107 protein-coding genes, 4 tRNA genes and 1 pseudogene are annotated in these 113908 nt (G+C 59.2%); 52 read left to right on the top strand and 60 right to left on the bottom strand.

What is annotated here, in order from left to right:
- Positions 1-62 precede the first annotated feature (62 nt).
- Together BK665_RS09675 and BK665_RS09670 are read right to left on the bottom strand one after the other, a co-directional pair.
- Entirely contained in the window at positions 63-413 is a 351-nt protein-coding gene (locus BK665_RS09675; RefSeq protein WP_123404937.1) for a BON domain-containing protein, read from the bottom strand.
- Between the two features lie 321 nt (positions 414-734).
- Positions 735-1142, bottom strand: a complete 408-nt coding sequence (locus BK665_RS09670; protein ID WP_123404935.1) for a pilin — start codon at positions 1140-1142, stop codon at positions 735-737.
- A 225-nt stretch (positions 1143-1367) separates the two neighbouring features.
- Here BK665_RS09670 and pilB point away from each other — a divergent pair, with 225 nt between their 5' ends.
- From pilB to yacG, 5 genes are read left to right on the top strand one after another with little or no spacing between them, the layout of a single operon-like run.
- Positions 1368-3068 carry a type IV-A pilus assembly ATPase PilB gene (gene pilB, locus BK665_RS09665; RefSeq protein WP_123404932.1) on the top strand — a complete coding sequence of 567 codons (1701 nt, stop codon included), beginning with the start codon at positions 1368-1370 and terminating at the stop codon, positions 3066-3068.
- 2 nt (positions 3069-3070) lie between these two features.
- A complete protein-coding gene (locus BK665_RS09660) occupies positions 3071-4288 on the top strand; it encodes a type II secretion system F family protein (RefSeq protein ID WP_123404930.1) in 1218 nt (405 codons plus the stop codon).
- Between the two features lies 1 nt (position 4289).
- A complete protein-coding gene (locus BK665_RS09655) occupies positions 4290-5162 on the top strand; it encodes a prepilin peptidase (RefSeq protein ID WP_123404928.1) in 873 nt (290 codons plus the stop codon).
- Positions 5159-5782 (top strand): dephospho-CoA kinase, encoded by a 624-nt coding sequence (gene coaE, locus BK665_RS09650; RefSeq protein ID WP_123404926.1) that lies wholly within the window; start codon positions 5159-5161, stop codon positions 5780-5782. The genes BK665_RS09655 and coaE overlap by 4 nt, the downstream gene beginning before the upstream one ends.
- Entirely contained in the window at positions 5779-5979 is a 201-nt protein-coding gene (yacG, locus tag BK665_RS09645; protein ID WP_123404924.1) for a DNA gyrase inhibitor YacG, read from the top strand. The genes coaE and yacG overlap by 4 nt, the downstream gene beginning before the upstream one ends.
- 23 nt (positions 5980-6002) lie before the next feature.
- Here yacG and BK665_RS09640 read toward each other — a convergent pair whose 3' ends face one another.
- The 3 genes from BK665_RS09640 to BK665_RS09630 form a co-directional block, all read right to left on the bottom strand.
- Positions 6003-6218: a hypothetical protein gene (locus BK665_RS09640; protein ID WP_123404922.1), complete on the bottom strand. Its 216-nt coding sequence runs from the start codon at positions 6216-6218 to the stop codon at positions 6003-6005.
- A gap of 63 nt (positions 6219-6281) precedes the next feature.
- The gene (locus BK665_RS09635) at positions 6282-6971 is read right to left on the bottom strand and encodes an energy-coupling factor ABC transporter permease (protein WP_123404920.1); all 690 of its coding nucleotides are present in this window, start codon (positions 6969-6971) and stop codon (positions 6282-6284) included.
- Positions 6968-7435, bottom strand: coding sequence for an FAD/FMN-containing dehydrogenase (locus BK665_RS09630; protein WP_123404918.1), 468 nt, complete (start codon positions 7433-7435; stop codon positions 6968-6970). The genes BK665_RS09635 and BK665_RS09630 overlap by 4 nt, the downstream gene beginning before the upstream one ends.
- 127 nt (positions 7436-7562) lie before the next feature.
- On the opposite strand from BK665_RS09630, the gene BK665_RS09625 reads away from it, so the two are divergent.
- The 5 genes from BK665_RS09625 (at position 7563) to BK665_RS09600 (ending at position 11068) form a co-directional block, all read left to right on the top strand.
- On the top strand, positions 7563-8189 hold the full coding sequence (locus BK665_RS09625) for a DUF1780 domain-containing protein (protein ID WP_008154887.1): 627 nt from the start codon (positions 7563-7565) through the stop codon (positions 8187-8189).
- A complete protein-coding gene (locus BK665_RS09620; protein WP_123404916.1) occupies positions 8186-8713 on the top strand; it encodes an MOSC domain-containing protein in 528 nt (175 codons plus the stop codon). Before BK665_RS09625 ends, BK665_RS09620 begins: the two co-directional genes overlap by 4 nt.
- A gap of 54 nt (positions 8714-8767) precedes the next feature.
- Complete coding sequence (locus BK665_RS09615) at positions 8768-8941, top strand: DUF3094 domain-containing protein (RefSeq protein WP_123404914.1); 174 nt, start codon at positions 8768-8770, stop codon at positions 8939-8941.
- Positions 8942-9001: 60 nt separating this feature from the next.
- Entirely contained in the window at positions 9002-10300 is a 1299-nt protein-coding gene (locus BK665_RS09610; protein WP_123404913.1) for an NAD(P)/FAD-dependent oxidoreductase, read from the top strand.
- Between the two features lie 369 nt (positions 10301-10669).
- Positions 10670-11068 carry an HvfA family oxazolone/thioamide-modified RiPP metallophore gene (locus BK665_RS09600; protein WP_123404911.1) on the top strand — a complete coding sequence of 133 codons (399 nt, stop codon included), beginning with the start codon at positions 10670-10672 and terminating at the stop codon, positions 11066-11068.
- A 62-nt stretch (positions 11069-11130) separates the two neighbouring features.
- On the opposite strand, the gene BK665_RS09595 is transcribed toward BK665_RS09600, so the two are convergent.
- From BK665_RS09595 to rluD, 8 genes are all read right to left on the bottom strand, one after another.
- Entirely contained in the window at positions 11131-12756 is a 1626-nt protein-coding gene (locus tag BK665_RS09595; RefSeq protein ID WP_123404909.1) for a methyl-accepting chemotaxis protein, read from the bottom strand.
- Between the two features lie 154 nt (positions 12757-12910).
- Positions 12911-12987, bottom strand: a tRNA-Pro gene (locus BK665_RS09590).
- Positions 12988-13082: 95 nt separating this feature from the next.
- Positions 13083-13158 (bottom strand) — tRNA-Lys (locus BK665_RS09585).
- A 5-nt stretch (positions 13159-13163) separates the two neighbouring features.
- Positions 13164-13240, bottom strand: a tRNA-Pro gene (locus tag BK665_RS09580).
- Between the two features lie 9 nt (positions 13241-13249).
- Positions 13250-13325: transfer RNA gene (locus tag BK665_RS09575), tRNA-Asn, on the bottom strand.
- A gap of 298 nt (positions 13326-13623) precedes the next feature.
- Entirely contained in the window at positions 13624-16188 is a 2565-nt protein-coding gene (gene clpB, locus BK665_RS09570; protein ID WP_123404908.1) for an ATP-dependent chaperone ClpB, read from the bottom strand.
- A gap of 131 nt (positions 16189-16319) precedes the next feature.
- Positions 16320-17045 carry a peptidoglycan editing factor PgeF gene (pgeF, locus tag BK665_RS09565; protein ID WP_123404906.1) on the bottom strand — a complete coding sequence of 242 codons (726 nt, stop codon included), beginning with the start codon at positions 17043-17045 and terminating at the stop codon, positions 16320-16322.
- The gene (gene rluD / locus BK665_RS09560; RefSeq protein WP_007942311.1) at positions 17042-18004 is read right to left on the bottom strand and encodes a 23S rRNA pseudouridine(1911/1915/1917) synthase RluD; all 963 of its coding nucleotides are present in this window, start codon (positions 18002-18004) and stop codon (positions 17042-17044) included. Before rluD ends, pgeF begins: the two co-directional genes overlap by 4 nt.
- A 151-nt stretch (positions 18005-18155) precedes the next feature.
- Between rluD and BK665_RS09555 the strand changes: the two genes are divergently transcribed.
- From BK665_RS09555 to BK665_RS09540, 4 genes are all read left to right on the top strand, one after another.
- On the top strand, positions 18156-19178 hold the full coding sequence (locus BK665_RS09555; RefSeq protein ID WP_123404904.1) for an outer membrane protein assembly factor BamD: 1023 nt from the start codon (positions 18156-18158) through the stop codon (positions 19176-19178).
- 125 nt (positions 19179-19303) lie between these two features.
- Positions 19304-19537, top strand: a complete 234-nt coding sequence (locus tag BK665_RS09550; protein ID WP_123404902.1) for a PP0621 family protein — start codon at positions 19304-19306, stop codon at positions 19535-19537.
- Positions 19527-21116 carry a sensor histidine kinase gene (locus tag BK665_RS09545; RefSeq protein ID WP_123404900.1) on the top strand — a complete coding sequence of 530 codons (1590 nt, stop codon included), beginning with the start codon at positions 19527-19529 and terminating at the stop codon, positions 21114-21116. Before BK665_RS09550 ends, BK665_RS09545 begins: the two co-directional genes overlap by 11 nt.
- Positions 21117-21118: 2 nt before the next feature.
- Positions 21119-22459, top strand: a complete 1341-nt coding sequence (locus BK665_RS09540; protein WP_123404898.1) for a sigma-54-dependent transcriptional regulator — start codon at positions 21119-21121, stop codon at positions 22457-22459.
- A 113-nt stretch (positions 22460-22572) separates the two neighbouring features.
- Here the strand turns inward: BK665_RS09540 and thiO are convergent, their stop codons facing one another.
- The 7 genes from thiO to BK665_RS09505 are packed head-to-tail and all read right to left on the bottom strand — an operon-like array spanning position 22573 to position 29365.
- Positions 22573-23673 carry a glycine oxidase ThiO gene (gene thiO, locus BK665_RS09535; protein WP_123404896.1) on the bottom strand — a complete coding sequence of 367 codons (1101 nt, stop codon included), beginning with the start codon at positions 23671-23673 and terminating at the stop codon, positions 22573-22575.
- A 56-nt stretch (positions 23674-23729) separates the two neighbouring features.
- Complete coding sequence (locus BK665_RS09530; protein WP_123404894.1) at positions 23730-24131, bottom strand: type IV pilin protein; 402 nt, start codon at positions 24129-24131, stop codon at positions 23730-23732.
- Between the two features lie 15 nt (positions 24132-24146).
- Positions 24147-27254 (bottom strand): pilus assembly protein, encoded by a 3108-nt coding sequence (locus BK665_RS09525; RefSeq protein ID WP_123404892.1) that lies wholly within the window; start codon positions 27252-27254, stop codon positions 24147-24149.
- Positions 27241-27723 carry a pilus assembly PilX family protein gene (locus BK665_RS09520; RefSeq protein ID WP_123404890.1) on the bottom strand — a complete coding sequence of 161 codons (483 nt, stop codon included), beginning with the start codon at positions 27721-27723 and terminating at the stop codon, positions 27241-27243. Before BK665_RS09520 ends, BK665_RS09525 begins: the two co-directional genes overlap by 14 nt.
- A 12-nt stretch (positions 27724-27735) precedes the next feature.
- Positions 27736-28449 carry a prepilin-type N-terminal cleavage/methylation domain-containing protein gene (locus BK665_RS09515; protein WP_123404888.1) on the bottom strand — a complete coding sequence of 238 codons (714 nt, stop codon included), beginning with the start codon at positions 28447-28449 and terminating at the stop codon, positions 27736-27738.
- Positions 28446-28895 carry a type IV pilus modification protein PilV gene (gene pilV / locus BK665_RS09510; protein WP_123404886.1) on the bottom strand — a complete coding sequence of 150 codons (450 nt, stop codon included), beginning with the start codon at positions 28893-28895 and terminating at the stop codon, positions 28446-28448. Before pilV ends, BK665_RS09515 begins: the two co-directional genes overlap by 4 nt.
- Positions 28892-29365 (bottom strand): GspH/FimT family pseudopilin, encoded by a 474-nt coding sequence (locus BK665_RS09505; RefSeq protein ID WP_123404884.1) that lies wholly within the window; start codon positions 29363-29365, stop codon positions 28892-28894. Before BK665_RS09505 ends, pilV begins: the two co-directional genes overlap by 4 nt.
- A 130-nt stretch (positions 29366-29495) precedes the next feature.
- Here BK665_RS09505 and BK665_RS09500 point away from each other — a divergent pair, with 130 nt between their 5' ends.
- Positions 29496-30053: a GspH/FimT family pseudopilin gene (locus BK665_RS09500; RefSeq protein WP_123404882.1), complete on the top strand. Its 558-nt coding sequence runs from the start codon at positions 29496-29498 to the stop codon at positions 30051-30053.
- Here the strand turns inward: BK665_RS09500 and ispH are convergent.
- From ispH to murJ, 6 genes are all read right to left on the bottom strand, one after another.
- A complete protein-coding gene (ispH, locus tag BK665_RS09495; protein ID WP_123404880.1) occupies positions 30022-30969 on the bottom strand; it encodes a 4-hydroxy-3-methylbut-2-enyl diphosphate reductase in 948 nt (315 codons plus the stop codon). The genes BK665_RS09500 and ispH overlap by 32 nt on opposite strands.
- A 236-nt stretch (positions 30970-31205) precedes the next feature.
- A complete protein-coding gene (fkpB, locus tag BK665_RS09490; RefSeq protein WP_185076490.1) occupies positions 31206-31643 on the bottom strand; it encodes an FKBP-type peptidyl-prolyl cis-trans isomerase in 438 nt (145 codons plus the stop codon).
- Positions 31644-31650: 7 nt separating this feature from the next.
- Complete coding sequence (gene lspA, locus BK665_RS09485; RefSeq protein ID WP_123404876.1) at positions 31651-32163, bottom strand: signal peptidase II; 513 nt, start codon at positions 32161-32163, stop codon at positions 31651-31653.
- The gene (gene ileS, locus BK665_RS09480; protein ID WP_123404874.1) at positions 32156-34987 is read right to left on the bottom strand and encodes an isoleucine--tRNA ligase; all 2832 of its coding nucleotides are present in this window, start codon (positions 34985-34987) and stop codon (positions 32156-32158) included. The genes lspA and ileS overlap by 8 nt, the downstream gene beginning before the upstream one ends.
- On the bottom strand, positions 34988-35938 hold the full coding sequence (gene ribF / locus BK665_RS09475) for a bifunctional riboflavin kinase/FAD synthetase (protein WP_185076480.1): 951 nt from the start codon (positions 35936-35938) through the stop codon (positions 34988-34990).
- 129 nt (positions 35939-36067) lie between these two features.
- Positions 36068-37606 (bottom strand): murein biosynthesis integral membrane protein MurJ, encoded by a 1539-nt coding sequence (gene murJ, locus BK665_RS09470; RefSeq protein ID WP_123404870.1) that lies wholly within the window; start codon positions 37604-37606, stop codon positions 36068-36070.
- Positions 37607-37858: 252 nt separating this feature from the next.
- Between murJ and rpsT the strand changes: the two genes are divergently transcribed.
- On the top strand, positions 37859-38137 hold the full coding sequence (gene rpsT / locus BK665_RS09465) for a 30S ribosomal protein S20 (protein WP_008154937.1): 279 nt from the start codon (positions 37859-37861) through the stop codon (positions 38135-38137).
- A gap of 167 nt (positions 38138-38304) precedes the next feature.
- Here the strand turns inward: rpsT and BK665_RS09460 are convergent, their stop codons facing one another.
- The 5 genes from BK665_RS09460 to rplU form a co-directional block, all read right to left on the bottom strand.
- Positions 38305-38769 carry a CreA family protein gene (locus tag BK665_RS09460; RefSeq protein WP_008022496.1) on the bottom strand — a complete coding sequence of 155 codons (465 nt, stop codon included), beginning with the start codon at positions 38767-38769 and terminating at the stop codon, positions 38305-38307.
- 11 nt (positions 38770-38780) lie between these two features.
- Positions 38781-39899 carry a glutamate 5-kinase gene (gene proB, locus BK665_RS09455; protein ID WP_123404868.1) on the bottom strand — a complete coding sequence of 373 codons (1119 nt, stop codon included), beginning with the start codon at positions 39897-39899 and terminating at the stop codon, positions 38781-38783.
- A 137-nt stretch (positions 39900-40036) separates the two neighbouring features.
- Positions 40037-41260 (bottom strand): Obg family GTPase CgtA, encoded by a 1224-nt coding sequence (cgtA, locus tag BK665_RS09450; RefSeq protein ID WP_123404866.1) that lies wholly within the window; start codon positions 41258-41260, stop codon positions 40037-40039.
- Between the two features lie 194 nt (positions 41261-41454).
- Positions 41455-41730 carry a 50S ribosomal protein L27 gene (rpmA, locus tag BK665_RS09445; protein WP_071553243.1) on the bottom strand — a complete coding sequence of 92 codons (276 nt, stop codon included), beginning with the start codon at positions 41728-41730 and terminating at the stop codon, positions 41455-41457.
- 33 nt (positions 41731-41763) lie between these two features.
- A complete protein-coding gene (gene rplU / locus BK665_RS09440) occupies positions 41764-42078 on the bottom strand; it encodes a 50S ribosomal protein L21 (RefSeq protein WP_003176051.1) in 315 nt (104 codons plus the stop codon).
- Between the two features lie 240 nt (positions 42079-42318).
- Here rplU and BK665_RS09435 point away from each other — a divergent pair, with 240 nt between their 5' ends.
- From BK665_RS09435 to BK665_RS09425, 3 genes are all read left to right on the top strand, one after another.
- Positions 42319-43287: a polyprenyl synthetase family protein gene (locus BK665_RS09435; protein WP_123404864.1), complete on the top strand. Its 969-nt coding sequence runs from the start codon at positions 42319-42321 to the stop codon at positions 43285-43287.
- A 180-nt stretch (positions 43288-43467) separates the two neighbouring features.
- Positions 43468-43809, top strand: a complete 342-nt coding sequence (locus BK665_RS09430; protein WP_010467527.1) for a zinc ribbon domain-containing protein YjdM — start codon at positions 43468-43470, stop codon at positions 43807-43809.
- A gap of 196 nt (positions 43810-44005) precedes the next feature.
- Positions 44006-44263 (top strand): PA4570 family protein, encoded by a 258-nt coding sequence (locus BK665_RS09425; RefSeq protein ID WP_123404862.1) that lies wholly within the window; start codon positions 44006-44008, stop codon positions 44261-44263.
- A 144-nt stretch (positions 44264-44407) separates the two neighbouring features.
- On the opposite strand, the gene bamJ is transcribed toward BK665_RS09425, so the two are convergent.
- The 3 genes from bamJ to BK665_RS09405 form a co-directional block, all read right to left on the bottom strand.
- Positions 44408-45025: a BamJ family beta-barrel-assembly machinery protein gene (gene bamJ / locus BK665_RS09420; protein WP_123404860.1), complete on the bottom strand. Its 618-nt coding sequence runs from the start codon at positions 45023-45025 to the stop codon at positions 44408-44410.
- 120 nt (positions 45026-45145) lie between these two features.
- Positions 45146-45457, bottom strand: a complete 312-nt coding sequence (locus BK665_RS09415; protein WP_123404858.1) for a DUF6482 family protein — start codon at positions 45455-45457, stop codon at positions 45146-45148.
- 209 nt (positions 45458-45666) lie between these two features.
- Positions 45667-46155, bottom strand: a complete 489-nt coding sequence (locus BK665_RS09405) for a TIGR00645 family protein (RefSeq protein ID WP_020296439.1) — start codon at positions 46153-46155, stop codon at positions 45667-45669.
- 160 nt (positions 46156-46315) lie between these two features.
- Here BK665_RS09405 and BK665_RS09400 point away from each other — a divergent pair, with 160 nt between their 5' ends.
- Positions 46316-48145 (top strand): hypothetical protein, encoded by a 1830-nt coding sequence (locus tag BK665_RS09400; protein WP_123404854.1) that lies wholly within the window; start codon positions 46316-46318, stop codon positions 48143-48145.
- Here BK665_RS09400 and BK665_RS09395 read toward each other — a convergent pair.
- Positions 48139-48480, bottom strand: a complete 342-nt coding sequence (locus BK665_RS09395; protein WP_123404852.1) for a PA4575 family protein — start codon at positions 48478-48480, stop codon at positions 48139-48141. The two genes, BK665_RS09400 and BK665_RS09395, sit on opposite strands and share 7 nt — an antisense overlap.
- A gap of 345 nt (positions 48481-48825) precedes the next feature.
- Positions 48826-51264 carry a Lon protease family protein gene (locus BK665_RS09385; RefSeq protein WP_123404848.1) on the bottom strand — a complete coding sequence of 813 codons (2439 nt, stop codon included), beginning with the start codon at positions 51262-51264 and terminating at the stop codon, positions 48826-48828.
- A 279-nt stretch (positions 51265-51543) separates the two neighbouring features.
- On the opposite strand from BK665_RS09385, the gene BK665_RS09380 reads away from it, so the two are divergent.
- The 4 genes from BK665_RS09380 (at position 51544) to BK665_RS09365 (ending at position 55116) form a co-directional block, all read left to right on the top strand.
- Entirely contained in the window at positions 51544-52032 is a 489-nt protein-coding gene (locus tag BK665_RS09380; RefSeq protein WP_054051400.1) for a DUF3015 domain-containing protein, read from the top strand.
- A gap of 93 nt (positions 52033-52125) precedes the next feature.
- A complete protein-coding gene (locus BK665_RS09375) occupies positions 52126-53979 on the top strand; it encodes an Lnb N-terminal periplasmic domain-containing protein (protein ID WP_123404846.1) in 1854 nt (617 codons plus the stop codon).
- A 215-nt stretch (positions 53980-54194) separates the two neighbouring features.
- Positions 54195-54551, top strand: a complete 357-nt coding sequence (locus BK665_RS09370) for a hypothetical protein (protein WP_123404845.1) — start codon at positions 54195-54197, stop codon at positions 54549-54551.
- A gap of 70 nt (positions 54552-54621) precedes the next feature.
- The gene (locus tag BK665_RS09365; RefSeq protein WP_123404843.1) at positions 54622-55116 is read left to right on the top strand and encodes a GreA/GreB family elongation factor; all 495 of its coding nucleotides are present in this window, start codon (positions 54622-54624) and stop codon (positions 55114-55116) included.
- Between the two features lie 185 nt (positions 55117-55301).
- Here the strand turns inward: BK665_RS09365 and ettA are convergent, their stop codons facing one another.
- Positions 55302-56966 carry an energy-dependent translational throttle protein EttA gene (ettA, locus tag BK665_RS09360; RefSeq protein ID WP_054616675.1) on the bottom strand — a complete coding sequence of 555 codons (1665 nt, stop codon included), beginning with the start codon at positions 56964-56966 and terminating at the stop codon, positions 55302-55304.
- A 286-nt stretch (positions 56967-57252) separates the two neighbouring features.
- On the opposite strand from ettA, the gene BK665_RS09355 reads away from it, so the two are divergent.
- The 6 genes from BK665_RS09355 to BK665_RS09330 all read left to right on the top strand — a co-directional run bounded on the left by BK665_RS09355 (position 57253) and on the right by BK665_RS09330 (position 66465).
- On the top strand, positions 57253-61101 hold the full coding sequence (locus BK665_RS09355) for a sensor domain-containing protein (RefSeq protein WP_123404841.1): 3849 nt from the start codon (positions 57253-57255) through the stop codon (positions 61099-61101).
- 303 nt (positions 61102-61404) lie between these two features.
- Positions 61405-62658 carry a serine hydroxymethyltransferase gene (glyA, locus tag BK665_RS09345; protein WP_123404839.1) on the top strand — a complete coding sequence of 418 codons (1254 nt, stop codon included), beginning with the start codon at positions 61405-61407 and terminating at the stop codon, positions 62656-62658.
- Between the two features lie 245 nt (positions 62659-62903).
- Positions 62904-63449, top strand: a complete 546-nt coding sequence (locus BK665_RS34425) for a hypothetical protein (RefSeq protein ID WP_185076478.1) — start codon at positions 62904-62906, stop codon at positions 63447-63449.
- Positions 63450-63680: 231 nt separating this feature from the next.
- Positions 63681-64994, top strand: coding sequence for a C4-dicarboxylate transporter DctA (locus tag BK665_RS09340; protein WP_123404837.1), 1314 nt, complete (start codon positions 63681-63683; stop codon positions 64992-64994).
- Positions 64995-65049: 55 nt separating this feature from the next.
- On the top strand, positions 65050-65754 hold the full coding sequence (locus BK665_RS09335) for a FadR/GntR family transcriptional regulator (protein ID WP_123404835.1): 705 nt from the start codon (positions 65050-65052) through the stop codon (positions 65752-65754).
- Positions 65755-65778: 24 nt separating this feature from the next.
- Positions 65779-66465 (top strand): GntR family transcriptional regulator, encoded by a 687-nt coding sequence (locus BK665_RS09330; RefSeq protein ID WP_123404833.1) that lies wholly within the window; start codon positions 65779-65781, stop codon positions 66463-66465.
- A 99-nt stretch (positions 66466-66564) separates the two neighbouring features.
- Here the strand turns inward: BK665_RS09330 and yjiA are convergent, their stop codons facing one another.
- From yjiA to BK665_RS09315, 3 genes are all read right to left on the bottom strand, one after another.
- On the bottom strand, positions 66565-67536 hold the full coding sequence (gene yjiA / locus BK665_RS09325; protein WP_123404831.1) for a GTPase: 972 nt from the start codon (positions 67534-67536) through the stop codon (positions 66565-66567).
- A 164-nt stretch (positions 67537-67700) separates the two neighbouring features.
- Positions 67701-67898 carry a YbdD/YjiX family protein gene (locus tag BK665_RS09320; protein WP_007895266.1) on the bottom strand — a complete coding sequence of 66 codons (198 nt, stop codon included), beginning with the start codon at positions 67896-67898 and terminating at the stop codon, positions 67701-67703.
- 15 nt (positions 67899-67913) lie between these two features.
- Complete coding sequence (locus BK665_RS09315) at positions 67914-69980, bottom strand: carbon starvation CstA family protein (protein ID WP_123404829.1); 2067 nt, start codon at positions 69978-69980, stop codon at positions 67914-67916.
- Between the two features lie 160 nt (positions 69981-70140).
- Between BK665_RS09315 and BK665_RS09310 the strand changes: the two genes are divergently transcribed.
- The gene (locus BK665_RS09310) at positions 70141-70509 is read left to right on the top strand and encodes a PilZ domain-containing protein (protein ID WP_123404827.1); all 369 of its coding nucleotides are present in this window, start codon (positions 70141-70143) and stop codon (positions 70507-70509) included.
- A 121-nt stretch (positions 70510-70630) separates the two neighbouring features.
- On the opposite strand, the gene radA is transcribed toward BK665_RS09310, so the two are convergent.
- From radA to BK665_RS09295, 3 genes are read right to left on the bottom strand one after another with little or no spacing between them, the layout of a single operon-like run.
- Positions 70631-71998, bottom strand: coding sequence for a DNA repair protein RadA (gene radA / locus BK665_RS09305; RefSeq protein WP_123404825.1), 1368 nt, complete (start codon positions 71996-71998; stop codon positions 70631-70633).
- A 45-nt stretch (positions 71999-72043) separates the two neighbouring features.
- Positions 72044-72598 carry an ankyrin repeat domain-containing protein gene (locus BK665_RS09300; protein ID WP_123404823.1) on the bottom strand — a complete coding sequence of 185 codons (555 nt, stop codon included), beginning with the start codon at positions 72596-72598 and terminating at the stop codon, positions 72044-72046.
- A gap of 60 nt (positions 72599-72658) precedes the next feature.
- Positions 72659-74200, bottom strand: a complete 1542-nt coding sequence (locus tag BK665_RS09295) for a catalase (RefSeq protein ID WP_123404821.1) — start codon at positions 74198-74200, stop codon at positions 72659-72661.
- Positions 74201-74486: 286 nt separating this feature from the next.
- Here BK665_RS09295 and mscL point away from each other — a divergent pair, with 286 nt between their 5' ends.
- The gene (gene mscL / locus BK665_RS09290; RefSeq protein WP_123404819.1) at positions 74487-74900 is read left to right on the top strand and encodes a large-conductance mechanosensitive channel protein MscL; all 414 of its coding nucleotides are present in this window, start codon (positions 74487-74489) and stop codon (positions 74898-74900) included.
- A gap of 44 nt (positions 74901-74944) precedes the next feature.
- On the opposite strand, the gene BK665_RS09285 is transcribed toward mscL, so the two are convergent.
- Positions 74945-75721: a ferredoxin--NADP reductase gene (locus tag BK665_RS09285; RefSeq protein WP_123404817.1), complete on the bottom strand. Its 777-nt coding sequence runs from the start codon at positions 75719-75721 to the stop codon at positions 74945-74947.
- Between the two features lie 345 nt (positions 75722-76066).
- Here BK665_RS09285 and BK665_RS09280 point away from each other — a divergent pair, with 345 nt between their 5' ends.
- Both BK665_RS09280 and BK665_RS09275 read left to right on the top strand, forming a co-directional pair.
- The gene (locus BK665_RS09280) at positions 76067-76780 is read left to right on the top strand and encodes an autoinducer binding domain-containing protein (protein ID WP_123404816.1); all 714 of its coding nucleotides are present in this window, start codon (positions 76067-76069) and stop codon (positions 76778-76780) included.
- 178 nt (positions 76781-76958) lie between these two features.
- Positions 76959-78083 (top strand): methyltransferase, encoded by a 1125-nt coding sequence (locus tag BK665_RS09275; RefSeq protein ID WP_123404814.1) that lies wholly within the window; start codon positions 76959-76961, stop codon positions 78081-78083.
- Between the two features lie 76 nt (positions 78084-78159).
- Here BK665_RS09275 and BK665_RS09270 read toward each other — a convergent pair whose 3' ends face one another.
- The 3 genes from BK665_RS09270 to BK665_RS09260 form a co-directional block, all read right to left on the bottom strand.
- The gene (locus tag BK665_RS09270; protein WP_123404812.1) at positions 78160-78327 is read right to left on the bottom strand and encodes a DUF2474 domain-containing protein; all 168 of its coding nucleotides are present in this window, start codon (positions 78325-78327) and stop codon (positions 78160-78162) included.
- Positions 78328-78395: 68 nt separating this feature from the next.
- The gene (gene cydB / locus BK665_RS09265; RefSeq protein WP_123404810.1) at positions 78396-79403 is read right to left on the bottom strand and encodes a cytochrome d ubiquinol oxidase subunit II; all 1008 of its coding nucleotides are present in this window, start codon (positions 79401-79403) and stop codon (positions 78396-78398) included.
- Positions 79404-79406: 3 nt separating this feature from the next.
- Entirely contained in the window at positions 79407-80843 is a 1437-nt protein-coding gene (locus BK665_RS09260; protein ID WP_123404808.1) for a cytochrome ubiquinol oxidase subunit I, read from the bottom strand.
- 489 nt (positions 80844-81332) lie between these two features.
- On the opposite strand from BK665_RS09260, the gene BK665_RS09255 reads away from it, so the two are divergent.
- Positions 81333-82571 carry an MFS transporter gene (locus BK665_RS09255; protein WP_123404806.1) on the top strand — a complete coding sequence of 413 codons (1239 nt, stop codon included), beginning with the start codon at positions 81333-81335 and terminating at the stop codon, positions 82569-82571.
- Here the strand turns inward: BK665_RS09255 and BK665_RS09250 are convergent.
- The 3 genes from BK665_RS09250 to BK665_RS09240 are packed head-to-tail and all read right to left on the bottom strand — an operon-like array spanning position 82568 to position 86273.
- Positions 82568-84769, bottom strand: a complete 2202-nt coding sequence (locus tag BK665_RS09250; protein WP_123404804.1) for a xanthine dehydrogenase family protein molybdopterin-binding subunit — start codon at positions 84767-84769, stop codon at positions 82568-82570. The two genes, BK665_RS09255 and BK665_RS09250, sit on opposite strands and share 4 nt — an antisense overlap.
- Complete coding sequence (locus tag BK665_RS09245) at positions 84769-85755, bottom strand: FAD binding domain-containing protein (RefSeq protein WP_123404802.1); 987 nt, start codon at positions 85753-85755, stop codon at positions 84769-84771. The genes BK665_RS09250 and BK665_RS09245 overlap by 1 nt, the downstream gene beginning before the upstream one ends.
- On the bottom strand, positions 85752-86273 hold the full coding sequence (locus BK665_RS09240; RefSeq protein WP_123404801.1) for a (2Fe-2S)-binding protein: 522 nt from the start codon (positions 86271-86273) through the stop codon (positions 85752-85754). Before BK665_RS09240 ends, BK665_RS09245 begins: the two co-directional genes overlap by 4 nt.
- A gap of 193 nt (positions 86274-86466) precedes the next feature.
- Between BK665_RS09240 and BK665_RS09235 the strand changes: the two genes are divergently transcribed.
- Positions 86467-86745: a type II toxin-antitoxin system RelE/ParE family toxin gene (locus tag BK665_RS09235; protein WP_123404800.1), complete on the top strand. Its 279-nt coding sequence runs from the start codon at positions 86467-86469 to the stop codon at positions 86743-86745.
- Between the two features lie 14 nt (positions 86746-86759).
- Positions 86760-87047 carry a HigA family addiction module antitoxin gene (locus BK665_RS09230; RefSeq protein ID WP_123404798.1) on the top strand — a complete coding sequence of 96 codons (288 nt, stop codon included), beginning with the start codon at positions 86760-86762 and terminating at the stop codon, positions 87045-87047.
- Positions 87048-87053: 6 nt separating this feature from the next.
- On the opposite strand, the gene BK665_RS09225 is transcribed toward BK665_RS09230, so the two are convergent.
- Both BK665_RS09225 and BK665_RS09220 read right to left on the bottom strand, forming a co-directional pair.
- Complete coding sequence (locus BK665_RS09225) at positions 87054-87605, bottom strand: DJ-1 family glyoxalase III (protein ID WP_123404796.1); 552 nt, start codon at positions 87603-87605, stop codon at positions 87054-87056.
- A gap of 66 nt (positions 87606-87671) precedes the next feature.
- Positions 87672-88055 (bottom strand): DUF4879 domain-containing protein, encoded by a 384-nt coding sequence (locus tag BK665_RS09220; RefSeq protein ID WP_259699592.1) that lies wholly within the window; start codon positions 88053-88055, stop codon positions 87672-87674.
- 279 nt (positions 88056-88334) lie between these two features.
- Between BK665_RS09220 and BK665_RS09215 the strand changes: the two genes are divergently transcribed.
- Both BK665_RS09215 and trmA read left to right on the top strand, forming a co-directional pair.
- Positions 88335-89630 (top strand): NCS2 family permease, encoded by a 1296-nt coding sequence (locus BK665_RS09215; RefSeq protein WP_123404792.1) that lies wholly within the window; start codon positions 88335-88337, stop codon positions 89628-89630.
- The gene (gene trmA / locus BK665_RS09210; protein WP_123404790.1) at positions 89627-90706 is read left to right on the top strand and encodes a tRNA (uridine(54)-C5)-methyltransferase TrmA; all 1080 of its coding nucleotides are present in this window, start codon (positions 89627-89629) and stop codon (positions 90704-90706) included. Before BK665_RS09215 ends, trmA begins: the two co-directional genes overlap by 4 nt.
- A gap of 57 nt (positions 90707-90763) precedes the next feature.
- On the opposite strand, the gene BK665_RS09205 is transcribed toward trmA, so the two are convergent.
- Positions 90764-91210 carry a DUF2442 domain-containing protein gene (locus tag BK665_RS09205; RefSeq protein WP_123404788.1) on the bottom strand — a complete coding sequence of 149 codons (447 nt, stop codon included), beginning with the start codon at positions 91208-91210 and terminating at the stop codon, positions 90764-90766.
- Positions 91207-91635, bottom strand: a pseudogene (locus BK665_RS09200) (DUF4160 domain-containing protein). Before BK665_RS09200 ends, BK665_RS09205 begins: the two are co-directional and overlap by 4 nt.
- Before the next feature lie 241 nt (positions 91636-91876).
- Here BK665_RS09200 and BK665_RS09195 point away from each other — a divergent pair.
- The 3 genes from BK665_RS09195 to BK665_RS09185 all read left to right on the top strand — a co-directional run bounded on the left by BK665_RS09195 (position 91877) and on the right by BK665_RS09185 (position 94297).
- Entirely contained in the window at positions 91877-92788 is a 912-nt protein-coding gene (locus BK665_RS09195; protein ID WP_123404786.1) for a LysR family transcriptional regulator, read from the top strand.
- Between the two features lie 208 nt (positions 92789-92996).
- Positions 92997-93437, top strand: a complete 441-nt coding sequence (gene aroQ, locus BK665_RS09190; RefSeq protein WP_123404784.1) for a type II 3-dehydroquinate dehydratase — start codon at positions 92997-92999, stop codon at positions 93435-93437.
- A 5-nt stretch (positions 93438-93442) separates the two neighbouring features.
- Positions 93443-94297, top strand: a complete 855-nt coding sequence (locus BK665_RS09185; RefSeq protein WP_123404782.1) for a shikimate dehydrogenase — start codon at positions 93443-93445, stop codon at positions 94295-94297.
- 57 nt (positions 94298-94354) lie between these two features.
- On the opposite strand, the gene BK665_RS09180 is transcribed toward BK665_RS09185, so the two are convergent.
- Positions 94355-95032, bottom strand: a complete 678-nt coding sequence (locus tag BK665_RS09180) for a TetR/AcrR family transcriptional regulator (RefSeq protein ID WP_123404780.1) — start codon at positions 95030-95032, stop codon at positions 94355-94357.
- Between the two features lie 102 nt (positions 95033-95134).
- Complete coding sequence (gene quiC, locus BK665_RS09175; RefSeq protein WP_123404778.1) at positions 95135-97036, bottom strand: 3-dehydroshikimate dehydratase QuiC; 1902 nt, start codon at positions 97034-97036, stop codon at positions 95135-95137.
- 366 nt (positions 97037-97402) lie between these two features.
- Between quiC and BK665_RS09170 the strand changes: the two genes are divergently transcribed.
- Positions 97403-98719, top strand: coding sequence for an MFS transporter (locus BK665_RS09170; RefSeq protein ID WP_259699590.1), 1317 nt, complete (start codon positions 97403-97405; stop codon positions 98717-98719).
- Positions 98720-98857: 138 nt separating this feature from the next.
- On the opposite strand, the gene BK665_RS09165 is transcribed toward BK665_RS09170, so the two are convergent.
- Positions 98858-99736, bottom strand: a complete 879-nt coding sequence (locus BK665_RS09165) for a DMT family transporter (RefSeq protein WP_123404774.1) — start codon at positions 99734-99736, stop codon at positions 98858-98860.
- Positions 99737-99972: 236 nt separating this feature from the next.
- Between BK665_RS09165 and ypfJ (BK665_RS09160) the strand changes: the two genes are divergently transcribed.
- From ypfJ (BK665_RS09160) to BK665_RS09150, 3 genes are all read left to right on the top strand, one after another.
- Positions 99973-100830, top strand: a complete 858-nt coding sequence (gene ypfJ, locus BK665_RS09160; protein ID WP_123404772.1) for a KPN_02809 family neutral zinc metallopeptidase — start codon at positions 99973-99975, stop codon at positions 100828-100830.
- Positions 100831-100980: 150 nt separating this feature from the next.
- Positions 100981-101874, top strand: a complete 894-nt coding sequence (ypfJ, locus tag BK665_RS09155; RefSeq protein ID WP_123404771.1) for a KPN_02809 family neutral zinc metallopeptidase — start codon at positions 100981-100983, stop codon at positions 101872-101874.
- Positions 101875-102834 (top strand): alpha/beta hydrolase family protein, encoded by a 960-nt coding sequence (locus BK665_RS09150; protein ID WP_123404769.1) that lies wholly within the window; start codon positions 101875-101877, stop codon positions 102832-102834.
- A 118-nt stretch (positions 102835-102952) separates the two neighbouring features.
- On the opposite strand, the gene BK665_RS09145 is transcribed toward BK665_RS09150, so the two are convergent.
- The 3 genes from BK665_RS09145 to BK665_RS09135 form a co-directional block, all read right to left on the bottom strand.
- Positions 102953-103546 (bottom strand): HAD family hydrolase, encoded by a 594-nt coding sequence (locus tag BK665_RS09145; protein ID WP_123404767.1) that lies wholly within the window; start codon positions 103544-103546, stop codon positions 102953-102955.
- Positions 103543-104412 (bottom strand): acyl-CoA thioesterase II, encoded by an 870-nt coding sequence (tesB, locus tag BK665_RS09140; RefSeq protein WP_123404765.1) that lies wholly within the window; start codon positions 104410-104412, stop codon positions 103543-103545. Before tesB ends, BK665_RS09145 begins: the two co-directional genes overlap by 4 nt.
- 106 nt (positions 104413-104518) lie before the next feature.
- Entirely contained in the window at positions 104519-105088 is a 570-nt protein-coding gene (locus BK665_RS09135) for a GNAT family N-acetyltransferase (protein WP_123404763.1), read from the bottom strand.
- A gap of 86 nt (positions 105089-105174) precedes the next feature.
- Between BK665_RS09135 and BK665_RS09130 the strand changes: the two genes are divergently transcribed.
- From BK665_RS09130 to BK665_RS09105, 6 genes are all read left to right on the top strand, one after another.
- Positions 105175-106095: a histone deacetylase family protein gene (locus BK665_RS09130; protein ID WP_123404761.1), complete on the top strand. Its 921-nt coding sequence runs from the start codon at positions 105175-105177 to the stop codon at positions 106093-106095.
- A gap of 282 nt (positions 106096-106377) precedes the next feature.
- Positions 106378-107541 (top strand): TIGR03862 family flavoprotein, encoded by a 1164-nt coding sequence (locus BK665_RS09120; protein ID WP_259699589.1) that lies wholly within the window; start codon positions 106378-106380, stop codon positions 107539-107541.
- Positions 107542-107607: 66 nt separating this feature from the next.
- The gene (locus BK665_RS34250; protein ID WP_148053208.1) at positions 107608-108972 is read left to right on the top strand and encodes a site-specific integrase; all 1365 of its coding nucleotides are present in this window, start codon (positions 107608-107610) and stop codon (positions 108970-108972) included.
- Positions 108959-110980: a hypothetical protein gene (locus BK665_RS34245; protein WP_148053207.1), complete on the top strand. Its 2022-nt coding sequence runs from the start codon at positions 108959-108961 to the stop codon at positions 110978-110980. Before BK665_RS34250 ends, BK665_RS34245 begins: the two co-directional genes overlap by 14 nt.
- A 353-nt stretch (positions 110981-111333) precedes the next feature.
- The gene (locus tag BK665_RS09110) at positions 111334-113058 is read left to right on the top strand and encodes a tyrosine-type recombinase/integrase (RefSeq protein ID WP_185076476.1); all 1725 of its coding nucleotides are present in this window, start codon (positions 111334-111336) and stop codon (positions 113056-113058) included.
- Positions 113055-113543, top strand: a complete 489-nt coding sequence (locus BK665_RS09105) for a hypothetical protein (RefSeq protein WP_148053205.1) — start codon at positions 113055-113057, stop codon at positions 113541-113543. Before BK665_RS09110 ends, BK665_RS09105 begins: the two co-directional genes overlap by 4 nt.
- The last annotated feature ends 365 nt before the right edge of the window (positions 113544-113908 follow it).

Genomic DNA, 113908 nt, shown 5'->3' with positions numbered 1-113908 from the left:
GCAGACGTATGGCTCGGCTCGTCTGCCACGCCTTCTCCCGGTTCAGGCGGAGAAGTCTTGCCTTACTCGGCTTTCAGGCCATCAGCGGAGACCGCTTTGACGCCTTTGATTTTCTTGGTGATCGCAACAGCGGTGGCTTTCTGAGCGTCGGTAATGGCTACAGTCGACGACAGGGATACAACACCTTTGTTGGTTTCTACTTTGATGTCAGTGCCTGGAATGCCTTTCTCGGTTACCAGGTCGCTTTTGACTTTGGTAGTGATCCAGGTATCGGAAGTGGTTTCCTTGGCCTTGGTCATTTCACCGGCCGCCAGAGTCATCGGGGCTTGGGTGGTAGCGGTGGTCTGTGCAAAAGCTGCACCGGCCATAGTCAGGGTCAGCGCGGTAGCAGTAGCAATAGCGAACTTCTTCATACGAGTAACTCCTGTTTTTCTATAAAGTCTGCTGCATGTCTTGTCAGCAGGGTTACTGGGTATATTGCGAACGCTGTGCCAACTTTGAGACAGACAATAAATCGTTATAAATCAACGAGTTATAAATTATGCAAAATCCCGGAATCATGCAAAATGCATGAGGCGGACGTAATCGACATGCAAGTTGCGGGTTTTGAAGCAGGCCTAAGGCCATGAATTGTCGGGACTTTATATAGCAAGTCGGCATTCCCATTGTTCCAGGCAAAAAAATGCCCCCATCTTCCGACGGAGGCACTTCAAACAGTACGTTTTAACGACGCATCAAGGATGCGTGCAGCCTGCTGGCGCGTAATCGGCAGTAACGCTGGTGGCGCATGACCAGCCATTGGTAGCGTCACGCGTCATTGTCACAGTCGCGCCAGCAATAACCGCTGGAGGGCTTTTCAATGTGCAGACGATGCCTGAAGTAGTACCCGTCAGGGCTGTAATCGTGCAGTTTTGCGAGTTCGCGGCATTCGGAGCAAAACCGGCGACCGTCGGGGCCGCAGTACCCGAGTTGACCAAATCCTCATAATTGACCTTGAGCGCTGAAATCTCGGCAGCCCCCGCCGTCATCTTCGCCCGCGCCTGATATTTCGAATACGCCGGAATCGCAAACGTCGCCAGAATCCCGATGATCGCCACCACGATCAACAGCTCGATCAACGTAAAACCTTTCTGAGTGTTCATAGACAAGCTCCATGCATGAGTCGGAATCTCATGATCTGAATAAGCCCCAGCAGAGTCCGTGCCAAGCCTTGCGTGCCCAGCACACAGGGCGCAAGGTGGCCGCAGCGACCTTTCCTACCCCTTGAAACCGCACTATCTGACACTTTTTGTCACCTCAACACCCCTGGTTTGGTTCCTTGCCTTGACTAGGCTATAAGTCATGAACTGTCTGCGTCCGGTATTCCCATGAATGACATCGCCCTAAGCGGCCTGGCCAAGCAATTGGTGCTGGCCGAACTGCTCACTGACAAAAGCGCGCAACAGGCGTATCAGCAAGCCCAACGCAATCGCATCTCCCTGGTCAGCTACCTGGTGCAAAACAAACTGGTGAAGAGCCGGCTGGTGGCGGAGATAGCCTCGGAACATTTCGGCATGGCCCTGCTGGACCTCAACTGCCTGGACAAGGAAACCCAGCCCAAGGGCCTGGTCAGCGAGAAGCTGATCCGCCAGCACCACGCCCTGCCCCTCTGGCGGCGCGGCAATAAACTGTTCGTGGGGATTTCCGACCCGACCAATCATCAAGCAATCAACGACATTCAGTTCAGCACCGGCCTGAGCACCGAAGCCATCCTGGTAGAAGACGACAAGCTCAGCGACGCCATCGAGAAATTCTTCGACAGCCATACCACCGGCCTGGAAGACATGGCCGATGTCGACCTCAATGGCCTCGACATCGAAGCCATCGACGACAAGCACGAGGACTCCATCGCCGGGCAGGACGCCGATGACGCGCCGGTGGTGCGCTTCGTCCACAAGATGCTGCTCGACGCGATCAAAAGCGGCTCTTCCGACCTGCACTTTGAGCCCTACGAAAAAACCTACCGGGTGCGGATGCGCACCGACGGTATTTTGCGCGAAGTGGCCAAGCCGCCGATTCAACTGGCCAACCGGATCGCCGCCCGCCTCAAAGTCATGGCCAGCCTCGACATCTCCGAACGGCGCCGGCCACAGGACGGGCGGATCAAAATGCGCCTGTCCAAGACCAAGTCCATCGACTTCCGGGTCAACACCCTGCCGACCCTGTGGGGCGAGAAAGTGGTGATCCGGATCCTCGATCCGTCCAGCGCGCAAATGGGCATCGACGCCCTTGGCTACGAGCCCGACCAGAAAGCCCTGTTCATGGCCGCGCTCAAGCAGCCACAAGGGATGATTCTGGTCACCGGCCCCACCGGTTCGGGTAAAACCGTGTCGCTGTACACCGGGCTGAACATTCTCAACACCGTGGACATCAATATTTCCACCGCCGAAGACCCGGTGGAAATCAACATGGAAGGCGTCAATCAGGTCAACGTCAATCCCAAGCAGGGCCTGGATTTCGCCCAGGCCTTGCGCTCGTTCCTGCGTCAGGACCCGGACGTGATCATGGTCGGCGAGATCCGCGACCTCGAGACGGCAGAAATTGCGATCAAGGCCGCGCAGACCGGTCACCTGGTGCTCTCGACCCTGCACACCAACAGCGCCGCCGAAACCCTGACCCGCCTGCACAACATGGGCATCCCCGGGTTCAACATCGCCACCTCGGTCAGCCTGATCATCGCCCAGCGCCTGGCGCGCAAGCTGTGCAGTCATTGCAAGAAACCCATCGAAATCCCGCGAGAAGCACTGATCAAGGAAGGCTTCCCCGAGGAACGCATCGGCTCATTCACGATCTATGAGCCGGTCGGTTGCGAACACTGCAACAACGGTTACAAAGGACGCGTAGGGATCTATGAAGTGGTGAAAAACACCCCGGACCTGCAACGGCTGATCATGGCCGAAGGCAACTCCCTGGAAATCGAGATCCAGATGCGCAAGGACGGCTTCAACGACCTGCGTACGTCAGGCCTGATCAAGGCCATGCAAGGCATCACCAGCCTGGAAGAAATCAACCGGGTCACCAAGGACTGAACATGGCGGTCAAGGCAGCAAAAATCAGCGTGTACGCCTGGGAAGGCACGGACAAGAAAGGCACGAAAATGACCGGCGAGTTGAGCGGTCCGAACCCGGCGCTGATCAAGGCACAGCTGCGCAAACAAGGGATCAACCCGGGCAAGGTGCGCAAGAAATCCGCCTCGATTTTCAACTTCGGCAAACGCATCAAGGCCCAGGACATCTCCCTGTTCACCCGGCAAATGGCGACCATGATGAAGGCCGGCGTGCCGCTGCTGCAGTCGTTCGACATCATCGGCGAAGGCTTCGACAACCCGGCCATGCGCAAACTGGTGGACGAGGTGAAACAGGAGGTCGCGGCGGGCAACAGCTTCGCCGCGTCCCTGCGCAAGAAGCCGCAATATTTCGATGAGCTGTACTGCAACCTGGTGGACGCCGGTGAACAGGCCGGCGCCCTGGATACGCTGCTGGATCGGGTGGCCACTTATAAGGAAAAGAGCGAACAGCTCAAGGCCAAAATCAAGAAAGCCATGACGTACCCGCTGGCCGTTGTGTTCGTCGCGATCATCGTCACCGGCATTCTGCTGGTCAAGGTTGTGCCGCAGTTCAAGACCGTGTTCTCCGGGTTTGGCGCCGAACTGCCGTCCTTCACCCTGATGGTCATCGCCCTGTCGGAGTTTATGCAGGAGTGGTGGTGGGTGATGCTCGGCGCACTGATCGCAGCGATCTTCGGTTTTCGTCGCGCCATGAAAAAGTCCCAGGGTTTTCGAGACCGGATGGATACCTGGCTGTTGAAACTGCCGCTGGTGGGCACGCTGATGTACAAGTCCGCCGTGGCCCGTTACGCCCGAACGCTATCGACCACCTTCGCCGCCGGCGTGCCGCTGGTGGACGCACTGGAATCGGTGGCCGGCGCCACCGGCAATATCGTGTTCAAGCGTGCGGTGCTGCGCATCCGGCAGGACGTGTCGACCGGCATGCAGCTGAATTTCGCCATGCGCACCTCCGGCGTGTTCCCGAATATGGCGATCCAGATGGCCGCGATCGGCGAGGAATCCGGCGCCCTCGACGACATGCTCGACAAGGTCGCCAGCTTCTACGAAGACGAAGTCGACAACATGGTCGACAACCTCACCAGCCTGATGGAACCGTTCATCATGGTGGTGCTGGGCGTCGTTGTCGGCGGTCTGGTGGTTGCCATGTACCTGCCCATTTTTCAACTCGGCTCAGCGATCTGACATGCCCTTGATCGACTACTTGACCCTCTATCCGCTGGCCTTCGTGATCTTCGCCCTGGTGCTCGGCCTGGTGATCGGCAGCTTCCTCAACGTGGTGATCTGGCGCCTGCCGAAAATGCTTGAACGGGAATGGCGCCTGCAAGCCCACGATGTCCTCGGTTTGCCCGGCGAGACACCGGCCCCGACTTACAACCTGATGTTGCCCCATTCCCAATGCCCGCACTGCGCCCACAAGATTCGCGCCTGGGAAAACATTCCGCTGCTCAGTTATCTGCTGCTGCGCGGCCGCTGCTCCAGTTGCGCAGCACCGATCAGCACGCGCTACCCATTGACCGAACTGGCCTGCGGCCTGCTCTCGGCGTTTATCGCCTGGCATTTCGGTTTCGGCTGGCCGGCATGTCTGTTGCTGGTGCTGACCTGGGGCTTGCTGGCGATGAGCCTGATCGATGCCGAGCATCAACTGCTGCCCGATGTGTTGGTGCTGCCGCTGTTGTGGCTGGGGCTGATCGTCAACAGCTTCGAGCTGTTCGTGCCGCTGCACGATGCCTTGTGGGGCGCGGTGGCCGGTTACCTGGCGCTGTGGTCGGTGTTCTGGCTGTTCAAGCTGCTCACCGGCAAGGACGGCATCGGCCATGGCGACTTCAAGTTGCTGGCAATGCTCGGGGCCTGGGGTGGCTGGCAGATTCTGCCGCTGACGATCCTCTTGTCATCGCTGGTAGGGGCGATTCTCGGGGTGATTTTGCTGCGCCTGCGGGACGCGAAAACCTCGACGCCGATCCCCTTCGGTCCTTACCTGGCGATTGCCGGCTGGATTGCATTGCTCTGGGGTGGTCAAATAACCGACTTCTATTGGCAGTTTGTCGGTTTGAAATGAATACCCCTGTGGAAAAACCCTGGATTCTCGGCCTCACCGGCGGCATTGGCAGCGGCAAAAGTGCGGCGGCCCAGCACTTCATCGACCTCGGTGTGCATGTGGTCGATGCTGATCATGCGGCGCGCTGGGTGGTGGAACCGGGTCGACCGGCGCTGGCCAGGATTGCCGAACACTTCGGCCCCGGTGTGCTGCAAGCCGATGGCCAACTGGATCGCGCCGTGTTGCGCAAACTGATCTTCGAAGTCCCGGAGGAACGCCGCTGGCTCGAAGCCTTGCTGCATCCGCTGATCGCCGAGGAAATCGTTACGCACCTGGCCAAGGCACAATCACCCTATGCGATTCTGGTGTCGCCGCTGTTGATCGAGTCCGGGCAGTACGCCATGACCCAACGGGTGCTGGTGATCGATGCCCCGGAACAACTGCAGATCGAACGCACGTTGCAGCGTGACCAGACCAGCGAGCAACAGGTCCAGGCGATCCTCAAGGCCCAGTCCAGCCGCCAGGACCGCGTGAGCCATGCCGACGATGTGGTGGTCAATGACCGCGACCTCGCCTGGCTGCACAGCGAGGTCGAACGCCTGCATCACTTTTACCTTACTTTGCGTGGAGGCCATTCATGAGCCAGACCCCAACCGTCAATTGCCCAACCTGCGGCGCCCCTGTTGAATGGAGCGCCACCAGCACCTTCCGGCCCTTCTGTTCGGACCGTTGCAAACTGATCGACCTCGGTGCCTGGGCCTCGGAAGAACACAAGATCCCGGTCAGCCCGGACGCCGAGGACGATCTGTTCAGCGAAGACTTCGAACCGCGTCACTGATCCCACGTCTTCATCCGAAAAAGTCAGGGCCGCATAAAGCCGTACTCCTGACCGTCATCGAGGTTCTCGGCGAGAAACTGCAACTCATCCGCCAGATCCTCGACACTGCGCACCGCCTTGCTCTGCTGCACCACCGCACTGAGCAGGGCGCGCAGGCTCAATCCCGGATCAAACCCCACTTCCTGCGCCGCATCCAGACTGTGACGCAACTCCTGCCTTGCCCATTCGTAGACGCTCATTTCGGTGCTCCTGAAGGTTTTGCCGAGCATGGGTTCGCGAGCATCAAACTGATTTGATGTGGATCAAGACTTGGGATCGTCGTCTTTCCAGGGCGCCGAAAGGTAACGGGTGCGGTTGAAGGTCTCCAGCCACTCGGGACTGAACACCACCAGCGCGCTGATGATCATGCCGTTGATAAACGCCTCGGGAAAAATCAGCAGCCACAGGTAACCGACAAAATCTTCCAGCCAATACGGCATCGCAAAGCGTTCGTCCCACCACAGCAACGTGAGCGCCAGCAGCAGGCACAACAAGGCCGACAGCGCCGCCGCAAAGAATCCGGAAACGAAGATATACACAAAGGGATTACGCGGTTGAGCACGCTCGACGAGGATCGCGCAGCACTCGGTGATCAGCACCGGCAGCAGAATCAACAAAGAGCCATTGACCCCGACAGCCACCAGGTCCTGACGCCCAAGCCACACCAGCCCCAGTTGCGCAATCAACCCGCCGACAATCGCCAACGGCCAGTCCAGCAGCAACGTCACCGCCGTCATGCCGATAAAGTGATAGGACACGCCTGTATCGAAATCCCGTCGCACCAACCACAGCATAAACAGCGCGAACACCGTGCCGAACAGCAAATGCTGGCGGCGACTGTCGGTGAACAACTCGACCCACGGCACACGGCAAATCGCCCAGATCACCACGGGGGTATAAATCAGCCAGCCAATCGTCAGACTCTCCGACGACAGCAGTTCGGCGCCGATCATGGCCGGGCGTTCTCCAATGCCTCTCGCAATTGTGCAGCGCTCGCGTATTCGTGTTGTTCAACCAGTTGACCGTCCTTGAGCTGCAGCCACAGCACTTTATCCACAGCCCCGGGATACCGCGGCGCTACGCGGCCATCTCGGTCAAGCATGACCCGATAGGCATAGTCGCGCATCTTGGGCACTGCGAACATTTTCGCAATCAGCCGTGGCATGCGCTGGATGTCGGCGAGGAATACCGCGTGTCGCGCCTCCAGATACCCCTTGGGTTGGCCTTGCAACGCGGCATCGACCAGCTTCGCGGCATCCATGCTGCGCGCCACCAGCAACGTTTGCGTCTGGTTGTCGAGGCTGTAGGCCTGATCGAATTGATCCAGCAGGGTCCAGGGCGCCAGGCGCTCGCCCACCTCCAACGCCTGGGCCCACAAGGGCAGAAGACTGAGCAACAACACCGGCCAATATTTCACATTCAACTCCTTGATAGCGGATACGCACGATGGATATCAGTCTACACCGCCGGTTCTGGCCGCCCAGTAACGTCGTTTACCGGTAAAGGCTTTCTGCTTGTCGCATTTGAACGCTAAGCTTGGGCCTATGGATGACTCAGATTATTTACGCCTGCTGACCATCGCGGCCGAGCAAGCCAACGCGTTCCTGTCCAATGCCCGCAAATGGGAGCGTGAGCGTTGGGTCTGCCAGCGCCTGCTGCAAGGCCTGAACATTCCCTACCGCGCCGACGAATTCGCCCCTGCCGGGGAGCCGCCGGACGTGCTGTTTCGTGACGCCAGTTTCGAGGTGTTCTTCGTGCTCGACGAAGGCAGGCGCCTCAACGACGAATGGCGCGACGAACTGCAACGAAGGCGCAGCGCGTTTTCCCTCAGTTCCCTGGTGCGCCGCGAGGCCAAGCCTCGACGCATTCCGGCCAATGAATTCTTGCTGCGACTGGCGCCGACCCTGCGCAAAAAAGCCCACAACTACAAAGAGCGCGGCATGGACCTGGGGGAGCTGGACATCATCGCCTTCGCCAGCCTCAAGCGCGAAGTACTGGACCTCAACAGCCACTTCCCGCCGCCTACCGAATACCTGCGCCAGGGTTGGCGCTCGTTGTCGCTGGTCGGGCCGACCTTCGCCCGGGTGTTGTTCGCCCACCCGGATGCCCCGGACTTTTTGCGCAGCAACCTCGGTCGCAGCATCGTCTTCGACGTCGGGATAAGCCTGTGAGCCCGTTGCAGGAATTGATCGCCGAAGTCCCGCAAGTTGGCCGCGTGCGCTGGATCGGCGTGCGCCCGGCGTCCCATGTGCCGATGATTGAACTGGACGTCGTGGAAGCGCGACTTGAGGCCGGTTTGACCGGGGACAAGGCCCGCCCCGGCGTGCGTAATGCCCGGCAGGTGACGCTGATTCAGTGGGAGCATCTGGCCGTGATCAGCTCACTGATGGGCCGCCCGGAGGATAAACCGGTGCTGCCGGGCGAGTTGCGGCGCAATCTGGTGATCAGCGGGATCAACCTGTTCAGCCTAAAGGGCCGGCGCTTCAAGATCGGCCAGGCGATTTTCGAAACCACGGGCTGGTGCCAACCTTGCGCACGCCTGCAAAACAACCTCGGCCCCGGGACTTTTCAGGCCGTGCGCGGCCATGGCGGAATCACCGCCCGGGTGTTACAAAGTGGAATCATTCGCCTGGACGATACGGTGAGCGTCGAGCCCATTCCCGACAGCGGCTATGCTCCGTTCAACGTTCGTTAAATCAGCCTGTAGCTTCTACACATTCAGCAACGTCTACCCCTGACGAGGCCCAATATGACCAGCCGCCTGAACCCCGACGACCAGAAGCATGTCGAAGAGTACCTGCACTTGTCCCAACACCGAGTCGAGCGCCGGCCATTCCGGCCGTGGATGCTCCTGGTGATGGTGCTGGCAGTGACCATTGGTTTGGGCTTGCTCAGCCGCCTTATCGGTTACCTGACGCTATGAGCTGCCTTGCGCTCGCTCGGGTAATCGCACCGATTTCTTTTAGCCTTGCGAGATATCCCCATGACTCATCGTATTGTCATCGTTGGCGGCGGCGCCGGCGGTCTGGAGTTGGCTACCCGTCTGGGTAAGACTCTGGGCAAACGTGGCACGGCCAGTGTGATGCTGGTCGACGCGAACCTGACCCACATCTGGAAACCGCTGTTGCATGAAGTGGCGGCCGGGTCGCTGAACTCCTCCGAAGACGAACTCAATTATGTTGCCCAGGCCAAATGGAACCACTTCGAGTTCCAGCTGGGGCGCATGAGCGGGCTTGATCGTGCAGCGAAAAAAATCCAGTTGGCCGCCACCTACGACGAAGCCGGCGTGGAACTGGTGCCGGCCCGTGAAGTGGGTTACGACTCGCTGGTGATTGCCGTCGGCAGTACCACCAACGATTTCGGCACCCAGGGCGCGGCGCAGCATTGCCTGTTCCTCGACACCCGCAAGCAGGCCGAGCGCTTCCATCAGCAACTGCTCAACCATTACCTGCGCGCCCATGCCGGGCAAACGGATGTCGTGGAGCAAATCAGCGTGGCTATCGTCGGCGCCGGCGCCACCGGCGTGGAGCTGGCGGCAGAACTGCACAACGCCGCCCATGAACTGGCGGCATATGGTCTGGACCGGATCAAACCGGAAAACATGCACATCACCCTGATCGAAGCCGGGCCACGGGTGCTGCCAGCCCTGCCGGAACGTATCGGCGGGCCTGTGCATAAAACCCTGGAGAAACTCGGGGTCAATGTGATGACCAATGCAGCGGTCAGCGAAGTCACCGCCGAGAGCCTGATCACCGCCGATGGCAAAGTGATCAATGCCAGCCTGAAAGTCTGGGCCGCCGGGATTCGCGCACCGGGTTTCCTCAAGGACATCGACGGCCTGGAAACCAACCGCATCAATCAACTGCAAGTGCTGCCGACCCTGCAAACCACCCGCGACGAGAACATCTTCGCCTTCGGTGACTGCGCCGCCTGCCCGCAACCGGGCACCGACCGCAACGTACCGCCACGGGCCCAGGCTGCGCATCAACAGGCGTCGTTGCTGGCCAAATCCCTGAAACTGCGGATCGAAGGCAAGGCGTTGCCGGAGTACAAATACACCGACTACGGCTCGCTGATCTCGCTGTCGCGTTTTTCGGCTGTGGGTAACTTGATGGGCAACCTCACGGGCAGCGTGATGCTCGAAGGCTGGCTGGCGCGGATGTTTTATGTGTCGCTGTACCGGATGCACCAGATGGCGTTGTATGGCGCGTTTCGCACGGCGATGTTGATGCTCGGGAGCAAGATTGGGCGTGGGACTGAGCCGCGCCTCAAGCTGCATTAAGCTCTTTAGCGCCAGATAGGGCCTCTTCGCGGGCAAGCCTCGCTCCTACAGGTCACCACCAACCTGTGGGAGCGGGCTTGCTCGCGAAGAGGGAGTGTCAGTCGACATCACTGTTGAATGACACACCGCCTTCGCGAGCAAGCCCGCTCCCACATTTGTTCATCGATTTCCTGTAGATCTGTGTCTCACTGTATCCCGCCCCGCGATTTCGCCCCTTCGCTTACAAACTCCCCCTTGCACGACACAGAAGCGATACACCCGCCCCGTTAAATGGCCACACCCGAGCAAGGCACCGCCTGCTTCGGTCAACGCCGCTCTACGCGGCATCCTTTATCGAGCGGTTGTGTCGTGCAACCCAGGAGATTTGAAATGTCCCGCACTACTAAAAACACTATCGGTCTGCTCGGCGCTGTTTTGGCTGGCGGCATGATGTTGACCGGTTCCGTATTCGCTTCCCAGCCACTGACCCAAGGCTACCTGCTGGCCTCGGCCGATCAAGTGGTGAAGACCCCTGAAGGCAAGTGTGGCGAAGGCAAATGCGGCGATGCGTCGATGGCCAAGACCGACACCGATGGCGACGGTAAAGTCTCCCGCGCCGAATTCCAGGCTGTCGCGCCGAAGTCCAACTTCGACAAGATCGACACCAACCATGACGGCTTCATCGACGAGCAAGAGGCTTACAACAACGTGAAAGCCAACTTCGAAGCGAATGGCAAGAAAATGCCAAAAGGTTTGTTCGAACACCTGAAAGACCAAGACGGCGCCTAAGCCTCAGCACAAACCAGCCGCGCATTTCTTTGGAAAGCGCGGCTTTTTTGTGCCTGACTGATTTACACCCGGAAGCGCTGCACCATGCCTTGCAGGGCATTGGCCAGTTTCGACAATTCATGACTGGAGGCGCTGGTCTGATCGGCACCGGCGGCGGAACGCACTGACAGGTCGCGGATGTTCACCAGGTTGCGATCGACTTCCCGGGCCACTTGCGCCTGTTCTTCGGCGGCGCTGGCGATCACCAGGTTGCGCTCGTGAATTTCATGTACCGACGCAGTGATGGTCTGCAATGCCTCGCCGGCGCGCTCGGCCAGGACCAACGTGCTGGCGGCACGGGAAGCGCTGGCCTGCATGGAGTCCAGCGCCAGGGTCGAGCCGCTGCGCATGCCCTGGACCATCTGCTCGATCTCCTGGGTCGATTGCTGGGTGCGATGGGCCAGCGCCCGCACTTCATCGGCCACCACGGCGAATCCGCGACCACTCTCCCCCGCCCGCGCCGCTTCAATCGCCGCGTTGAGCGCCAACAGGTTAGTTTGCTCGGCGATGGCGCGAATCACGTCCAACACCTTGCCGATATCCTGGGATTGATTGGCCAGGGACTGCACCAACTCACCGGTGTGCTGCACGTCGCTGGCGAGGGCGCTGATGGCGCTGGCGGTTTCACTGACTCGTTCCTGGCCCAGATGCGCGGATTCGCTGGACTGGCGCGTGGCGTCGGACGTCGACACCGCGTTGCGTGCGACTTCTTCCACAGCGGTGGTCATCTCATTGACCGCCGTGGCCGCTTGCTCGATCTCGTTGTTCTGCTGTTGCAAACCCTGTGTGCTGTCGAGGGTGACGGCGTTCAGTTCATCGGCGGCGGTGGTCAGTTGCGTGGCCGAGCCGCTGATGCCTTGCAGGGTTTCGCGCAGGTTCTGTTGCATGGTCGCCAGGGCTTTGAGCAAGCGGCTGACTTCATCGCTACCGTGGGTTTCGATGGGGTTGGTGAGATCGCCCCGGGCCACGTTTTCCGCGGCATTCACGGCTTCATTCAGTGGGCGCACGATACTGCGGGTCAGCAGCATCGCCAGGCCGACAGTGGCCAACGCCGCCAGGGCGATGAACAGGCTGACAATCGTGCGTGAAGTTTCGTAGTGCGCGGCGGACTTCTGGCTTTCGGCGGCGACTTGTTTGGCGAACAGATCCGCCAGGTCAGTGAGTTGTTTGCCGGAGCCATCGACCACGGTCTTCATGTCCACCAGCAGCAGCTTGGTCAGTTCGTCACGACGGCCTTGTTCCGCCAGGGTGAAGGACTGGGCAATGCCTGCGCGATAAGCCGCGAAGGTGCTTTTGAACTGGTCATACAACTGCTTGCCTTCCGCGCTGTTGACCAACTTGTCATAGGCGGCAATTTTGTCGCTCAGTTCCTTGTCCCGGGTGTCCATCTGACTGCGGTACTGGGCGATGTTTTTCGGCTCCTGGTCCAGAGCCATGCGCAGGGAGATGGTGCGGATGCGCAGCATGATCTCGCGGATCTCATCGCCGCCACGGATGCTCGGCAGCCATTGGCTTTCGACCGCTACCTCGCTGTCACGAATGCTCGACATCTGCCCCAGTGCGAACACCCCGAGCAACGCCACCAGCACTGCGATCAGGGCAAAACCCAGTGCAGCACGGGGAGCAATATTCAGCTGACGAAGAAACATAACGAGCGCCTTTTCTTTTTATGGCTGGAGATGGACGCGCTGTGCGCGCTCCGTTGGCTCGTTATCGGCAAGTTGTATGATGACTTGAAGCGGAACTGCACTTTTTCGAAGACAAAAAAAATCCCCGTATCTTTCGATACGAGGATTTTTAATATGGTCGGGGTAAGGGGATTCGAACTCCTGACATCCTGCTCCCAAAGCAGGCGCGCTACCGGACTGCGCTATACCCCGGAAAAAAAAGGCGACCTTTACAAGTCGCCTTCTTCGATCAGCGCTTTTGGCCTCTGATCTTAAGATCTGATCCCAGCGTTAACTGGTTTCAAAAATGGTGGGTCGTGTGGGATTCGAACCTACGACCAATTGGTTAAAAGCCAACTGCTCTACCAACTGAGCTAACGACCCAAAAATGGTCGGGGTAAGGGGATTCGAACTCCTGACATCCTGCTCCCAAAGCAGGCGCGCTACCGGACTGCGCTATACCCCGGTTTGAAATTGGCTCCGTGACCAGGACTCGAACCTGGGACCCAATGATTAACAGTCATTTGCTCTACCGACTGAGCTATCACGGAACTACATATTTCAATTTACAACAGTGAAGCTTGCTGCGTCTCTTCGACCCGTTCGCATCGCTGCGTTCGTGTGTCTGAGGCGCGCTATTCTACAATCTTAAGCACCTCTGTCAACCCCCTAAATTGCATTCAAGTTAATGATTTGCAACTTATTTCAGATTTCTGCTTGGGGAGCAGAAACCCTTCCGGGTGACTTACTGCGGGGCGCACTTTACAAGCCTTTTCCTTTCAGTTCAACAGCCTGGCGAAAAAAAGGCCTCGCAATGCGAGGCCTTCTTTATTTCAGCGGCGTTACGGCTCAGTCGAAAACGATTTCGTCGTTTTCCACCTTGCCGACAGCGGTCTCGCCCGGCATGAAACGACCGGACAGAATCAACTGCGCCAACGGGTTCTCGATCCAGCGCTGGATCGCTCGTTTGAGCGGCCGTGCGCCATAGACCGGGTCGTAGCCGACGGCGATCAACTTATCCATCGCCTCGGGGCTGAGCTCCAGTTTCAGCTCGCGCTCGGTCAGGCGACTGCGCAGGCGACCCAACTGGATCTCGGTGATGCCGGCAATCTGATCTCGCGCCAGCGGCTCGAAGATCACCACTTCGTCGACTCGGTTGATGAACTCCGGCCGGAAGTGCGTGGAAATCGCATCCATCACCGCCGCTCGTTGCGCTTCACGATCACCCACCAGTTCCTGGATCTGTACCGAGCCGAGGTTGGAGGTCATGACGATCACGGTGTTCTTGAAATCCACCGTACGGCCATGGCTGTCGGTCAAGCGACCATCTTCCAGCACTTGCAGCAAGATGTTGAACACGTCCGGGTGGGCCTTCTCGACCTCGTCCAGGAGGATCACCGAATAAGGCTTGCGACGCACTGCCTCGGTCAGGTAACCGCCCTCTTCATAGCCCACGTAGCCGGGTGGCGCGCCGATCAACCGGGCCACGGAATGTTTTTCCATGAACTCGGACATATCGATGCGGATCATCGCCTCTTCCGTATCAAAGAGGAATTCGGCCAGCGCCTTGCACAGCTCGGTTTTACCGACGCCGGTCGGGCCGAGGAACATGAACGAACCGCTCGGGCGATTCGGGTCGGACAACCCGGCACGGGAACGCCGCACCGCGTTGGAAACCGCGATCACTGCTTCGTTCTGACCGATCACACGTTGGTGCAACAGGCTTTCCATCTTCATCAGCTTGTCGCGCTCGCCTTCGAGCATTTTCGACACGGGAATGCCGGTCCACTTCGACACGACTTCCGCGATCTCTTCCTCAGTCACCTTGCTGCGCAGCAACTGATTTTCGCTCTTGCCGTGCTGGTCGACCATTTGCAGGCTGCGCTCCAGGTCCGGGATGATCCCGTATTGCAACTCGGCCATGCGGTTCAGGTCGCCTTTGCGACGTGCGGCTTCCAGTTCCTGACGGGACTGTTCGATTTTCTGCTGAATCTGCGCCGAGCCCTGGACTTCGGCTTTCTCCGCGTTCCAGATTTCTTCGAGGTCCGAATACTCACGCTCGTGGCGGACGATTTCTTCCTGGAGTTTTTCCAGGCGTTTCTTCGCCGCGTCGTCGCTTTCTTTTTTCAGTGCCTGGGATTCCACCTTCAATTGGATCAACCGGCGTTCCAGACGATCCAGCACTTCCGGCTTGGAGTCGATCTCCATGCGGATACGGCTGGCGGCCTCGTCGATCAGGTCGATGGCCTTGTCCGGCAGCTGACGGTCGGTGATGTAGCGATGGCTCAACTTGGCCGCCGCGATGATCGCACCGTCGGTGATTGCAACCTTGTGGTGAACCTCGTAACGCTCCTTGAGGCCCCGCAGGATGGCGATGGTGTCTTCTTCGCTCGGCTCTTCCACCAAGACTTTCTGGAAGCGTCGTTCGAGGGCCGCGTCCTTCTCTATATATTGGCGGTACTCGTTGAGCGTGGTCGCGCCGACGCAGTGCAGCTCGCCACGGGCCAGTGCAGGCTTGAGCATGTTGCCCGCATCCATCGAGCCTTCGCCTTTACCGGCGCCGACCATGGTGTGCAGTTCGTCGATGAACAGAATGATCTGCCCCTCCTGCTTCGACAGTTCGTTAAGCAGGGATTTGAGGCGTTCTTCGAACTCGCCGCGATACTTGGCACCGGCAATCAGCGAGCCCATGTCCAGGGACAACAGGCGCTTGCCCTTGAGGCCGTCCGGCACTTCACCGTTGATGATGCGCTGGGCCAGGCCTTCGGCGATGGCAGTTTTACCGACGCCAGGTTCACCGATCAGCACCGGATTGTTTTTGGTACGGCGTTGCAGGACCTGAATGGTCCGGCGAATTTCGTCGTCACGGCCGATCACTGGGTCGAGCTTGCCTTCTTCGGCACGCTTGGTCAGGTCGACGGTGTACTTATCCAGGGCCTGACGCGACTCCTCGTGGTTGGCGTCGTTGACCGCTTCGCCGCCACGCAGGTTGTTGATCGCGTTTTCAAGGGCTTTCTTGCTCACGCCCTGGCCGAGCAGCAATTTGCCGAGTTTGCTGTTGTCGTCCATGGCGGCGAGCAGCACCAGCTCACTGGAGATGAACTGGTCGCCCTTCTGCTGGGCCAGACGATCGGCCTGGTTGAGCAGGCGCGCCAAGTCCTGCGACATGTTCACGTCGCCGGTCGGGTTCTGGATTTTCGGTAGTTGATCGAGCTCTTTGGTCAGCTCTTTGCGCAGGCTGTTGACGTCAAAGCCGACTTGCATCAACAGGGGTTTGATCGAACCACCCTGTTGTTCAAGCATGGCCTGCATCAAGTGCGCCGGTTCAATGCCCGGATGATCGAGACCGACGGCCAGGGATTGGGCGTCGGAGAGGGCTAACTGTAATTTGCTGGTTAAACGGTCTATACGCATGGGTCACCTTCCTTTTGAGCAGGCCGGACCTAAGAAACCATCCTGAGTGAAGAAACCTGCCAGATACCTCACTAGATGCGGTCGATTCTGGGAGTTTCAAGCGTCGTACAGTTGATGTAGATCAGGGAAGTCTAGCGCTCGAGCCAAACCAGGGAGGCAAACCGACCGGTGCGCGGACTGCGGCGGTAAGAAAAGAAGCGTGAATCGGTTACGGTACAGAAACCGCCACCATAAACAGCGGTAACACCGCGTGCCGCCAGGCGTAAACGCGCCAGCTCATAGATGTCGGCCATGAACTTGCCAGCATTGTGGCTCGGCACAAAGGCTTTGGCCGCCTCGGGCAGTTGCTGGACGAAGGTTTCGCGCACTTCCGGGCCGACTTCAAAGGCTTGCGGGCCAATGGCCGGACCGAGCCAGACCAGCACGTCGGCGGGTGATACGGCAAGGCTGTCGAGGGTCGCTTCCAGCACCCCCGCCGCCAACCCGCGCCAACCGGCATGGGCCGCAGCAACCCGAGTGCCCGCACGGTCGCAAAACAACACGGGCAGGCAGTCCGCGGTCATCGCCGCGCAGGCGATCCCGGGGGTTGCCGTCCAACTGGCGTCGGCAGTGGCTACCCGGCCCGGATCTGCTTCGGCCACGACAACGCCGTGAACCTGTTGCAGCCAGGCCGGTTGAATAGAGAAATGATCGGTAAGGCGACGGCGATTTTCGGCCACAGCTTCAGGGCTGTCGTCGACATGATCGCCGAGGTTGAGGCTGTCGAACGGCGCCAGACTGACGCCGCCCGCACGGGTGGTAACGCAGGCTTTCACCCCGGCAGGCGCAGGCCAGTCGGGAATCAGCCAGTCACTCATCCGATGAACGCCTCACGGTCTTGCTTGAGCAGGGTCAGCAACCAGACGAAATCGTCCGGCAGTGGTGATTCCCAGCTCATGCGTTTACCGGTGGTCGGATGGTCCAGCTCCAGGAACCGCGCATGCAGGGCCTGGCGCGGGAACGCCTTCAACGATTCGACCATGGTCACACTGGCTGCCGGCGGGATGCGGAAACGACCGCCGTAGGCAGGGTCTCCGACCAACGGGTAGTTGATGTGGGCCATGTGCACACGAATCTGGTGCGTACGACCGGTTTCAAGCTTCACCCGCACGTGAGTGTGGGAGCGGAAACGCTCGAGCACGCGGTAGTGGGAGACGGCCTGCTTGCCACCTTCCATCACCGCCATGCGCTGGCGTTGCTGGCCGTGACGACCGATTGGCGCATTGATTTTGCCGCCAGCAGTCACCACGCCGATCACGATGCACTCGTAGATCCGGCTGACGCTGCGGCTCTGCAACTGTGTTACCAACTGCGTCTGCGCTTGAATGGTCTTGGCCACCACCATCAGACCGGTGGTGTCCTTGTCCAGGCGATGCACGATACCGGCGCGGGGCACATTGATAATGTCCGGCACGTGGTGCAGCAAGGCGTTGAGCAAGGTGCCGTCAGCGTGACCGGCAGCCGGATGCACCACCAGGCCCGCAGGCTTGTTGATGACCAGGATGTCGTCATCTTCGTAGACGATGTCCAGCTCAATGTCCTGAGCGATCCATTCGCCCTGAGCTTCCTGCTCGGCAGTGAGTTCAAGAATGGCACCACCATGAACAATGTCTCGCGGGCGGATAACCGCCCCATCCACAGTCAGGCGGCCGTCTTTGATCCAGGCGGAAAGGCGCGAGCGCGAGTGCTCAGCGAATAATTGTGCGGCGACTTGATCGAGGCGTTGGCCGCCCAATTCGGACGGCACCTCTGCGCGAAGTTCAATTTTATCGGACATGCTCAGACTAGGCGTCGGCACAGCCTTTGGTTTCGGCTGCGCGCTTGTGGTTAAATACGGCGTCTTTTGCCCCGAGGCTATTCAACGGGGCGCTCATCATAACAGGACGGCCCCGCCCAAGACAGCGGCCGTCATAGGGACGCAAGCCGCCATGCAAGTGAAACACCTGCTGCTGATCGCCATCCTCGCATTGACCGCTGCTTGCTCATCGAAGGAAGTCGTAGACGAAAACCTGAGCGAAGTCGAGCTGTACCAGCAGGCTCAGCACGATCTGGACAACAATAGCTACACCGCCGCCACAGCCAAGCTGAAGGCGCTGGAGTCGCGTTATCCGTTCGGGCGCTACGCTGATCAGGCTCAACTCGAGCTCATCTACGCCAACTACAAGAACGCCGAGCCGGAGGCTGCCAAGTCTGCCGCCGAGCGTTTCATTCGTTTGCACCCGCAGCATCCCAACGTGGATTACGCGTATTACCTCAAAGGCCTGACCTCCTTCGACCAGGACGTCGGCCTGCTGGCGCGCTTCCTGCCGCTGGACATGACCAAGCGTGACCCGGGTGCTGCCCGCGACTCGTACAACGAGTTCGCCCAGCTCACCAGCCGCTACCCGAACAGCCGCTACTCGCCGGATGCCAAGCAGCGCATGATTTACCTGCGCAACCTGCTGGCCTCCTACGAGATTCACGTTGCCGACTACTACCTGACCCGTCAGGCCTATGTCGCCGCCGCGAACCGTGGTCGTTATGTGGTGGAAAACTTCCAGGAAACCCCTTCGGTCGGTGACGGCCTGGCGGTGATGGTCGAATCCTACCAGCGCCTGCACCTGGACGAACTGGCCAACACCAGCCTCGAAACCCTGAAGCTTAACTACCCGAACCACCCAAGCCTGGTGGACGGTCAGTTCAAGCCATCGGTCGACGAAGCGGACAACCGTTCGTGGCTGAGCAAGGCTACCCTGGGCCTGATCGAATCCCGTCCGCCGCTGCCGCCGGGCGAAACCCGCGCCAACCAGGACGTGCAGAAGCAATTCCAGGATGCCAAAGACGCGATTCCAAGCGAGCTCAAGCCTAGAGACAGCAACGGCGACGTGATCGAAGAAGAGCAACACGAAGCGGAAGGCAACAACAGCGACCGTTCGTGGTTCAGTTACATGACCTTTGGCGTGTTCGACTGACACCCAAGGCTGTGCCAAAAGGGAGACCCGCGGGTCTCCCTTTTTTATTCCCGTGATTTATTACGCTGTGCGCCTGACATGTCCTTGGCTAAACTGCCTGATCATCATTCATAAAGCAGCCCGCCATGCTTCGTTTACTGTTCTGGATCGCCCTGATTGCCGCTGCGGTATGGTTTTGGCGCAAGTTCAAAGGGTCGGCTTCCGTCTCCCGGCCCAATGCCGAGCTGGAAGCCGCTCCCATGGTTCGCTGCGCCCACTGCGGCGTGCACCTGCCCCGCGACCGTGCGCTGAGCCTTCAACAACAGTGGTATTGCAGCCAGGCTCACCTTGAGCAAGGCCCGGGCTCCAGTGATCGCTGAGGCTTCCAGCCCCGGCAGCAAACAGGCCCAGCGACTGCTGCGCCTCTATCATCTGTACCGTTTAAGCGTCGGCATCACCCTGGTGCTGCTGATTTCCAGCAACATGGACAACCAGTTGCTGACGTTCGCCAACAACGACCTGCTGCGCAGTGGCAGTTGGTTGTACCTGGTGCTGAACATTCTGCTGGTGGTGTTCCTGGAGAACACCCGACGCCCGGCGCAGCTGTTCAGCCTGACCCTGGTCGACGTATTGCTGTTATCCGGCCTGTTCTACGCCGCCGGAGGTGTGGCCAGTGCCATTGGCAATTTACTGATTGTGTCGGTGGCGATCGGCAACACTTTGCTGCGCGGGCGTATCGGCCTCTTGATTGCGGCGGTCGCGGCCCTTGGCATCGTCGGCTTGAGCTTCCTGCTGAGCTTCAGCCACCCCACCAGCCCCAGCGACTATCTGCAAGCCGGCACCCTTGGCGCACTGTGCTTTGCCGCCGCGTTGCTGGTGCAAGGCTTGATCCGACGCCTGGAAGTCAGCGAACACCTCGCCGAGCAACGGGCCAGCGAAGTGGTTGGCCTGGAAGCGCTCAACGCGCTGATCCTGCAACGCATGCGCACCGGCATCCTGGTGCTCGACGACCAGCGCCGGGTGCAACTGGCCAACCACAGCGCCCTGTCCCTGCTGGGCCAGGAGCGTCTCGAAGGTCAGTTGATCGATGATTACTCGCCGATTCTGGTCGAACGCCTGCAACTGTGGTTCAACAACCCGACCCTGCGCCCCCAAAGCCTGAAAATCGCCCACTCCGGCCTGGAGCTGCAACCGAGCTTCATCGCCCTGGATCAGAGCCCCCATCATCAGACCCTGGTCTTTCTCGAAGACCTGGCCCAGATCGCCCAACAGGCCCAGCAACTGAAACTCGCGGCCCTCGGTCGTCTGACGGCCGGTATCGCCCATGAGATCCGCAACCCGCTTGGCGCCGTCAGTCATGCGGCGCAGTTGCTGCAAGAGTCCGAGGAACTGAACGGCGCGGATCGGCGTCTGACCCAGATTATCCAAGACCACTCTCAGCGAATGAATCGGGTTATCGAAAACGTCCTGCAACTATCCCGCCGCCAGCAAACCGCGCCGCAACGGCTTGATCTCAAGCCGTGGCTTGAGCAGTACGTCGCCGAAACCCGCGAGGCGGCCAGCGCACGCCAGCAGATTCACTTGCGCATTGGTTCTGGCGACTTCACCACGCTGATGGACCCGAACCAACTGACGCAGATTCTCGACAATTTGTTGCGCAATGCCTGGCACCACAGCGGCTTGAACCATGAAATGGCCGAAGTCTGGATTGAGCTGTTTGTCGACGCCGATAGCCAGTTGCCGATCCTCGAAGTGCGGGATAACGGCCCCGGCGTAGCCCCGGACCAGCAGGTGCATCTGTTCGAACCCTTCTTCACCACCAGCACCCAAGGCACAGGCCTGGGGCTTTATCTGTCCCGTGAGCTGTGCGAAAGCAACCAGGCCCGCCTAGACTTCAAACCACGCCAAGGCGGCGGCTGCTTTCGCATCACCTTTGCACACGGACGGAAACAAAGTTGAACATGAGCCCACGGCAAAAAGTCCTGATCGTCGACGACGAACCGGATATCCGCGAACTCCTGGAAATCACCCTGGGACGGATGAAACTCGATACCTTCAGTGCCCGCAACCTCGGCGAAGCCCAGGCCCTGCTGGGCCGGGAAACCTTCGATCTGTGCCTGACCGACATGCGCCTGCCCGATGGCACCGGCCTGGAACTGGTGCAACACATCCAGCAACGTTATCCCCAGGTGCCGGTGGCGATGATTACTGCCTATGGCAGCCTGGAAACGGCAATCAACGCCCTCAAGGCCGGGGCCTTCGACTTCCTGACCAAACCGGTGGACCTCCCCCGATTGCGGGAGCTGGTCACCAGCGCCCTGCGCCTGCCTGCGCCCGGTGGCGCCAGTACCTCCATCGACCGCCGCTTGCTCGGCGATTCACTGCCCATGCGCAACCTGCGCAAACAAATCGACAAACTGGCCCGCAGCCAGGCACCGGTGTACATCAGCGGCGAATCCGGCAGCGGCAAGGAACTGGTCGCCCGCCTTATTCATGAACAAGGTCCCCGCGCCAACCGCCCCTTCGTCCCGGTGAACTGCGGGGCGATCCCGACGGAGTTGATGGAAAGCGAATTCTTTGGCCATCGCAAAGGCAGCTTCAGCGGCGCCATCGAAGACAACCCTGGCCTGTTCCAGGCCGCCCACGGCGGCACCCTGTTCCTCGACGAAGTGGCTGATCTGCCCTTGGCGATGCAGGTCAAGTTACTGCGGGCGATTCAGGAGAAAGCTGTGCGCAGCGTCGGCGGGCAGCAGGAAACCGTGGTTGATGTGCGCATTCTCTGCGCCACCCATAAAGACCTCGACGCCGAAGTCAGCGCCGAGCGTTTTCGCCAGGATTTGTACTATCGGCTCAATGTGATCGAGCTGCGGGTTCCGCCCTTGCGTGAACGCCGGGACGATATCGAGACACTGGCCAGCCATGTGCTCAAGCGTCTGGCGGCAGGCACCGGGCATCCGCCCGCGAAACTGCACCCGTTAGCCCTGGAAGCGCTGAAAAGCTATCGATTCCCGGGGAATGTGCGGGAGCTGGAGAACATGCTCGAACGCGCCCACACCCTGTGCGAGAACCGGCAAATCGAAGCCAGCGACTTGCGCCTGGCCGAAGGCAACTGCACTGCCGAGGCCGGCGTGGCGGACCTGACGCGGATCGACAATCTGGAACACTACCTGGAAAACGTTGAGCGCAAACTCATCCTCCAGGCGTTGGAGGAAACCCGCTGGAACCGAACGGCGGCGGCGCAGCGGTTGAATTTGTCGTTTCGGTCGATGCGCTACAGGCTCAAGAAACTCGGTTTGGATTGAGGGCCTCTTCGCGAGCGAGCCCGCTCCCACAGGGGGCTTGTGTACGCCACAGATCCAATGTGGGAGCGGGCTTGCTCGCGAAAGCGATCAAACAAACGACAAATATCTGAAGGTTAAATCCGCCCCACCGGCGCATACGGCACCGGATCAATAATCGGCGCCCGCCCCAGCATCACATCCACAAACAACTGACACGACGCCGGCGCCAGCACCAGCCCATTGCGGTAATGCCCGCAGTTGAGCCACAGCCCTTCAACCCCAGGCACCCGGCCAATGTAGGGAATCCCCTCCGGCGACCCCGGCCGCAACCCGGCCCAGTGCCCCACCACTTCGGCCTGCGCCAGCGCCGGAATCAATTCCACCGCAGAGGCCTTGAGACTTTCGAGCGCCGATTCGGTCGGGGTCTTATCAAACCCTTCATGCTCCAGCGTACTGCCAATCAGAATGTGTCCGTCACGGCGCGGAATCGCGTAACGGCCCTTGGCCAACACCATGCTCGGCAAGAAGTCCGCCGCACATTTGTAGAGAATCATCTGACCTTTGACCGGTTCGACCGGCAACTCCAGACCCAGGCTTTTAAGTAAGTCACCGCTCCAGGCACCCGCCGTCAGCACCACCTGATCGCCATGAATTGCGCCAGTAGAGGTCTGCACCCCGACCACTGCATCGCCGTCCCGAATAAAGCCGCTGACTTCGCACTGTTCATGGATCGTCACGTTCGGCAGCGCCAGCAATGCTGCTTTCAAGGACTTCACCAACCGCGGATTGCGCACATTGGCGACGTCGGCCATGTAGATCGCCCGGGAGAAACCGCCGCCAAGCACCGGCACCGCGTCATGGGCTGCCGAGATATCCACAGCCCGCAGCGGGCGGTTTTCCCGTTTGGCCCAGGCCAGCGCTTCGGCTTCATCGTCCAGGTCCAGCCAGTACAGGCCGGTGGTGTGCACTTCGGGGTCGACACCGGTGGCGGCAAACAACCGCTCGCCGAGCTGTGGATAAAAATCCTGGGACCAGTGCGCCAGCGCCGTGACCGCCGGGCTGTAGCGCCACGGGTAGAGCGGCGAAACAATGCCGCCACCGGCCCAGGACGATTCCTGGCCGACGTTCGAGCGATCCAGCAGCACCACGCTCTGCACTTCGGACGCGAGATTGAACGCCGTCAGCAGGCCAATCACGCCGCCGCCGACAATCACCACTTGCTGTTGCCTGGTCATGTTCTGATCCAACCGTTCAATAGACAGAGGGCGCAAAAGGCGCCCGCAAAAGTAACTCAGCGGCCCCAGCAATCCTTGGTGGCCAGCCCGGCCGTGGCGTTGACCATGCTCCGGACGCCGGTGTTGGTGATGGTGAAATCCCCGCACTTGTCGGTGGCCATGGTCGACCCGGTCTTGCGCACGGCGGTCAGCAGGAAGGTCTGGTCGGTAATGGTCGGGGTGAGGGTGTAGAAGTCGTTACCCGCGCTCAGGCCGGTGGCGCCGGTGTAGACATTGTTCCGGGAATAGAACCGCTCAAGGATCTGCGCCTGTTCGGACAGCAGCCCGGCGACCTCACTGCGGCGGCCCTTTTTCAGGTATTCGGTGAGGCTCGGGTAGCCAATGGTGATGACGATGCCGATGATCGCAATCACGATCATGATTTCGATCAGGGTAAAACCTCGGTTGGATCTGCGCATTGCCTCAACTCTCACTTACTGTATTTGTCGCCACATGATGCGACGGCTGCCGCCACCGCCGGGTTTTTCCACCAGGGAGGTAATGCCACCGCTGGAGTCGTTCACGATCTTGCGGGACGCATTGTTGACGATCGCGTTCAGGGTCGGAATCCCCCCGGTAAAAATCACCCCGCTGGAAATCGAATCCGTGCTGTCGACCACCCCGTCGCCATTGGTGTCGAGTACCGCGTAGTTGAGCATCTTACCGCTGAATGCATCGAGTTCGACCAGCTTGCCGGTGCCGAAACTGGCGCACGGGTCGGTAGTGTCGACGCTGGCCGTGGTGAACACGATCCGCCCGCTCGTCAGGCTGGCCTGATTGATCACCCGTTCGCCGGTCAACACGTTGTTGTACACCAGCGGCAGATACCAGCCCTTCTCCGCCGGATAAGTCGTTTCGTTCTGGCTGGTGGTGATGAATTGCCCGCCACCCGTGCCGGCGGTTACCCCGGTGACCGACTGGGCCTGCAAACTCGCCACGGTCAATTGGCCGGCTCCGCCATCGGCATCCCACACGGAGTAGAACGCCTGAAGATCCTTGTTGGTCTTGTCGGCCGTCTCGTTGAACTTGCCGGTGCCGAAAAACACCTGCTTGCCGCCCAGGGAGTTGTCCGCCAGCAAGGGTTGCGCGGTAATTGGTTGAGTGGCGCCGCCCGGCGCGGTGAACAATGGCTTGCCGGAAAACGCGACACCCCAGGTATCCGTCGTGGCACCACTGAGGTCGAACTTCCACAGCCGCCCCTTGAGGTCGCCACCATAAGCGGCCTGCACCACGTTCTGCGAGTTGACCCTGAGCTTCACCGAAGACAGGCCGTTGGTGGTTTCCGTGCTGTCGATAACGATTTTCTTGATCAGCGAGCCGTCGCGCACATCCACCACATACAACGCTGCCACCCCCGAATTGCTCCCGTAGCCGTTGGAAATGAACGCCGCCCAACGCCCATCGGCCAAGCGTGCCACTTCCGGACGGGCGTAGGCATAACCCAGGTCATTGAAAACGTTCGCCGTGTTCGCCGTGGCCGGCGCGCTGATTTCCCATAATGCCTTGAAGATATTGCCCGCCGAGGCGTCGAACAACTGCACCGCAAAGAACGTCTTGCCGCCTGCCCCGGTCCCGCCAAGCGCCAGGGTTTTCCAGGCCGTGCCCGATTGGGTATCGAACACGCCGACCTGTCCATCCACCAGAAACTTGTGGCTCACGCCATTGATGTAAGTGGGATCAGCGATATAGCGCAAGGACGGCAGCACGCTGGACGGCATGTAGGCATAACGTCGGGTGCCGTTGGCGGCGTTGATCACATTGAGGAAACCATCGTTGGCGTTGACCACCAGGCTGGTGCTCATGTTGGCAGCTTTGGTCGCCAGGTAGGTGGTGTAGGTCGAGTCACCCACCAGGTCCGAAGCGGTCTGGTCCGTGGGCGAGGCCAATGCGAGGGGCGAGTTGATGATGTCTCCCAGCAACACTGAGCGCACTTTCAACCCGGTCTTGTTGGTGCCCTTGCTCCATTCCACCAGGTCGTTGCCGACGATCCCGGTGGGCAGGCTCTGGCTCAGCGAGGTTTGCTGGGCCGGGGAAAAGTTGCCGTAGGCCAGGGTGATCGCGGCGTTGGTCAGGGTGTTCCAGGATTGGTAGGTCGGTGCGGTGGCACCGGGCACGATGGCGGTGTCGGTGGTCCATAGCACCGCCGCGGTGTTGACCGCGCCGCTGGACGTAAAGCCATAAGCCTTGATCGTGCCGCGCCAGTCCTTCGGATCGTACGTGGTCTGGAAGTAACTCGAACCGCTGGACAGCGTGCTGCTGCTGGTGACCCCGCTACCACCCGAACCGGCCTTGGACGTGATGTTGCCCAGGGCTGAAGACAAGGCTGCGTTAAGCCCGGCGGCATCGTTCGCCTGGTAATACAGGCCCTGACCGTAGGCCGCTGCATCCGACAACATCGGGTTGGCCGCAGTGAAGCCCACGGTGTAAGTGTTCATGTACTGCTTGGGGAAATCCGCGGCGGTCCAGCTTTTGCCCGCAAGGTCGGTGCCGGTCGAACGCATGTCAATGTCGAAGGCAAACTTGGCGATGTCGTCCAGATAGAGGGTATCGCCTTCATCATCGCCAGCGGGATTGTCACCGTCGTTGTTGATCCCGTCCCAATTGGGCAAGCGAGAGCCACCCAGCGGGTCGTTGGTCGGGAAGGTCCGGTCGTAGGTCGGCAGGCCGTCCGTGACGACCACGCCATAGTTCTTCTGGCAGCGGTACTGGATCGGGCTGGTGTAGGTCGTCGGCGTGGTGTTGTAGTACGGCGCCATGCCGCGAAAGTAACGGGTGATTTCGTAGTAGGTTTCCGCCAGCGGCGTGTTGGCCACGGCGCCGAGGCCGTTGATCGCATTGATCAGGGCGTTGTAGTTGGTATCCGCCTGAGCCTGAGTGACGCTGCCCGTGACCACCGCGAGGTCGCTGACGGAGCGCGCAATGTACCCGCCGTTACCGGAGTTGTTGCTGGTAGGCGGATTGAACGTCGCCAGACCGATGCGCAAACCACGGTTGCTGGTCACCAAGGCGCTGGAGACGTTGCGCGCCACGTTGATTCGATAATCGTTGGGAATCGAGCCATTGGTGAAATCCCGGTTACTGCCGTTGGCCAGGCCCACCAGATACGAGAGGTAGTCGTCGGTGTAGCGGGTATTTTCATTGCCGACAGGATCCGGGAGCTTGATGCATTGCGGGGTCAGGCTGTTGTTGTAGAAGGCGTAGGCGCCACCGGAGCAACCGGATGTCGGCAGGCTGGAGAGGAAGATCGAACTGCCGACGATGTCCGAAGAACTCAGGCACAGGCCGATGAACGCATTACATTGCCGGGCCGGCGTGCGATTGACCGTCGGATCGAATCCCGCCGCGAAGATGATGGTGTTCATGCTGCCCGAGTCGTCGATCAGCAGCATCACATTTGGCGGCACTGCGGCGGCGCTCAACAGCGGTGAGTCCGATGGTGTGAAGGCATAGGCCGGCGCCATCAGGTACAGGCTCAGCAACGCGCCGAAAAGCATCTGCGCCCATCGTCGGCGCCAGCCCCCTTGAGCATCAATACTTGGCATAGATGCTCTCCACCACACTGCGAATGTTATTGCCAACGATGCCCACCGCCGTGACCCGATACAGCGTCGCCGAGGTGTTGCTCGGCACATTGACGGCGGTCAGCGTGGTGCCGATGTTCTGCACCCCATAAAAACCGCCGCCAGCGGCAATCCAGGTGACCCCGGACGTGGAGTTGAGCCCAGGGGCGGTCACCGTGGCCGATTCCGCCGGCGGCGCACATTGCGCCGTGGTGCCGCAGACCGCCAGCGTATAAGTCGCCAACTGCACCGCGCTCTCCCCCATGCGCAAGGTCGCCTCGGCGAGTTGGAAGGACTGATTGCGCAGGGTCACGCTGCCGGCCATTTTTTCCTGGAGTGTCGCGTTCTGCATCGAGGAGATTCCGATCAGGGTCAGGAGCAACAAAAACACCAGGCTGATCAGCAAGGCCATGCCCTGTTGGCGGGTTTGCATGTTTGACGGGGTTCTCATCCGGCGCGCCTCCTACTGAAGCCGGTTGCGCAAAGCGGCAACCACGTTGAAGGTTTGATTGCGCACGCGATTGTTCGGATCGGTCAGCGTCAGGGTCAGGCGCACACTGCGTATCAATGCGGGATTGCTCGGGTTGGTGCTGTAGCTGGAAGCGGCCACATCCGTGGTGCTCGTGGCCATGCCGAAGGACACGTTGAAGGCACTGACGTTATTGACCAGCACCGCTTGGGTCGGGGTGCCGCTGCCGACGCCCATCAACAATTGATTGTTACTGAAGCTGTAGATCAGACGCCGGATCGGGAAAGCCATTTGCCCGGAGGCCGCCGCGCGCACGCCGGTGTAGGCCGTCGCACTGTTCCGGCAGTCGGAGAGCACGGTCCAGGTCGGTGTACCACCGCCGCTGCCCACATCGGCCGTAACCAAAGTGAGCTTGAGATTGGCGTTGTCCCAACTGATCGGCGCCAGTTGGCTGGCATTGAAATCACCGGTCGAGCTGGCATCCGTGACGGTCGCCAGGCAACCGAACATGCCGACCATGCGGATTTCCTGAATCATCTTGCTCAACACAAACCGCGCATCTTCCTGCATGCCGGCGGCGGTGTTCTGGCTGACGTAGGTGTTCTTGGCCGAGATGAAAATCTGCGCCACGCCCAGCACCACGATCAGGCTCAGTACCAGGGCGATCATCACTTCGATCAGGCCGAAACCTCGGCTGGAATGCTTCATGGCGTCGACACCGGATCGACCGCGGCGCGGCTGGTCAGGACAAAACTGCGGCGTGAGTTGGCGACGTTGGCGGCGCGTGAGTCGTCCCAAGTGATGGTGATGGTGTACACCCGCTGATTGAGCGCCACGGTGCCAGTAGCCGTCGCCCCGCCAAAATTGACGATGTTGGTGGTGAAGTCGTAGAGGTCCTGGTCCCGGGCGACGCTCAGGTTGGCCGAAGTCGGAGGCGTAACGGTGTAATCGGCGCCGGAGTTGGCGCGGATGCGGTCCATCATGTCGTAGGCGATAAAACTCGCCTGGCTGGTCATGCGCGAGCTGTCGGTGTACTTCAGCGCATTGAGCTGAATCGCCGCCGCCCCCAGCAACCCCACGGTCAGAATCAACAACGCGACCAAGACCTCGATCAGCGTCATGCCCTCCTGTGCTCGCTTGCTCCGTTCCCTCATCCGCAACTTCCACCCAATAGAATCCGTCCGTTCAAGCACACGTTCAGCGTCCTGCTTTGCGCCCCCAGTACATAACTGATCACCACCGCCGTGGACGGTGCCGACAAACCGCCCAGATTGTTGAAATCGATGGCGGTCACTCCAGAGGTTAGCGTCAGAGTGGCGCCGCTGCTCATCGCTGGAACAACCCGTAATATATTGGCCGGCGTACCCGTGCTGTCGTAGACCGTCAATTCACCGGTCCAGACGCTGCCGCCAGCGGTCGGCCGCAGCCGCGTGGTCACGCCACGGTCGATGGCCTCCAGCCGTGCGTAATTGAGCGCCCGTTGCAGGTCGCCGACCTCGGTATCGGCCCGGGTGCCTTGCACCGAACGGGTAAACATCGGTACGGCCAGGGTGATCAGGATCAGGAAAACCGCGAGGGTGACCAGCACCTCGACCAGCGTGAAACCTTTTGTACGATGATCCATCGGTGCCCTCCGTTGCCGTCGGCTATACCTGCTTCTACACGCTAGAACATTCGACCGGCAGATGTACGGTTGTTTTGCCATTACTCGCGCACGGATTGCGCGAACCGCACCGCTCCACGGAGGGAAATGCATGCATCAACGAGGCTTCAGCCTGATCGAACTGCTTATGGGACTGGCAATTGCCGGGATTGTTCTACTGTTGGTCAGTCCGGCGTTTGGAGCGCTGGTGGAATCGAACCATCGTGAAGAGGCTGCGCAGTCGCTGATCAATGGCATTCGCAACGCCAGGACGGCGGCCCTCACCCACAACCAGAACGTGGTGATCCACGGCATCAACGGCGATTGGAGCCAGGGTTGGCGGATTATTCTGGATCTCAGTGGCAGAGGAGCCGAGGACAGCAGCAATCCGCTGCTGATGGAGCACGGGAGTGGCGCCCGGGTGCCGATTGTCGGCAACTGGCATGTCCGGCGTTATGTGCGCTTCAGCCATCTGGGCCAACCGTTGATGCCGGGCAAGGCCTTTCAAGCGGGGACATTGCACTTCTGCGCGGCCCGCGAGCCCGTCAGTCACCAGCGGATAGTGCTGGCCGCGACGGGCCGCGTGCGCCTGGACAGCAGAAAAACCGAACAGGCGCTGTGTGCAGAGGAGAAAAGGCTCAGAGCAAAGAGCGCACGCGCAACTCTTTAGGCATGGAGAACGTGATGTTCTCCTCGCGACCGGACAATTCATCGGCACCGGTAGCGCCCCAGGCCTGCAACTGCTGGATCACGCCACGCACCAGTACTTCAGGTGCGGAAGCGCCTGCGGTGATGCCAATGCGCTCGACACCATCGAACCAGCTCTTTTGCAGGTCTTCGGCGCCGTCGATCAGATAGGCCGGGGTGGCCATGCGCTCGGCCAGTTCCCGCAGACGATTGGAGTTGGAGCTGTTCGGGCTGCCGACCACCAGCACCACGTCGCATTCGTCGGCCAGTTGCTTGACCGCGTCCTGACGGTTTTGCGTGGCGTAGCAGATGTCGTCCTTGCGTGGACCACCAATGGCCGGGAAGCGCGTACGCAGGGCGTCGATCACGCGGCTGGTGTCGTCCATGGACAAGGTGGTCTGGGTCACGAACGCCAGTTTGTCGGGGTTGTGCACTTGCAGCGTGGCGACGTCTTTTTCATCTTCGACCAGGTAAATCGCGCCGCCATTGGTGCCATCGTACTGGCCCATGGTGCCTTCGACTTCCGGGTGACCGGCGTGGCCGATCAGGATGCATTCACGACCGTCACGGCTGTAGCGTGCGACTTCGATGTGCACTTTGGTCACCAGCGGGCAGGTAGCATCGAAGACTTTCAAGCCACGGCCGGCCGCTTCGGTGCGTACGGCCTGGGAAACGCCGTGGGCACTGAAGATCACGATGACGTCGTCCGGCACCTGATCCAGTTCTTCAACGAAGATCGCACCGCGGGAGCGCAGGTCTTCGACGACGAATTTGTTGTGGACCACTTCGTGGCGCACATAGATCGGCGGCCCGAAGACTTCCAGGGCGCGGTTGACGATTTCGATCGCCCGGTCCACGCCGGCGCAGAAGCCACGGGGGTTGGCGAGTTTGATTTGCATGCTGTGCCTCGTGTCTTGCGCGCAAGAAATAGCGAAAACGGTGAAAAACTCACTGTGGGAGCGGGCTTGTTGTGGCGAGGGGGCTTGCCCCCGTTCGATTGCGCAGCAATCGTAAATCAGTCATCGCAAGCTCATTCAAGATTGCGGCGGCTGGTTTTAGGGGCGCTTCGCACCCCAACGGGGGCAAGCCCCTCGCCACACAAGCCCGCTCCCACATTTTGACCGTATTGGGTCAGTTACAGCGATTTGACGTCGATGATCTCGACGTCAAAGGTCAATATCTTGCCCGCCAGCGGATGGTTGAAGTCGATGGTGACCTGGTCGTCATCGAATTCCTTCACGATACCAGGCAACTCAGTATTGGCCGCATCGTTGAAGATCACCAGCAAACCCGGCGACAGGTCCATGTCCTTGAACTGCGAACGCGGGATGATCTGTACGTTTTGCGGGTTGGGCTGGCCAAAAGCGTTTTCCGGCGCAATGGTCAGGGTGCGTTTGTCGCCCGCCTTGAAGCCGAACAGTGCCGCTTCGAAACCTGGCAACAGGTTGCCGTCACCGACCTTGAAGGTCGCCGGGGCTTTGTCGAAGGTGCTGTCGACGGTGTCGCCGTTCTCCAGGCGCAATGCAAAGTGCAAAGTGACTTCCGTGTTCTGGCGGATGCGTTGCTCAGCCAATACCTGTTCAGTCATGAACGGTTTCTCCGGTCTTCTTACTTTTGAACATATCCAGTGCCAGCATCACCGCACCAACGCTGATCGCGCTGTCGGCAAAGTTGAACGCCGGGAAGTACCAGCGGTTCTGCCAGTGCACCAGGATGAAGTCGATCACATGGCCCAGGGCAATGCGGTCATACAGATTGCCCAGCGCGCCACCCAGCACCAGCGCCAAAGCGATGGCCAGCCAGGTTTCGTTGCGGCCCAGGCGCTTGAGCCAGACCACCAGCACCGCACTGACCACCACCGCGATCAGCGCAAACAACCAGCGCTGCCAGCCGGAGCTGTCGGCCAGGAAGCTGAACGCCGCGCCGGTGTTGTAGGCCAGGGTCCAGCTGAACAAATCGGGGATCACCACGATTTGCTGGTACATCTCGAGCTTGCCTTCGAAGTAGAACTTGCTGGCCTGGTCAATGACCAGGACCAGCAGGCTCAACCAAAGCCAGCCCAGCCGTCCGAAACGGCCAGCCGCGTTAGGCATAGTGACGAACCTCGCCCGCGCCGCTGATGTTGTCGACGCAACGACCGCAGATTTCCGGATGCTCCGGGTTCACGCCGACGTCTTCACGGCAGTGCCAGCAACGGGCGCACTTAGGGAAGGCCGACTTGACGATCTTCAGCTTCAGGCCGCTGACTTCAGTAACGACTGCGTCAGCCGGAGCCTGCACGAATGGTGCAACGCTGGCGGTCGAAGTGATCAGGACAAAGCGCAATTCGTTGCTCAGCTTGGCCAGGTCGGCGCTCAGCGCCTCTTCGGCGAACAGCGTCACTTCGGCTTGCAGGTTGCCACCGACGGCCTTCGCCGCACGCTGGATTTCCATTTCCTTGTTGACCGCGACCTTCACCGCCATGATCCGCTCCCAGTAAGCGCGGCCCAGTTCGACGTTTTCCGGCAATTCGGTCAGGCCTTCGTACCAGGTGTTGAGCATCACCGATTCGTTGCGCTCGCCCGGCAGGTATTCCCACAGTTCGTCGGCGGTGAACGCCAGGATCGGCGCGATCCAGCGCACCAGCGCTTCGGAGATGTGGTACAGCGCGGTTTGCGCCGAACGACGGGCCTTGCTGTTGGCGCCAGTGGTGTACTGACGATCCTTGATGATGTCGAGGTAGAAACCGCCCAGCTCCTGCACGCAGAAGTTGTGGATCTTGGAGTAGACGTTCCAGAAGCGGTATTCGCCGTAGTGCTCTTGCAGCTCGCGTTGCAGCAGCAGGGTGCGGTCCACGGCCCAACGGTCCAGGGCGAGCATTTCTTCGGCCGGCAGGATGTCGGTGGCCGGATTGAAACCGGTCAGGTTCGAGAGCAGGAAGCGCGCGGTGTTACGGATACGCCGGTAAGCGTCCGCACTGCGCTGCAGGATCTGCTCGGAAACCGCCATTTCACCCGAGTAGTCGGTGGAAGCGACCCACAGGCGCATGATGTCGGCGCCCAGGGTGTCGTTGACCTTTTGCGGCGCGATCACGTTGCCCAACGATTTGGACATCTTGCGACCGGACTCGTCGACGGTAAAACCGTGAGTCAGCAGTTCGCGATACGGCGCGTGGTTGTCGATGGCGCAACCGGTCAGCAACGACGAGTGGAACCATCCACGGTGTTGGTCCGAACCTTCCAGGTACAGGTCTGCACGCGGACCGGTCTCGTGACCCATCGGATGCGAACCGCGCAGGACGTGCCAGTGCGTGGTGCCCGAATCGAACCAGACGTCGAGGGTGTCGCTGATCTTGTCGTACAGCGGCGCTTCGTCACCGAGCAGTTCGGCGGCGTCCATCTTGAACCAGGCTTCGATGCCTTCGACTTCGACGCGTTTGGCCACTTCTTCCATCAGTTCGGTGGTGCGTGGGTGCAGCTCGCCGCTTTCCTTGTTCAGGAAGAACGGGATCGGCACGCCCCAGTTACGCTGACGGGAGATGCACCAGTCCGGACGGTTGGCGATCATCGAGTGCAGGCGCGCCTGGCCCCAGGCCGGGACGAACTTGGTTTCTTCGATGGCTTTGATTGCGCGCTTGCGCAGGGTTTCACCCGACGTCGGCTCTTTGTCCATGCCGATGAACCACTGCGCGGTGGCGCGATAGATCAGCGGGGTCTTGTGACGCCAGCAGTGCATGTAGCTGTGTTCGATGATCGTGGTGTGCAGCAGCGCACCGACTTCGGTCAGTTTTTCGACGATGGCCGGGTTGGCCTTCCAGATGAACTGGCCGCCGAAGAATTCCAGCGACGGCACGTAAACGCCGTTGCTCTGCACCGGGTTGAGGATGTCGTCGTTGACCATGCCATAGGCTTTGCAGGTCACGAAGTCGTCCACGCCGTAGGCCGGGGCGGAGTGAACCACACCGGTGCCAGCGCCCAGCTCGACGTACTCGGCCAGGTAAACCGGCGACAGGCGATCGTAGAACGGGTGACGGAAGTTGATCAGCTCCAGCTCTTTACCGGTGGTGGTCGCGATGACCGAACCTTCCAGGTTGTAACGGGCCAGGCACGACTCGACCAGCTCTTCAGCCAATACCAGCAGTTTGTCGCCGACATCGACCAGGGCGTAGTTGAATTCCGGGTGAACGTTCAGCGCCTGGTTGGCCGGGATGGTCCACGGGGTGGTGGTCCAGATCACGATCGACGCAGGTTTGGCCAGGGACGCCAGGCCGAAAGCGGCAGCCAGCTTGGCTTCGTCGGCAATCGGGAAGGCTACGTCGATGGTCGAGGATTTTTTGTTCTCGTACTCGACTTCCGCTTCAGCCAGGGCCGAACCGCAGTCAAAGCACCAGTTCACAGGCTTGAGGCCCTTGAACACGAAACCGCCCTTGACGATTTCGGCCAAGGCACGGATTTCACCGGCCTCGTTCTTGAAGTCCATGGTCTTGTACGGGTTGGCGAAGTCGCCCAACACGCCCAGACGGATGAATTCGGATTTCTGGCCTTCGATCTGCTCGGTGGCGTAGGCGCGGCACAGTTCGCGGGTTTTATCCGCGCCCAGGTTCTTGCCATGGGTCACTTCGACTTTGTGCTCGATCGGCAGACCGTGGCAGTCCCAGCCCGGAACATAAGGCGCATCGAAGCCCGACAGGGTCTTCGAGCGGATGATCATGTCCTTGAGAATCTTGTTCAGTGCGTGACCGATGTGAATCGTGCCGTTGGCGTACGGAGGCCCGTCGTGCAGAACGAACTTCGGACGATCCTTGCCAATCTCGCGCAACTTACCGTACAGGCCAATACTGTCCCAGCGCTGCAGAATCTGCGGTTCGCGCTGTGGCAGGCCGGCCTTCATTGGGAAGGCGGTGTCCGGAAGGTTTAGCGTGGCTTTATAGTCGGTCATTTAAGGCTCTTCATTAGCGATTGGCGCTAGGTGCGACAGGGCACGGGCGGCGGCGACATCCGCATTGATCGCCGTCTTAAGCGCCTCCAGAGAGGCGAAACGCTGCTCTTCACGCAGCTTGTGGTGGAAAACCACCGTCAAACGCCGGTCATACAGATCGCCGGCAAAATCTAAAAGATGGACTTCGAGGTGGGCTTTGCCATCCCCTTGGACCGTGGGCCGTACGCCGATATTGGCGACGCCGGGCCAGGTCTTGCCGTCGATGTCGACGTTGACCAGAAAAACCCCGGACAACGGCACGCGACGACGCTTGAGCTGGATGTTGGCGGTCGGCGTTCCGAGCTGGCGTGCCAGCTTCTGGCCATGCAGCACCCGCCCGGTAATCTGGAACGGACGCCCGAGCAGGCGTTCGGCCAAGGCGAAGTCGGCAGCGGCCAGGGCATTTCGCACTTGGGTGCTGCTGACGCGAATACCGTCCAGTTCGACGGTTTGCGCCGCTTCGACGGTAAAGCCTTGCAGGACGCCGGCCTGTTGCAGGAAATCGAAATCCCCTACCCGGTCGCAACCGAAACGGAAGTCGTCACCGACCTCCAGGTGCTGTACGCCCAGGCCGTCAACCAAAATCGTATCGACGAATTCACTGGCGCTGAGCTTGCTCAGGCGGTGGTTGAACGCCAGGCACAGCACCCGGTCGACGCCCTCTTCGGCCAGCAGCTGCAGTTTGTCCCGCAACCGGGCCAGACGGGCCGGCGCCGTGTCGGGGGCAAAGAATTCCCGCGGCTGTGGCTCGAAAATCACCACGCAGCTGGGCACGCCCAACTCGAGCGCACGCTCACGCAGTCGCGCCAGGATGGCCTGGTGACCACGGTGAACACCGTCAAAGTTGCCAATAGTGGCGACACAGCCCCGATGCTGGGGGCGCAGATTGTGGAGGCCTCGAACCAGCTGCATAACGCGCTTCTTGCTCATAAAGTGGTCGATTATAACCACACCCGGCGGCCGACGACAGGCAACACCGTAACCCAAAGTGATCGAGCCGACAAAACTGCCGGCCCGCCCGTGTTTATCGAGGCAAACGCCTCAGCTCAACGCCTTGCGATTGAAGTCGCGCAAACGGAAGCCCATCAACAGCAACATACCGAAATAAGCGACGACACCGGCCACCACCAAGGCGCCCAGACGCAGGAATCGCTCAAGCATATGCCCCTGATCCCAGGCCGGCATGAAATGCATCCCCGCCAGCAACACCGCTGACATCACCATCACGGCAATCACCAGTTTGAGCCCGAACTTCGCCCAGCCCGGTTGCGGCTGGTACATCTGCTGTTTGCGCAGTTGGTAGAACAGCAAACTGGCGTTAATGCAGGCACCAATGCTGATGGCCAGCGCCAGGCCGGCGTGGGCCAGCGGACCGATCAGCACCAGGTTGAACAGCTGGGTAACAATGAGGGTGAAAATCGCGATTTTCACCGGTGTGCGGATGTTTTGTTGCGCATAAAAGCCCGGCGCCAGCACTTTGATCACGATAATCCCTAGCAAACCGACTGAATAAGCGATCAGCGCCCGCTGGGTCATGGACGCGTCAAACGCGCTGAATGCGCCGTACTGGAACAGCGAAACCGTCAGCGGCTCGGCCAGAATCCCCAACGCGAGCGAGCACGGCAACACCAGCACGAAGCACAGGCGCAGGCCCCAATCGAGGATGCGCGAATATTCCTGGCGATCCTTACTGGCATAGGTCTTGGCCAGGGTTGGCAGCAAAATCGTGCCCAGCGCAACGCCCAGCACACCGGACGGCAACTCCATCAAGCGGTCGGCGTAATACATCCAGGACACGGAGCCAGCCACCAGAAACGACGCGAAAATGGTGTTGATGATCAGGGAAATCTGGCTCACCGAAACCCCGAGGATCGCCGGCAGCATCTGTTTCATCACGCGCCAGACCCCGGTGTCTCGCAGGTTCAGGCGCGGCAGCACCAGCATGCCGATCTTCTTCAGGTGCGGCAGTTGATAAAGCAATTGCGCCAACCCGCCAACCAGCACGGCCCAGCCCAACGCCATGACCGGCGGATTGAAATACGGTGTCAGGAACAACGAAAAGATGATCATGCTGACGTTGAGCAGCGTCGGCACGAAGGCCGGCACCGAGAAGCGGTTATAGGTATTGAGGATCGCCCCGGCCAACGAAGAAAGGGAGATCAGCAATATATAAGGGAACGTCACCCGCAACAGGCTGGACGTCAGCTCGAATTTCTCCGGGGTATCGGTGAAGCCCGGCGCGGTGGCCCAGATCACCCAGGGCGCGGCGATCATCCCCAACGCCGTGACCAATGCCAGCACCAGGGTCAGCAGGCCCGAGACGTAGGCAATGAACGTTCGCGTCGCCTCCTCGCCCTTCTGGCTTTTATATTCGGCAAGAATCGGCACGAAGGCCTGGGAAAATGCCCCTTCGGCGAAGATTCGCCGCAGCAGGTTGGGCAGTTTAAAGGCGATAAAGAAGGCGTCGGTCGCCATCCCCGCACCAAATGTACGTGCGATAAGCGTGTCACGAACGAACCCCAAAATGCGGGAAAGCATCGTGATAGAGCTGACGGCGGCCAACGATTTGAGCAGATTCATTGAAAGAGTTTGTGCCTGTCGATAAACAGCAGGCGAACAAAGCGCCTACTTATGCGATACTCCGCGCCGCAGCAGCACAGAGCCAAAGCTCGCGAGTTTACAGGTCAAGCGCCGGAAATAAATATCCCGCCTCTTTATACCTACCACTTAGCGGAACGTCTCAACCGCCCTTGACAAGACATCAACTCATCGGCATGATTCGCGGCCTATTTTGTTTGCTATTTCCTAAAAAGTCTTTCGAGGAGCTCGACGGTGGCCAACACACCTTCCGCCAAAAAACGTGCAAAACAGGCTGAGAAGCGTCGCAGCCACAACGCCAGCCTGCGTTCCATGGTTCGTACCTACATCAAGAATGTAGTTAAAGCCATCGACGCAAAAGACGCTGAAAAAGCTCAAGCTGCTTACGTTCTGGCCGTGCCAGTTATCGACCGTATGGCCGATAAAGGCATCATCCACAAGAACAAGGCTGCTCGTCATAAGAGCCGCCTGAACGGTCACGTCAAGGCTCTGAACCTTGCTGTTGCCGCTTAAGCTACAAGCTTGTTAAAAAACCGACCTCAGGGTCGGTTTTTTATTGCCTGCGATTTGGCAAACATACTGCAAAAAAATGTGGGAGCGGGCTTGCTCGCGAAAGCGGTGTATCAGTCGACATCTGTATTGACTGACACTCGCTCCCACATTTTAGATTTGTGCAGGGCTTATTGAGCGTGAGCCCACGGCAAAATCGGAATCGCTGTCACCGCATTCTGCGGGCTACCCTCGATCAAGCGGTCGCTGTAGACCAGATAAACCAGCGTATTGCGCTTCTTGTCGAGGAACCGCACCACCTGCATGGTCTTGAACACCAGTGACGTGCGCTCCTTGAACACCTCATCACCATCTTTCAACTCGCCCTTGAAGCTGATCGGCCCGACCTGACGGCAGGCGATGGACGCCTCGGCACGATCTTCAGCCAGACCCAAACCGCCCTTCACCCCGCCAGTCTTGGCCCGGGACAGGTAACAAGTCACGCCATCGACCTTCGGATCATCGAACGCCTCGACCACGATCCGATCATTCGGCCCGACGAATTTGAACACCGTCGACACCTGACCAATCTCTTCCGCCGACGCCAGCAGCGGCATCGCCAGCAACAAGCCCAATAATCCCTTTGCTACGCGCATTCAGTTTTCCTTCAGACCAGGATCAGGTTATCGCGGTGAACCAGTTCCGGTTCCGCCATATAACCCAACAGACCGACAATCGCCTCAGACGACTGACCAATGATTTTTTGTGCTTCCAGAGCGCTGTAATTGGCCAGGCCTCGGGCGATTTCCCGACCGTCCGGCGCCACGCACACCACCATTTCGCCGCGACGGAAGCTGCCCTGAACCAATTTGACGCCGACCGGCAGCAAACTTTTATTGCCCTTGGACAACGCCGTCACCGCACCCGCATCCAACACAAGCGTGCCACGGGTTTGCAGATGCCCGGCCAGCCACTGTTTGCGCGCCGCCAGCAGACCGCGCTCAGGCGACAGCAAGGTGCCGATGCGCTCGCCGGCCTTGAGGCGATCCAGCACGCGCTCCAGGCGCCCACCAACGATGATGGTGTGCGCCCCGGAACGCGCCGCCAGCCGCGCCGCGCGCAACTTGGTCTGCATCCCGCCACGCCCCAGCGCACCACCGGTGCCACCCGCCACCGCATCCAGCGCCGGATCATCGGCGCGGGCTTCGTAAATCAGGTTGGCGTCAGGGTTGTTGCGCGGATCAGCGTCGAACATGCCGTCGCGATCGGTCAGGATCACCAGCAAATCAGCTTCGACCAGGTTGGCCACCAGCGCCGCCAGCGTATCGTTGTCGCCGAAACGGATTTCATCGGTGACCACGGTATCGTTCTCATTGATCACCGGGATGACCTTGAGCTCGACCAACGCACGCAAGGTACTGCGGGCATTCAGGTAGCGTTTGCGGTCGGACAGGTCGTCGTGGGTCAGGAGAATCTGCGCGGTATGCCGGCCATGCTCGCCGAAGCTCGACTCCCAGGCCTGCACCAACCCCATCTGACCGATGGCGGCGGCCGCCTGCAATTCGTGCATCGCACTGGGTCGTACGGTCCAGCCCAGACGGCTCATGCCCGCAGCCACTGCCCCGGAGGACACCAGCACCAGCTCAACGCCCGCCTCATGCAAGGCCACCATCTGTTCAACCCAGACACCCATTGCTGCGCGATCCAGGCCCTTGCCGTCCGCCGTCAGCAAAGCGCTGCCGATCTTCACGACCCAACGCTGCGCACCTGTCACCTTGCTCCGCATCATCTTCAACCTTAGCCTGAGGACAGCGCGACCTGGCACTGCCCGTAACGTTATTCGTGGTTATTCATGACCAACTATCGATTTCCAGATACTAAAACGCCGCTCTAGTGAGCGGCGCTTAAGTTTATCGCAACGAATCAGTCACGCACGTAAATGATTTCCGGACCGTCTTCGTCTTCCACATCTTCTTCGTCCCAATCATCGTCGCCGATGTCGTGGACCGACTTCACGCCGCTGCGGCGCAGGGCACGCTGGTCATCCAGGGCCTGCAACTGAGCACGGGCTTCGTCTTCGATGCGCTGATCGAGTTCGGCCAGTTCTTCCTTGTAGGCCGGGTCGGCGGCCAGACGATCGGCACGATCTTCCAGATAACGCATGATGTCGTGGCAAAGACGCTCAGTGCCGAGCTTGGAGATCGCGGAGATCACATAGACCGGACCGGTCCATTCCAGGCGATCAACGATTTCCTTGACGCGCTCATCGTGCTCTTCTTCAAGAATCTGATCGCACTTGTTCAGCACCAACCAACGATCACGCTCGGCCAGGGACGGGCTGAATTTGGTCAGCTCGCTGACGATCACTTCTGCGGCATCCGGGGCACTGGTGTCATCCAGCGGCGCCATGTCCACGAGGTGCAGCAGCAGACGAGTACGGGACAAGTGCTTGAGGAAGCGAATCCCCAGGCCGGCGCCGTCGGAAGCACCTTCGATCAGACCCGGAATGTCCGCGACCACGAAGCTTTTCCAGCGATCAACGCTGACCACGCCCAGGTTTGGCACCAGGGTGGTGAACGGGTAGTCGGCGACTTTCGGCTTGGCGGCCGAAACGGCGCGGATCAGGGTGCTTTTACCGGCGTTCGGCAAGCCGAGCAGACCGACGTCAGCCAATACTTTCATTTCCAGCTTGAGATCACGCGCTTCACCCGGCTTACCTGGAGTGGTCTGGCGCGGAGCCCGGTTGGTACTGGATTTGAAACGGGTGTTACCCAGACCGTGCCAACCGCCATGCGCCACCAGCAAACGCTGGCCGGCCTTGGTCAGGTCGCCGATGATTTCCTGGGTAGCGGAGTCGATCACTGTGGTGCCGACAGGCACGCGCAGCACCAGCTCTTCACCTTTCTTGCCGGTGCAGTCGGTGCTGCCGCCGTTGGAACCGCGCTCAGCATCGAAGTGCCGGGTATAACGGTAGTCCACCAGGGTGTTGAGGTTTTCGTCGGCCACCATGTAGACCGAGCCGCCATCACCGCCATCACCGCCGTTCGGGCCGCCGTTTTCAATAAACTTTTCGCGACGGAAGCTCATGCAACCGTTGCCGCCGTCACCGGCCTTTACTCGAATCGATACTTCATCAACAAACTTCATAACAAAACGCCTCTCGTCATACGGACGAGCCGAAAAAACCTAGACATAAGACTCTTGCAAAAATGAGCGCAGCGACCTCAAGCAACAACCTCAAACCCAGCTGCTTTCGCCCATCACAAACAGCTTTGCAAGAGACTCACCCCACAAACGAAAAAGCCCCGTCGCGAGACAGGGCTTTTCCAGCAACTACGTAATTATGCCGCGACGACTGCAGTCTTCGGAACAATGCTTACGTAACGACGACCGAAGGCGCCTTTTACTTCGAACTTGATCACGCCGTCGATTTTAGCGAACAGAGTGTGATCTTTGCCCATGCCAACGCCGTAGCCAGCGTGGAATTGGGTGCCGCGCTGACGCACGATGATGTTGCCCGGAATGATAACCTGGCCGCCATACATCTTCACGCCAAGGCGTTTGGCTTCTGAGTCGCGACCGTTACGGGTACTACCACCAGCTTTTTTGTGTGCCATGAGTCAATTCTCCTAGTGAGGATTAGGCTGAAATTAAGCCTGAATACCGGTGATTTTGATCTCGGTGTACCACTGGCGGTGGCCCATACGCTTCATGTGGTGCTTACGACGACGGAACTTGATGATGCGGACTTTATCGTGACGACCTTGGGAGATCACTTCAGCCACAACGGTAGCGCCGGCAACAACTGGAGCGCCGATGTTCACGTCATCGCCATTGGCGACCAACAGAACGCGATCAAAAGTAACGGATTCGCCGGTAGCGATTTCCAGTTTCTCGATCTTCAGGTATTCACCTGGGGCGACTTTGTATTGCTTGCCACCAGTAACAATTACTGCGTACGACATGGTATTTCTCCGATAATCCTGCTCACCCAGCTCTTTATAAGAAGAGGTATTGGCTGGCATGGCTGCATCAGGCTGGAAGGCCCGATTGCAATTGCGTAAGGCAGGTGCTGCCCAGGAAGTTCAGGGTGCGCGATTGTACGCAAGCTGCCTGGGCGATGCAAGAGGCCGTCCATCGTACCTTGACAGGCCCGGACGTGGGTCCTAGCATGCCGCGCAACCCTTCTGGAGCAACTGTCGCTGATGCAACCCCAAGCTTTCTACCGCGCGGTGGCGGACGATTTTAGCGCCGTCGACGGCATCATCAAGAAGCAGCTGACTTCCCGAGTGCCGCTGGTATCGAAAATCGGCGACTACATTACCTCGGCCGGCGGTAAACGCCTGCGCCCTCTATTAGTGTTGCTGTGTGGCAAGGCCCTGGGGCGCGAAGGCGATGACCTGCGCCTGCTGGCCGCCACGATCGAGTTCCTGCACACCGCCACCCTGCTGCATGACGACGTGGTCGACATGTCCGGCATGCGCCGTGGCCGCTCGACCGCCAACGCCATGTGGGGCAACGCCCCGAGCGTGCTGGTGGGCGACTTCCTGTATTCGCGCTCTTTCGAAATGATGGTCGAACTGGGCTCCATGCCAGTGATGAAGATCCTTTCGCAGGCCACGCGGATCATTGCCGAAGGCGAAGTGCTGCAACTGTCGAAGATCCGTGACGCCAGCACCACCGAAGAAACCTACATGGAAGTCATCCGCGGCAAGACCGCGATGCTCTTCGAGGCCTCGACCCACAGCGCCGCGGCCCTGTGCGAAGCCTCGCCGGAACAGAGTGAAGCCCTGCGTACCTTCGGCGATCACCTGGGCGTGGCCTTTCAACTGGTCGACGACCTGCTGGACTACAAGGGCGACGCTGAGACCTTGGGCAAGAACGTCGGTGACGACCTGGCCGAAGGCAAGCCGACCCTGCCGCTGATCTACACCATGCGCGAAGGCACGCCTGAACAGGCCGCGCTGGTACGCCAGGCGATCCAGAAGGGTGGCATCGAAGATCTGGAAAGCATCCGCGAGGCCGTTGAAGCATCCGGCTCGCTGGAGTACACCGCGCAACTGGCCCGTGACTACGTGGCCCGCGCCATCAAGTGCCTCGACGCGCTGCCTGCCAGCGAGTATCGCGATGCGCTGGTGGAGTTGAGCGAGTTCGCAGTAGCCCGCACGCACTAAAACGCTACCTGTGTAGGAGCGAGGCTTGCCCGCGAAGACGTCGTGTCAGGCGACATTTATTTCGACTGACACACCGCTTTCGCGGGCAAGCCTCGCTCCTACAAAGTCACGCGCTGCCCTCTCCCGTATAAACCCTATACAATGTGCGACTTTTAGCGATCCTCAATCCAAGGAGCTTTAGTGAGCACGTTGCCACCCTGCCCGAAATGCAATTCCGAATACACCTACGAAGACGGCGCACAGCTGATCTGCCCTGAGTGCGCCCATGAGTGGTCCGCCAGCGGCGAAGCTGAAGCGGCGTCCGATGACACTGTGAAGAAGGATTCGGTAGGCAACGTCCTGCAGGACGGCGACACCATCACCGTGATCAAGGACCTGAAGGTCAAGGGCACTTCCCTGGTGGTCAAGGTCGGCACCAAGGTCAAGAACATCCGTCTGTGCGACGGCGATCACGACATCGACTGCAAGATCGACGGCATCGGCCCGATGAAGCTCAAATCCGAGTTCGTCAGAAAAGTCTGAACCTGCTGTCATCCATCCCGCGCCCGGCGTGGGATGGTGCTTCGCCCTCCCCCGCAATTCCTCGCAGTAGCCAAACGCCAGCCGTTTTGACCTTACGCAACCTTTACCCTGAAAAAATCACAAACTGCCAATAGACCCTTGCTATTTGATGAATAAGAATTATTCTCATTGAAACCAATCAATGGAGATGAGACCCATGACTTATTTGATCGATGCCTGGCTGGACCGCCCACACCCTTACCTCAGGATCCTGCATCGGGAAACCGGGGAAGTCTGTGCGGTGCTTGAAGAAGAAGCCTTGAACGAGCTGCAGGATCAGGGTGACCTGGACGTCAGCGGCTTGAGTTCCAGCGAGCCGGTGGTGCTCAAGGAACTGGTGCGCAATCTGTTTCTGTTCTGCTATGCCCGGGCGTTGCGCCCGCACAGCGATTTGAACCACAAGATCGAACTATGAAAATGCAAGATGTCGGAGCGAGCCCTGTGGGAGCGGGCTTGCTCGCGAAGAGGTCATAACATTCAACATCATCGTTGAATGACACACCGCTTTCGCGAGCAAGCCCGCTCCCACATTTATCGGGCCCGCCCCAACACTCAGGTCTTACAGAACGTCGAGCAGCTCGACGTCGAACACCAGTACGCTGTGCGGCGGAATGCTGCCAACGCCTTGAGCGCCGTAAGCCAGTTCGCTCGGCACGTACAGACGCCATTTGCTGCCAGCATTCATCAGTTGCAGGGCCTCGGTCCAGCCAGCGATCACGCCGCCAACCGGGAATTCCGCAGGCTCGCCGCGCTCGTAGGAGCTGTCGAACACAGTGCCGTCGATCAGGGTGCCGTGGTAGTGGGTGCGCACTTGATCTTCACGGGTCGGCTTGGTGCCTTCGCCTTGAGTCAGTACTTCGAATTGCAGGCCGGAAGCCAGGGTGGTGATGCCGTCACGCTTGGCGTTTTCAGCCAGGAAAGCCAGGCCTTCCCCCGCAGCGGCTTCAGCTTTGGCAGCGGCTTCGGCTTGCATGATCTCGCGGATCACTTTGAAGCTGGCGGACATTTCTTCCTGGCCCACACGGCTTGGCTTGCCGGCGAACGCGTCGGTCAGGCCAGCCAGGATGGCGTCCAGGTTAACGCCTGGTGGCGGGTTGTCGCGCAGTTGGTCGCCCAACTGACGGCCGATACCGTAGCTGACGCGGGTTTCGTCGGTGGACAGATTTACTTCGGACATGACACTGCTCCGCTGTGCGGACAGCCCTGGAACATGCCGTGCAAGCACAGCGCATCCCGGAGCGCCCGGAACCAAAAGGGCCAGCAGACTAGCACAGATGCCACGGCGTTGATCAGGGGGTCAGCTCTGCCAGGCTGAACGGAAGGCAATCGGCACCTTCAGGCTTTCCTCGGCGCTGGCGCCGAGCCCGCACATTTCGTCATGCACCGAGGTGTGCACCAGGTTGAATTGCAGCTTGGGAAACGCATGCAGCACTTCCCGGGCATGTTCGACCGAGCGCAGATGAAACATCTGGCCACGGGTATCGCTCAACGGATACGCCGCACCGTGCATCCGCGCTTCCAGCAGGTAAATCCCGCCTTCCAGGGAAATCAGGTTCAGCTCATCGACCTTCCCGGCGATGGCGTAGGCATTCAGCTCTTGCAGGTTCATGAACGCACCTCAAGCAGTGACGGACCAAGACCTCTACAGGCATATGCCTCGACGCGGCAAAGCACAACCCACAAACCACACCGCCCGTCTGGTTAGACAAAAACCTGTGGGAGCGGGCTTGCTCGCGAAAGCGGTGTGTCAGTCAACATCAACAGTGCCTGACACACCGCATTCGCGAGCAAGCCCGCTCCCACAAGTGGGTTGTGCAATCAGTGCTTGGTGAGCTTATCCAGATACCCCATCGCAAACGCCGAGATCACGAAGGTCATGTGAATGATCACGTACCACTTCAAATGCTCGGGATCGACGTTCTTGGCGTCCATGAAAATCCGCAGCAGGTGGATCGAGGAAATCGCCACGATCGAGGCCGCCACTTTCATCTTCAGCGACGACGAATCCATGGTGCCCAGCCAGTTGAGCTTCTCCTTGCTCTCATCGATGTCCAGTTGCGACACGAAGTTCTCGTAGCCGGAGATCATCACCATCACCAGCAGGCCGCCCACCAGGGCCATGTCGATCAGCGACAGCAGCACCAGGATCAGGTCCGACTCGGCCATCGAGAACACATTGGGGATGACGTGGAAGACTTCCTGGAAAAATTTCAGCGCCAGTGCCAGCAAGCCCAGGGACAAGCCGAAGTAGATCGGCGCCAGCAGCCAGCGGGAGGCGTACATTGCATTTTCGATAAAGCGTTCCATTGAATCTCACACAAGGGCTGGTAAATGGCCGCGAGTATACCAGCCGCTTGTAACACCCAGAAACCGTCCGGAAATCCGCAACCTGCGCGTATGTGACAAAGTTTTTCTGCTAGTGTCCAAATCATTCACAGGTCAGTGACACCGGACAGGAAGACAGGAAATGGATGTGCGATTGCCTTTAACGAGTGCCGGACTTTGCCTCGCGTTGCTGCTCGGCGGTTGTTCACCCAGCGATGAGAAGCGTCAGGTCAGCCTCGAAGACAAGACCGCGCAGTTCGAAAAATCCCTGGATGCCATCCAGGACCCGAAACTCAAGGACGCCGTCGCCGAGCTGGGCGGTTCGCTGCTGTTGCTCGAACGGGCGCAGCTCAAGCTCGACAGTAAACCGGTGCAAACCGAATACAGCGAAGACGCCCTGGCCGTGCTCAAGCACTACCCCACGCCCCAGGCGCTGGTGGACACGTACATCAACGGCCTGTTTGTGCTGCACAAGGATTCCAGCTCCGACTACCTGACCGACCTGCAACCGGTGTTCCCCTTCAACTTCAGTATCCCGGCAGCGTTCCTGTTCCCCCATGGCCTGGAATGGCAATCGGTGACCCTGAGCAACAAGCGCGTGATTCCCTTCCAGCCGGAATGGTCGGAAACCGATCCCGGCATTCAACTGAGCCCGTCCAGCTCGAACCTGACCAACCCCGATGATCTGACCGTGACCTACCCGTTCATCGAAGGCCTGAAAGTGGACAACAAGAACCAGCCACAACCGGTCAGCCTGCAAGGCAAGGTCGAGGTGGTGGCGCCCCGCCGGCTCTACAGCTTTGACCTGACGAAAAAGGACGTTGGCCAGACCCGCACCAACGACAACCTCAGCGTCACCCTGCTCAACCTCACGAACAATTACGCCGAAGTCGAATTCAGCAACAGCCTGCCCCTGGCCGCCGAAGTCAGCGAGACGCCGCTCAACCCGCTGATCGTGCAGGCCAAGGACAGCACCGGGCAGTTCCTGTCCCGTTCGGGCTCGATCAACGAAACCGCCGCGCAAATCGCCTTCTACCAAAAACAACTGGCGCAGATGCAGCAGCAGAAAGCCTGGAGCGAGGCGTTCGAAAAACAACTGGATGAAGACCAGCGAGCATTTGAAAAGCAACAAACCCGGCATTACACCAAAGTGTATTTCAACGGCCCGATCGAGACGCTTGAAGTCAGCGTGCTGGATTTTTCCACGGCCACCGTAACGCGCAAGGACCTGAACCTGCCGGTACGCCGCTTTGATCATGACACCACCGAGAAAACCATCCAGCCGCTGACGTTGCCGGTGGTGGTGTATGACGATCAGGCGCCGACCTGGCTCAAAGGCGCGACGCTGACCGAAGAACAACTGAAAAAAGGCGTCAGCATCACTCAAGCGGTGGACGACCCGAGCGCCGCGCGCATCGAGTTCGATCACCCGCGCAGCTTCAATGATGAACTGCTCGGCACCTCATTCAGCCCCGGCGACAGCCCGGTCACGTTTTTTACTGCGGACAACAGCGGCAAGCGCGATGAACCGATCGAACTGCCGCCCGAGGCATATCAGGTCGATCCGTTGCGCGGGGTCATCACGTACGATTTGAACCTGTTCCCGGAAACCCCGGCCTTCGCCGTAGGCTCGATGCCGCTGTTCCTCGCCACCGTCGAACAGCAAACCCTCGACGCGCACCAACTGCCCAAGGGCCTGGAGCTCAAGGGCAATGCGTTGGTGGTGGATCTGAAACTGTTTCCCGCCCAGGACTGGCGCTTTTTCGCCAAGGACGACAGCGGCAACTACCTGAAAGAGATTCTGGCGGTGACCCATGACGCGAGCGCAGAAGGCCCCGCGCTGTTTAGCGTGCATTACTTCTATGGCGAGCCGACGCGACTGGAAAGCTACCAGCGGACCGACCTCTCTACCGTGCAATATGGTTTCGAGGTCAAACTCGACAAAACCGAGATGCCCAACCCTGATCAATGATCGGGGCGAAACTCGAAGCCACCCAGGCTTCGACAGCGGCCACCGTTGATTTCCCGCAGTTGGGCTTGCAAGTGCAGGCACCAGATTTGCGGATCATCGGCCAACTCGTAGCCATGCAGCGTCAGGCTTTCAACGATGGTATCGAGGATGGATTCAGCCACGAACGGGCCATGGAACGGGCCTTGAGCCTTGATGGCTGAAGGTTGTTCGCCCGCCATTCCGGCGGCGAAGAGCAAGGTCCACATGCCCGTATCTCCCGCCAAGGGGCGGATGGCGCATTCGATACGGGTCACAAGACCCAGGCATTGACGGGTGAGGCAGAGGTTGCGCGACATGGCGGCGACCCTCGGTAAATCCGGTATTCAGCCCCCATGGGAAGGCTGTTTCGATCCAGTGATTACTGTCCCTATCCTTGAGCTGAGAATAGAAGAAAAGTGCGCGCTGCAAGCAAAGCGAAACCAGAAGGCGCCGAGCGGTCATTGTGTGAATATTGACGTCAGAGTGATGGCACTGATCGTTCCCACGCTCTGCGTGGGAACGATCAAGATTTCACCAATGCACAAAAAACTTGTGGGAGCGGGCTTGCTCGCGAAGGCGTCGTGTCAGCCAACATCAATGTCGGCTGACAGATTGCATTCGCGAGCAAGCCCGCTCCCACACAGGGGTTGTGTGGCTTCAGGTTAAGCCGGTTTGGCCTCGACCAACGCTTCCAGTGCCATTTCTTTCTCGGCTTCCTTGAGGTCATCTTCGCTGATCATTTCCGCGATGACCCGCAGGCGTTCCACCACCCGGGCGTTGACGCTGCCTTCCGGGAACTGGCCATCGGCATCCGGCGAACCGGCGGGCTCGCCCACCAACAGGCTCAGAGCCTCGTCGGCCTGGCGCACGGCGTAGACATGGAACTGCCCCGCCCGCACTGCCGACAACACCTTCTCATCGAGCATCAGCGTCGCGACGTTGGCCTGGGGAATGATCGCCCCTTGCTCGCCGGTCAGCCCACGGGCTTCACAGAGCCGGAAGAAGCCTTCGATCTTCTCGTTGACCCCGCCCACCGCCTGCACTTCACCGAACTGGTTGATCGAGCCGGTAATCGCAAAACACTGCTTGAGCGGCGTCTTCGACAAAGCCGAGATCAGCGTGCACGCCTCACCCAGCGACGCACTGTCGCCATCGACGTAACCGTAGGATTGCTCCAGCGCGATGCTCGCGGAAATCGCCAGCGGGAATTCCTGGGCGTAACGGCTGCCCAGATACCCGGTGAGGATCATCACGCCTTTGGAGTGAATCGGCTGGCCGAGGTTAACTTCACGCTCGATGTCGACAATGCCGCTGCCGCCCGGATACACCGTGGCGGAGATCCGCGCCGGCACACCGAACGCCGAGTCGCCGACCTCCAGCACCGTCAGCCCGTTGCACTTGCCGACCGCCGCGCCATCGGTGTCGATCAGGATGATCCCCGCCAGCATGTCGTCGAGAATCCGCGCCGACACACGACCGGTACGGGTGGCCTTGGCCTTGAGCGCACGTTCGATGTGGCCGGCGTCGGTCATTTCGTCACCGGCCAGATGACGGATAAAGTCCGCCTCGCTGACCAGTTGGAACAGATCGCCGATCCGCGCCGACAAACGCCCCTGGTGTTCCGCCAGGCGCGCGCTATAGGTCGCCAGACGCGCCACCGCATCCGCGGTCAGCGGCGCCATGCCTTCTTCCGAGGTACGGGTTTTGAGCAACTGAGCGAACTGCTCCAGGCTCTCGTCGACCATCGGGATGTCTTCGTCGAAGTCCACCAGGACGCGGAACATTTCCTGGAAGTCCGGATCAAGGTCTTGCAGCGTGTAGTAGAGCTGCCGGGCGCCGATGATGATGACTTTGACCTGCAACGGGATGTGTTGCGGGGTCAGGGTCACGGTGGCCAGGCGCCCCAGTTCACCGAGGGGCGATTCCATTTTCAGTTTGCGCGATTGCAGGGCGCGCTTGAGCGCATCCCAAACGAACGGCTCGCTGAGCATTTTCTCCGCTTCAAGGATCAGGAAACCGCCGTTGGCCCGATGCAACGCACCCGGACGCAGTTGACGATAGGTGGTGTAGAGCGCGCCCTGATCGGTGCTGTATTCGATACGGCCAAACAGGTTTTCGTAGGTCGGGTGCGGTTCAAACACCACCGGCGCACCGCCGCTGGCCGAATGACCGACCACCAGGCTCGGCGCGTATTGCTCTTCGAGCATCTTGCGCGCAACGGCGTCGACCTTGCTGTCGTCGACCAATTGCTCGACCACGGTTTTCAGCAGGTACACCTGCATCGCTTGCAGATAGCCGCACACGGCGGCGTTCTCGGCGTATTTCTCCGACAACGGTGACAGCAACGGCTGCAAGGCCAGGGTGATGGTTTCTTCGTTGAGCTGGCGCAGTTGATTGCTCGACTCACGCTTCCACTGCGGCAGGCTGGCGAGCTCTTCGTTCAGACGCTCTTCCAGCCACGAAATATCATCGTGGAAACGTTCGCGATCGGCTTCCGGCAGTTGGGCGAATTCCGCTTCGTCCAGGGCCTTGCCTTCGGCCATCGGGGTGAACGCGATGTTGCTGGCGTCGCGGTACAGCGCGACTTCCTTCTCCAGCGCCAGGCGTTCGATGACGTCCAGGGCCTTGTCGTAGCGCTGGTTGAAGGCGCGGTCGATGGCGCTTTTCTTCTGCTGGTAGGACGGATGTTCGAACACTGCTGGAAACGTCGCCAGCAGGTTGTCGATCAAACCGTTGATGTCACCGATGAACGCACCGGCGGTGCCCGATGGCAATTCCAGGGCACGGGGTTCGCGCGGCTCATCGAAATTATTGACGTAGACCCAATCCGCCGGGGTCTGCAGGCGCTTGCCTTCGGCTTTGAGGTAGCGTTTGACGAACGAGAACCGGCCAGTGCCCGGCTCACCCATGACGAATACGTTGTAACCGGGACGTGGCATCGCCACACCGAATTGCAGGGCTTCAACAGCACGTTCCTGGCCAAGCACACCGCGGAAGGGCTCCAGATCATTGGTGGTAGAGAAGCTGAACTGTTCAGCGGAAAACGGACGGGTCAGCGCTTCGGGCGCTAGACGCAAGCTGGCAGCAACAGGATCAGGCATCGGGCTTCCTTACATCAGGCGGGGCAGATAGCGGCATTCTGGCGCTGCCCATACCCGACTGGCAAGGCGCGCCTCAAGTCAAAGCATAGACAAACCGCTATCCCCACGCGGGGCGGGGCCAAATCAATGTTTTGCAGGGAATGTTTTGCAAAAAATCACGGAACCCTTGGAACGTGCCTAAACTCCAAACTGCGCGGCTGGAACTAATAACCGGCCCACTGGCGTCGAGATGGCGTCAGAACCCTTGTCCATTGGTATGCACATAAAGAGAACAAAGCTATGAAACGGATTCTTCTCGGTACTCTCTTCACCGTCGTATCCCTCAACGCCATGGCTCAGGCGCCAGGCGGCCCGGATTGTGGTTGGGGCAACATGCTGTTCGAAGGGCAGCGTGGCACCCCGGCTCACTTCCTGGCATCCACCACTAACGGCACCTCCGGCAACGCAACATTTGGTATGACTTCCGGCACCAACGGTTGCTCGACCAATGCTGCGCTGACTTATGGCGGTAAATCCTGGATTGCCATGAATGGCATGATGAACGAGCTGTCCGAAGACATGGCCAAAGGTAACGGCGAAGCGCTGACAACCTATGCCGTGGTACTGGGCGTGGCGCCGGAAGACCGTGCGCACTTCGCCGCCGTGACTCACGAGCACTTCCAGCAGATCTTCAGCAAAGCTGACGTGACCGCTGACGACGTGCATACCAACACCCTGGCCGTCCTGAAGAGCGATCCTCGTCTGGCCAAGTACGCCACTCAAGCTTAAGCTCGACCCAACCGCTCCTTTCGGGGAGCGGCTTTTGTTTTTTGGACCTAACCCTCTTTGGGTCTTTGTTTATTCCGACTTAAGTTGCCCACTATGCTCAAACGCCTTGCCTGGCTGGCGCTCTGTGTCTGCGCCCCGCTGTCCGCCGCGCCACACATCGACGATCAACGTTTGCAGCAACTGGCCAACGACCCTTTCTGGATTTCCCTGGGTCACTACGAAACCGCCAAGCTTGGCGGCTGGCGCAGCTATGTCAGCGACAAGAAATTCTTCCTCGCGCCCGATGGCAATGAACATCCCGACCATGAATTGGCGGCGACCGTGCAAGCGTTGTACGCCCCGGCCAGCGCTGGCGAAAAGCATGCGCAATGCGTCTACCCGGCCCGCACCCGCTGGCTCAAGGCGCAACTGAACCTGACTGACCTGCCGAAGCTGGATTGCGCCGAATTCACCCAATGGTTCAAGGATGTCGCGCCCCACAGCGCGGTGATGATCTTCCCGGCGGCGTACCTCAACAGCCCGTCATCGATGTTCGGCCACACCCTGCTGCGCATCGACCAGGCCAATGTGCAAAGCGACCAGACCGCGCTACTCAGCTACGCGATCAACTTCGGCGCCTACATCGAAGGCTCGGACAACAGCATCCTCTATGCCTGGAAAGGCTTGATGGGCGGCTATCCGGGCCTGTTCGCCCTCGTGCCCTATCAGGAAAAACTCTCGGAATACCGCAGCCTGGAAAACCGTGACCTGTGGGAATATCGGTTGAACCTGACCCAGCAAGAAACCGAACGCATGGTCGAGCACGTCTGGGAGCTCAAGCAGATTCAGTTCGACTATTTCTTCTTCGACGAAAACTGCTCCTATCGCCTGCTGGAACTGCTGCAAGTGGCGCGACCGAGCCTGCGCCTGACCGAGCAATTCCCGCTGACGGCAATCCCGACCGACACGGTCAAAGCCGTGAAAGAGGCCGGGTTGGTGGAATCAATCCAGTATCGCCCCTCCCGCGAGCGTGAATTGCTGAGCCGCGCCCAGCCGTTGAATCCTGAAGAACAGCAATGGGTACTGAAAGTCAGCGCCGATCAGAAGCAATTGCAGGCACCTGAATTCAAAGCCCAGCCGCGCGACCGGCAAGCACTGATCGTCGACGCCGCCTACCGCCTGGAACGCTACCGCGCCAACGGCCAGGAGCGCGATCCGGCCCGGGCCCAGCGCAGTTTCGAATTGCTGCGAGCGATCAACCAGAATCCACCGCCGGAGCTGGACATCCCGCGCCCCGGCCTGCCCGAGGACGGCCACGAATCCCGCACCTGGCAGGCCGGCCTCGGCACCCGGGGTGACAAGGCGTTCGGCGAGTACGGCTTGCGCATGGCCTATCACGACCTCAACGACAACGCGGAGAGCTTCCCGTTGGGCGCGCAGATCGAAATCCTGCAAATGAAACTGCGCCAGTACGAAGGCAATCACTGGCAGTTGCAGCAACTGGATTTGGCGACTATTCGCTCGCTGACACCACGCAATGAGCTGTTGCAGCCGCTGTCGTGGCAAGTCACCGGTGGCCTGGAGCGGGTGCCGGGCAAGCATGACGATGAAACCCTGGTCAGCCACGTCAACGGCGGTGCCGGCGGGACTTGGGCGTTGGGCGACGATGTGCTCGGCTTTGCCCTGGGCACCGTGCGCATCGAACATAACAACGACTTCGCCGGGTTCGTCGCCCCGGCCGCCGGCTTCAACAGCGGCGTGCTGTGGAAGAATCCGCTGGGCAACTTCAGCCTGGAAACCAAGGGCGATTTCTTCACCAACGGCGAAGTACGCCGCAGCCTGAGCCTGAATCAGCAATGGGAACTGTCGCGCAACCTGGGCCTGCGCCTGAGCGCGCAGCGCGAATTCAGCCACCTCGCCTCCCCCGAGAATGAAGTGATGCTTGAAGTGAAGTGGTATCACTACTGACCCGACACACCACTTACCCCTGTGGGAGCGGGCTTGCTCGCGAAAGCGGTGTGTCAATCAGCATCATTGTTGACTGGTACACCGCATTCGCGAGCAAGCCCGCTCCCACAGGGGATCATCGTTGACCAACAGATTAATCACAGCCCTTTCACAACCCGCTGACGAATCCACTTCTAGACTTGCTCCATAGGCCGTCGAACGGCCAGGAGTCTGAGATGTGGCGTTGTGCAGGTGTGCTGGGTTTGCTGCTGTTGTGCACGGGTTGCCAGTCAACCCATGAAGATCTGATCGCCAAGGGTTACCCACCGGCCTTCGCCGATGGGTTCGACGACGGTTGCGTCAGTGGTCGCCAGGCGGCCGGGGCGATGACCGGGGAGTTTCGCAAGAACGTGCCACGCTACCTCAAGGACAAGCAATACGCCGATGGCTGGGGCGATGGCTTTCGCCAATGCCAGGCGATGCTGGAAAACCAGGACCGCGAGGACTACCGCAGCCACCATTGGGACGACCGTGAACGTGCCTGGCAGCAACAGAAAGACCAGGACGCCGCCCGGGCTTTTCGCTCGCCATAGGTCGCTGCCAGACATCCATCGAAACTATTCCCCTGCGACCATGGCCCAAACCCTATAACGGGAGAAAACCATGAGCCGTGCCTTCGTCAATGAAGATAACGCCGCCGCGCAAGCTGATCAGCCCGTCGAACGGCAGGTCAGCGCGCAGCCCAACTACGTCACACCCGCCGGGCTCGCCCAGTTGCAGGCCAAACTCGCCGAAGTGCAAAACCTGCTCAACGAACAGAGCGCCAAGGGTGAACTGGCCGACAAACAGCGTCAGGCCGATCTTGAGCGGGACTGGCGGTATTTCAATCAGCGGCTGCAAAGCGCACAGGTTGTCACTCCAGCGTCCTCGACGGACAAAGTGCAGATTGGTGCCTGGGTGACCTTTGCCGATGAACAGGGCAATGAGCAGCGGGTGCAATTGGTGGGTGAGGATCAGGCGGATGCCGCTGGCGGGTTAATTAATTGGGGGTCGCCGCTGGGGCGGGCGTTGCTCGGGGCGCAGGTTGGGGATGAGGTGCTGTGGAAGCGGCCGGCGGGGGATTTGCTGATTGAGGTGTTGGGCATCGATATTCAGTAACCATGCGGACGCCTTCGCGGGCAAGCCTCGCTCCTACAATGTTTTGGTGTGCCTAAATATGGCGTACAACCACGCTCCTGTAGGAGCGAGGCTTGCCCGCGAAGGCCGCGCCTCGGTCCAACTGAATCACACCCAAAAAAAACGGAGCCCCTGAAGGCTCCGTTTTTTATGCAACCAACCCGATATCAGGCCAGTTTCTTGTGCCGTACACGATGCGGCTGGGCCGCTGCTTCGCCGAGGCGCTTTTTACGATCCGCTTCGTACTCGGTGTAGTTACCTTCGAAGAAAATCGCTTGCGAGTCGTCTTCGTACGCCAGGATGTGCGTCGCGACGCGGTCAAGGAACCACCGATCGTGAGAGATCACAATGGCGGCGCCAGGGAAGTCCAGCAGGGCTTCTTCCAGGGAACGCAGGGTTTCAACGTCGAGGTCGTTGGACGGTTCGTCGAGCAGCAGGACGTTGCCACCCTCCTTCAGGGTCAGGGCCAGGTGCAAGCGACCGCGCTCACCACCGGACAGGTCCTTGACGAACTTCTGCTGGTCGCCACCCTTGAAGTTGAAGCGACCGACGTAAGTGCGCGACGGGATCTCGTAGTTGCCGATGCGGATCTGATCCGAACCGTCGGAGATTTGCTGGAACACAGTCTTGCTGCCATCCAGGTCTTCGCGGCTCTGGTCGACGCACGCCAGTTGCACGGTTTCGCCGACTTCGATGCTGCCCGAATCCGGTTGTTCCTTGCCCATCAGCATGCGGAACAGCGTGGATTTACCCGCGCCGTTACCGCCGATCACGCCAACGATGGCGCCTTTAGGCATGGAGAACGACAGGTTGTCGATCAACACGCGATCGCCGTAGCCCTTGGTGACGTTCTTGAATTCGATGACCTTGTCACCCAGGCGCGGACCGGCCGGGATGTAGATCTCGTTGGTTTCGCTGCGCTTCTGGAATTCCTGCGATTGCATTTCTTCGAAGCGTTGCAGACGAGCCTTGGATTTGGACTGACGGGCCTTGGCGCCTTTGCGCACCCACTCCAGTTCTTCCTTCATGGCTTTTTCGTGGGCCGACTGCTGCTTGGATTCGGCGGCCAGACGATCGGACTTGGCTTCAAGCCAACCCGAATAGTTGCCCTCGTAAGGGATACCGGCGCCACGGTCGAGTTCGAGGATCCAGCCAGCCACGTTGTCCAGGAAGTAACGGTCGTGCGTGATCGCAACCACGGTGCCCGGGAAGTCGTGCAGGAAGTGCTCCAGCCACGCGACGGAATCGGCGTCCAAGTGGTTGGTCGGTTCGTCGAGCAGCAGCATGTCAGGCGCGGACAGCAGCAGGCGGCACAGGGCCACACGACGCTTTTCACCGCCGGACAGGAATTCGACCTTGGCGTCCCACGCCGGCAGACGCAGCGCATCGGCGGCGACTTCCAGTTGGCGATCCAGGTTGTGGCCGTCGCTGGCTTGCAGGATGGCTTCGAGCTTGGCCTGTTCAGCGGCCAGTTTGTCGAAGTCGGCATCTTCTTCAGCGTAAGCGGCGTAGACCTCGTCCAGGCGCGCCTGGGCGTTCTTGATCACGCTGACCGCTTCCTCGACCACTTCACGTACGGTCTTGGTCGGATCCAGGATCGGTTCCTGGGGCAGGTAGCCGATGTTCAGCTCCGGCATCGGACGGGCTTCGCCCTCGAATTCGGTGTCGACGCCGGCCATGATCTTCAGCAGCGTGGACTTACCCGAACCGTTGAGGCCGAGTACGCCGATCTTGGCGCCGGGGAAGAACGACAGCGAAATGTTTTTCAGGATTTCCCGCTTCGGCGGAACAACTTTGCCCAGCCGATGCATGGTGAAGACGTATTGAGCCATGGAGAACCTTGGGTCAGTGACAGATGAATGATTGGAGCGCAGGCGAAGCCCGGGCCAGACTGTGCGCGTCTTCCGATTGATAACTATCAATAGGTGCACGCTGAAAAAGTCTGATTCTAGGAGCTGGAACGCCCCCACGTAACCGGCAAAGCTACCTGAATGACCGATGGCAGTCCAGCCGGGAGGGGCTGGCACTTCGCCACAACTCAAGGCATGCTAGCCGCCCTCCGGGCGTCCGGCTTATAGTGCACGTCGCGCCAATCCAGCCAAACCGCAGGATTTCAGTTTGTCTAATGTCACGCCGCCTCTTTCTACCCGTGCACCGGCTGCCGCGCTCGGCTCCCCCCTGCGCGGCACCCTGAAGGGCGCACTGGCGACACTGGTGCTGTTGCTGCTCGCGCTGCTGTTCTGGCAATTGCTTGATCAACTGAGCGAAACCCAGAAAAACCAGCGCCAGTACACCATCGACTACACCGCCGACCTGGCTTCGCAAGTCAGCCTGAACATGGCGCTCAACGCGCAAATCGCCCTTAATCTGCTACCGATCGTCGAGCAACCGCAATCCGCCGACGAACAGCAGGCCTTGCTGCGCAAATTGCAGCAGTCGCTGCCCGACCTGCGCAGCCTGGCGTTGCTCAGCCCGTCCGGCAAAATCCTCAGCGACAGCGCCGCCGACAGCCAGGACGCCGACTACCTGGTCGATCTGGTCCGCCGCAGCCGTGCCCAGGCCCACTATTTCAGCAACGCCGACGATGGTTCGGTGGTGCACTTGCTGCTGCATCAGGCCAGCGGCAGCACACGCGGTTACTGGGCATTGCGCCTGACCCCGACGTTTTTTTCCTCGCTGACCAAACAGGGTGAAACCGGCATTCGCCCACTGTGGCTGGTGGAAAACCGCATCAATCATCAAATCATCAGTCGCGATGAAGCCCTGCCCACCACCCGGCAGGGCACGCTGAGCGAAGATGACCTGGCCAACAGCGTGCTGACCGTGCCCCTGAGCAGCAGCGACTGGCAATTGCGCGGGCTGTTCGATCGGCAACAAGTACTGGAACAATTGCTGCCGGCGTTCATCGGCAAGTGCCTGCTAGGCCTGGCCTTCTCCCTGCTGCCGTTTATCGCCCTGCTGAGCATGCGCCGCCGTCAGCACCAGTTGCATGAAGGTCGACGCCGCTATCAGGACATTTTCGAAGGCACCGGCGTGGCCCTGTGCGTGCTTGACCTGTCCGGGCTGAAAAGCTTTTTCGACAAGGCCCAACTCAACAGCAGCGAACAATTGAAAGCCTGGCTTGAAGTGCCCGAGCAACGCCAGCAACTGCTGCAAGAATTGCGCGTCACCGAAGTCAACCAGGTGGCTCTGCAACTGCTCAACGTCAATTCCTGCGAGCAAGCCTGGAAACTGCTGATCGACGGCAATCCGCTGGAATGCACCGCCATCGGCAACCAAATGCTGGAGGCCATGCTCAACCAGCAGAAACAACTGGAACTGGAAATCAAACTCCAGGACACCAACGGTCGCGACCAGCACTTGTGGCTGGTGTTGCGCCTGCCGGAAGAGCAGCACGACTATAAAGCGGTGATCCTGAGCATCAACGACATCACCAGCCGCAAGCTGATCGAGCTGTCGTTGCTGGAACGCGAAGGTTTCTGGTCGGACGTGGTGCGCACCGTGCCGGATCACCTGTATGTGCAGGACGTGATCAGCCAGCGGATGATTTTCAGCAACCACCATCTGGGGCAGACCCTGGGCTACAACCGCACCGAACTGCATCAGATGGGCGAGTACTTCTGGGAAATCCTGCTGCACCCCGAAGACGCCGACTACTACCACCGTTCGCGCCAGACCCAGCGCCACGCCGGCTACTCGCAACTGCTGCAATGCCAGTTGCGCTTTCGTCATCGCGATGGCGAATGGCGGCGCTTCGAGATTCGTGAACAAGCCCTGGCCCGGGACCGCAATGATCACGTCACGCGGATCATCGGCGTGGCCAAGGACATCACCGAACAGATCGAAGCCAGCGAATCCCTGCGCGACAGTGAGCAGCGCTACCGCATGCTCGCCGAAAGCATCAGCGACGTGATTTTCTCCACCGACAACAAGCTCTCGCTCAATTACGTCAGCCCGTCGGTGCAAGCGGTGCTGGGTTATGACGTCGAGTGGATTTTCCAGAACGGCTGGCAGTCGACCATCGCCAACCCGCAACAATTGACCGGCATCTACGCTTTGATGGACCGGGTCAGCAAGGCCCTGGATAAACCCGATCAACTGGCGTTGTTACGCAGCCAGGTGCAGACCCAGTTGTTCCTGTTCGATTGCCTGCGGGCCGACGGGCGCAAGATTCCGATCGAACTGCGGTTGGTGCTGGTGTGGGACGAGCACGGCGCTTTCGAAGGCGTGCTCGGGGTCGGTCGCGACATCAGCCAGCAACGCCGCGCCGAGAAAGACCTGCGCATGGCGGCCACGGTATTCGAGCACTCGACTTCGGCGATCCTGATCACCGACCCGGCCGGCTACATCGTCCAGGCCAACGAGGCGTTCAGTCGCGTCAGCGGGTATGCGGTGTCCCAGGTCCTCGACCAGTTGCCGAACATGCTCACCGTCGACGAGCAGCAGGAAGCGCATTTGCGTTATGTGCTCAAGCAACTGCACCAGCACAGCACCTGGGAAGGCGAAGTCTGGCTCAAGCGCCGCAACGGCGAGCATTACCCGGCGTGGGTCGGCATCACGGCGGTGCTCGACGACGAAGGCGATCTCGCCAGTTACGTGTGTTTCTTCAGCGACATCAGCGAGCGCAAGGCCAGTGAGCAGCGGATTCACCGCCTCGCTTACTACGACGCCCTGACCCACCTGCCCAACCGCACGCTGTTCCAGGATCGCCTGCACACCGCGCTGCAATCGGCGGAACGGCAGAAGTCGTGGGTGGTGCTGATGTTCCTCGACCTCGACCGTTTCAAGCCGATCAACGACTCCCTGGGCCACGCCGCCGGCGACCGCATGCTCAAGGAAATGGCCACGCGCCTGCTCGGTTGCGTCGACGATGACGACACCGTGGCGCGCATGGGCGGCGATGAGTTCACCTTGCTCCTGCAACCGCGCATCAACCGTGAAGTGGCGCTGAACCGGGCGATTCATGTGGCCGAACAGATTCTTGCCAGCCTGGTGAAACCCTTTGTGCTGGAAGGTCGCGAGTTCTTTGTCACGGCCAGTATCGGCATTGCCCTGAGCCCCCAGGACGGCAACGAACTCAGCCAGTTGATGAAAAACGCCGACACCGCGATGTACCACGCCAAGGAGCGCGGCAAGAACAACTTCCAGTTCTATCAGGCGGACATGAACGCCAGCGCCCTCGAGCGTCTGGAGCTGGAAAGCGACCTGCGCCATGCCCTGGAGCAGGACGAATTCGTGCTGTATTACCAACCGCAATTCAGCGGCGACGGCAAACGCCTGACCGGCGCCGAAGCCCTGCTGCGTTGGCGTCATCCGCGTCGCGGGCTGGTGCCGCCGGGGGATTTTATTCCGGTGCTCGAAGAGCTCGGGCTGGTGGTAGACGTTGGCGACTGGGTGATCAGCGAAGCCTGTCGGCAACTCAAGACCTGGCACCAGGCCAAGGTGCGGGTGCCCAAGGTCTCGGTGAACATCTCGGCGCGGCAGTTTTCCGATGGTCAGCTCGGCACGCGGATCGCCAATATCCTCAAGGACACCGGCCTGCCGCCGGCGTGCCTTGAGCTGGAGCTGACCGAAAGTATCCTGATGCGCGAAGTCAGCGAGGCGATGCAGATTCTCGCCGGGTTGAAAAACCTGGGCCTGAGCATCGCGGTCGATGACTTCGGCACCGGTTATTCATCGCTCAACTACCTCAAGCAGTTCCCGATCGACGTGCTGAAAATCGACCGCACCTTCGTCGATGGCCTGCCGTCGGGTGAGCAGGATGCGCAGATTGCCCGGGCGATCATCGCCATGGCCCACAGCCTGAACCTGGCGGTGATCGCCGAGGGCGTGGAAACCCACGAACAACTCGACTTCCTGCGTGAGCATGGGTGCGATGAGGTTCAGGGGTATTTGTTCGGGCGGCCGATGCCAGCGAGCCGGTTTGAAGCGCAGTTCAGCAATGATGCGCTGTTCGTGTTCGATTGAGATGTGCAGCGCGGCGGATGACGCCTTCGCGGGCAAGCCTCGCTCCTACAGATGATCGTTCCCACGCTCTGCGTGGGAATGCAGCCCGTGACGCTCCGCGTCACATGCCGAAGCGGACGCAGAGCGTCCAATGAGGCATTCCCACGCGGAGCGTGGGAACGATCACTGGTTATCGGCCAGCATGATCACCGCTGATCCCGTCATGAAGCCCACTTGTCTGCGACATGATGTCCTTTCATATGCCATCTAAAACCCATTGGGTTAGAATGCCCCCCTTTTCTGCCCCGATCCTTGAGGACCGCCATGTTCAGCCGTGATTTGACTATTGCCAAGTACGACGCCGATCTCTTTGCCGCCATGGAGCAAGAAGCTCAGCGCCAGGAAGAACACATTGAGCTGATCGCTTCGGAAAACTACACCAGCCCTGCGGTGATGGAAGCTCAAGGCTCGGTCCTGACCAACAAGTACGCCGAAGGCTACCCGGGCAAGCGCTACTACGGTGGTTGCGAGTTCGTCGACGTGGTTGAACAACTGGCCATCGACCGTGCAAAAGAGCTGTTCGGCGCCGATTACGCCAACGTCCAGCCACACGCCGGCTCCCAAGCCAACAGCGCCGTTTACCTGGCCCTGCTGCAAGCCGGTGACACCATCCTTGGCATGAGCCTGGCCCACGGCGGTCACCTGACCCACGGTGCCAGCGTTTCGTCCTCCGGCAAGCTGTACAACGCCGTTCAGTACGGTATCGACGCCAATGGCCTGATCGACTACGACGAAGTCGAGCGTCTGGCCGTTGAGCACAAGCCGAAAATGATCGTGGCCGGTTTCTCTGCCTACTCGCAGATCCTCGACTTCCCGCGTTTCCGTGAAATCGCTGACAAGGTTGGCGCCTACCTGTTCGTCGACATGGCCCACGTGGCCGGTCTGGTCGCCGCTGGCGTCTACCCGAACCCGGTGCCTTTCGCTGACGTCGTGACCACCACCACCCACAAGACCCTGCGCGGTCCACGTGGCGGTTTGATCCTGGCTCGCGCCAACGCCGACATCGAGAAGAAGCTGAACTCCGCCGTTTTCCCGGGCGCCCAGGGTGGCCCGCTGGAGCACGTGATCGCCGCCAAAGCGATCTGCTTCAAGGAAGCGCTGCAGCCTGAGTTCAAGACCTACCAGCAACAAGTGGTGAAGAACGCCCAGGCCATGGCCGAAGTGTTCATCGCGCGCGGCTTCGACGTGGTGTCCGGCGGTACTAAGAACCATCTGTTCCTGCTGTCGCTGATCAAGCAGGACATCTCCGGTAAAGACGCCGACGCCGCTCTGGGCAAAGCGTTCATCACCGTGAACAAGAACTCCGTGCCAAACGACCCACGCTCCCCGTTCGTCACCTCCGGTCTGCGCTTCGGCACCCCGGCTGTGACCACTCGTGGCTTCAAGGAAGCCGAGTGCAAAGAGCTGGCCGGCTGGATCTGCGACATCCTGGCTGACCTGAACAACGAAGCGGTGATCGACGCCGTTCGTGAGAAGGTCAAGGCCATCTGCAAGAAGCTGCCGGTATACGGCGCCTGATAGCAGGTCGTTAAAGTCGAAAAAACCCGGTCTTGACCGGGTTTTTTTTCGTCATCGACAAAGTAACCGCTACTGATAGAACAGGCACTTCCCAACCACAAAACACATCACTTACAACTTCCTGCCTTCAACACCACAACCAAAATCAAATATTGATACATATACTTCCACCGACTCATACAAAAAAGAAATTAATATCCCGTCCGAACATTCAAACAACCAGACAGGAAGTCACCGTTAATACCATGAGTACCTTTATCACTAATTCCTTTATCGCAACACTCGAAATTCCGGGCCAGCATTTAAATCTCCTGAATACCCTGTACGGGGGTCCCGCGATGGCCACCGAGCTCCTTGGCAGCGGGGGTTTCTTCACCGGTCGGCCCCAGCAACGCGATGACTCACACCTGCTCGGCTACCGCTCTAAAGCGGAGGTGAGCGCCATCGAGCCTTTGCAATTATTCTTTTTAGGCAGCCAGGGTGGTTACGCCATTTTTACCCTCGATGGGAGTGGACACCTTCACTCCTGCATCAGTAAAAACAGAGTCAACCTACTCGGGGCCGTGGCTGCTGACAGTGGCGAGCGAACCCTGTTTAACATGACCAATGATCAAGGCCGCATTATTACCTTAGATGACCTTGCTGGAGATAAACACCTGATAACTCTCAAGACCGAGGATGAAAAACACATTGGCGGGCTGACACTAAAAGGATCGAACTATCATTATCTCTCCGAAGTAAGCGACAACTATAAGATGACGTTCGAACTGAAGATTCTCGAACGGTTATAACTTCCGCGATCATGACTTGACCCGTGCAGGAGTGCCCTACGCCGCTCCTGCACGCACCCGCACCACTGGTCAGACCGGTCATGCCAATTTCACTCCTTTCACTTGTCATCGGGGAAAAACCGAGCCTAGACTGCGCCTGCACTGGACATACCGGTAAGACCACAATAATTAAGTCCTGAATCTGATGCGCTTTAGCGCACGGCAGCCAGGACACCGACCAGGATTCCTCCCATGCTCAGATGGTGCTCGCGTTCAATCTTCCTCCAAGTGGTTCTCGGACTGGTGCTCGGCATCGTCTGCGGGCTGACCCTTCCCGAATACTCCGCCCAGCTCAAACCCTTGGGCGACGGCTTTATCAAACTGATCAAGATGCTCATCGGCCTGATCGTGTTCTGCGTGGTGGTCAGCGGCATCAGCGGAGCTGGCGATCTGAAGAAGGTCGGGCGCATCGGCCTCAAGTCGGTCATCTACTTTGAAGTGCTGACCACCATCGCCCTGGTGATCGGCCTGGTGTTCGCCTTCAGCACCGGCATCGGCAGCGGCGCGAACATTCATCTGGATCAACTGGCCAAGGCCGATATGGGCGATCTGGCCCAGCGCGGCCAGCAGATGCACACCACCACGCAGTTCCTGATGGATCTGATTCCTACCTCGGTGATCGGTGCCTTTGCCGAAAACAACATCCTGCAAGTGCTGCTGTTTTCGGTGTTGTTCGGCAGCGCGTTGAACCTGGTGGGCGAAGCGGCCTCGGGCATTTCCCGGCTGATCAACGAACTCAGCCACGTGATTTTCCGCATCATGGGCATGATCGTGCGCCTGGCGCCGATCGGCGTATTCGGCGCCATCGCCTTCACCACCAGTAAATATGGCCTGGATTCCCTGCAACACCTGGGCAGCCTGGTGGGCCTGTTCTACCTGACCTGCGCCGCGTTCGTGTCGCTGATCCTCGGCCTGGTGATGCGCCTGTCCGGCCTGCGCATGTGGCCGCTGCTCAAGTACCTGCGTGAAGAATTGCTGATCGTCATGGGCACCGCCTCTTCCGACGCCGTGCTGCCGCAGATCATGCGCAAACTTGAGCACCTGGGTATCGGCAGCTCCACGGTCGGGCTGGTGATTCCAACCGGTTACTCGTTCAACCTCGACGGCTTCTCGATCTACCTGACCCTGGCCATCGTCTTCATCGCCAACGCCACCGGCACGCCGCTGGCCATGACCGATTTGCTGACGATTCTGCTGGTGTCGCTGATCACCTCCAAAGGTGCCCACGGCATTCCCGGTTCGGCGCTGGTGATTCTGGCGGCAACCCTCACGGCGATCCCGGCGATTCCGGTGGTGGGCCTGGTGCTGGTGTTGGCGGTGGACTGGTTCATGGGCATCGGTCGGGCGCTGACCAACCTGATCGGTAACTGCGTCGCCACGGTGGCCATTGCGCGCTGGGAAAAAGACATTGATGTCCAACGGGCGAACAAGGTGCTTTCCGGTCAGGTGGGGTATACCTTCCAGCCGAGAAAACCGGTGGCCCCGGCCCATCAACAGGATTTTTGAAATCTGCGCGAGCCTGCCACGGGGCAGGCTCCCAGCCTTATTCATGGAGCAAACCGTGATTACCACTTCAACGGTCGTCAATTCAGTCGTAGAAAAACTCCGGGCCGCGCTGGCCCGTGGTCAGTGGCGTTCCGGCGACATGTTGCCGGGCCAGCGTGAACTGGCCGAACAACTGGGCATCAGCCGCCCGAGTCTGCGCGAAGCCGTAATCGTCCTCGAAACCCTGGGCCTGGTGCGTTCGATGCCGGGCAAAGGCGTGGTAGTGCTGGAAGCCAATTTCAGCGACAGCCAACACCACGACAGTGCGGTGGCCGGCGCGAGCCTGGAGGATGTGCTGCAACTGCGCTACACCCTTGAGCCGTTCATCGTCGGGCTGGTGGCGCAATCGATCAGCAGCAAGGAAGTCGGGCAACTGCGTCTGACCCTGATGGACATGCGCGAAGCCCTGGAGGCCAACGACAGCGAGGCCGGGGTCAACGCTTACATCGCGTTCCATGAAGAGCTGTTCACCCTGACTTCGAACCCGATCTTCCAGAGCGTGGTGCAGCAGACCAGCAACGCCCTGAAGCAAAGCGCCGAGGTGCTGCGCAATTCACCAGAGCATTTGGCTGAACGCCTGGAAGAAAACGAAGCCGTGGTGCGGGCGATCCGCAGCAAGAACAGCGCCCAGGCCAGCGCCGAAATGCGGCGGCACATCCTGCGTGAAGGCCAACGGATGGGTATCGAACTGAACATTCCGGACGACAACCTCGGCAGTTGAATCCGCTTGAACTGGAGACAAGCCATGAACAGCTTCGCCTCAGCGCCACCCCTCAGCGCCCTGCCCTTTCCCCGGCAGACGGATGATCTTTACTCGCGGGTTTTCGACGCGATTCTCGAACAGCGCATCGATGCGGCCAGTCGCTTTACCGAAGAAAGCCTGGCGCAGATGTTCAGCGCCCGGCGCAGTGATATTCGCGGTGTGCTGACGCAATTGTCTCATCAGCAAATCATCGTGCTGCGGGCCAACCACCGGCCTCGGGTTGCCACGCTCGACGGCGAGCAAACCCGGCAGATGCTGCATGCACGGCGGCTGACGGAAATCACCTTGGTGCGCCTGGCCTGCCAATCACGCTCACAGGATTTGAAACCGCTGCGGGACTTGATCCAGAGCGAGCGCCACTGCACTGCCCGTGGCCCAGCCATTCGCTTGTCTGGAGAGTTTCATTTGCGGCTGGCGGAAATCGCGGGGAATGCACCGTTGGCGCATTTTCTGGGCAGTCTGGTGCCGCTGACTTCGTTGGCGATTGCGCGGTTTGAGGTGGAATTAGAGGGTTATTGCGTTTGGCAAAAGCATCAGGCGATTCTGGAGGCTGTGGAACGTCGGGATGCGGGGATGGCTGAGCGCTTGCTGGGCCGGCATCTGGATTATTTGGAAGAGACGTTGCTGAATGCTGGACCGACATTCAGCGAGAATCGTGTTGCCGGTTAGATCGCTTTCGCGGGCAAGCCTCGCTCCTACAGGTATATCGCCGTCCTTGTAGGAGCGAGGCTTGCCCGCGAAGGCGTCATCACTGACACACGAAAGGCTTCAATCCGCCGCCACCCGCGCAAACCCCTCGCGAATCTTCTCTTCCGGCAAATCATCGGCAATAAACACGATCACACTCTCCCGCGCCTCGCCCTCGGCCCATTCGGTGTCCCAATCGAAGCCGTATAACTTCAGCACACCCTGGAACACCATGCGTCGCGGCTCGCCGACGATGCTCAACACACCCTTGTAGCGCAGCAGTTGCTTGCCGTGGTCTTCCAGCAGTTCGTTCATGAACTCGCTGAGCTTGTCGAGATCCAGCGGCTTATCGGTGCGCAGCACCAGGCTGGAAATCCGGTCGATGGATGGCGCCTTGCTCACCGGCCGCAAACTCATGCCAGCGCCGAGGTCGGCATTCAGATTGAAACCGCGTACATCGAGCAGTTCAGCCAGGTCGATCTTGCCGTGCTCGACTACGCGAATCGGTGCGCGACGGTTGATGCGGGTCAGGCGTTCGCTCAATGCGTTGAAGGTCGGTTCGTCTACCAGATCACGCTTGCTCACAAGGAGGCGATCGGCAAAACCAATCTGCGCCTGGGCGATGGTCTGGGTCAGGTGGGTGTCGGCATGGGCCGCGTCCACCAGCGTGATGATGCCGTCGAGGATGTAGCGTTCGCGCAGTTCTTCATCGATGAAAAAGGTTTGCGCCACCGGGGCCGGGTCGGCCAGGCCGGTGCATTCGATCACCAGACGGTCGAAGGCGATTTCGCCGCTGTCCAGGCGTTCGAGCAGCAGGTACAAGGCCTTGGTCAGGTCGGTGTGAATGGTGCAGCAGACGCAGCCGTTGGACAGCGTCATCACTTGCACCGGCTCCTCGCCCAACAGTTGGGTGTCGATGCCGGCGTCGCTGAATTCGTTTTCGATCACGGCGATTTTCAGGCCGTGCTCGGCTTTGAGCAGGTAGCGCAGCAACGTGGTTTTACCCGCGCCGAGGAAGCCGCTGAGGATCGTTACCGGGATGGGAGAGGACAACTCAAACCTCCTGTTTCAAACATTTTAGAAAACAACACAAAAACAAATGTGGGAGCGGGCTTGCTCGCGAAGGCGGTGTGTCAGTCAGCCTAAATGTTGAATGACACACCGCTTTCGCGAGCAAGCCCGCTCCCACAGGGGGATTGCATCAACCTGAGGTCAGGTTAACAACACTTCGGCCCACCCTTGCCACCGTAACGCGCCTCCTGACGTTCCCGAAAGAACATCTCATAGCTCATCACCGGTTTGTCCGGGTGTTTGGTTTGCATATGCTCGACGTAGTTGTCGTAGTCGGGCATGCCGACCATCAGGCGCGCAGCCTGACCGAGGTATTTACCGAGGCGACTCAGGTCATTGAACATCTTTGCAATCCTCAGTTACGCGTCCGGCAAAGCCTGGAACGGTGCTTCTTTATCCGTGCGCTCTTTTGTACCCCAAGCCGAGATACCGACCTTGAGCGCATAGAACAGGATGCTGAATACCACAAACAGGAATAGCGCCGTCAGCGTTGCGTTGGTGTAGGCGTTGAAGATCACGTGCTGCATCTGCGTAATGTCCTTGGCCGGAGCGAGGATCTGGCCGTTGGCCAGGGCATCGCTGTATTTTTTCGCCAGAGACAGGAAGCCGATCGCCGGGTTGGCGTCGAACAGCTTGATGAAACCGGCGGTGGTGGTGCAGATCAGCAGCCACGCGGCAGGCATCAGGGTCACCCAGATGTAGCGTTGGCGTTTCATTTTGATCAGCACAACCGTGGCAAGCATCAGCGCGATACCGGCGAGCATCTGGTTGGAGATACCGAACAGCGGCCACAAGGTGTTGATCCCGCCCAACGGGTCGATCACGCCTTGGTACAGCAACCAACCCCACATCGCCACACAACCGGCAGTGGCGATCAGGTTGGCGGTCCAGGATTCCGTGCGTTTGAGCGAGGGCACGAAGGAGCCGAGCAAGTCCTGGAGCATGAAGCGTCCGGCACGCGTACCGGCGTCTACCGCCGTCAGGATGAACAGCGCTTCAAACAGGATCGCGAAGTGATACCAGAACGCCATGGTGTTTTCACCCGGCAGCACGCTGTGCAGGATCTGCGCGATACCGACCGCCAGGGTCGGCGCACCGCCGGCACGGGCGAGGATGGTGGTTTCACCGATGTCATGGGCCACCGCTTGCAGCGCTTCCGGGGTAATTGCAAAGCCCCAGCTGCTGACGGTTTGCGCCACGGCGACTACGTCACCACCGACCACCGCAGCCGGGCTGTTCATGGCGAAGTACACGCCCGGCTCGATCACCGAGGCGGCAACCATGGCCATGATGGCGACGAAGGATTCCATCAACATCGCGCCGTAGCCGATGTAGCGGGAATTGACTTCGTTATCCAGCAGCTTCGGCGTGGTGCCGGAAGAGATCAACGCGTGGAAACCCGAGACCGCGCCGCAGGCAATGGTGATGAACAGGAACGGGAACAAACCGCCCTTCCACACCGGCCCGGTGCCATCGATGAACTGGGTCAATGCCGGCATTTTCAGCTCGGGCATGGTCACCAGAATCCCGATCGCCAGGGCGATGATGGTGCCGATTTTCAGGAAGGTAGAGAGGTAGTCACGGGGCGCCAGAATCAGCCACACCGGCAACGAAGCAGCGACGAAACCGTAGCCGACCAGCATCCACGTAATCTGCACGCCCGTGAAGCTGAACGCCTTGGCCCAGTACGGGTCGGCGGCAATCTGCCCGCCCAGCCAGATCGAACCCAGCAGCAGCAACACGCCGACCACGGAGATTTCACCGATGCGGCCCGGGCGGATGTAGCGCATGTAGATGCCCATGAACATCGCGATCGGGATGGTCGCCATCACCGTGAAAATACCCCATGGGCTCTCGGCCAGGGCTTTGACCACGATCAGCGCCAGCACCGCGAGGATGATGATCATGATCAGGAAGCAGCCAAACAGCGCGATGGTGCCGGGGATGCGGCCCATTTCTTCGCGGACCATATCGCCCAGGGAGCGACCGTTGCGGCGGGTAGACATGAACAGGACCATGAAGTCCTGCACCGCACCGGCCAGTACCACGCCGGCAATCAGCCACAGCGTACCGGGCAGGTAACCCATCTGCGCCGCCAGCACCGGACCGACCAACGGCCCCGCGCCAGCAATGGCCGCGAAGTGGTGACCGAAGAGGATGTGTTTGTTGGTCGGGACGTAGTCCAGGCCATCATTGTTGAGCACGGCGGGGGTGGCCCGGCGCGGGTCGAGCTGCATCACATTGTTGGCGATAAACAGACTGTAGTAACGATAGGCGACCAGATAAATGGCCACGGCCGCGACCACAATCCACAAGGCGTTGATCGCCTCGCCTCGGCGCAATGCCACTACGCCCAGGGCGCACGCTCCTACGATTGCCAGCAGCAGCCAGGGTAGATGGCGTAGCAGGCTATTATTATTTTTCATTTTTTTATTCCAGCCAGGGTGGACAAGAAAGACAGCCACCCCGAGTTTAGCTCTACTGGCGCCAAAGACCATAGTCCGACATTGGTCGAGAGCCATCACTGTGCTGGCAGCGATTGTCGATGCAGGTCTATAGTCAGGCAACCTTCACGAGGATTGCGCCATGAGCGACCACCCTGCCGAGCGCCGCCGCTTCAAACGTTTTGCGTTCGACGCCCGAACCGAGCTGAGCCAGGACGGACTCACCTGGCCGGTGAAGCTGATCGACCTGTCGCTCAAGGGCGCGCTGATCGAAAAACCCGAGCCGTGGCTGGGCAATCCGGATTGGCATTTCCTGCTCGATATTCATCTGAATACAGATGTCGAGATCAAGATGGACGTGACGTTGACCCACGATGATCACGGTCAGCTCGGGTTCGTCTGCAAACACATCAGCCTGGAATCCATCGAGCGTTTGCGGCGGTTGATTGAATTCAACCTGGGCGATCCGCAAGAGTTGGAGCGCGAGTTGGGTGCCTTGATCGAGGTCTGAAGCCACCCGCAATTCCACTGTGGGAGCGAGCCTGCTCGCGAATGCGGTCGTGCATTCAACATTTAAGTCGACTGACAGACCGCTTTCGCGAGCAGGCTCGCTCCCACAAGGTATTTGTGGGTTATTCGAAGAGTGCGTCGAGCGCCTGTTCCAGTCGGGTCACGGCAATAATCTGCAACCCCGGCGGCGCTTCCTTCGGTGCATTGCCCTTGGGCACGATGGCGCGTTTGAAGCCGTGTTTGGCCGCTTCTTTCAGGCGTTCCTGACCACTCGGCACCGGGCGCACTTCGCCGGACAACCCCACCTCGCCAAACACCAACAGATCGTGGGGCAGCGGCTTGTTGCGCAGGCTCGACATCACTGCGGCCATCAGCGCCAGGTCGGAAGCCGTTTCCAGCACTTTCACCCCGCCGACCACGTTGAGAAACACGTCCTGATCGTGGGTCGGAATGCCGCCATGACGGTGCAACACCGCCAGCAGCATGGCCAAACGGTTCTGATCCAGGCCCAGGGTGACCCGACGCGGGTTGGCCAAGTGACTGTCATCCACCAAGGCTTGCACCTCGACCAACATCGGCCGGGTGCCTTCCCACGTCGCCATCACGACACTGCCCGGGACTTCTTCCTGGGCACGGGTCAGAAAAATCGCCGACGGGTTGGAGACTTCTTTCAGCCCCTTGTCAGTCATGCCGAACACGCCCAGTTCGTTCACCGCGCCAAACCGGTTTTTCACCGCCCGCAGCAGGCGCAAACGCCCATCGGATTCGCCTTCGAAATACAGCACGGTGTCAACCATGTGCTCCAGAACACGCGGGCCGGCCAATGCGCCTTCCTTGGTCACATGGCCCACCAGGAAAATCGCCGTGCCGCTCTGCTTGGCATAGCGCACCAGCAACGCCGCGCTTTCGCGAACCTGGGAGACGCCGCCGGGTGCCGATTGCAGTTGCTCGGTGAAAATCGTCTGGATCGAGTCGATCACCATGACCTTGGGCTTTTCCTGCCGGGCCGTGGCAATGATGGTTTCGATGCAGGTTTCGGTCATCACCCGCAGCTTGTCCTGGGGCAAGCCGAGACGACGGGCGCGCATGGCCACTTGTTGCTGGGATTCTTCGCCGGTGACGTACAGCGCCGGCATGCTCTTGGCGAGGTTGCACAAGGTTTGCAACAAAATGGTCGACTTGCCGATGCCGGGATCACCGCCGATCAACACCACCGAGCCGTCCACCAGGCCGCCGCCGAGCACGCGATCAAGTTCGCTGGACGCCGTAGAAAAACGCGGAATCTCTTCGACACTGACTTCGGCCAGGGTCCTGATCTGCGCCTGCTGGCCGGTCCAGCCGGTGCGACCGCTGGGCGCCGCCGCCCCGCCGCTCTCGACCATGGTTTCGGTCAGCGTATTCCAGGCCCCGCACTCGCCGCACTGGCCGGCCCACTTGGGGAAGGTTGAGCCGCACTCGGTGCAGCCGTACATGCGCTTGGCCTTGGCCATCTGAACTCCCGGCAAAAACCGCGATGATAGCGCAGCCGGACCGGATCAGCGCGGCGCGGCGTTGCGGATTTCGCCGCTGGCCAGACGCGCGGCGCTATTGCCCAGCGGATCTTCGGCATTCAGGTCGGCACCCTTGGCCTTGAGCGCGTCCAGCAACTCGACACGGTTGAACAACCCGGCATACATCGCCGCCGTCTGCCCGGCGCCGTTGCGTTGGTCGGGGCTGCAATGGGTGGCCATCAAAGTTCGGGCGATCTGTATTTCGCCTTTGAAAATGGCGCCCATCAGCGCCGTGTTGCCACGCTGATCCTGAGCGCAGGCATCGGCGCCGGCGGCAAGCAAACGGTCCACAGCCGCGCTTTGGCCGTGATAGGCCGCCAGAATCAGCGCGGTGTAGCCCTTTTCGTCACGGGTATCGAGGGAGTAACCGGCCTCGATGAAGGTCTCGAGCATCGGCACGTCGCCACGGCGGGCAGCATCGAAGTAGTAATCCTGCAGTTGCGCTTTGAGCGCGGCGGGGTCTTTCGTGACATTTGCCGCCGATTCGGCGAACACGCCGGGCGACAGGGCTGCCAGCAACAGGAAGAAATAGAAACGCATGGGAAGGCTCCTTGGTCAGACGGGGCCTCGAACGAGGCCCCGCGTTTCAGGCAAACGGGATCAGTCGACCAGTTTGGCCGCCAGTGCCTTGACCCGGGCCAGGTCACCCTTGGCGACTTTGGTCACGCCGGTGCCGTATTCCGGATCGGCCTTATAGAGGAACGACAGCATGATGTGCTTGCTCTCGTCGTCCGTGGTGGCGAGCGAGCCGCCGAAGCTGTCGATCAGGTCCTGGCGTTCCTTCTGGCTGAACGAGCGATACAAGTCGCCGGCCTGCTTGAAGTTCTGCTCATGCTGGATCTTCGCCTGCTGGGTGCTGCCCGAAAGCGCCGACTGGCTGTAGCGTGCGGTTTGCGGCTCCTCACGCGGCAGCAGACGGCTTGGCTGGTAATTCACGCCAGTGCTGCTGGCGCCGCTGTTCATGGCGCCATCCTGGTTACCGTTGTTCACCGCCACCTTGGGCGCATTGATCGGCAGTTGCAGGGCATTAGGCCCCAGGCGATACATCTGAGTATCGGCATAGGAGAACACTCGCCCCTGTAACAACCGATCTTCCGAAGGCTCTATACCGGGAACCAGATTGGCGGGTGCCATGGCGACTTGTTCGGTTTCCTGGAATACATTCGCCGGATTACGGTTCAACACCATTTGTCCAACCTTGCGTTCAGGAATACCCGGCCAAATCTTCGTTGCATCCAAAGGATCGAAATCAAACTTGTACAAGTCTTGAGGATTTACAACTTGCACGTACAAGTCCCACTTCGGGAAGTCGCCCTTGTTTATATGAGTCACCAAATCGTTGGTCATATGACTGTAGTCTTGACCTTGAACTTTGACGACAGCCTTTGGATCGAGATTGTTAATCCCCTGCAAACTTTTCCAGTGAAACTTCACGTAATGCACTTCGCCTTTGGCATTCACCAACTTATAGGCGTGTACACCATTACCATCCATCTCCCGATAACTGGCCGGGGTCCCGGAGTTGGAATACAACTCGGTCAGGGTGCGAGTGGCCTCCGGTACATGGGAGAAGAAATCGAAGCGACGGGAATCGTCGTCGAGGTTGGTGCGCGGGTCCGGCTTGAACGCGTGGACCATGTCCGGGAACTTGATGGCGTCGCGGATGAAGAAGGTCGGGAAATTGTTGCCGACCAGGTCCCAGTTGCCGTCCGCCGTGTAGAACTTGGTGGCGAAACCACGCGGGTCACGCAGGGTTTCCGGGGAATGGTTGCCGTGCACCACCGCCGAGAAACGCACGAACACCGGCGTGCTCTGGCCACCGGCGAACACTTTGGCCTTGGTCAGGTCGCTGAGGTCATCGGTCACGGTGAAGGTGCCATGGGCGCCGGTGCCACGGGCATGCACCACCCGCTCAGGAATGCGTTCGCGGTCGAAACGCTGGAGTTTCTGGATCAGTTGCACGTCTTGCAGCAGCACCGGGCCTGTGGCGCCGGCGGTTTGCGAGTTCTTGTTGTCGCCGACGGCGGCACCGTTATCCCGGGTCAGGGTGGCGGCGCTCACGGAAAAGGACAGCAGGCCGACGCTCAAAACGCCGAGGGCGCGGCGATGGGGAAAAGCCCCGAGGCCAAGGGAAGTAGTCATAGGAGTTTCCTCTGATTTTATAAAGCGCATCCAGGTGCGCTCAGCAGAGGCTAGTGACCGGCCGCCCAAAACCTAAATAGAAATGCCACACCGGGACGATAGGCAAAAGATGCTGGAAGGGCCGGTCTAGAGGGGGTAACCGCGCGCGAATGATGGCCTTTTGTAAACTTTCCGGCGCCGGGCCGGTCGATAACAGGCAAGCCATGTAAGCAGTTGTGTCGAGCGAGATGCGTTTTGCTGATTTACACTGCGTTCACCAACCTCATCTGTAACAAGGAAATAACCTATGGGCGTGCTTAACGAGTTCAAGGCCTTCGCGGTCAAAGGCAATGTGGTCGATATGGCCGTCGGTATCATCATCGGCGCCGCGTTCGGCAAGATCGTTTCGTCGTTTGTCGGCGACGTGGTCATGCCGCCTATCGGCCTGCTGATCGGTGGGGTGGATTTCAGCGACCTGGCCATCACGCTCAAGGCCGCCGACGGCAACATCCCGGCAGTGGTGTTGGCGTACGGCAAGTTTATCCAGAGCATGATCGACTTCGTGATCGTCGCCTTCGCGATCTTCATGGGCGTCAAGGCCATCAACCGCCTCAAGCGCGAAGAGGCCGTGGCACCGACCCTGCCGCCGGTCCCGACCAAGGAAGAAGAGCTGCTGAGCGAAATCCGCGATCTGCTCAAGGCCCAGAACGACCGGCCTTGACGGTTGTGTTGCACTGAAAACGGCGCCTGCGGGGCGCCGTTTTTTTACCAGTAGTTTTCCACCGCCACCTGTCCGGGCCGGCGGCTTAAGCTCAGGTTCATGTCCCGCTCTTTGAGCAATTTGCGCGTGTCATCGATCATCTGCGGGTTGCCACAGATCATCACCCGCGAATGCTCGGGCGTCAGCGCCAGCCTCGCTGCCCGCTCCAGCTCGCCATTTTCAATCAGGGTGGTAATCCGTCCATTGAGCACGCCGGGCGTCTGCTCGCGGGTGACGGTGGGGATGAATTGCAGTTTGTGCGCATGTTCGGCCAGGTAGTCGCGCTGTGCCAGCCCCGCGATCAGGTCCTGATAAGCCAGTTCACGGCCTTCGCGCGCGCTGTAGACCAGGATGATGCGTTCGAATTTTTCCCACACCTCGAAATCCTGCAGGATTGACAGGAACGGCGCCACCCCGGTGCCTGTGGATAACAACCACAAGTCCCGGCCATCGACGAACCGATCCAGGGTCAGATAGCCCGTGGCCTGCCGCTCCACCAGCAGCGTATCGCCGACTTGCAGGCGACTCAGCTCACTGGTGAACTCGCCCCCCGGCACCACGATGGAGAAGAACTCAAGAAACTCGTCATAGGGCGAAGAGACCATGGAATAGGCGCGCCACACCGTACTGCCGTCGGGTTTGGTTACGCCCAGTCGAGCGAATTGCCCCGCACGAAAGCGGAACCCCGAATCCCGGGTAGTGCGCAGGGTGAACAGGCTCGGAGTCAGTGGCTGAACATCGAGCAGGGTCTGGCGTGTGAATTTTTCTGCACTGGCGGTCATGGGGCACTCCATTGGACAGGTGAGGCCAGTGTCCCGCAAAGCCGGCCTGTTAAACACCGGTGGTTTGTAGTGGCTTTAGGCAGTGGTTATTTTTTCAATAGTTATTCTTATTTATGTAACTGACACTAATTTGCCACCAGACAAGAAAAAAACACTATTCACTTGACGAATTTAACAGCGGACGTGGTACGCCAGAGTTACACATTTAAGAACTGATACTGCACTCCAAGGCATTCCAAAGAGCAAAAAAATCGGAGCGTCTGAGTAGGAATAGTCCTACACTCGTTTTCGTGCAGGATCTTGGATCCAATCAGCACCCCAGAGGAACGGTGATGGAGATACAAAATGGAAATATGGAAGGAATCACAGTTAACGCAACTGTCATGCACCAAAGAAATCGACATCGCTTACCCGCTTGCACTTAATTTCGTCAAGAACCTCGGTTTCAAATTTTGCTCTTTTTCAATGACTTCAAAAGCGGTAGGCACACACGATAACGCCCTCAACCGAAACAACTTCCCCCACGACTGGAATATGCAATATGAACAAAATAAATTCGGTGACATCGACCCGATAGTGGCTCACTGCAATCAATCAACGTTGCCGATCCTGTGGTCCGCAGACGTCTTTTCCCAGACACCCTGGCTGTGGCAAGCCTTGCAAGAACAAGGACTGCAACATGGTTGGTCGCAATCGTTCCTTGATGAAGAAAGCGGTCTGTGCAGCATCCTGAGCCTGGCTAGAAGCCATTGCCCGATTACGGCGTATGAGTTGTATGAAAACCTCGGCTTTATGCTGTTCATCGGCCATCACCTGCACGCCCTGGCCGCACAGACCCTGCCGAAAAAAATCCCGAGACCCAGCACGCCGCCGCTCTCCCCCCGGGAAGTCGAGGTCTTGAAACTGTCGGCTGACGGCAAGACCGCCTACGAGATTGCCCGGATCCTCAGCCTGAGCGAGCGCACCGTGAATTTCCATGTTCACCGGGCCATCGAGAAGCTCGGGGTCTGCAACAAGATCGCCGCCGTGATCAAGGCAGCCAGGGTTGGCGTCATCTGAGACCACGGGGCTCAAAGAAAACCTGCGAGTAATCCAATAGAAAAAAACGTACCATTTGCGATCCTGCCTGAGTGATGACGTGTGAAAAATCCACGCCGAAGTCCACTCGGTCGGTTCCGCCCGCTACACCGCCCCAGGGCTGCGGGACACCCGTTGATCATCCAGAGCCCCCCGCCCCATGCCTTTGCTCGAAACACCTTTCGCCCGACTCGACCTGATCCGCCAGCCCGAACAGCAGAACGAACCGCTGCAAGCCTTCGATGCCGCCGACGAATACCTGCTCAATCACCTGGCCGAGCAGCAACCGACGGCGGATATTCGCGTGCTGGTGCTCAACGATAGCTTCGGCGCATTGGCCGCCAGCCTGGCGGGCAAGGTCCAAGTGGTCAGCAGCGGCGACTCGTTCCTGGCCTTCCAGGGCCTGGAAAAGAACCTGATCCGCAATGGCCAGGCGTTCGACGCCGTGCCGAGCGTACCGGCCAATGAAGCCTTCGTCGGGCCGTTTGACCGGGTGCTGATCCGCGTACCGAAAACCCTGGCCTTGCTGGAAGAACAATTGATTCGCCTGCAAGGCCAACTGGCGCCGGGTGCCCAGGTGATTGCAGCAGCGATGGTCAAGCACCTGCCCCGCGCCGCCGGGGATTTGCTGGAGCGCTACATCGGCCCGGTACAAGCCTCGCTGGCAGTCAAGAAAGCGCGGTTGCTGATCGCCACGCCCGAAACCAAAACACCGGCCGTCTCGCCCTACCCGTCCCGCTATCTGCTCGATGAGCCTGCCATCGAACTGCTCAATCACGCCAATGTGTTCTGTCGTGAAGGGCTGGACATTGGCTCCCGGGCGTTCTTGCCGCACCTGCCGAAGAACCTCGGCGCGGCGCGGGTGGCGGATCTGGGTTGCGGTAACGGTGTGCTGGCCATCGCCAGTGCCCTGCAAAACCCGGAAGCTCAGTACACGCTGGTGGACGAGTCGTTCATGGCGGTGCAATCGGCTCGCGAGAACTGGCGTGCGGCGCTGGGTGAGCGGGAAGCGATCGTCCGTGCCGGTGATGGCCTGGCGGGTCAGGAAGCGCAATCCCTGGACGTGGTGCTGTGCAATCCGCCGTTCCACCAACAGCAAGTGGTCGGCGACTTCCTGGCCTGGCGCATGTTCCAGCAAGCACGCGAAGCGCTGGTGGTCGGTGGCGCGTTGTACATCGTCGGCAACCGTCACCTGGGTTATCACAGCAAACTGGCGCGGTTGTTCCGCGGCGTCGAGCAAGTGGCGGCCACGCCGAAATTCGTCATTCTCAAGGCCCGTAAATAACCCGGCCGAAAAAAAACCCTCCACCAGGAGGGTTACGAAGCCGCGCCGCAAGGCACGGGATGGGAATCACGGTGTTTCAGTGGGTGGTCAGGCCCGCGGCATTCATGAACATGCGCATCAGGCTGGCCACGATAAACAGCGCCACGACGCTGCCAGTCCAGATCATCGCCAACCATCCGAGCCGCTGCCACAGCGGCTTTTTTTCGGCCTGTTCGATGTCGTGCAGGGTGGGTTTGGTGGACATGACTCAATCCTCTCTTTAAGAGTGATGGCGCCTGGGCTGGCCGCCATCGCGAGCAAGCTTTGCTCCTACTAGTGGTAACCGTCTTCGTGGGTGACCTTGCCGCGGAACACGTAGTAGCTCCAGAAGGTGTAGCCCAGGATGAACGGGATGATGAACAGCGTGCCCACCAGCATGAAGCCCTGGCTTTGCGGCGGCGCGGCGGCGTCCCAGATCGAGATCGACGGCGGCACGATGTTCGGCCACAGGCTGATGCCCAAGCCACTGTAGCCAAGGAAGATCAACACCAGGGTCAGCAGGAACGGTGTGTAGTTCGCGTTGCGGGCCACGGCACGGATCAGACCGTACATGGTCACCAACACCAGGATCGGCACCGGCAGGAACCAGAACAGATTCGGCAGGGTGAACCAGCGCGCCGCGATCTCGGCGTGGGCCAGCGGGGTCCAGATGCTGACGATGCCAATCACCGCCAACACCACGAACGCCAAGGGCCGCGCCAGGTCGTGCATCTGCTCCTGCAACTTGCCTTCGGTCTTCATGATCAGCCAGGTGCAGCCGAGCAGTGCATAAGCCACCACCAGCGCCAAGCCGCAGAACAGGGTGAACGGCGTCAACCAGTCCAGCGAGCCACCGGCGAACTGGCGATTGACCACCGGTAACCCGTCGATAAACGCCCCCAGCGCCACGCCCTGGAAGAACGTCGCCGCCACCGAGCCACCGATAAACGCCTTGTCCCACCAGTGACGCTTGTCGTCCTTGGCCTTGAAGCGAAACTCGAACGCCACGCCCCGGAAGATCAGGCCGATCAGCATGAAGATCAGCGGCAGGTACAGCGCCGACAACACCACCGAATAGGCCAGCGGGAAGGCGCCGAACAACGCCGCGCCGCCCAGTACCAGCCAGGTTTCGTTGCCGTCCCAGACCGGCGCGACAGTGTTCATCATCACGTCACGGTCGCTCTTGCCCGGGATGAACGGGAAGAGAATCCCGATGCCCAGGTCGAAGCCGTCCATGACCACGTACATCATGATGCCGAAGATGATGATCACGGCCCAGATCAGCGGAAGATCAATACCCATGATTCAAATCTCCTTGGTCGTGGTGTGGTCGGCATCGGCGTGATCGTCGTCGGCCGCGGACAACGGACGGGCCGGCGTGCGTTTCTGCCCGGGACCACCCTCATTGGTTTCCTTGCCCTCGTCGATCTTCGGCCCTTTGCGCACCAGGCGCATCATGTAGCCCAGGCCGGTGCCGAACAGCGCGAAATACACCACCACGAACAGCACCAGCGTAATGCTCATCTGCATGAAGCTATGGTTGGAGGACGCATCCGCCGTGCGCATCAGCCCGTAGACCACCCACGGCTGACGGCCGATTTCCGTGGTGAACCAACCGGCAAGGATCGCGATCAGGCCGGACGGTCCCATCCACAACGCCAGGTACAGGAACGGCCGCGAGGTGTACAGCCTGTCGCGTTTGCGCAACCACAGGCTCCACAAACCGGTGAAGATCATCAGGAAGCCCAGGCCGACCATGATCCGGAACGACCAGAACACAATGGTCGAATTCGGCCGGTCTTCAGGCGGGAAGTCCTTGAGCGCCGGCACCTGTTTGTCCAGGGAGTGCGTGAGGATCAGGCTGCCGAGGTACGGAATCTCGACCGCGAATTTGGTCTTCTCGGCTTTCATGTCCGGCCAGCCGAACAGGATCAACGGGGTCGGTTCGTCGCCGACGTTTTCCCAGTGGCCTTCGATCGCGGCGATTTTCGCCGGTTGATGCTCAAGGGTATTGAGGCCGTGGAAGTCGCCGATCACAGCCTGGATCGGCGCGACGATCAACGCCATCCACATCGCCATCGAGAGCATGGTGCGGATCGCCGGGTTGTCTTTGCCGCGCAGCAAGTGCCAGGCCGCCGAGGAGCCGACGAAGAACGCGGTCGCGACGAACGCCGCCGTGGCCATGTGCATCAGGCGATAGGGGAACGAGGGGTTGAAGATCACCGCCAGCCAGTCGGTCGGAATCACCTGGCCGTTGACGATTTCAAAGCCCTGGGGGGTTTGCATCCAGCTATTGGAGGCGAGAATCCAGAAGGTCGAGATCAGCGTGCCGATGGCGACCATGACGGTGGCGAAGAAGTGCAACTTGCGTCCGACCTTGTTCCAGCCGAACAGCATCACGCCGAGGAAACCGGCTTCGAGGAAGAATGCCGTGAGCACTTCATAGGTCAGCAGCGGCCCGGTGACGGAGCCGGCGAAGTCGGAAAAACGACTCCAGTTGGTGCCGAACTGATAGGCCATGACGAGGCCGGAGACCACGCCCATGCCGAAGTTCACGGCAAAGATCTTCGACCAGAAGTGGTACAGATCGCGGTAAGTGTCGTTGTGGGTTTTGAGCCACAGGCCTTCAAGTACCGCCAGGTAACTCGCCAGGCCAATGGTGATGGCCGGGAACAGGATGTGGAACGAGATGGTGAACGCGAACTGCATCCGGGCGAGATCAAGTGCCTCCAAACCGAACATAAGTCTTCCTCTGTCAGGTAATACCGGCTGAAGGGCTTATGACCCTGCACCCACTCTGCCCCCACGGATATGGAGTGTGGCGAATTCGAATTCGTTCTTTTTTTACCAACATCACAACGTAGGGAGTCTGGCCGTCTGGCCGCCGGATCAATTCCTTGTGGGGTATTGATCTGGATCAAGCAACGTTGAAAGAGTAGTCCCATTTTTGACGATGGACGGTGTGGTCTTTTGCCGCGTGACAGGTTGCCTCACGGGTTTGGTCACGGGCTGCAACACATAACCTGTGGGAGCGGGCTTGCTCGCGAAAGCGGTGGTTCCGGCAAATTGATATCGACTGATACACCGCTTTCGCGAGCAAGCCCGCTCCCACAGGGGGATTCCGGTGTTTTCGAGATCGATGTCTAGCTACCTAAATTTTTTGTCAGCGCAACTTCTTGTTACAGCTTGGTGATAGTCTCAACCCTTCCCTCGCTCAAGACCTGCCTTCAGATGCCCAGCCAAGCGCCCCTGCTGTTACGTCATCACCGTCCTTTCATTGCGTTCTGGCTGGCCCGGGTGTTCACAGCCAGCGGTTTTCAGATGCTCACCGTGGCCATTGGCTGGAACCTGTACCAATTGACCGGCAACGTGCTGGATCTGGGGCTGGTGGGGTTGGTCGAGTTCGCCCCGCGGGTGCTGTTCATGCTGCACACCGGGCATGTCGCCGACCGTTACGACCGACGCAAAGTCGCGGCAATCTGCCAGTCCTTGCAAGCCTTGATCGCCCTGTCCCTGGCCATTGGCAGCGCCACCGATCATGTCACCCGGGAAATGATCTTCATCCTCGCCTTCCTGCTCGGCGCCGCCCGCTCCTTCGAAATGCCGACCACCCAGGCTTTGCTGCCGAGCATCGTGCCCAGTGCCTTGTTTCCCCGGGCGGTGGCCGCCGCACAATCGGCGCAGCAATCGGCCACCATCGTCGCCCCGGCACTCGGCGGTTTGCTCTACGCCTTCGGCAGTGTCTGGGTCTACGGGCCGACGGTGGTGCTGTACATCATCGCCTGCTGCCTGATGCTCAACTTGCCGGCCCGGCAGACGCCGCTGAACAAAGGCAAGGCGACCATGGATTCGCTGCTGGCCGGGATTCGTTTCATCCGCAGCCGCCCGGATATCCTCGGGGCGATTTCCCTGGACCTGTTCGCCGTGCTGCTGGGCGGCGCGACGGCGTTGCTGCCGGTATTTGCCAAGGACATTCTGCTGACCGGCCCCTGGGGCCTGGGCCTGCTACGTTCAGCGCCAGCGGTGGGGGCGCTATTGATGTCGCTGTTCCTGGCGCGGTTTGCCGTGGAACGCAAAGTCGGACGGGTGATGTTCACCGCCGTCGGCGTGTTCGGCGTGGCGACCATCGCCTTCGGCTTGTCCACCTCGTTCTGGTTTTCCCTGGCGGTACTGGTGGTGCTGGGCGCGGCGGACATGATCAGCATGGTGATCCGCGCCTCCTTCGTGCAACTGGAAACCCCGGACGAAATGCGTGGCCGGGTCAGCGCCGTGAATGGCCTGTTCATCGGCGCTTCGAACCAGTTGGGCGAGTTCGAATCCGGCCTCACCGCCCACTGGTTCGGCACCGTGCCGGCGGTGGTCATGGGCGGCATCGGCACCCTGGTGGTGACCGGCACCTGGATCAAACTCTTCCCGACCCTGGCCAACCGCGACCGCATGCATGTGGCCAAGGAAGAAGCCAAGGTCTAGAGCAATTTATCCAGGGTGATCGGGAAGTCCCGCACCCGTTTGCCGGTAGCGTGATAGATCGCATTGGCCACTGCCGCCGCTACCCCGACGATGCCGATCTCGCCCACACCCTTGGACCCGAGGGCGTTGACGATCGGGTCGTGTTCTTCGACGAACAGCACGTCAATGTCGCCGATATCGGCATTTACCGGGATGTGGTACTCCGCCAGGCTGTGGTTCATGTGGCGGCCCAGAGCGTGGTCGGTCTGCGTCTCTTCGTGCAATGCCATGCCGATGCCCCACACCACGCCGCCGAGAATCTGGCTGCGGGCCATTTTCGGATTGATCACCCGGCCGGCGGCGATGGCGCTGACCACTCGATTGACCTTCACCGTACCTAAATCTTCATCGACCAACACTTCGACAAACACCGCCGAATGGGTAGCGGTGGCGTAGGCTTCGCGCTTTTTGTCAGGTTCGGCATCGACCTGAACTTCCAGATTCTCGAAGCCGCTGTCTCTGGCGAGTTCGGCCAGCGAGACCCGTGCCTCGCCGCAGGACAACTGCCCTTCTTCGAACGTCGCCTGTTCCAGGGTGGCGCCGCCGAACGCCGGATGGGTTTGCCGGGCCACCGCGAGCAGTTTTTCCTTTAAGGCTTCACAGGCCTGCTGCACCGCCGTGCCCACGGATGAAACGGTAAACGAGCCACCCTGCAACGGCGCGGTGGGCAATGAAGAGTCGCCGAGGACAAAGGTGACATCCTTCAGCGAAACGCCTGACGCCTGGGCGGCGATTTGCGTCATCACCGTGTAGGTTCCGGTGCCGATGTCGGTGGTCGCGCTGCTGACGGTGAGTTGGCCCTGGTGATTGAGCGATGCCTTGGCGCTGGCCTTCATTTGCATGGCCTCCCAGACACCACCGGCCATGCCCCAACCGACCAGTTGCCGGCCCTGGCGCATGCTGCGCGGCTCCGGATCACGCTGCTCCCAGCCAAAGCGCTTCGCACCCTGGGCGTAGCACTCGCGCAGCTCCTTGCTGGAATAGGGTTTGTCTTCGTTCTGGTTGCGTTCGCAATAGTTGATCAGGCGCAGTTGCACTGGATCAATGGCCAGGGCGCAGGCCAGTTCGTCCATCGCACATTCAAGACCAATCAACCCCAACGCCGCGCCCGGGGCCCGCATGTCCAACGGCGTGAAAACGTCCAGCGGCACCAGTTTGTAGGTCAGTTGCACGTTGTCGCAGTGATAGAGCATGCCGCTCCACTCCACCACGTGTTCGGTGAAATCCTCGAAACGCGAGGTCTGGCCGATGGCGGTGTGTGCCAGCGCGAGCAAACGCCCATTGGCGGCCGCGCCCAACTGCAAACGCTGCAAGGTCCGGGGGCGATAACCGAAGGTGAACATCTGCTGGCGCGTCAACGTCACGCGAACGGAACGCTTGAGGTGCAGCGCCGCCATCACCGCCAGCGGCAGTTGATATTGCGGACGCAGGCCGGAACCGAACGCCCCGCCGACATAAGCGGCAAAAATCCTGACCTGCTCTTTCTGTAATCCAAAGACCTTTTGCACGTAGGACTGACAGTTCTGCGGCCCCTGGGTCTTGTCGTGGATGTGCAGGCTACCGTCGGCCTGATACAGCACGGTACTGGCGTGGGGTTCCATCGGGTTGTGATGCTCGATGGGGGTGCTGTAGTTCAGATCCAGGCTCATGGCCGCGCCGGCAAATTCGGCCTGAAAATTCCCACGGGGTTTGGGGACTTCGGCGGGTGCCGGACGGGCTTCGTCTTGCAGGCTCAGCAGATCGGTCTGATGCGGTTCGGCCTCATATTCAATGGTTATCAATGAGCCGGCATACCGCGCCAGTTCCAGGTTATCCGCCACCACCATGGCCAACGGCTGGCCGCTGTACAACACCCGATCGTTGTACAACGGGCGAAACGGCGAGCCCTCGGCGGAGTCGGCATCTTCGTAGTCTTTGTCGTAACTGGCGATCTTCGGGCGGTTCGTGTGATCAATCACCGCGACCACACCTTGTAATGCAAGGGCCTGGGATGTGTCGATGCTGAGCACCCGCCCGCTGGCAATGCGACTGGACACCACGCTGCCATGCAGCAAGCCATCCTCGGGAAACTCCCCGGCATAACGAGCCTGGCCGGTGACTTTGAGAGGACCATCGACCCGGTCCAGCGGCTGGCCCATCGGTAGGGTGAACGTATTCATCAGGCTTGCACTCCCTGCGCGGCATCGCTCAAGGCGCGGATGATCGCGCGGCGTGCCAGGGTGACTTTGAACGCGTTGTGTTCCAGCGGCTGGGCGTGTTGCAACAAGGCATCGGCGGCGGCAACGAAGGTTTCGCGAGTGGCCGATTTGCCCACCAGCCAATTCTCCACCGCCTCGTCGCGCCAGGGTTTGTGCGCCACGCCACCAAGCACCAACCGTGCTTCGCGAATTACCGGCCCGGTGAATTCCAGCGCAGCGGCCACCGAAACCAGGGCGAAGGCGTAAGACGCCCGATCACGAATTTTCAGGTAGTGACTGTGCTCGGCAAAACCGGCGGCGGGCAATTCGATGGCGGTGATCAGCTCATCGTCGGCCAAGTGGTTATCGCGCTCGGGGCTGTCGCCGGGCAAACGGTGGAAGTCGGCAAACTCGAGGGTTCTTGAGCCATTACGACCTTGCACATGCACCACCGCTTCCAGTGCCGCCAAAGCCACGCACATGTCCGACGGGTGAGTAGCGACGCATTGCGCACTGGCGCCAAAGATCGCGTGAATCCGGTTCAACCCATCCCGCGCCGGGCAGCCACTGCCGGGTTCGCGCTTATTACAGGGCACATTGGCGTCGTAGAAGTAATAGCAGCGCGTGCGTTGCAATAGATTGCCGCCGGTACTGGCCATGTTGCGCAATTGCGGCGAGGCGCCGGCCAGGATGGCTTGGGACAACAGCGGATAACGTTGCTCGATCAGCGGGTGCCAGGCCAGATCAGCGTTGCTGACCAATGCACCGATCAGCAACCCGCCCTTCGCCGTTTCCGTGACCTCACGCAGCGGCAGGCCGGTGATGTCGATCAGGTGTTCGGGGCGGGTGAGGTTTTCCTTCATCAAATCCAGAAGATTCGTACCGCCGGCGATGAAGCGTGATGCGGGACCGGCAAGGTGCACAGCGTCCTCGACCGAATTGGGTCTGCTGTAGTGGAAGGGATTCATTGGCCACCTCCTTGCTGGCACGCAGGCAACGCGTCTTCAATGGCATCGCGGATATTGCTGTAGGCGCCACAACGGCAGAGGTTACCGCTCATCAGTTCCTTGATCTGCTCGCTGGTCTGCGCCCGGCCTTCATTGACCAGCCCCACCGCCGAGCAAATCTGCCCCGGCGTGCAATAGCCGCATTGAAAGGCATCGTGCTTGATAAAAGCTTGCTGCATCGGGTGCAGCGCTTCGCCGTCGGCCAGGCCTTCGATGGTGGTCAACTCGGCCCCGTCGCACATCACCGCCAGGGTCAGGCAGGCATTCACCCGCTTGCCGTTGAGCAGCACCGTACAAGCCCCGCACTGGCCGTGGTCGCAACCCTTCTTGGTGCCCACCAGGTCCAATTGCTCGCGCAGCAGGTCCAGCAGCGTGGTCCACGGCAGCACAACAAGCTCACGGACCTGGCCGTTGAGCCGCAGGCGCAGCGGATGACGGGTGAACACCGACGGCGCAGCGTCGGAAATGATCGCGCTCATAAACACCTCACGGTTGGTCGTACATTCGCGGCGTTTTGGCTAACCGCCGTCATAAGGGGTACGACTTCGAGGGTGGGATGGGCGTTCAAAGGAATTGATCTGTGGCGCAATACCACTCAAAGCACAAATGTGCCGACCAAGTGCGATACATAGATACCGCATCGAGTGTAATGTATCGCCTTACACTTCCCCCATGATCAAATCCTTTCAGCACAAAGGCCTTCGAGGCTTCTATGAAACCGGTTCGACTCGTGGGATTCGCGCAGACCATGCGAAACGTCTGTCCCGAATGCTGCAGTTCATGGACCGCGCAGTGGTGCCCGGCGACCTTGATCTTCCGGGATGGCGCTTACATCCGTTAAAGGGCGAGCTGGCCGAATATTGGTCGCTCAGCGTTTCGGGGAACTGGCGGGTTATTTTTCGTTTTATTGGCTCGGATATCGAACTGGTCGACTATCTGGACTATCACTGACAGGAGGCAGGACCATGCCCATGCACAACCCGCCGCACCCTGGCGAAACATTGTTGCAGGACGTCTTACCCGAGCTTGGCATCAGCGTCACAGAACTGGCCCGCCATCTCGGATTTGCGCGGCCACATCTTTCCAGGGTGCTGCATGGCCACGCGCCAATCAGCCCGGACCTGGCGGTACGTCTGGAACGGGCAGGCATCGGTAAAGCCAGAATGTGGCTAGGTGTTCAAATCGACTACGACCTCTGGCAGGCGGAACATCGTGAGCAACCGGCCATCGATCCCATTGCTGTTCATGCCTGAGCCGTTCTAAACCAACAACTCCCCCGCCACCGCTGCCCGTACGGTTTTACCGCATAGCGCTTCCACCAGCGCCAGCGCAAACGGCAACGCTGCGCCGGAGCCTTGGGCGGTGATGCAGTTGCCATCGACCACCACCGGTTGATCGACGAAGGTGCAGCCGGACAATTGATGGCTGACGGACGGCAGGCAAGTCATGCGCCGTTGACGCAACACACCAAAGGCTTGCAGCGCCACGGCCGGGGCTTCGGCGACGCCGGCGAACAGGCGACCGGCGGCGGCCTGGTCCTTGATCAGTTGTTGCAGGGGTTGATGGGCGGCCAGGTGTTGCGCGCCAACGGCACCGCCGGGCAGGGCGATCAGGTCGAAGGGTTGGGCCAGCAGGTCCACGAGCATGGCGTCGGCGGTCAGGCGAGTGCCGCGAGCGGAGGTGAGCATGCGCCGGCCTTCGATGCTGGCCACCACCACTTCGACTTGGGCGCGGCGCAGCACGTCGATCAGGGTCACGCATTGCAGGTCATCGATGCCCTCGGCGAGGGTAATCAGGGCTCTAAAGGTCATGGGCACGGTCCGCAGGATGATCCTTAAAGCGTAGTCAGCTTTAGTGCTCCTTGTTCGCGCTGGCCGTTACTTGATGTAAAGCTGCGTCGAAACCGCGTCGCCCCCGCCGTTTATCGAGCGGTTACTGAAGGTGAATGTCCCTTCCTGCCTGTCGCCCAGATCAAAGATGTACAGCTTGCCGACAACCCTCGTCTGGGTGCTGGTGCATTGCGTCGGGTTGCCGTTGTCGTAGGCGCAGACATTGGTTTGCGCCCCTTTGAGATTGAAACCGTCGAGCTGGACGGTCGGCGTGCGGCCATAACCCATCTCCAGCACGTACACCTTGATATTCGCCCCGCCGTGATTGCACGTCGTCTGCGCTTGCCCAGGCGAGATGTTTTCAATGCCACACGCCGCCGACTGCACCTTGAGCACCTGAACGTTGCTCAACGGTGGTGCCGATGCCGCCATCACCGCCGGCACACTGGCCAGCAACGCGAAAAACAGACCCGCAGACCGCACGATATTGCCCTTGATGCCCACCATGACCCCTCCCCCAAACAGGCGCGCAGTATGGCTCAGTTCAGCGAACGGCAAAACATCGCCGACGATCGCAGCCATTACCCCACGCTGCTGGTATGATGCGCGGCTTTTTCCGACCCACAGAAAATTCCGGGTGCCCTGGGCAGTCTGTGCTTTGCTGTTGAGGTCGATACATTCACGGCGCACTGCGCGCCACGGGGAGCAGACATGCTGGAAAGGCTGTTTCAACTCAAGGCACACAACACCAATGTGCGCACCGAGATTCTTGCGGGCGTCACGACCTTCCTGGCCATGGCCTACATTCTGTTCGTCAACCCGAGCATCCTCGGCGAGACCGGCATGGACAAGGGCGCGGTGTTTGTCGCCACGTGCCTGGCCGCGGCCTTCGGCTCGACGGTGATGGGCCTGATCGCCAACTACCCGATCGCCCTCGCGCCGGGCATGGGCCTGAACGCCTTTTTCACCTACACCGTGGTCCTGCACATGGGCCATACCTGGCAAGTGGCGCTGGGCGCGGTGTTCATTTCGGCCGTGTGCTTCTTCCTGCTGTCGATCTTCCGCATCCGTGAATGGATCATCAATAGCATCCCGCTGCCCCTGCGCTCGGCGATCGCCGCCGGTATCGGCCTGTTCCTGGCGCTGATCGCCCTGCACAACGCCGGCATCGTGGTCAGCAACCCGGCGACCATGGTCGGCCTCGGTGACCTGAAACAACCGGCACCGATCCTCGCGACCCTCGGTTTTGCCTTGATCGTCGCCCTCGAAGCCCTGAAGGTTCGCGGCGCGGTACTGATCGGCATCCTGGTGGTGACCATTGTTTCCATCGTGATGGGCTTCACCGCGTTCGGCGGCGTGATGTCGATGCCACCGTCCCTGGCCCCGACCTTCCTGCAACTGGACATCAAGGGCGCCCTGGACATCGGTCTGGTCAGCGTGATCTTCGCCTTCCTGTTCGTTGACCTGTTCGACAACTCCGGCACTCTGATCGGCGTCGCCAAGCGCGCCGGCCTGATGGGCAAGGACGGCCACATGCCGAAAATGGGCCGGGCCCTGATCGCCGACAGCACCGCGGCCATGGCCGGTTCGCTGCTGGGCACTTCGACTACGACGAGTTACATCGAATCCGCCGCTGGCGTGAGCGCCGGTGGCCGCACGGGTTTGACCGCCATCGTGGTCGCGATCCTGTTCCTGCTGGCGCTGTTCTTCTCGCCACTGGCCGCCAGCGTTCCGGCGTTTGCCACAGCACCGGCGCTGCTGTTCGTCGCCGTACTGATGACATCCGGCCTGGCGGAAATAGACTGGGACGACATCACCGTCGCCGCACCGGTCGTGGTCACCGCCCTGGCCATGCCGTTCACCTATTCCATCGCCAACGGCATTGCCTTCGGGTTCATTGCCTGGACCGTGATCAAGTTGCTGTCCGGACGTGCCCGTGAGCTGAACCCGGCGCTGGTGATTCTGTCGATTCTGTTTGTGATCAAGTTGGGTTGGTTCAACGCATGACTTTTGATTCCCAGGCCTACGCCGTACAGCTCGAAGAAAAGGTCACGCGCTTGCGTGACCTGCTGGCCCCGTTCGGTGCGCCAGAACCTGAAGTGTTCGACTCGCCGCTGCAAAACTTCCGCCTGCGTGCGGAGTTTCGCCTGTGGCGCGAAGGCGGCGACCGTCACTACGCGATGTTTGCCCAGGATGACAAACGCACGCCGATCCTGATCGAAGAGTTCCCGATCGCCAGCCTGCGCATCAATGAGCTGATGCCCAAGCTCAAGGCAGCGTGGCAAGCGAGCGCGGCCCTGAGCCACAAGCTGTTCCAGGTGGAGTTCCTGACCACCCTGGCCGGCGATGCGATGATCACCCTGTGCTACCACCGTCCCCTGGACGAACACTGGCACACCGCCGCGTCGAAACTGGCGGCAGACCTGAACGTCAGCATCATCGGTCGCTCCAAGGGCAAGCGCGAAGTCATCGGAAAGGACTACGTGGTCGAGCAATTCGACGTCGGCGGCCGCACCTTCAGCTACCGCCAACCGGAAGGCGCATTCACCCAGCCCAACGGCACCGTGAACCAGAAAATGCTGAACTGGGCTTACGACGCCATGGGCGATCGCACCGACGATCTGCTGGAATTGTATTGCGGCAACGGCAACTTCACCCTGCCCCTGGCCACCCGCGCGCGCAAAGCACTGGCCACCGAAATCAGCAAGAGCTCGGTCAATGCAGCGCTGAGCAACCTCAGCGAAAACGCGGTGGATAACGTCACCCTGGTGCGCCTGTCCGCCGAAGAGCTGACCGAAGCCCTGAACGAAGTGCGACCGTTCCGCCGCCTGCACGGCATCGACCTCAAGAGCTACGAGTTCGGCAGCGTGTTCGTCGACCCGCCCCGCGCCGGCATGGACCCGGACACCTGCGAACTGACCCGCCGCTTCGACAACATCCTGTACATCTCCTGCAACCCGGAAACCCTGGCGGCCAACATCGCCCAGTTGCACGACACTCACCGCATTACCCAATGTGCGATGTTTGACCAGTTTCCGTGGACCCATCACATGGAATCCGGGGTGTTGTTGACCCGGCGGTGATTGCGGGTGCCAGATACAAATCAGCCGTCTTGATGACGGCTTTTTTGTGGGTGTTGTTTACGGGATGACTTCGACCTTGCGCGGGCGACCGCCCTTTTTACCGTTAGCCCGGGCAGCTTCAGCCTTCGCGGCGCTGCTTTGCCGGCCATTGCGCGAGGAGATGACCGAAGCGGCCATATTCATCAGGGGCTTGCTGACGGAAATCATCCCGGCGATGGAGACGTGCAGGTCCTTTTCTTCATTGCACAGAGCAGTGCCGGAGAGGCCTACTTTCAGATCGGCATAATCCTTGGCTTCAAAACCATCAAATTCCGGGTAGTGCTTCACGGGCAGTAACACGCCAGTGCCATCTTCGAAGCGGATCGTAAGGCATCCCTCCTGAAACGTCACCGCTGTCGCCTGCACACCACTTTTATGGCGCAGCCGCCCCCGCTCAATCGCCTCGTCCAGCACTGCTTCAGTCACTGGCCGATCGACCAGCAGTTTTGCCTTAACCGTTTTCATAATTCGATCTCCACACCCTCCGGCGCGCCGATCAGGGCCAGTAGGGTCTTGTTCTTATCGGGCTCGTAACACGCTGAACCAATCACGTAGGTTGTGCTTGTGATCCTTTTCATCACCACGACTTCGTTGTCCTGCGAATCCCAAAGCTGATTGTCGAGGCATGCCGTTTGCAATTTGTCCCACCAAATACTGCGCGCACGGCGCAGGTGTGCAGGTTGCCTGAGTCCGTAACGCAAGCCCTCAAGCACGGCGCCAGGTGGCCGGCGTGAATGCGGAACAACATCCCAAAGCTCGACACCGTTGTGTCAAAAGCTGAACTTGAAACGCGCGCTCCATGTCCCGCCGTCCACATGGGTGTGCGGCGGGCAGTGTTCGTCACGCAAGTTGATCAACATCGAAAACCCTTTGTAGCTGAACAATCTCATGCTAACCCATCCGTTAGGTTTAATAAGCCGTAAGGCTCAACATTCCTTGAAATTCCGATAACTGGCACTGACTCTCCGAATCAGCCACCTGAACTGAGCCTAGCTTTCGAGACCATGCGTGCCCTGCCCACGACGCCGAAAAATGGTAAACAAACCTTTCGCAGTAACACGCTGTATTAATGCGCAGGCATTTGATAAATACAGAGCTCCAGCCTTCATCTGATCCCCGGCGTAACCAATCATGCAACGACACTTCGACGATCTTCAGCTCGGTAGCATCGAACTGTTCTGCCTCGCCGCCGAGGCCGGGAGTTTTACCGCCGCCGCGCTGGTGGCCGGGGTCACTCCGGCGGCGGTGAGCCGGTCGGTGTCGCGGATGGAGGAGCGCTTGGCGGTGCGGTTGTTTGCGCGCACCACCCGCAGCGTCAAGTTGACCGACAGTGGTCGCCGTTATTACGAGAAGTGCCGTCAGGCGCTGGCACAGTTGGTCGAGGCTCAGCGCGAGATCATGGGCCAGCAGCAGGAACCGTCCGGCACCTTGCGCATCAGTATTCCCACGACCTATGCCCATCACCGGATCCTGCCGTTGCTGCCGGCGTTTCGTGCGCGGTTTCCGGCGGTGAAGGTCGAGGCGCATATCAGCAATCGCAACATCGATTTCGTCGGCGAAGGCTATGACATGGCGATTCGTGTGCGGGCCATTCCGGATTCCGGTCTGATTGCGCGGCATCTGGAAGACGCGGCACTGGTGATGATCGCCAGCCCCGATTACCTGAAGCGTGCCGGGGTGCCGCAAACCCTGGACGATCTTCAGCAGCACGAATGCATCCAGTACGAACTGCCCAGCAGCGGGCGGCGGATTGCCTGGTTGTTCAATGACAACGGCGTGCCGTTGGAGATTCTCGCCGACGGAAATCTCAGTTGTTCCGACGATGTGCTGGGTGGCGTGACCCTGGCGAAACACGGTGCGGGGTTGTTTCAGACCTATCGCTTCATTGTCGAAAACGAATTGGCCGATGGCTCATTGGTGGAGGTGCTCAAGCCGTATGGCGGGCGCTCCCGGCCTTTCACCTTGCTCTATCCGCAGAGCCGGCATGTGCCGTTGCGGTTGCGGGCGTTCATTGATTTTCTGGTCGAGCATTTGCCGCGCTGAAAAGATCGCAGCCTTCGGCAGCTCCTACAGGTAAACGCGCGCCCTGTAGGAGCTGCCGAAGGCTGCGATCTTTTGATTTTGTCCGATCACCGAACACAAAAACCCGCCCCACCACCTCTTCAATTGACCAAAGTAACCGGCTAGTACAATTTATCTCCACAGGCTGAAACCCTCAGCCAAAGCCAAAAACAATAAGTGGAGAAACCCGATGCCCCCTATCGTTCTGGTGCTCAACGGCCCGAACCTGAACCTGCTTGGCACCCGTGAGCCGGCGACCTACGGCCACGAAACCCTGGCCGACATTTCCGCATTGTGCGGTCGTGCCGCCGAGGAATTCGGCCTGGCGGTGGAGTTTCGCCAGACCAATCACGAAGGCGAATTGCTCGACTGGATTCACGCCGCTCGCGGCCGTTGCGCCGCAATCGTGATCAACCCGGCGGCGTGGACTCACACCTCCGTGGCGATCCGCGATGCGTTGGTGGCCAGCGAGTTGCCGGTGATCGAAGTGCACCTGTCCAACGTCCACGCCCGCGAACCGTTCCGTCACCACTCGTTTGTTTCGGCCATTGCCACGGCGGTGATGGCCGGTTTCGGCAGCCACGGCTATCGTCTGGCGCTGGAGCATTTCAGTCATCGTTTGCAGGGGTGAGCACAATGTCCCAGAACAACGTTGTACTGGCCGGGCTGATCGGCGCCGGCATCCAGGCCTCGCGCACGCCGGCGCTGCACGAGCATGAAGGGGATGCCCAAGGCCTGCGTTATCTCTATCGCCTGATCGACCTCGACCCATTGCAGCTCGACGTCAATGCCCTGCCCGACCTGCTGATGGCCGCCGAGCGCATGAACTTTACCGGGCTGAACATTACCTTCCCGTGCAAGCAGGCGATCATCCCGCTGCTCGACGAACTGTCCCCGCAAGCCCGGGGCATCGGCGCGGTGAACACCGTGGTGCTCAAGGACGGAAAACGCATCGGCCACAACACCGATTGCCTGGGTTTTGCCGAAGGTTTTCGCCGGGGCTTGCAGGACGTTGCCCGCGAACGCGTCGTCCAAATGGGCGCGGGCGGCGCAGGCGCGGCGGTGGCCCACGCGTTGCTCAGCGAAGGCGTACGGCAGTTGAGTATTTTCGACGTGGACGGCAGTCGTGCGCTGGCGCTGGCCAACAACCTCAATCAGCATTTCGGCGCGGGCCGGGCCGTGGTCGGGCATGTTCTGGAGAGCGCCCTGGCAGTGGCCGATGGCCTGGTGAACACCACACCCATGGGCATGAAAAAATTGCCGGGCATGCCAGTGCCGCTGGAGTTGCTGAGGAGTGAATTGTGGGTGGCGGAGATTGTGTATTTTCCGCTGGAAACCGAACTGCTGCGCAACGCCCGGGCCTTGGGTTGCCGGACGCTCGACGGCGGGACCATGGCGGTGTTTCAGGCGGTGAAGGCGTTTGAATTGTTTAGCGGGGTGGTGCCGGATGCGCAGCGGATGTTGGCGCATTTTCAGAGTTTGAATGGGTGATAGACCGGGAGGGGGGCTGCTTCGCAGCCCAACGGGGGCAAGCCCCCTCGCCACAGGTCAGGCCTGCAAATACCGCAAAACCGACTCGCAAATCATCGTCCGATGACGCTGCTTGACGCTTTCATCCGGCAAATCCACCTGGAAAATTTCCCCCAACGTGTGTCGGTTCGACACGCGGTAGAAGCAGAACGAACTGATCAACAAATGTACATCCAGTGGCTCCAGGCCCGCCCGGAACACCCCCTCTTCCACGCCGCGACGCAAGATCTCGCCCAGTGAATCGAGGATGGTGTTGTTCATCGCCCGGATCGCCTCGGAGCGTTTCACGTACTCGGCGTTGTGGATGTTCTCGATGCTGACGATGCGCACGAAATCGACGTTGCGGTCATGGTGATCGAAGGTGAACTCCACCAGCCGCCGAATCGCTTCCATCGGCGCCAGTTCGGCCAGGTGCAGACGGTTTTCCGTGCTGCGAATATCGCCGTAGAGTTTTTCCAGCACTTCGACATACAGCTGCTCCTTACTGCCGAAGTAGTAATAGATCATGCGTTTGGAAGTGTGAATGCGCTCTGCAATCGCATCGACGCGGGCGCCGGAAAGCCCTTGCTGGACGAACTCGACAATCGCCTCTTGCAGGATGTTTTCGCGGGTCTTTTCCGGGTTGTTCTTGCGACTCTTGCGAGGCTCCACAAGCGGTTCGTCGGGGGCTACGGAGAGTTCTGAAGTTATTGTCATTGCGGGCTCACGGCCATCACTGCACAGGCTGGCGATTATGGGCCGCGCCGCACAGTGAAGGAAGCTGCGCGGCCGCCGTTTAACCCCGTGTTTACGATTTTCCTACAACTTTGCCTGACGTACGGCACCACTTCGGGACTTGGCCATGGCCGCCAGACGCACTGCGACGTTGGCCGCGCCGTAACCGGCGTAACCGTGCTTGCGCTGGATAATCTCGAAGAAAAAACGCCCTTCAAACGGTTCGGTATAAACGTGAAACAACTCGCCGCCTTGGGCATCGCGGTCGTACAACACGTTGAAGTACGCCAGCTCGCTGAGGAACTCATCGTCGAAATCAAACCTTGCCGCCAGGTCATCGTAGTAGTTGAGCGGGATATCCAGCAGCGGCACCCCCGCCTCTTTCGCCCGGCTGACTTCGGCGAAGATATCGTCGCAGTCGAAGGCGATGTGATGCACCCCGGAGCCGCGATAACTCGACAGTGCGTGTGAGATCGCGGTATTGCGGTTTTCGGAAATGTTCAGCGGCAAGCGGATCGAACTGTCCCGGCTACGCAGCGCCCGGCTCTTCACCAGACCGTAGGGATCGGGCAGCACCACCTCGTCGTCGGCCTCGAAATCCAGCAGGCTTTTATAGAACAGCACCCAACTGTCGAGGCTGTCCGCCGGCAGCGCCATGGCCATGTGATCGATGCGCTTGAGGCCGCCGCTGGCCGTGGCGGTCGGTTGCAGGTTGAAGTCGGTGCCGTAGACATCGGCGTCCTGGTCCACCAGGTAAATCAGGCTGCCGTCCGGTGCGCGCACGGCGGCGAGTTCCAGTTCGTTGGGGCCGACCAGTCCGCGATAAGGCTGGCCCTTGTAGGCCACGGCGCGGGCCAGGGCACTGGCGCTGTCGTTGACCCGCACGGCAGTGGCGCACAGCGACGGGCCGTGGGCCTCGAAAAAACTGTGGGCGAACGAGTACGGTTCGGAGTTGAGGATCAGGTTGATATCACCCTGGCGCAGCAGGCTGACGCTCTTGGAACGATGCTGCCCGGCCTTGACGAAACCCAGCCGTTCCAGCCAGTGGGACAGCTTGGCGCCGAGGCTTTCATCCACGGCGAACTCCAGAAACTCGATGCCGTTGTACGCGCTGGCCTTGGGCGTCTCGAACAGGATATCGACGTTGGCCACAGGCTTGTCCTCCTGCGCCAGACGTTGGCGGGTCTTCTCTTCCAGGTACAGCAACGAGCGCAAACCGTCGGCGGCATTGGCCCGGGGTGGCGCGGCGCGGAAGCCGTCGTTGAAGATTTCCAGGGACAGCGGCCCGGTGTAGCCACTCTTGATGATCGGCGCGAGGAACCCCGCCAGATCGAATTCGCCCTGGCCAGGGAAGCAGCGAAAATGCCGACTCCACTCCAGCACATCCATGGCCAGGATCGGCGCGTCGGCCATTTGCACAAAGAAGATTTTGTCGCCGGGAATCTCGGCGATGGCGCTGGGGTCGCCCTTGAGCGACAGCGTGTGAAAGCTGTCGAGCAGCACACCGAGGCTCGGGTGATCGCCCTGGCGCACGATGTTCCACACCTGTTGATAAGTGTTCACATGCCGGCCCCAGGCCAGTGCTTCATAGCCGATGCGCAAGCCACGAGCACCGGCCCGTTCGGCCAGCAGGCGCAAGTCATCGATCAGGATTTGTTCATCGCCAATGGAATCGGCGGCCGCGTTGCTGCACACCAGCACCAGGTCGGTGCCCAGTTCCTGCATCAGGTCGAACTTGCGCTCCGCCCGCTCCAGATTGCGCGGCAGGCGATCGCGGCGGCAACCTTCGAAATCGCGAAAGGGTTGAAACAGGGTGATGGCGATTCCGAGGTCAGCGCACATCTGTCTGATTTCACGGGGGCTGCCGTCGTAATAGAGCAGGTCATTCTCGAAAATCTCCACTCCGTCGAACCCGGCGGCGGCGATGGCTTCAAGTTTTTCCGGCAGGGTGCCGCTCAAGGAAACGGTGGCAATGGAACGCTGCATATTTCGACTCCCGGTGGCTGTTCCCTCCGTAGGAGCTGTCGAGTGAAACGAGGCTGCGATCTTTTGATGTTGGTTTTTAAGATCAAAAGATCGCAGCCTCGTTTCACTCGACAGCTCCTACAGGGACCGTGTTTTTCTTGATGAGAATTATTGGCCGCACAGCCCCCAAAGTGTACTAGCCAGTTAGTTTTATGTGCGATTATCGAACACAATGGCCGTTGGCGAATTGACGATTTTTTGTCCACTGCCCAACATCCACTGCACATTGAACCCGGTCATCAACCGCCGAGGCTCGGTGACCAAAGACTTAGAACACCACATAAAAATAATCGGGTGGCCTACATGACTCCGTCTCAAAGCTCTCCCATGGAGCGTTCCTCCATGACCTCTGCCAGCGCCGGCATCGGCGACAAGATCCGTGGCGCCCTCGCGGTCGGCAAAACCCGTTGGGGCATGCTGGCCCTGGTGTTCTTCGCCACGACCCTGAACTACATCGACCGCGCCGCCCTCGGCGTCATGCAGCCGATCCTGGCCAAGGAAATGAGCTGGACGGCGATGGACTACGCCAACATCAACTTCTGGTTCCAGGTCGGCTACGCCATCGGCTTCGTGCTGCAAGGCCGCTTGATCGACCGGGTCGGCGTCAAGCGCGTGTTCTTCTGCGCGGTGCTGCTCTGGAGCCTGGCCACCGGCGCCCATGGCCTGGCCACGTCAGCCGCAGGCTTCATGGTCTGTCGGTTTATTCTCGGTTTGACTGAGGCCGCGAACTACCCGGCCTGTGTGAAAACCACCCGGTTGTGGTTCCCGGCCGGCGAACGCGCCGTGGCCACTGGCATCTTCAACGCCGGGACCAACGTCGGCGCAATGTTCACCCCGATGCTGTTGCCGCTGATCCTGCACGCATGGGGCTGGCAAGCCGCGTTCCTGTGCATGTCGGCACTGGGCGGGATCTGGCTGGTGTGCTGGGGCTTGAAGTACTTCAACCCGGAAGAGCATCCGAGCGTCAAACAATCGGAACTGGACTACATCCAGCAGGAAGTCGAACCGGAACAAACCCGCGTACCGTTCTCAAAAATCCTGCGCATGCGCGGCACCTGGGCCTTCGCCCTCGCCTACTCGATGACCGCGCCGGTGTTCTGGTTCTACCTCTATTGGCTGCCTCCGTTTTTGAATCAGCAATACAACCTGGGCATCAACGTGACCCAGATGGGTATTCCGCTGATCATCATCTACCTGACGGCGGACTTCGGCAGCGTCGGTGGCGGCATCCTCTCCTCGTTCCTGATTGGTCGCGGGATCAACCCGATCAAGGCGCGGCTGATGTCCATGCTGCTGTTCGCCTGCTGCATCATCGGCGTGATCATGGCGGCAGGTTCCAGCAATCTGTGGGTCGCGGTGGCGGCGATTTCCCTGGCCATCGGCGCGCACCAGGCCTGGACCGCGAATATCTGGAGCCTGGTCATGGACTACACGCCCAAGCACATGATGAGCACGGTGTTTGGTTTCGGCGGGATGTGCGCGGCGATTGGCGGGATGTTCATGACGCAATTGGTCGGGCATATCCTGACGGTGACCAACAACAACTACACCGTACTGTTCACCCTGATCCCGGCGATGTACTTCATCGCGCTGATCTGGATGTACTTCATGGCGCCGCGCAAAATCCCTGCCGTCACCGACTAAACCACACCACCCTCCCCTGTGGGTACACCCCTGTGGGAGCGGGCTTGCTCGCGAAAGCGGTGTGTCAGGCAACGATGATGTCGACTGACACGACGCCTTCGCGAGCAAGCCCGCTCCCACAGGTTTTGATCAGTGTTTTCAACGGCGACTCTGCTGCCACGCCGCCGCCAACCCGCTGCAACAGATCACCGCGATCCCCACTATCGTGGTCATCGTCGGCGTATGGGAAAACAGCAACCAGCCCAGCAACCCGGCAAACACAATCTGGCAATACCCAAACGGCGCCAGCAGTGCCGGGGCGGCGTAACGGAAGGCCTGGGTCAGGAACAAATGCGCAGTCATCCCGCAGCTCCCCAGCGCCAACATCAACAAGCCATGGCCCAGCGTCGGCACCTGCCAGAAGAACGGCACCAGCGCGCTCATCACCAACGTATTGCACAACCCGGCGAAGAAGTTGCTGGTCGTCGGGCTGTCAATCTGGCTGAGCTTGCGGGTGAGCAGTTGATAGAAGCAGAAAAACATCGCCGAGCAGAACGGCAGCAACACCGCCGGGGTGAACAGTTCGCCGCCGGGGTGGACGATGATCAGCACGCCGATAAAACCGCAAATCACCGCGATCCATTGGCCACGGGTCACGTGCTCCTTGAGCAGCGGCACCGACAATGCGGTGACCAGCACCGGCGCAAGAAAGTTGACCGCCGTCGCTTCGGCCAGGGGGATGTACAGCAGACCGGTGGTGAAAAACAGGCTGGTGCCCAGCAGGCACAACGCTCGCGCCAACTGCAGCAAGGGTCGCTTGGTGCGTAGGACACGTAACCCGGATTGCGGCAGAAAAATGCCCGCCATCAACAAGGTGTGCACCAGATATCGCGCCCAGACCACCATGACGATCGGGTAGAAACCGGAGAGGTATTTCGATATCGCGTCATGGCTGGAGAACAGGAAAGTCGCGGCGACGATCAGCAGAATCCCTTTGAAGGGTTTGTTTACACCGGAGAGGGGGGTGCTGAGGGTCATGGCAATCCTTTGGAATTTTAATTCCAACAATTTAGAACCTGGTTCCAGATTCTTACACAGGGTAACGAAAAAAGTGTGCGAACAACGCCCCGCTCTTTGTAGGAGCGAGGCTTGTCCGCGAAGGATCGCACGCGGTTTACCAGCCCTTACACATTTGGCCCACACCATTTTTGCCATTGCGGTTATTCATGGCGGTGGCGATACACGCCCAATCAATCCATGGAGGAACCGCACAGATGTTATGGAACAAGGCAAGACCCAGCGACAACGTCAACGACACCCGCGAGGGCAAGGATGCCCGCCAACTCACAGGGAAAACTTTCGCCGCCGGACTGGCCGCCGCCGCATTGGCCGGTGCAGGCGTTTATTCGGTATTGAGTACGACACCTGACGTGGTGCCTGCCGGTTTGGACACATCCGGTCACCACACAGCCGCCCACCCGCCCGCAGACCGGGACCTGTTGTTCGTTCAATCCGTGCTGGGCGATACCGAAGACACCTGGACACAACTTTTTGCGCAGACGGGTCGCCACTATCCGCCCCCCAAGCTGACGCTGTTCAGCGATGGCATCCACTCCCGGTGCGGTTTTGCCAACGGCGGTAGCAGCCCGTTTTATTGCCCGGACGACCAACAGGTCTATCTCGATCTGGCGTTCTTTTCACAGATGGCCCAACGGTTTTCAGTGATCGGCGACTTCGCCCAGGCTTATGTCCTTGCTCACGAAATCGGCCACCACGTGCAGCTTGAACTGGAACTCTCACAACCTTTCGAAACCGCCCTGAGTACGCGCCAACCCGTCACCGGTGACGGTGGCCTGGAAGTTCGCGCTGAGTTGCAGGCCGATTGCCTCGCCGGCGTCTGGGCGCACCATGCGCAACAACGCCTGGACTGGCTGGAGCCCGGTGACATCGACGCGGCCCTGCATGCCGCCGCCGTGTTTGGCGACGATTACCTGCAACGCGCCCAAAACGCCACGATACGACCGGAGACGTTCAGTCATGGCACTTCAGAGCAGCGGGCGAACTGGTTCAAATCCGGGTTCGCCACGGGCCAAATCAACACCTGCGATACCTTCACCCGCGTGGACCTGTAATACCGTCCCGCGAACGAAACCGCTAATGTCAGTACACGGCACAGAACCGCCAGCGCGAAAGGCTGTCTGACGACCGGACTGGCGCCACGCCAACCCACCAGCAACACTCATCACCACGCATCTTCACCGGTAAAGAAAGAGGATTCCCACATGCTATGGAAAAAAGGCCGACGCAGCGACAACGTGGTTGACGCCCGTGGTGATGATGTCGGCGGCGGTGGCGGCGGGATGCGCTTCGGCGGCGGCAAGGGCCTGAGCCTGACGGCGATCCTGTTGATTGTCGGAATCGGCTGGATCACCGGCCAGGACCCGATGCAGATCCTCGGGCAATTGACCGGGCAGATGAGCGAGCAGTCCGCGCCGGCCACCAATCAAACCCGCAAGGCGCCACCGGCCAATGATCAACAGGCCGAGTTCGTGCGCTCGATCCTCGGTGACACCGAAGACACCTGGGGTCAGATTTTCCAGCAGGCTGGCAAGCAATATAAGAACCCGACCCTGGTGCTGTTCAGCAACCGGGTGAACTCGGCGTGCGGCCTGGCCACTTCCGCGACCGGGCCGTTCTACTGCCCGGCCGACCAGAAGGTTTATTTGGACATGGCGTTCTTCCAGGAAATGTCGCAACGCTTTTCCGCCGCAGGCGACTTCGCCCAGGCCTACGTGATCGCCCATGAAGTCGGACACCACGTTCAGACATTGCTCGGCGTTTCAGCGAAAATTCAGACCGCTCGCCAGCAAGGTCGGCAGATGGAAGGCGATGGTGGTTTACTGGTGCGTCAGGAACTTCAGGCCGATTGCCTTGCCGGAGTCTGGGCCAACAACGCGCAAAAGCGTTTGAACTGGCTGGAACCCGGTGACATCGAGGAAGCCTTGAACGCCGCCAACGCCATTGGCGACGACCGTTTGCAGCAACAGGGCCAGGGCCGCGTGGTCCCGGACTCCTTCACCCATGGCACGTCGGCGCAAAGGGTGCGCTGGTTCAAAACCGGTTTCGCCCAGGGCCAGGTCGGCCAGTGCGATACCTTCGCGGCGAAAAATTTGTAAATGCATAAATGGCTGTTGGTTTTGTTGATCGCCTGGGGCAGCGCCCAGGCTGACGAGCACGGGGTCAAAGAGATCAGCCCCGGGCGCCTATTGTTGAAAGAAGGTGAGATGGCGGTGGGCATGGGCCCGGCGCCAGCGAAAATCGAACGGGTGCTGATCATCATCCACGGTCGATTGCGCAATGCCGAAACCTACCGCCGCAGCGCCGAGAAAGCGGCTGAAGCGGCCGGGCAAAGTGCGACGACACTGGTGATCGCCCCGCAATTCCTCAACGAAACCGACATCGTGCGCCACCCCATGCCCGACAGCGTGTTGCGCTGGAAAGGCAATGACTGGATGGCCGGGGGTTTATCCACCGCGCCGTTTGCAGTGAGCTCTTTTGCGGCCCTCGACCAGATCATCGAGCGCATCGCCGACCGTCGACAGTTTCCGGACGTGAAGCAAATCGTCATCGCCGGTCACTCCGGTGGCGGTCAGGTGGTGCAGCGCTACGCCCTGCTGGCCCACGACCAACCGGCACTCGCGGCGGCCGGGGTGAAAATCCGTTATGTGGTGGCCAACCCGTCGTCCTACGCCTACTTCAATGAGCAACGGCCCGTGCCGTTCGATCATGCGCGGTGTAGCGGTTTCAATCGCTGGAAGTATGGCCTGACCGATTTGCCGATCTATGCCAGTGGGCAAACGGCGCCGCAACTTGAAGGCAGTTACATCAAGCGTGACGTGACTTATCTACTGGGCCAGCAGGACACCGACCCGCAACACCCGGCCCTGGACAAGGGCTGTGAAGCGGAGGCCCAAGGGGCTTATCGGTTGGTGCGCGGGCATAACTTTTTTGATTATTTGCTGCGGCGTAATCCACAGGGCGTGAATCAGCGTCTGGTCGAAGTGCCTGGGGTCGGGCATAACGGGGATGGGATGTTTACATCGCCTGAGGGGCAGAAGGTTTTGTTCAGTCAGTGAGATTTGTGTTGTCTGATCGGGCCTCTTCGCGGGCAAGCCTCGCTCCTACAGTTGGAAATGCATTCCCCTGTAGGAGCGAGGCTTGCCCGCGAAGGCAATTAACCAGACACCAAACCTCTCAAGCCGAAAGCATCCGCCGCAACTCAACACAATCGTGCGCGTGCCAATCCGTCAATTCCGGCCACGGATTTTCCGGCAGATTCACCAGCACCGTCCGCGCTCCCGCCGCTCGCCCACAATCCAGGTCAAAGCGGTAATCACCGACCATCACCATCTCGCTCGCCGGCACGTTCCAGGCTTCGGCCAGTTTCAGCAAACCACCGGGATGGGGCTTGGGCGGCGCTTCGTCACGGCCCAGCACATCTTCCACCGCGAAGCAGTCCGCCAGACCGATGGCTTCCAGCGTCACATGGGCCAGTTCCCGCGCATTGCGGGTGAGGATGCCGAGGCGATAACCGCGCCCGGCCAGTTCACGCACCAATTCCACCGCGCCCGGCGCTGGTCTGGAACCCAATGCCAAATCCCGCTCATGCTCCAGCAACCACGCATGTTTGGCGGCGGCTTCGGCGGCTGGCAACGCAGCGAGGTGAGTCAGGATGTCGTCTTCGGCGGGGATCGCCAGCGCCACGCGGATCGCCGCGAAGTCATGCACCGCCACCGTCAGGGTGCCGTCCATGTCGAATACCCAGTGCCGCACCTCGGCCAGGCTCATGCCCAATCCTTGCGATGGCGAATCAGGCCTTCCTGGGTGACCGAGGCCACCAGTTGCCCGGCGCGGTTGAACACGCTGCCACGGGAGAATCCGCGAGAGTTGCCGGCCCACGGGCTGTCCATGGCGTAGAGCAACCAGTCATCGGCGCGCAGGTCCGAGTGGAACCACAACGCGTGATCCAGGCTGGCGACCTGCATGTCTTTCTGCCACACCGATTTGCCGTGGGGCAGCAACGAGGTGGTCAGCAGCCCGAAGTCCGAGGCGTACGCCAGCAGGTATTTATGCAGCGCCGGCGAATCGGCCAAGGCACCGTCGGCGCGAAACCACACGTACTTGATCGGATCGGACGCTTGCGGGTTGTAGGGATCTTTCTCGGTCACCGGGCGGAATTCGATCGGCTTCGGGCACAGCAACTTTTCACGCATGTGTTCCGGGATCAAATGCGCGCGTTGCTGCGCCAGTTCCAGTTCCGACGGCAGGTTTTCCGGGCCGACCACTTGCGGCATCTCGGTCTGGTGCTGGAAACCTTCTTCGTCGTACTGAAAGGAGGCGCTGCAGGTGAAAATCGGGTTGCCCTTCTGGATCGCCGTCACCCGGCGAGTACTGAAACTGCCGCCATCGCGCACCCGATCCACCTGATACACCACCGGCAACTTGGCGTCGCCCGGGCGCAGGAAATAGCCGTGCATCGAGTGCACATGCCGCGTCTCTTCGACCGTCTGACTGGCCGCCGACAGGGACTGGCCGAGCACCTGGCCGCCGAACAACTGACGGAAACCCAGGTCCTGGCTGCGGCCGCGGAACAGGTTTTCTTCAATCGGTTCCAGGGTCAGCAGGTCTACCAGATCTTCCAACACTTGGCTCATTCAGGCTCTCCTCACACAAAGCAATGCCGCGCAGTCGTGGCTGCGGCGGTCGATTCAGTTAATGGCCCAGGCCAACGTGGGGGCCATTGTAAACGTCCGTGCCTGCTTATCCATGCAAGGTTTGCAACCATTGTTCACGGGTGATGCGGTACAGCACATGGTGACGCAGCGGATGATCGGCCGCGAGCTTCGGGTGGTCGAAGTCATCGGCTGAATCATGGTGCATGCCAATCGCCTGCATGACTTTCTCCGACGGCAGATTGGTTTGCGTGGTGAAGGCCACGACCTCTTTCAAGGCCAACCGGTCGAAGCCGCAGCGCAGAGCGGTCCACGCTGCTTCACTGGCATAACCCAGGCCCCAATGTTCGCGGGCCAGGCGCCAGCCGATCTCGGTGGCCGGGACGAAAGGCGCGTCGAAGTTGACCACCGCCAACCCGGTAAACCCGATGAACTGGCCGGTGTCCTTGCGCTCCAGCGCCCAGAAGCCGAAACCATGCTCGGCAAAATGCCCGCGAATCCGCCCGATCAACGAAGCGCATTCCAGCCGGCTCAGCGCTGCCGGGAAATAACGCATCACCTGTGGATCGGCACACATCGCCGCAAATTCCGGCAAATCCTCATCGCTCCACTGCCGCAACAGCAGTCGCGCGCTTTCGAGTTCCAGTATCGGCTCCATCGTGCCCCTCCAGGTCCATCCTTTGAGTCTACATCGCTGGTAGGATCGTTCACTTATTCCTACCGCCGCCGTTGATAATTCTGACAATGCCCCTGCCGCTGATTTACCACGAAGACTACAGCCCCGAATTCCCGGCGGATCACCGCTTCCCGATGGACAAGTTTCGCCTGCTGCGCGATCACCTGGTGGACAGCGGCCTGGTCCGGGACGCCGACTTGCTGCGCCCGGAACTGTGCCCCGCCGAGATTCTCGCCCTCGCACATGACCCTGCGTATATCGAACGCTACATGAGCGGCGAGTTGTCCCGCGAAGACCAGCGACGCCTCGGCCTGCCATGGAACGAAGCCCTGGCCCGGCGCACGGTGCGGGCGGTCGGCGGTTCGATTCTGGCGGCGGAGCAAGCGCTGGAGCATGGACTGGCCTGTCACCTGGCCGGCGGCACCCACCACGCCCACTACGACTACCCGGCCGGGTTCTGTATCTTCAATGACCTGGCGGTGATCAGCCATTACCTGCTGGAAAGTGGTCGGGTGAATCGGGTGCTGATATTCGATTGCGACGTGCACCAGGGCGACGGGACTGCACGAATCCTGCACAACACCCCGGATGCGATCACCGTTTCCCTGCACTGCGAGAAGAATTTTCCTGCACGCAAAGCCGAAAGTGACTGGGACATTCCATTGCCCAAAGGCATGGGCGATACCGATTATTTGAAGGTGGTGGACGACGCGCTCAACTATTTGCTGCCGCTCTACCAACCGGACCTGGTGCTGTACGACGCCGGGGTCGATGTGCACAAGGACGACGCGCTGGGTTACCTGAAACTGACCGACGCAGGCGTCGCAGCCCGGGATGAAAGCGTGATGCGCCACTGCCTGGGCCGGGACATTCCAGTGGTCGGGGTGATCGGCGGCGGCTACAGCAAGGACCGCCACGCCCTGGCCCGCCGCCACGGCATCCTGCATCACAGCGCACAACGGGTCTGGCAGTCATCAGGTTGTCATTGAGGTGTGAATCTTTACCCACAATGCCTGTGGAACTGCCTGTGGATAACCTGAGTGAAAGCCTCTGCAGGCTATGTTGCATATAGCTTGTAGAGCGCTGGTTGTTTTTTGATCACCCTTTTACAAACACCACAAAACCCTGTGGGAGCGGGCTTGCTCGCGAACGCGTCGTGTCAGGCAACAATGATGTCGACTGACACGGCCCCTTCGCGAGCAAGCCCGCTCCCACAGGGAATGTGTGCTGATAGAATGCGCGGCTTATTCCGCCACGCCGCAGCTCTCGCCATGACCCAATCCACCGCCCTCCCCCCTCACGTCGCCATCATCGGCGGTGGCCCCGCCGGTCTGATGGCCGCCGAGGTGCTGAGCCGGGCCGGGATCAAAGTCGATCTGTACGACGGCATGCCCTCCGTGGGGCGAAAATTCCTGCTGGCCGGCGTCGGCGGTATGAACATCACTCACTCCGAAGCCTACCCGGCGTTCCTCTCGCGCTACGCCGAACGGGCGCCGCACATCGCACCGCTGCTGCGCTCCTTCGGTGCCGAGGCGCTGTGCCAGTGGATTCATGACCTGGGCATCGAAACCTTTGTCGGCAGCTCCGGCCGGGTGTTTCCTACCGACATGAAAGCCGCGCCCCTACTGCGCGCCTGGCTCAAACGCCTGCGCGATGCGGGTGTAGTTATCCACACCCGCCATCGCTGGCTCGGTTGGAATGACCACGGCGATTTGCGAATCGCTGGCCCCGACGGCGAAATCACCGTCAAACCCGATGCCACCCTGCTTGCCCTCGGCGGCGGCAGTTGGTCGCGCCTGGGTTCGGACGGCGCCTGGATGCTGCCGCTGGAACAACGCGGCGTAGAACTCGCGCCGTTGCAGCCGAGTAATTGCGGCTTCGAAGTGCAGGCCTGGAGCGAGTTGATGGTCAGCAAATTCGCCGGCGCACCGCTGAAAAACATCGCCATCGGCTTGAATGACGACGTCCCGCGTCTCGGCGAATGCGTGATCACCGCCACCGGGATAGAAGGCAGCTTGATCTACGCGTTATCCGCGCCGATCCGCGAAGCCATCAACCTGCACGGCTCGGCGACCATTCATATCGACCTGTTGCCGGGCCGGCCTGTGGATAAAGTTGAGACTGCGCTGCGCAAACCACGCGGCTCACGTTCCATGTCCAAACACTTGCACAGCCAACTCGGAATCGACGGCGTTAAAGCGGCGTTGCTACGCGAACTGACCGGCGTCGAGTGTTTTGCCGATCCGGCATTGCTGGCCAAAGCGATCAAGGCATTGCCGCTGACGCTGGTGAAAACCCGCCCACTGGACGAAGCCATCAGCAGTGCGGGCGGTGTGAAGTTCGAAGCGATGGATGAACGCTTGATGCTCAAGCAACTGCCGGGTGTGTTCTGCGCGGGGGAAATGCTGGTTAGGATAGCCCCTACACTTCATTAAATGACGCTTGCATCCATGCCATTTTCTACTACCGTCTAGGTCAGGGCACCAGGTAGAAAATGAAAAATGGCCTTCTATATTTTCTGGGCAGAACCCGCCGCACTCACTCAGCGAGGGTTTGGGCTCGTCGCCCACGTCCCTTTCGTTTTTGACGAAAACTGGAAATACCATAGAGAGAGCTCGAACTACCTAGTCGAGCGAGCTATCTGCACTTGGCCGGACGGTGGCAGTCTGTTCGTAAAGCGTTTTCCTACAAAGAAAAGCCTGAAAAGCTACGCTGAATCGCTTACGAATTTTCTTGAATGGGCTGATCTACGTGGAATTGACTGGCGCTTAGCAAGCTACACAGAACATCTTTATGGTGGCTACCAAAAAGAAATGCTAAGTGGGCGCTGGTCGAAAGCTGGCGATCCGTTAGCACCAGCGACCATAAACCGCCGCGTCAATGAAGCCTGCTGCTTTCTGTCTTGGGCAGCCGCCAGGGGACAGAGAAAAGAATTCGAAGTTCTTACAGAAACTATTCACAGATGCGATGATTTTGCAATAAGTAGCCACGGGCACCGCCCCAAAGAAATATCATCCAGGATCGGAAGAGTACGAAAAAACCCTAAACACCTACGATTGCCTACTGATATGGAGATTGGCAAATGGCTGCGCTTTGTCCAGATACAACGCGGACATACAAAAGAACTAATGTGCCGACTGATACTTGATACAGGCATTCGCCGCGAAGAGGCGGCCTGCTGGCGAGTAGACACCCTCCCTGAATACGTTGAAAAATGGGAAGTGCTAGGCGACCAAGTAAAAGTAAGTATCAAGTTTGGTTGCAAGGGGCAAAGCTATGGTGACGACTCAGACGACAAGATAGGACCTGAGCGCAGTATTTGGATGTCGTTATCAATGGCAAACCGACTTCACCAGTATCGACGTGGGCCTCGACTAAAATCCAATGCATTACGAGTCGCCGAAGCAAAAAGCCGATCCGAACAGCGTGCGCTTATTGCGCATCCTCCGCCCCATCTGTTTCTGAGCGAACACAACGGACGGAGAATTTCGGGTGATTCGCTTTATGAGGCGTGGACAGGAATTAGCTACCTTCCATTTTCTGGCTGGTCACCCCATGCTGGTCGACATTGGTGGGCGTGCAAGGTGCTTTTACGTGAGCACCAGAAGAGGAAGGCGCAATTAGGTCCGCTGAATGTTGCAACGATACCTTTGGATTGGATTAGCGGTAACACGACCAGCGATATACAACTTCTAATCAGACCCCAGTTAGGCCATATAGATAAAACCACAACAGAGCTTTACGTACAGTGGGTAGTAAAGATATTAGAAACCGAGGGTATTCAGTTCGCATACCAGGACTTCCTCGACGAAATTGAAGCCAAGGCCGCATGCATAAACATTGAGGTTCTTCATGGCCGAGCCTAACCGTAAAACAAATAAGAGCCACATAATCTCAAGCCCCCCCTCATCCGCGGGGAGCGAATCTATAGCGAGCAACACTATTGATCAAACCCCCCTTATATTCTGGACCCTTCATCCAACAGATCCTTATTTGGTTGACCTAACACAGTTAGCAACTGGCCGAACCGCTGCTGAGGTTACCGCTGGTAAACACTTGTGGAAAGGGGATTTTAGCGGACGCCCTAACCTTATTTCAGAATTGATTCCAGCAATCAAATTTTTATTTTCCTTAAATCGACAGGCCTCATTGCAGCTTTTAAAAGAATATTTACGCACATGGTGGCGAGTATTTGAAGAGGCAGAATCAGCAACGGAGAATAGCCTATACGAAATCCACCCTGTTCACAGCGTTGCTGACTTACAGCTAATCCATCATCACATAGCCGTAAACTTAGGCGTAACACACGGCTGCCATACCACTTTCATCCGAGTAGTTAACCTTGTACGTCGTGAAATGGGTATTCAACCATTACATTGGCCAAGCATCGAAAAAAAGCAAGGTCAATCTGATACTCCCGAGTCGTGGGAGGTAGAACGAATCCGTCGTGAACTTAAAAAAGATTGGTTCGCTGCAACAAGTAGAATTAAAGCAGCAGAACAAATACAAGCAAACCTAATGAATTGGAAGAATACATATTTCAAATCCAGAAAGAAACATGCCAATGAAGTCTACCGAGCTGTAATTGAATTATCTGGCCATCCACTACCTTCTATTGATCACATTCGCGAGTGGACGGGATGTAACCATCCAACCTGGATGCAGCCATTCTCAGACATTATAGCAAATCATTACCCCACGCGAGAGGAAGTACGCGAAGCATTTTTTCTGTGTCTAATATACAGCGGATGGAATGTGAGCACCTTATACAACTTAAACATTGAAGATCGTTTCGTCCAAGATCATCCGACAAATCCTGACTACCACGTTGTATATGGCCTAAAATACCGCGGCGACTCAGAACACCCCTGCATTGGTCGTAATAAAAGATTCGATTCACCCGGCAGCATACTCAGATCGCTAGTCAAACTTACCGCACCATTACGACAATTGGTAAACAATGAACTTGCAGACGTAGAAAACCAACTAAAACAATCAGGACTGACGACCAGTACGTCAAACAATTTACTAAAGAGACGAAAAACACTAATACAGAGAGCTCGATCCCCGTGGATCTATCCTGACCCTCATGGATTCACGGTGAACCATATCACGGAATCGAATCTTAACTTTAGAACCTTCTATAAAAGCAAAGGTACATTTTTAGCAAACTTAATAAAGAGAATAAATCTTAGACAACCACCCGACAAGCAAATAAGAAACACCATTATTCCGAGCGATCTTAGAGATAGCTACATTGGATTTGCGTATGAGTTTAGCAATTATAACATCTTGACAGCACAGATCGCAGCCGGCCATAAATCTGCCAACACAACCAAAATATACTTAGATAATAAGCGTTGGAAAGCTCACTCTGTCAAAAAAATTTACGAGTTCCAGACCATTTTATTTAGCGAGATAGATGAACGTAAAGCGGTGGATGCGACCATACTCAGAGCTAAGTTAGAATGGGGTGCTACGACTACTGAAGAGCTAGCTCGTCTAGCTACGTATCGCAATAACCGGACTCGAATAGGTGTTGGTTGTAAAGACCCAAAGAACCCGCCTTCAGCGATTGCACCCAATCATAAGGGTGGCGGGTGTCGAGTTCAGAGATGCACATTATGTCCTCAAAATGCAATCCTGCTACCAGACAGCTATGAGGGCATCGCCATGCGTGTATGTGAGTTGGAACACCTTCAAAATAACACACCTGTTACAGTGTGGTTTAACTCTTCGTTCCCAGATGAACTTTCAAACGCCTGTGCAGCATTAGAGCTTTATGATCCCCAAAAAGTAGAAGAACAACTCGAACATTGGCGCTCGAAAATCAAAAATGGTCACCATAAGCCCATAATTTGGGAAGGAGCTTGAGTGTGGTGAATAAGGCCGATGAGAAAACGAGAAATACGTGGGAATTCTTACGCGACGCTATCCAACTAAGTACGTCGCCAGAACACGTGAAGAACATGTTACCCGAAGAATTAGCAGCATTACAAGGCAGGCTTGGGTATGGGTACAATTACGGGATTTGGTCAACGCCTCGTGAATGGATGCCTGCGGGGAGCAGAAAGCAATCACTTCTTGAAGTCGACTTTCGGGAGAGATTGAGCTCTTTGGGAGTTCCAAAGGCGCACATCGAAAATGCCGTTCTATATTGTACTCGCTACGCAGTACTGATAGCCCTGCTTCCGACAGGATTAGGGTCACGACTCAGAAATATGCTTATGAAACCGTCCAGCCTACTCGTACCAATTTACCGCGCAGTCCCGTCTCTAATCGCAATTTGTACCAAAAACCATAAAATCATTAATAAAGATTTATATCTCCAAAATTTGAAAGAAGAGGACCTCCAACATCTCTCGAACTCAAAACAACTTGAGATTTCACGCGAGTTAGCTCGAATAAATAAATTCTGCGATCTAAAATTTTGGAATGATCGCCCTGGGATTGACTATTTAAAAAAAGGAATGAATTACATACCAGACGTTATTGGTTCTGACGCGCGCCCCAAACAAGAGGCAAAAACTGATAAGTACATGCCGCTTCCGGACGAGTGGGTAGCGCAGGCCGGTTGGCGAGCTGTTTGGCTAGCTAAGGATCTAGGTCCTTCTCTTCTCGGATTAGGCAAACAAATAGCTAGAATAGTAAAAGACGTACCACACCATGGCTCTGGTGTTACTGAGAGAGCAATACGAAAGAAACGGAGACTGCTAGCCCTAGATAAAATGGCATCACACCGGTGGACAGACCGAAATGGAGCATGTTTCGTGACGCCTCCATTTCCATTGTCTCTCCGCGTCGGAGCGAACACACCGCCACTCTTGCCAGGAACATGGCCGCCGACTCATGTTACACATATTCTAAAACTCCTTGAGCTTCTACAATACGCGCACCTTTTCATTGCGCTATTGGCTGTAGGAAGCAGAATCTCAGAGATGTTGTCTCTAGAATCTGGCGCCGTAATCCGCTCTTCGGAGGGCATTCCATTTGCCAACGGCTTTACCTACAAGCTGACTCAACTTCATGAAGGCAACGAGCGCGATTGGCCATTGCCAGAGATGGCTTTAGAGGCAATTGAACAGCAGGAGATTTTACGGGATATATTAAAACAAATCGGCTTTTACGCAGAAGATTCAAGCGACAACTCCGACCTCTCGAATTCGCTTTGGCTAAGATATGGGCATATCAGTGAGTTCAGCGCTACTGGCATAAACGATAACCTACGCACTTTTGTGAAAAGTATTGGCCTTTCGTCAGACCCAGGAGGCCAAAATCTGAGCTCACATCGATTTAGAAAGACCCTGGCACGCCTTGTAGCTCTGGCTCTAGTGGGTGCCCCGAAAATTCTGATGGATCTTTTCGGTCACAAATCTATTGAAATGACGCTTTATTATATTCTGAGTGACCCGGTCATTGCCGCAGAAGCGAAACTGGTATCTGAGGAAATGGTTATCATGCGTGCGACCACTGCTATTGAAAGCATAGATAAATATGGAGGAAAGGCGGCCGAACGGATTCAACATATGGTAGAGCAAGAACGCTTCCGGCTCGGTACTGACTTAGGAGCAGAAAACATACGGGAACTGGCTGAGATTTTAACTATGAATGGCCAGGCGTGGGAGTTAGTTCGCCCAGGAGTAATTTGCACAAAATTGCCTGGCAGTGTGAGTCCTTGCGCCAAAAAGGTGGGACATCCGGAGGCGTCACGCTGCATGTCCAGTTGTAGTAATCGCCTGGAGGAGGCTTTTTTGCGCAGCGATGTTGAAGGAGCGATTGCTGAGGCGATCCACTGCTATCAAGCTGAAAAGGACGCAGATAACGAACTCATGCAGGACTTTTGGGCTGCACAAATTCTAACCAACTTAGAAAGATTCACTGACATTCAAGAAAAATGGAAAACGGACCCTACGGTTCTACATATTCTACGGTGCAGGGAGCAGATTTCATGAATAAAGCCCCCCCATCAGGACTAATAGAACATGCAAAACAACGCTCACTTATGGTCTTCAACAAGTTGAAAAGCGCGATAAATGAGATCGAAGTCGAGATCGACGCTAATGAAGGTATCTATCCTTATAATGGAGGAAAGATTAGTCAAGCCGAGTTGTGCCGTCGTGCAAAAATCAATCAGGTCACACTTTCAACTGCTGCGCACCGGAACACCACGCGGCCGATGGTAGAGGAATGGCTTACACGTATCCACAACGCGACGATCAGTGGACGAAAGAGCGTACGTAGGGCTGTTACTGATCGTGCAGAAGAATGGAAAAGCCATCACCAAGCCATAGCTGAGAACTACCGTATCGCAGAATTAGAGATGCTAGACATGCGTAAAAATCTTAGACGACTAGAGAATGAGAATACCGCCCTTAGAGACCGCTTGGCAAGTTATGAGAATTCAAAAATCCTTACACCGAATTTCAGCAAAAAATAAATGTACGTATAATTATCTCAAACCAACAAAAAACTTTAGCCACATCTCAATCGCACTCGTTAACGCTGCACAAAACGCCCCAACCAAATTAAATAACTTTCGAGATTCATAGCCTGAAATTTTAACGCCGCAGCCACAGTCCATAACCTCAACGCAGAGGAAGACCGCGCCAACAGACTTTAAAAAATCAGAGTATTAATAAACTTGGCTTATTTATCATTATCGATCTTATGTCACTACACAGAAGTCTTTCAGCAAGAACAAACTTGCTGATATCGCGTCATGGCTACCAACTCTCTTATTATTCTGTAGCAGCCGTATAGCGAATGAGCGCCTTAGATTTGCTGTTACTAATTCGCGCGATA

The sequence above is a fragment of the Pseudomonas frederiksbergensis genome (assembly GCF_003732665.1).
GTDB lineage: Bacteria > Pseudomonadota > Gammaproteobacteria > Pseudomonadales > Pseudomonadaceae > Aquipseudomonas > Aquipseudomonas frederiksbergensis_G.
This window is presented reverse-complemented; position numbering and strand designations above follow the sequence as displayed.

Excerpts from the sequence above, each read along its gene's own strand:
- BK665_RS09675 (WP_123404937.1), bottom strand. The coding sequence starts at position 413 with ATGAAGAAGTTCGCTATTGCTACTGCTACCGCGCTGACCCTGACTATG.
- BK665_RS09670 (WP_123404935.1), bottom strand. The coding sequence starts at position 1,142 with ATGAACACTCAGAAAGGTTTTACGTTGATCGAGCTGTTGATCGTGGTG.
- pilB (WP_123404932.1), top strand. The coding sequence starts at position 1,368 with ATGAATGACATCGCCCTAAGCGGCCTGGCCAAGCAATTGGTGCTGGCC.
- BK665_RS09660 (WP_123404930.1), top strand. The coding sequence starts at position 3,071 with ATGGCGGTCAAGGCAGCAAAAATCAGCGTGTACGCCTGGGAAGGCACG.
- BK665_RS09655 (WP_123404928.1), top strand. The coding sequence starts at position 4,290 with ATGCCCTTGATCGACTACTTGACCCTCTATCCGCTGGCCTTCGTGATC.
- coaE (WP_123404926.1), top strand. The coding sequence starts at position 5,159 with ATGAATACCCCTGTGGAAAAACCCTGGATTCTCGGCCTCACCGGCGGC.
- yacG (WP_123404924.1), top strand. The coding sequence starts at position 5,779 with ATGAGCCAGACCCCAACCGTCAATTGCCCAACCTGCGGCGCCCCTGTT.
- BK665_RS09640 (WP_123404922.1), bottom strand. The coding sequence starts at position 6,218 with ATGAGCGTCTACGAATGGGCAAGGCAGGAGTTGCGTCACAGTCTGGAT.
- BK665_RS09635 (WP_123404920.1), bottom strand. The coding sequence starts at position 6,971 with ATGATCGGCGCCGAACTGCTGTCGTCGGAGAGTCTGACGATTGGCTGG.
- BK665_RS09625 (WP_008154887.1), top strand. The coding sequence starts at position 7,563 with ATGGATGACTCAGATTATTTACGCCTGCTGACCATCGCGGCCGAGCAA.
- BK665_RS09615 (WP_123404914.1), top strand. The coding sequence starts at position 8,768 with ATGACCAGCCGCCTGAACCCCGACGACCAGAAGCATGTCGAAGAGTAC.
- BK665_RS09610 (WP_123404913.1), top strand. The coding sequence starts at position 9,002 with ATGACTCATCGTATTGTCATCGTTGGCGGCGGCGCCGGCGGTCTGGAG.
- BK665_RS09600 (WP_123404911.1), top strand. The coding sequence starts at position 10,670 with ATGTCCCGCACTACTAAAAACACTATCGGTCTGCTCGGCGCTGTTTTG.
- BK665_RS09595 (WP_123404909.1), bottom strand. The coding sequence starts at position 12,756 with ATGTTTCTTCGTCAGCTGAATATTGCTCCCCGTGCTGCACTGGGTTTT.
- clpB (WP_123404908.1), bottom strand. The coding sequence starts at position 16,188 with ATGCGTATAGACCGTTTAACCAGCAAATTACAGTTAGCCCTCTCCGAC.
- pgeF (WP_123404906.1), bottom strand. The coding sequence starts at position 17,045 with ATGAGTGACTGGCTGATTCCCGACTGGCCTGCGCCTGCCGGGGTGAAA.
- rluD (WP_007942311.1), bottom strand. The coding sequence starts at position 18,004 with ATGTCCGATAAAATTGAACTTCGCGCAGAGGTGCCGTCCGAATTGGGC.
- BK665_RS09555 (WP_123404904.1), top strand. The coding sequence starts at position 18,156 with ATGCAAGTGAAACACCTGCTGCTGATCGCCATCCTCGCATTGACCGCT.
- BK665_RS09550 (WP_123404902.1), top strand. The coding sequence starts at position 19,304 with ATGCTTCGTTTACTGTTCTGGATCGCCCTGATTGCCGCTGCGGTATGG.
- BK665_RS09540 (WP_123404898.1), top strand. The coding sequence starts at position 21,119 with ATGAGCCCACGGCAAAAAGTCCTGATCGTCGACGACGAACCGGATATC.
- thiO (WP_123404896.1), bottom strand. The coding sequence starts at position 23,673 with ATGACCAGGCAACAGCAAGTGGTGATTGTCGGCGGCGGCGTGATTGGC.
- BK665_RS09530 (WP_123404894.1), bottom strand. The coding sequence starts at position 24,131 with ATGCGCAGATCCAACCGAGGTTTTACCCTGATCGAAATCATGATCGTG.
- BK665_RS09525 (WP_123404892.1), bottom strand. The coding sequence starts at position 27,254 with ATGCCAAGTATTGATGCTCAAGGGGGCTGGCGCCGACGATGGGCGCAG.
- BK665_RS09520 (WP_123404890.1), bottom strand. The coding sequence starts at position 27,723 with ATGAGAACCCCGTCAAACATGCAAACCCGCCAACAGGGCATGGCCTTG.
- BK665_RS09515 (WP_123404888.1), bottom strand. The coding sequence starts at position 28,449 with ATGAAGCATTCCAGCCGAGGTTTCGGCCTGATCGAAGTGATGATCGCC.
- pilV (WP_123404886.1), bottom strand. The coding sequence starts at position 28,895 with ATGAGGGAACGGAGCAAGCGAGCACAGGAGGGCATGACGCTGATCGAG.
- BK665_RS09505 (WP_123404884.1), bottom strand. The coding sequence starts at position 29,365 with ATGGATCATCGTACAAAAGGTTTCACGCTGGTCGAGGTGCTGGTCACC.
- BK665_RS09500 (WP_123404882.1), top strand. The coding sequence starts at position 29,496 with ATGCATCAACGAGGCTTCAGCCTGATCGAACTGCTTATGGGACTGGCA.
- ispH (WP_123404880.1), bottom strand. The coding sequence starts at position 30,969 with ATGCAAATCAAACTCGCCAACCCCCGTGGCTTCTGCGCCGGCGTGGAC.
- lspA (WP_123404876.1), bottom strand. The coding sequence starts at position 32,163 with ATGCCTAACGCGGCTGGCCGTTTCGGACGGCTGGGCTGGCTTTGGTTG.
- ileS (WP_123404874.1), bottom strand. The coding sequence starts at position 34,987 with ATGACCGACTATAAAGCCACGCTAAACCTTCCGGACACCGCCTTCCCA.
- ribF (WP_185076480.1), bottom strand. The coding sequence starts at position 35,938 with ATGCAGCTGGTTCGAGGCCTCCACAATCTGCGCCCCCAGCATCGGGGC.
- murJ (WP_123404870.1), bottom strand. The coding sequence starts at position 37,606 with ATGAATCTGCTCAAATCGTTGGCCGCCGTCAGCTCTATCACGATGCTT.
- BK665_RS09460 (WP_008022496.1), bottom strand. The coding sequence starts at position 38,769 with ATGCGCGTAGCAAAGGGATTATTGGGCTTGTTGCTGGCGATGCCGCTG.
- proB (WP_123404868.1), bottom strand. The coding sequence starts at position 39,899 with ATGCGGAGCAAGGTGACAGGTGCGCAGCGTTGGGTCGTGAAGATCGGC.
- cgtA (WP_123404866.1), bottom strand. The coding sequence starts at position 41,260 with ATGAAGTTTGTTGATGAAGTATCGATTCGAGTAAAGGCCGGTGACGGC.
- rpmA (WP_071553243.1), bottom strand. The coding sequence starts at position 41,730 with ATGGCACACAAAAAAGCTGGTGGTAGTACCCGTAACGGTCGCGACTCA.
- rplU (WP_003176051.1), bottom strand. The coding sequence starts at position 42,078 with ATGTCGTACGCAGTAATTGTTACTGGTGGCAAGCAATACAAAGTCGCC.
- BK665_RS09435 (WP_123404864.1), top strand. The coding sequence starts at position 42,319 with ATGCAACCCCAAGCTTTCTACCGCGCGGTGGCGGACGATTTTAGCGCC.
- BK665_RS09425 (WP_123404862.1), top strand. The coding sequence starts at position 44,006 with ATGACTTATTTGATCGATGCCTGGCTGGACCGCCCACACCCTTACCTC.
- bamJ (WP_123404860.1), bottom strand. The coding sequence starts at position 45,025 with ATGTCCGAAGTAAATCTGTCCACCGACGAAACCCGCGTCAGCTACGGT.
- BK665_RS09415 (WP_123404858.1), bottom strand. The coding sequence starts at position 45,457 with ATGAACCTGCAAGAGCTGAATGCCTACGCCATCGCCGGGAAGGTCGAT.
- BK665_RS09405 (WP_020296439.1), bottom strand. The coding sequence starts at position 46,155 with ATGGAACGCTTTATCGAAAATGCAATGTACGCCTCCCGCTGGCTGCTG.
- BK665_RS09400 (WP_123404854.1), top strand. The coding sequence starts at position 46,316 with ATGGATGTGCGATTGCCTTTAACGAGTGCCGGACTTTGCCTCGCGTTG.
- BK665_RS09395 (WP_123404852.1), bottom strand. The coding sequence starts at position 48,480 with ATGTCGCGCAACCTCTGCCTCACCCGTCAATGCCTGGGTCTTGTGACC.
- BK665_RS09385 (WP_123404848.1), bottom strand. The coding sequence starts at position 51,264 with ATGCCTGATCCTGTTGCTGCCAGCTTGCGTCTAGCGCCCGAAGCGCTG.
- BK665_RS09380 (WP_054051400.1), top strand. The coding sequence starts at position 51,544 with ATGAAACGGATTCTTCTCGGTACTCTCTTCACCGTCGTATCCCTCAAC.
- BK665_RS09375 (WP_123404846.1), top strand. The coding sequence starts at position 52,126 with ATGCTCAAACGCCTTGCCTGGCTGGCGCTCTGTGTCTGCGCCCCGCTG.
- BK665_RS09370 (WP_123404845.1), top strand. The coding sequence starts at position 54,195 with ATGTGGCGTTGTGCAGGTGTGCTGGGTTTGCTGCTGTTGTGCACGGGT.
- BK665_RS09365 (WP_123404843.1), top strand. The coding sequence starts at position 54,622 with ATGAGCCGTGCCTTCGTCAATGAAGATAACGCCGCCGCGCAAGCTGAT.
- ettA (WP_054616675.1), bottom strand. The coding sequence starts at position 56,966 with ATGGCTCAATACGTCTTCACCATGCATCGGCTGGGCAAAGTTGTTCCG.
- glyA (WP_123404839.1), top strand. The coding sequence starts at position 61,405 with ATGTTCAGCCGTGATTTGACTATTGCCAAGTACGACGCCGATCTCTTT.
- BK665_RS34425 (WP_185076478.1), top strand. The coding sequence starts at position 62,904 with ATGAGTACCTTTATCACTAATTCCTTTATCGCAACACTCGAAATTCCG.
- BK665_RS09340 (WP_123404837.1), top strand. The coding sequence starts at position 63,681 with ATGCTCAGATGGTGCTCGCGTTCAATCTTCCTCCAAGTGGTTCTCGGA.
- BK665_RS09330 (WP_123404833.1), top strand. The coding sequence starts at position 65,779 with ATGAACAGCTTCGCCTCAGCGCCACCCCTCAGCGCCCTGCCCTTTCCC.
- BK665_RS09320 (WP_007895266.1), bottom strand. The coding sequence starts at position 67,898 with ATGTTCAATGACCTGAGTCGCCTCGGTAAATACCTCGGTCAGGCTGCG.
- BK665_RS09315 (WP_123404829.1), bottom strand. The coding sequence starts at position 69,980 with ATGAAAAATAATAATAGCCTGCTACGCCATCTACCCTGGCTGCTGCTG.
- BK665_RS09310 (WP_123404827.1), top strand. The coding sequence starts at position 70,141 with ATGAGCGACCACCCTGCCGAGCGCCGCCGCTTCAAACGTTTTGCGTTC.
- radA (WP_123404825.1), bottom strand. The coding sequence starts at position 71,998 with ATGGCCAAGGCCAAGCGCATGTACGGCTGCACCGAGTGCGGCTCAACC.
- BK665_RS09300 (WP_123404823.1), bottom strand. The coding sequence starts at position 72,598 with ATGCGTTTCTATTTCTTCCTGTTGCTGGCAGCCCTGTCGCCCGGCGTG.
- BK665_RS09295 (WP_123404821.1), bottom strand. The coding sequence starts at position 74,200 with ATGACTACTTCCCTTGGCCTCGGGGCTTTTCCCCATCGCCGCGCCCTC.
- mscL (WP_123404819.1), top strand. The coding sequence starts at position 74,487 with ATGGGCGTGCTTAACGAGTTCAAGGCCTTCGCGGTCAAAGGCAATGTG.
- BK665_RS09285 (WP_123404817.1), bottom strand. The coding sequence starts at position 75,721 with ATGACCGCCAGTGCAGAAAAATTCACACGCCAGACCCTGCTCGATGTT.
- BK665_RS09280 (WP_123404816.1), top strand. The coding sequence starts at position 76,067 with ATGGAAATATGGAAGGAATCACAGTTAACGCAACTGTCATGCACCAAA.
- BK665_RS09275 (WP_123404814.1), top strand. The coding sequence starts at position 76,959 with ATGCCTTTGCTCGAAACACCTTTCGCCCGACTCGACCTGATCCGCCAG.
- BK665_RS09270 (WP_123404812.1), bottom strand. The coding sequence starts at position 78,327 with ATGTCCACCAAACCCACCCTGCACGACATCGAACAGGCCGAAAAAAAG.
- cydB (WP_123404810.1), bottom strand. The coding sequence starts at position 79,403 with ATGGGTATTGATCTTCCGCTGATCTGGGCCGTGATCATCATCTTCGGC.
- BK665_RS09260 (WP_123404808.1), bottom strand. The coding sequence starts at position 80,843 with ATGTTCGGTTTGGAGGCACTTGATCTCGCCCGGATGCAGTTCGCGTTC.
- BK665_RS09255 (WP_123404806.1), top strand. The coding sequence starts at position 81,333 with ATGCCCAGCCAAGCGCCCCTGCTGTTACGTCATCACCGTCCTTTCATT.
- BK665_RS09250 (WP_123404804.1), bottom strand. The coding sequence starts at position 84,769 with ATGAATACGTTCACCCTACCGATGGGCCAGCCGCTGGACCGGGTCGAT.
- BK665_RS09245 (WP_123404802.1), bottom strand. The coding sequence starts at position 85,755 with ATGAATCCCTTCCACTACAGCAGACCCAATTCGGTCGAGGACGCTGTG.
- BK665_RS09240 (WP_123404801.1), bottom strand. The coding sequence starts at position 86,273 with ATGAGCGCGATCATTTCCGACGCTGCGCCGTCGGTGTTCACCCGTCAT.
- BK665_RS09235 (WP_123404800.1), top strand. The coding sequence starts at position 86,467 with ATGATCAAATCCTTTCAGCACAAAGGCCTTCGAGGCTTCTATGAAACC.
- BK665_RS09230 (WP_123404798.1), top strand. The coding sequence starts at position 86,760 with ATGCCCATGCACAACCCGCCGCACCCTGGCGAAACATTGTTGCAGGAC.
- BK665_RS09225 (WP_123404796.1), bottom strand. The coding sequence starts at position 87,605 with ATGACCTTTAGAGCCCTGATTACCCTCGCCGAGGGCATCGATGACCTG.
- BK665_RS09220 (WP_259699592.1), bottom strand. The coding sequence starts at position 88,055 with ATGGCGGCATCGGCACCACCGTTGAGCAACGTTCAGGTGCTCAAGGTG.
- BK665_RS09215 (WP_123404792.1), top strand. The coding sequence starts at position 88,335 with ATGCTGGAAAGGCTGTTTCAACTCAAGGCACACAACACCAATGTGCGC.
- trmA (WP_123404790.1), top strand. The coding sequence starts at position 89,627 with ATGACTTTTGATTCCCAGGCCTACGCCGTACAGCTCGAAGAAAAGGTC.
- BK665_RS09205 (WP_123404788.1), bottom strand. The coding sequence starts at position 91,210 with ATGAAAACGGTTAAGGCAAAACTGCTGGTCGATCGGCCAGTGACTGAA.
- BK665_RS09195 (WP_123404786.1), top strand. The coding sequence starts at position 91,877 with ATGCAACGACACTTCGACGATCTTCAGCTCGGTAGCATCGAACTGTTC.
- aroQ (WP_123404784.1), top strand. The coding sequence starts at position 92,997 with ATGCCCCCTATCGTTCTGGTGCTCAACGGCCCGAACCTGAACCTGCTT.
- BK665_RS09185 (WP_123404782.1), top strand. The coding sequence starts at position 93,443 with ATGTCCCAGAACAACGTTGTACTGGCCGGGCTGATCGGCGCCGGCATC.
- BK665_RS09180 (WP_123404780.1), bottom strand. The coding sequence starts at position 95,032 with ATGACAATAACTTCAGAACTCTCCGTAGCCCCCGACGAACCGCTTGTG.
- quiC (WP_123404778.1), bottom strand. The coding sequence starts at position 97,036 with ATGCAGCGTTCCATTGCCACCGTTTCCTTGAGCGGCACCCTGCCGGAA.
- BK665_RS09170 (WP_259699590.1), top strand. The coding sequence starts at position 97,403 with ATGGAGCGTTCCTCCATGACCTCTGCCAGCGCCGGCATCGGCGACAAG.
- BK665_RS09165 (WP_123404774.1), bottom strand. The coding sequence starts at position 99,736 with ATGACCCTCAGCACCCCCCTCTCCGGTGTAAACAAACCCTTCAAAGGG.
- ypfJ (WP_123404772.1), top strand. The coding sequence starts at position 99,973 with ATGTTATGGAACAAGGCAAGACCCAGCGACAACGTCAACGACACCCGC.
- ypfJ (WP_123404771.1), top strand. The coding sequence starts at position 100,981 with ATGCTATGGAAAAAAGGCCGACGCAGCGACAACGTGGTTGACGCCCGT.
- BK665_RS09150 (WP_123404769.1), top strand. The coding sequence starts at position 101,875 with ATGCATAAATGGCTGTTGGTTTTGTTGATCGCCTGGGGCAGCGCCCAG.
- BK665_RS09145 (WP_123404767.1), bottom strand. The coding sequence starts at position 103,546 with ATGAGCCTGGCCGAGGTGCGGCACTGGGTATTCGACATGGACGGCACC.
- tesB (WP_123404765.1), bottom strand. The coding sequence starts at position 104,412 with ATGAGCCAAGTGTTGGAAGATCTGGTAGACCTGCTGACCCTGGAACCG.
- BK665_RS09135 (WP_123404763.1), bottom strand. The coding sequence starts at position 105,088 with ATGGAGCCGATACTGGAACTCGAAAGCGCGCGACTGCTGTTGCGGCAG.
- BK665_RS09130 (WP_123404761.1), top strand. The coding sequence starts at position 105,175 with ATGCCCCTGCCGCTGATTTACCACGAAGACTACAGCCCCGAATTCCCG.
- BK665_RS09120 (WP_259699589.1), top strand. The coding sequence starts at position 106,378 with ATGACCCAATCCACCGCCCTCCCCCCTCACGTCGCCATCATCGGCGGT.
- BK665_RS34250 (WP_148053208.1), top strand. The coding sequence starts at position 107,608 with ATGGCCTTCTATATTTTCTGGGCAGAACCCGCCGCACTCACTCAGCGA.
- BK665_RS34245 (WP_148053207.1), top strand. The coding sequence starts at position 108,959 with ATGGCCGAGCCTAACCGTAAAACAAATAAGAGCCACATAATCTCAAGC.
- BK665_RS09110 (WP_185076476.1), top strand. The coding sequence starts at position 111,334 with ATGAAACCGTCCAGCCTACTCGTACCAATTTACCGCGCAGTCCCGTCT.
- BK665_RS09105 (WP_148053205.1), top strand. The coding sequence starts at position 113,055 with ATGAATAAAGCCCCCCCATCAGGACTAATAGAACATGCAAAACAACGC.